Here is a 115,343-nt window from a genome sequence, read left to right as displayed (position 1 = left end):
GTTCTGGGTCGTGCAACTCGGCATCACCTCGTTGCTGGCCGTGGTGGGTCTCTGGCTGTTCTTCAACCTGAAACCGGAAAACCAGTCGAAGCGCTGGTTCCGTCTGCTGATGCAGGGGCGGGAGTGGGACGCCGTACGGCAGGCGCAAGACCTCCTGAAACAGGTGCAGGCATACAAAGCGTCCGAAACAACGGTCGCGTAAGGGGCCGGTCCGCGTCAGAAGCACCCGATTCCCCGCAACCCGATAACTTCGTGGCAAATCTCGTTCCTGTTGCCCATGCGGTTGCTTCTGGTGTTTCTGGCGCTGGCCTTGTTGGTTCTGATTCCGTTCTTCTTCTGGGGCGACGCCCTCGAATCGTTCTTTACCTTCTCCGGCTCGGTCGATTGGCTCGAAGGCTACGGCGCGTGGGCCTGGGCCATGGCCATTGTACTCCTGATCGGTGATCTGTTTCTGCCGCTACCGGCCACGGTCATTATGGCCGCACTCGGATTGCTCTACGGGCCTTGGTGGGGAGGGGCACTGGCCGCCACAGGGTCTTTTCTCTCCGGGGCGCTGGCCTATGAACTCTGCCAGCGGATTGGCCCCAACGCGGCCCGCCGTATCCTGAGCGAGGGCGATCTGGACCGGGGCCAGCGGCTGTTTTCCAGGGCCGGAGGGTGGATCGTTGCCTTCTCGCGCTGGATTCCCGTCCTGCCCGAAGTAGTAGCCTGCATGGCGGGACTCACCTGCATGCCTGCCCCGCTGTTTTACGGCGCCCTGGCCTGTGGCTCCCTGCCCTTGGGCTTTACCTTCGCGGCGGTGGGCCACTTCGGTCTCGAACGTCCGGTGCTCACGCTGGTGCTCAGCGCGCTCGTCCCCATGCTGCTCTGGCTGGCCGTGCGACCGCTCTTGAAGTGGGAGCAGAGGTAGACGACCACGCGTATTCCGGTCGCCCGACGGTCCGTGCTCCGGGTTAGTAGCGCCAGCTTTTCAGGTCGGCGCCTTCTGGGGCGGAGGCATTGATACGTTGCATAATCTGGGGGAGGTACATCGTGTTGTAGCGCAGCCGCGAAATGTGGTTGGGATGAACGTGGTCGCCGTTCCAGCAGTGTTCTGCCCGGTCGCCGTAGTCCACCTCTCCCTGGTAGGCAGGCGCGGTAGTCGCCTCCAGAAAATTTTCCGTGAGGTAGACGGCGTTGTTCAGGTAGTAGTTGTCCATGTCGCCGCAGTAGATGTGGAGCTTCCCCTGCAACTTGGGGCCGAGCGTCGCCCAGTCGCGTTCCATGATGTAGCGCAGGTCGTAATTCTCGCGCCAGAACTGCGCCACTTCCCGGTCGATGGTACCGGTTTTTTTGTCCCAGATTGGTTTCGGATATCCGTTTTCGCCCATGGGCGAGTAAACCGCCTGCCAGATGTCGAACTGATCGCCGGAACGACTGTTCGTGCCGAGCACCAGTTCCAGGTGGTTGTAATCTTTCAGCGTCACGTTGACCTGGCCGAGGGAATTGCGGTGGCCTGGGCGTTCTACTTCATGGAACGGCCCGCTCAGGTAATAAGCGTTGGTGTCTTCGTAAAGGTTGACGAGCGTGTAGGCCCGGAAATCGATTGGATCAGGACAGGCCGCAAAACATCCGTTGTATTCGTCCGGATAAAAGACCTGCGCCGCCAGCGCTTCCCAGCCCCCGGTAGAGCCGCCGTACAGAAAACGCGACCATCCTTCGCCAATACCGCGGAATTGCTTTTCCAGGTACGGAATCAGCTCGTAGGTAATCGCATCGCCGTACGGCCCCAGGTTCTCGGAATTGACGGCGTACGAGTCGTCGTAGTACGGATTGGCGTGCTGAATTTCCACAATCAGAAAACGCGGCAGCGTATCGCTCGTCCAGGTTTTGTAGAAATTGTAAGCTTCTTCCTGCTGGATGCGGTTGTACCCGGAAATGCCGAAGCGTTCGCTGTAGTCGGGTTCCAGCGTGGTGTCGGGCGGTTCGGTCCGAAAACCGGAGAAGTCGCTCGGGAAGTGCCCGTGAAAAATCATGAGTGGGTAATGTGCTTCCGGGTGCTCGTCAAACCCCTCCGGCAGCAGCACGTGCGCCCCCAGGTACATGGGCCGCCCCCAGAACTCCGTGAGGCGCTGGCTCTGGATCTTCACGTGTTTGATGTATTTCGAATCCTGCGGCTCCACAAGCGGCGGAATTTCCTGGTCGAGCACCAGTTCGACCGTGCCGCCGGCGGTCGGGTCGATGTGCACTTTTTGCGGCGTGCTGTACAGGTTGCCGGGCGCGCGTCGCCATTGCTGCCCCTCGCCCCGGTCCATCGGCAGTTTGACGGTGTGGCCGCTGGCCAACTGAAACGTTTCGTACTTGTGGAGCAGCGCCTGCACCCAGTAATCGCCGGGCGGCAGGTCGTTCAGACGGGCAAAAGGGTAGCCGAATACCTTACCATCAATGACGGCTTTATCGCCTGATTTCCATTCGTTTACGTCGATTCCGAAGATCGGGATGGCCTTCGCCCCGGCCTGTACCTGCAAGCGGGGTTCGGTCTGATCGCTGGTCGTGAGCATGAGCAGCAGACGCCCGTCGAGCGTGTCCTGTTGCGGAAAGGTAACGGAGAAGTGGAAGTCGTCAGAATCGGAAGGGGTACAGGAAAGAAGGGCCAGGAGCGGCAGGAACAGGTACAGAAGTCGCTTCATGGGTAATAGTTTGGGCGAAGATGGGACGCAAACCGGAATAATGCAATGTTTCGGACTTAGGAAGATGGAGCAGAACGGCACTTTCTAGCGGCGCGCGCTGGCGCGGCTTTGGAATAAAAGCATGACCGAACTGCATTTGTTAGGGTTGTGACCCTCAGGCGATAAGAAAGTTCAGCACGGCTACTAAAGGGGCTGCGATTTTCCGCTAACTTTTGCCCGAAACGTGTCTGGCGGCGCGCTGTCCACCCCGGAACGCCGAGAAGCTCCTGTTTTAGATTCCGGTTTTTACCCTACTTTTCTCTATGTTCAGCTTTTCGGAATTCACGCGACCGCTCACCGATCCGGTGATCATCCTTTCGCTTATTGTGGTGGTCATTTTAGTCGCTCCGCTGGTGTTGAGTCGCTTCAAAGTGCCCGGCATTATCGGCCTGATTCTGGCGGGTGCGCTGGTCGGCCCCAAAGGCCTCAACCTGATCCAAGGTACGGACACCACGCTGTTCAGCACGGTCGGCTTGCTTTACCTCATGTTTCTGGCGGGGCTGGAGATCGATCTGATCGACTTTCGGAAAAACCAGCGCAAAAGCATCGTGTTTGGCGCGTTTACCTTTCTGATTCCCCAGACGATCGGCACGCTGGTAGGCTATTACGGACTAGGCTTCAACTGGGCTTCGTCGGTGCTGCTGGCCAGCATGTTCGCCTCGCACACGCTGCTGACCTACCCGATTGTGAGCCGTTTCGGCATCGCCCGTCACGAGGTGGTGACCATTACGGTGGGCGGCACGATCATCACCGATACGCTGGCGCTGCTGGTGCTGGCCGTCATTGCCGGGGCCGCCGAGGGCGAACTGAACATGCTCTTCTGGGTGAAGCTGATCGTGTCGCTGGGCATCTTTATGGGGTTGGTGCTGGTCGTTATTCCCTGGATTGCCCGCTGGTTTTTCCGCAACTTGGCGAGCGAAAGCATCTCGCAGTACCTGTTTGTGCTGGCAGTGGTGTTTTTCTCAGCGATGCTGGCACGTCTGGCGGGGGTGGAGCCCATCATCGGGGCGTTTATGGCGGGTCTGGCATTGAATCGCCTCATTCCGCACTCGTCGCCGCTGATGAACCGCCTCGAGTTCATCGGACAGGCCCTTTTTATTCCGTTCTTTCTGATCGGGGTCGGGTTGCTGGTGGACCTGCGGGTGTTTTTTATGGGAAGTCAGGCGTTGATCGTAGCCGGGACGATGACGGTCGTCGCGTTGTTTGGCAAATGGAGTGCAGCCTGGGCCACGCAGCGCATTTTTGGCTATTCGGTGCCGGAGCGCAACATCATTTTCGGGTTGAGTAATTCGCAGGCCGCGGCCACGCTGGCCGCCGTCCTGGTAGGGTATCGGTTGGGACTGCTGAACGAGAGCGTCCTGAACGGGACCATCGTCATGATTCTGATTACCTGCCTGATCAGTTCGTTTGTGACCGAAGCCGCCGCCCGCCGCCTGGCCACCACCGAAGCCGAACGCACGCCCCCCACGCCCGAAAAAAGCGAACGCATTCTGGTGCCCATCGCCAACCCCGAAACGCTCGACCAGTTGGTCGATCTGGCCGTGATGATCAAGCAACCGGCTTCCGCCGAGCCGCTCTACCTGTTGTCGGTAGTGCTCGATAATTCAGAGGCGGCAGAACGGCTGGTCACCGCCCGCAAACTGCTGGAAAAGGGACGCCAGCACGCCGCCGCGACGGAAAACGGGGTGCAGGCACTGCATCGGGTCGATTTTAACGTGGCGAGTGGCATCATCCGTACGGCCAAAGAATTGCTCGTGACGCAGATCGTGATCGGCTGGAACGGGCGGGTGTCGGCCACAGAACGGCTGTTCGGCAGCGTGCTCGACAACGTGGTGCAGAAGACGAGCCAGATGATTCTGGTGACCAAGTTGCTACGCCCGCTCAACACGGTTCGCAAGATGGTCGTCGTTGTCCCGCCCGATGCCGAGTGGGAGCCGGGGTTTGTGGCCTGGGTCGAAACGCTGCGGACCATCTGTCGGCAGACGGTCGGCAAAGTGCACCTGTTCGGCACCGAATCGTCGCTGAAGGTCATCGACAACCGCTTGCGGGAAGAAAAGCCCTCGGTCGATACCGTACTACGCCCCTTCGACGACTGGGAAAATTTCCTGATTCTGGCGCGGGAAGTCGGGGTGGAGGATCTGCTGATTCTTGTCAACGCACGCGCACGTACCCTCTCGTACCACGACTACCTGGACCGGTTGCCACGCCTTCTGTCTCAGTATTTCGAAGAAAACAGTTTCATCATCTTCTATCCGGAACAACAGCGCAACACCGCCGATGAACTGACGGGGTATTAAGAGAAATAGGCCCGTGCGAAGTTGATTCGTAACGAGTTATCCGCGACGGGGACTTCCTGCAGACTACTGGTCTTCGTCCGCAGCGGCCACGGATTTCCGGCCGAAGCCCGGCCCCCACAAGGCACGTCCCGGTTTGGCTCCTGTGTGTTCTCCATGCTGAAGGACCGGCGTGCCGTTCACCAGCACATGGTGCATCCCAACCGCATATTGATGCGGATGGTCGTAGGTGGCGCGGTCTGCAATCGAGTCAGGATCGAACACCACCACGTCGGCGAAGTAGCCGGGTTGTAACGCACCGCGTCGCGTCAGTTTCAGGTTTTGCGCGGGCAGGCTCGTGATGCGCCGAATGGCCTCCTGCAAGGGCAGCACGTTTTCCTCGCGCACGTATTTGCCCAGCAACCGCGCGAAGTTGCCGTACGCCCGTGGGTGGGTGGACGAAAGTAAGAAGACCCCTTCTGTGGCGCGCGAAGTGGCATCGGAGCCCAACGCAACCCACGGTTGGCGAAGCTTGGTTTTGATGTTCTCCTCGCTCATGATGAACGAAACAATCTGCACCGACGACCGGTCTTCCAGCACCAAGTCAAGCATGGTTTCCGCCTGATCCTGACCGCGTTGCTGAGCGACTTCTTCCAGGGTTTGGCCAATGAGCGGTTTGAGCGCCTCCGATTTAAAGCCCACGAGCAGAATGCGGGGGAAGGGTGCTTCCGATCGGATTTCGTGCAAGAGTCGCTGCCGCGTGTCGGGCATTTGCAGGCGATGGTAGAGCGAATCGGGGCCGCCGCTGTGCGCCCAGGACGGAATCCGTGAGTCCAGCCCGTTCGAACTGGCCGTATACACGTATACGTCGGCGGTAATGGGCAGCCCTTCCTGGCGTGCTGCCTCGATGCGGGCGATGGCCGAGTCCAGCTTGGGCCAGTTGCGTTCGCCCGCTGCTTTCAGGTGATAAACTTCGGCGGGAATGCGAGCTTCCCGGCTGATGCGAATCAGCTCGTCGAGCGCCGGCAGCAGCGAATCGCCTTCGTCGCGCAGGTGCGAAATGTACATGCCCCCATACTCTGCCGCCACTTTGCAAAGCTCGATCAGTTCGTCGGTGGACGCGTACGTCGCCGGTGCGTAAATGAGCGATGACCCGATGCCCAGCGCCCCTTCTTCCATTGCTTGCCGGACCAGTTGCCGCATCTGCGCCAGTTGCGCGGGCGTGGGAGCCTTGTCTTCCAACCCAATTACATACTCGCGCACGGTGGTGGCGCCCAGAAACGACGCTACGTTAGGCGAAACGCCCTGGGATTCCAGGTGCTTCAGATACTCGGACAGGGTGGTCCAGGAGACGTCGTACGTCAGGTCGCCCTGTTCGGTTTTCATGCGTTGTTTCATGTCCGCGTTCAGCGGTCCCCACGAGACGCCTTCCCCAAATACTTCGGTCGTTACCCCTTGCCGGATTTCGCCCTGCGAGCGCCCGTCGATCAGGAGCGATTCGACCGACCACGACAAGACGTTGATGAACCCCGGCGCGACCGCCAGTCCTTCTGCGTCGAGCACCGTAGGGGCGTCGGCTTCCGACAAATCGCCCAGGGCAGCAATGGTGTCTCCGGAAATGCCGATGTCGGTCTGTACCGGAGCGGAGCCGGACCCGTCGTAGACCGTGCCGTGACGGATGATGAGGTCGAACGACGTTTGCGTTTGGGGCGAAGCGGGGCGGCAGCTCCAGAGCAGGAGCAGGCAAAACAGCGGGAACAAGCGTGGCATCATGACGCCTAAGCTACAAAACCCGATGGAAAGGCAAGGCAGGAAGGAGTAGATCGCGGAAACCGGGCCGGACGTTACCCGCCGAATTTGCTGAGCACAAAGGCGACCAGGAAGCCCAGCACCGTGATCAGTCCCGCGAAATTATGGGCCACGGCAAAAGCCTCGGGAATCATGGTGTCGACCAGCATGGCGAGGATGGCCCCGGCCGCGACGGCAGTTGTGGCGGCGATGACATCAGGCGAAAAGTCCTGAAAGACCGAATAGCCCAGCAAAGAAGCCGCCCCGGAAATCAAGGCAATGCCGCCCCATACCCCAAAAATATAGCGCGCCGACCGGCCTGCGTTTTTCATACCGGCCGCGCTGGAAAGCCCCTCCGGCACATTCGAGAGAAAGACGGCCACCACCGTCACCAGACTTACGGCACCGCCCTCCAGCAGACTCAGGCCAATCACGATCGATTCCGGAATGCCGTCCAACAGCGCACCGATGGCAATCGCCAGCCCGCTGCCTTCGTCGTCCGACTCGGAGGGTTGTTCGGCACCGGAGCGTTTGCGGTGGCGCGCACCGTAGTAGCTTAGAAGCCAGTTGGCAGCGGTATAGAGGGCCGCTCCGGCTACGAAACCGAGGGCAGTGGCATCGAATCCGCCGCGCTCGAAGGCGTCTTCCATCAGTTCGAACGAGAGGGCTGAGATCAGCACCCCGCTGCCGAACGCCATGATGGCGGCGATCATACGGCGGGGAACGTGGGCAAAATAGCCTGCCAAAGCGCCTCCCAACAGGGCACCTCCGGCCACCAGTCCCCAGACTCCGGCCATTACCCAGGTCGGAACGGCAAGCAAAAAAGGCATGAACTTATCCTAAAAATCGTATGCAAACGGGTGTCGGTGCCCCGGCAATCGTCCCGCGGCTGGCCAGCTGACCCGTGGCACCGTCAATGCCTATGGTAACGATGGAATCCGACGCCTGGTTGGCGGCCAGGAGAAATTTCCCGGACGGATCGACCGCAAAATTGCGGGGCGTTTGGCCTTGGGTCGAGATGTGCTGCCGGTAGTCGAGCTGGCCGGTTTCGCCGTCGATGGCGTAGGCCACAATGCTGTTGTGTCCCCGGTTGGAGCCGTACACAAAGCGGCCGCTAGCGTCGAAATGAATGTCGGCGCAGGAGTTATCCCCGTTAAATGAAGACGGCAGGGTCGGTACGGTTTGCACTGCTTCGAGGGTACCGGCCTGGCGGTTGTAGCGATATGAGGTTAGGGTCGAATTCAGTTCGTTGATGACGCAGGCCAGCCGGCCATTGGGGTGGAAAACCAAGTGCCGTGGGCCTGCGCCGGGTGCGGCCTGCGTTTCGGCGTTCGGACGAAGTTTGCCGGTGGTCGCATCGAGCCGGTAACTGATGATCTTGTCGATGCCCAGGTCCACGGCAAACGCAAACTGGTTGGTCGGGTCCATCAACACGCAATGTGCGTGCGGTGACTGCTGGCGCTGTGGGTTGGGACCACTGCCCGTGTGTTGTACCAGATCGCTCATGGCCCCGAGGCGTCCATCTGCCTGCAGGGGGTAGACCGCCACGTTGCCCGCTACGTAGTTGGCCACCAGCACGTAGCGGTTCTGCTGATCGACCGAGATGTAACAGGGAGCCCCGCCGCGCGTGGGCTGCTGGTTGAGGAGCGTGAGTTGGCCCGTGGCCGGATCGATGGCGTAGGCGCTCACCGCGCCGCCGGGTTTGCCTTCGAACTCTTCGGTCTCGTTTACGGCGTAGAGGTAACGTTGCTGCCCGTCGATGGCCAGGTACGACGGATTCGTCAGGCGTGCGGCCAGTTGCTGGTAGATCAGGCGACCGCTGGTCGGGTCCAGTTCGTAAAGGTAGATGCCTTGACTCTCTTTGGACGTATAGGTACCGACGTAGAAGCGGTAAGGAGCCAACGGGCGGCGGCCGTGGGCCAGTTGAGGCAGCGAGAGGCCTACCGCGCCGAGTACGGATGTTTTCAGGAACTGACGACGTGACGAATGGAGCATGAGAATAGGGTGGATCGGTTGGAAAAACGGCGGAGGTCGGTTGCCTCAGCGGCAGCCAAGTTATCGGATTTTACCTTGAGATGGCGTATTCCGGACACGTAAGCCCGTAAACGCCAGCGTCAAAGTTCAGGCAAGCGTGTAAAAACGGTCTGTAGCGCGCTGCAGGTGTCGTTTTTCTACAAGAAACAGGCAAGGCAGTCTACTAGCTTTGCCTAAAAAAACGCGATGAATTGGCGACGATTCTTCTTCCAAGCACTGCTTCTGGACCCATCCTGGCGGGGCGGGGCGCTTCTGCTCTGTGCGCTGCTTTTCACGAACGAGGGGCGTGCCCAAACCTGGCGGATCGCGTACTACGGCGAAACCGTTACGCACTACGGCCTGAAGGTGGGAACACAGTACCCCCTGAAAACCAGCGAGCGCCTTAAAAAGACGGAAGCCCGCGTCACCCGCAACTGGTTGTTTACACCGGGCGTAGCGCTCTATCGTCACCCGCAAAACCACGTGGGACTCGTCGTAGCTCCGGAAATAACGTACCAGCGCCTCGGCCCGAAAGGAGGGTTGCTGGAAGCCGGAATTGCCCCCAGTTATTTCCGGTATTTTCTGGAAGGCCAAACGTACCGGGTTACGCCCTCCGGAGAGTTGCAGAAGAAAGCATGGGCCGGCCGAAGCACTTTTCTCCCGACGCTCTCGCTGGGCATCGGGAAAGACCTGTCGGTGAAAAAACGCATTCCCCTGGCCTGGTACACCCGGTTGAACTGGAGCGTACAAGTGCCCTATAACGCCTCGTTTCTGCCTCGTGTGGCGCTGGAAGCGGGCATCATCAAAAAACGTCTTGGCACTCATTAATCATGTCTACTCTACGTCACCTTGTTCTGTTAGCGGGCCTGCTGTGCCTGACTGTTGCCTGCCAGCGCGAAACGCCTGACCGCGTGGCCGACAAGCTGAATCTGGTCCACAAAGGGGCGGAAATGCCCATCTGGATACGGGGCAACGTCGCTTCGGGCAAGATGGTGCTGTTTCTGCACGGCGGCCCTGGCGACTGCGCCATGTGCTACCAGCCTTATTTTGAAGCCTTGGAAAAAACGGTAGCGGTGGCCTATTGGGATCAGCGCGTGGCGGGTTCGTCGTCCGGCCGGGTCCATCCTGATTTGTTGACCTATGCGCAGTTTGGGGAAGATGCTTATTACGTGGTTACTCTGCTGAAGCAGCAGTATCCTGACGTCGATCTGTACCTGTTAGCACACAGCTTCGGGGTAGAATTAGCCTGGCAGTTTCTGACCACCGGCGACAACCAACGGCTCGTCAAAGGCGCCATGCTGGTGAACGGGATTTTCTCGACCTACCGGTGGCTCGTACAGATGCAGGCGTGGGTCTTGGAAGCCGCCCGCGCACAGGGCCACACCGCCGCGGAGCAATTTGTCACCGAGCATCCACTGACCCCGGAGACGCTCGCAACGTACGAATGGGGCACGCTCTACCGGCACATGCACGATCTGGAAGGCAACCCCGTTTCGGTCTACGAAGACAAAAAATACGTGTTGAATTACCTGTTTGCTTCACCCAACACCGCCCTGGGCATGTTTACCCACGCCGGTGCCTACGAAGGATGGGCCCGGCACGAAATGCTGCGCTACGACAAAAGCACGGCGTTGTCGGATATTACGGTACCGATCGGGCTGTTCTGGGGCGAAAAAGATGGCGTGGTGCCGCTGGGAGTGGGGCTGGAAACCAAAGCGTTACTGCCTGAAGACACGGAGGTGACGTGGGTAACGTTCGAAAACTCGTGGCACGAGCCCTTCATCACCGAGTCGTCGCGGTTTGTGCAGGAGGTGCAGGCGTTTGTAAATCGGTACTGAAAGGTCATAAAAAAGGGAAGCGTTACGCTTCCCTTTCTATTTTTTGACTACTGCTGCGGCAGAGGAGTCTCCTCGTTGGGCAAAAGCCCGGCGCGTCGCAGGAGAGCACGCGGCGAGGGTTCTTGGCCCCGGAACCGCTTGTAAAGCAGCATCGGATGCTCGCTTCCCCCGGCCGACAAAACGTGGCGGCGGAACAGGTCGGCCGTCTCCTGGTTGAAAATGCCTTTCTCCTGGAAGAACTCAAACGCATCGGCGTCGAGTACTTCGGCCCACTTGTAGCTATAATACCCCGCCGAATAGCCGCCCTGGAAAATGTGGCTGAACGAACAGCTGGTGTTGGTCCCTTCTACTTTCGGATAGAGTTCCGTTTCAGCCAGGGCTATAGCTTCAAACCCGCTGACCTCTTGAATAGAATCGGCTTGCTGGCGGTGATAGGCCAGGTCGAGCTTGGCAAAGCTGATTTGGCGAACGGTCTGGTAACCGCTCATGAAATTGGCACTGGCCTTGATGCGTTCCACCAACTCGGCCGGAATGGGTTCGCCGGTCTGGTAATGGCGGGCGAAAAGGTCGAGGGCTTCTTTCTCGTACACCCAGTTTTCCATCACCTGCGAAGGCAGCTCCACAAAGTCCCAGTAGACGGACGTGCCTGTCAGGCTGGCGTACATGCCGTCGGCCAGAAGCCCGTGCAGCGCGTGACCGAACTCGTGGAAAAGGGTCGTAACCTCGTTGAACGTCAGAAGCGAAGGCTTGGTCGCCGTAGGCTTTGTGAAGTTGCACACGATCGAAATGTGGGGACGTTGTTCCTGGCCTTTCTCCTTTTTCTGATCGCGATACGACGTCATCCAGGCCCCGTTACGCTTGCCGGGGCGCGGGAAGAAATCGCCGTAAAAGACGCCGATGTGGCGTCCGGTGCCCTTCTCTTCGACCACAAACGTGCGGACATCGGGATGGTACACGGGAATGTTGTCGACCTGACGGAACGTAAGGCCGTAGAGTTTCCCGGCGACCTGAAACGCGCCTTCAATCACGTTTTCCAGCTGAAAGTAAGGCTTCAGAATCTCGTCGTCGATCTCGAACTTTTCTTTTTTTAGCTTTTCGGCCCAGTAGGCGTGGTCCCACCGTTCGAGGCGTTCGGGGCCGCCGTGTGCGCGGGCATACGCTTCCAGGTCTTGTACCTCGCGCAGGGCGACGGGCTTGGCATACTGAAGCATTTCCTCCAGAAAATCGTAGACCTTCTGGGGCGATTCCGCCATGCGTTCTTCCAGGACAAAATCCGCGTGAGACGCGTAGCCCAGCAGTTGGGCGCGTTCCTGGCGCAACGCCACCAGTTCTTTGATAACTTCCTGGTTGTCGTTTTCACCACCGAACGAACGCGAGGCATAGGCGCGGAACAGTTCCTCCCGGCGTCCCCGATGATCGGCGTAGGTCATAAACGGCAAGTAACTGGGAAACTGCAACGTAAAGATCCAACAGCCTTCTTTCCCCTTTTCACGGGCGGTGTCGGCTGCCATCTCGCGGGCATCTTCCGGCAGTCCGGCTAATTCGGCCTCGTCGGTAATGACCATTTCGTACGCGTTGGTGGCGTTCAACACGTGCTCGCCGAACAGCAGCGACAATTCGGCCATCCGCTTGTCGATTTCCCGGAGGCGTTGTTTGCCGGCTTCGTCGAGGTTGGCACCGTTGCGCACAAATTGCTTGTAGGTTTTTTCCAGCAACGTGGCGGCTTCGGGCGTCAGGTCGTACTGAGCGCGGTCGTTCCACACCTGAGCGATGCGTTGGAACAGCTTTTCGTTCAACAGAATGTCGTTGCCATACTCGGACAAGAGTGGGGAGGCATCGCGCGCCACTTTCTGCAACTCGGGGTTGGTTTCTGCGGCGTTCAGGTTGAAAAGAATGCTGGAAATAATGCCTACGCGTTCGCCGCTGCGTTCGAGGGCTTCAACGGTGTTCGCGAAGGTCGGGGGCGTGTTGGCATCAGCAACCATCTGTACCTGTGCTTTTCCTTCTTCAATGGCGGCCTTCAGCGCGGGCAGAAAATCGTCTACTTTGATGCTGGAAAAAGGGGCTACGCCAAAAGGTGTCTCAAAAGGCGTTGCTAATATATTGTTCATAGGAGCACAACTAGTTCAAGTGAATTGGAAATAATGCGTGTTACTGCCCGTCGAAGCTGCGTATGCGCTTGTTGAGGTTTCGGGCAAAAGGTAGCAGGTGTAAGTCCACTGCCTCATCGAAAACAAAGATCTTCAACAGATAAGACGTCGGAGCGTTGTTTTATAACGATGAATTTTTGTCAAAGTAACTAATAATTTAGAAAAGGGTACGCAAGCACTGATCTGAAAACCGTTTAAAACAGGCTTTGGTTTCGTACTGATGGCACTTGGCCCGGTTTTAAAACAGATCAGGCTACCCAACGAGCCGGAAGAAGAAAAGGAGGAGGCAGCGGGGGCGGGGCAGTAACGAAAAGAGGGTTTGCCCTGGCAGGAAAACCCTCTTCTACTACGTTGCGTGCAGGCTATTTGCGGTCCAGCACGTCGCGGATGTTCTGGAAGATCTCGTCGATGCCGCCGATGCCATCGATGGCACAATACTTACCCTGTTGGCGGTAATAATCGGCCACCGGCAGCGTCTTGTCGTTGTATTCCTGGATGCGCTTGCGGATGAGGGACTCGTCCTGGTCGTCGGAGCGGCCGGACGTTTGGCCCCGCAGCAACAGCCGCTTGGTCAGTTCTTCGTCGTGGACGCTCAACGCCACCATGCACCCGATTTCCGTATCGTACCGGCTCAGGAGTTCGTCCAGCGCCTGGGCCTGCGCCACCGTGCGCGGAAAACCATCGAAAATAAAGCCCTTCGCGTCTTTGTTCTCGGCCAGTTTGCTTTCGATCATGCCGATCACGACTTCGTCGGGCACCAGAATGCCCTGGTCCATCAGGGTTTTGGCGCGCAGCCCCAGTTCCGTACCCGCCGCAATCTGCGAGCGCAGCAGATCGCCCGTGGAGAGGTGAACCAACCCGTATGTATCGATGATGTTCTGGCTTTGCGTTCCTTTGCCCGCCCCGGGAGGGCCAAACAGTACGATATTAAGCATAGTTACTGATTTTAACGTAGAGTATCCGCCGTGGTCAACTCCGGACGGAAACCGTTGAAGTTAGAGGTTATTGAGTTGATAATTGATACAAATGGCGCAGGTTTCGGCCCAGTCCGTCGTAGTCGAGGCCGAACCCTACTACAAAACGATTCTCGATTTCGTTGCCCACGTAACGAATGGACAGCGGCCGCTTCAGGGCCTTGGGCTTTAGCAGGAGTGTTGCCACTTCTACCGACGCCGGGCGCATTTCGCGAACCGAATCGAGGAGGGCACTCATGGTCAGCCCCGTATCGACAATATCTTCGACAATCACGACGTGTCGGTTGTGCAGGTCTTCTTCCAGACCCAGAATTTCTTCTACCTCGCCTGTGCTTTGTGTCGCTTGGTACGAAGCCACTTTTACAAAAGTTACTTCGCAGGGCGTTTCCACGCACTTCAGCAGATCCGCCGCAAAGATAAAGGCTCCGTTCAGCACCACGACGAAGATGGGATTGCGATCGCGGTAATCGTCGGTGAGTTGCTGCCCCAGCCGGGCAATGCTTTGTTGCAGTTCGTCTTCTGACAGAAACAGCCGAAAAGATTTGTCGTGAATGGTTACGGACGATTCCACGGAGCAAGTGTTGGTTTCCACAAAAGTAGTGATAATGTAAAGAGAAAAACGAGGCTGGAACTGAAGGCCGTGTCGCTTGCGCGGTATTGCCTTCAATTCCAGCCAGTAAAATCGGGGAAAACGTGAGGTTACTTTACGTCGGCCAGGGCGGGGGGCACGTCGGTTGCGGTCTCCACCCGGGGTTGCGGTTGCGTCTGGCCCACTTCGGCCGCCGACGGCGGCACGTACAGCGAAGGTGCAATGACCAGGGCCACGACCGAAATCAGCTTCAGCAGAATGTTGAGCGACGGACCAGACGTGTCTTTGAACGGATCGCCTACGGTATCGCCCACCACGGCCGCTTTGTGCGGATCGGAGCCTTTGTAGTATTTCTGGCCGTTGATCTCGACGCCTTCTTCAAAACTTTTCTTGGCATTGTCCCAGGCACCACCGGCGTTCGACTGGAATATGGCCATCAGCACGCCCGACACAGTTACGCCCGCCAGCAGCCCGCCCAGCATTTCGGCGCCGGCCAGGTACCCAACGGCTACCGGGGCGGCAATGGCCAGCAAACCGGGCATGACCATCTCGCGAATCGATGCTTGGGTCGAAATGGCGACACATTTGTCGTATTCGGCCTTTCCGTCGGCGGCATCAAAAATAGCACGGTCTTCTGGCGTGGCGTTGCTCAGGTCGGAATCGTACTTGCGCATGATGCCGAGCGCTGCGGTCAGTTCCGGAATGGTGGTGAACTGACGGCGCACTTCCTGGATCATCGCCATGGCGGCCCGGCCTACAGCGTTCATAGCCAGTGCCGAGAACACAAACGGCAGCATGCCCCCAACGAGCAGACCGGCCATCACGCCGGGCTTCGAAATGTCGATGGCGCGCAGCCCCGACTGTTGCATAAAGGCGGCGAACAGGGCCAGGGCCGTCAGGGCCGCCGAAGCGATGGCAAAGCCTTTCCCGATGGCGGCCGTTGTGTTGCCGACGGCATCCAACTTATCGGTGCGTTGGCGAACGTCCTTGGGAAGTTCGGCCATTTCGGCAATGCCCCCGGCGTTATCCGAAATGGGACCGTAAGCGTCGACGGCCAGCTGGATGCCAGTGTTGGCCAGCATCCCTACAGCCGCAATGGCAATGCCGTACAGGCCCGCGAAGTAGTAAGAAACCAGAATGGCGGCTGCGATCAGAAGCACAGGAATGCCGGTCGACATCATGCCCACGCCCAAGCCGGCAATGATGTTGGTGGCGGCTCCGGTCAGCGATTGTTGAGCGATGGACTTGACCGGGGTGGTACCCAAGCCGGTATAGTATTCGGTTACCTTCCCGACCGCCAGACCCACAACCAGGCCGGCGATGGTGGCGAAAAAGACGCCCATGGCGGTGTATTCTTTGGTTTCCAGGGCGGTACCGGGCAGGGCCTCGACCGTCCAGCGTTCGGGCAGTAAGCCTACGATCACAAAGTAGGAGACCAGAATCATCAGACCGCCCGAGCCAAACTCGCCGAGGTTCAGGGCAGCTTGCGGGTCCCCCCCTTCTTTCACACGTACGAAAAAGGTACCGATGATGGAGACGATGATGCCGGTCGCGGCTAGCACCAGCGGTAAGACAATGGCCGACAGCCCGCCCAGGGCGTCTTCAAAACCCGGCATGCCGATAAAGGCGGCGCCCAGCACCATGGTGCCGATGATGGACCCCACGTACGATTCGAACAGGTCGGCACCCATACCCGCGACGTCACCTACATTGTCGCCTACGTTGTCGGCGATGGTGGCGGGGTTGAGGGGATGGTCCTCCGGAATGCCCGCTTCGACTTTCCCGACCAGGTCGGCGCCTACGTCGGCTGCTTTGGTGTAAATGCCGCCTCCCACGCGGGCAAACAGGGCGATCGACGAAGCTCCGAGCGAAAAGCCCGAAATCACGTTCAGTACCATGTTAAGGCTGGCACCGTCGGAACCGTAAAGTTGCGTGTAGAGGATGAACAGGAGGCTTAGCCCCAGCACTCCTAATCCTACTACGCCCATGCCCATAACCGAGCCACCCGCGAAGGCGACTTCGAGGGCACGGCTCAGCGAAGTGCGTGCCGCCTGGGTGGTGCGCACGTTGGCCTTGGTGGCGACCCGCATGCCCATGAACCCGGCCAGTGCTGAACAAAGGGCACCCACAATGAACGAAAACGCTACCAGAGCGGTAGAATTCTCTTCCTGTGTCCCTTTGAAGCCCAGCAGTACAGCTACGGCAATTACGAAAATGATTAGAATCTTGTACTCAGCTCTTAAAAATGCCATGGCCCCCACGGCGATGTTACGGGCAATGGCTGCCATGCGTGGGGTACCTTCATCTTGTTTGGAGAGCCATGAAGTTCGCCAGAACACGAACAACAAAGCCAGGACGCCGGCGATCGGCAAGAAGTACACAATGTTTTCCATGAAGAAACGATTAACCTGAGATTGTTTGAGGTAGGGCATCTGACATGCCGCCCGCTAAAGTAAACATTTCCACAACACTTCGGCGAATGTTTCAGACAGGAAGAATGCAATTCAAAACCGGCTGAAACATAGCGTCATTCCAGGACGAAAATTGGTGATCTAAGCGCTGACCATCAGCTTTTTGCTTAAACCTCACATCGCCCTTGCACAGGGCTTCTGGCCTTCTGTACCGTAATGCTTATCTTCAAATATGGCAGCGTAGCTCCTCAGCACGAGCGACATCTACGCAGGTAAGTGGCTGAAATTCGGGGGATTTGCGCCCCAGCCCGGCAAACGGACATCGGATTTCCGCCATGGATCGAGTTGAAGCGCACAACGCACTCCGCTGCCCCACCTGGCTAAATGTAAATTCCAGGTGAAGGACTTAAGGCTGTAAGGAATAAACAGATAACGCATCAGAAACAACTATGGCAAACACGGCATCTCTATCATTTCATCAGAGCGATGAAGAGCACGATCCGGTAGCACTGAACCAGGGGACCGAGGTAGAAGTGGAAGAACAAACCGAGATGGAGTACGAGGAAGAGGAATACGAGGAAGAACCGCGCTCCGGGCGGGGGTGGGTCATCGCCTCGGTGATTCTTCTCCTGGCAGTAGGCGCTTCCGGTTACGGGAACTATCACTTCTTCACCAAAGCAAAAAACTTCCAGGAAGAAAAATTTGCCGAATCGGCCCGGGCCGATTCCATTAAATCGGTGCAGTGGAAAATCGAAAAAGAAATTGCTCAGGCAAACGCCACGATCGAAGAGTTGATGCGCTACAAAACGGAAAGCGAGAGCTTACGGACAGATCTGGAAGAAGCCGCGCGGAAAATTAAGGGCTTGCAAGCCAGTTACCGGCAACTGCAGCGCCAGGGCGGCTCAGCGAAGTTGAGTGAATACGAGCAGAAGCTGGACGAAGCGACAAAAGAGAACCAGGAGGTGCAGGAGAAATACGCGACGCTGGTCTCTGAACTGGACCGGCTGCGGTCCGAAAATGCCGGCCTGCGCGATTCGCTTTCGGCCGTGCTGACGAAAGAACAGGCCATGCAGACGCAGATGTCGGCAGCCGCCGGCCTGAAGTTTTACAGCGTCATCACCGAGTCGACTGAAGAGAAACGAGGCGAGTACGTCTTTACGTCGAAGGCCAAGCGCGTAGATCGCTTTTCGGTAAGCTTCGTGATCAGCGAGAACAAACTGGCCGAAAAAGGACCGCGTCAGGTGTACCTGCTCATCACCGACCCGAAAGGCACCATGCTGATTGGCGAAGAAGATGGCGTGTTCTACAACAAATCGAAGCGCGAAGAGAGCCGCTTTACGCGCCACAAAGAAGTGAATTACACCGGTCAGTCAGAGAAGATCTTCTTCAACTGGGAAGGTTCGGCCAAGTACTACACCGGGAATTACAACTTCGAGCTGTACCTGGATGGCGAGTTGATGGCTACGTCGAAGGTGACGCTTCGCTAAAAAAATAGTTTCAAGGTTGGGAGAGCCGCTGTTGTCGCGTTGTGCGAAACAGCGGCTTTTTTATAGTGAGGTTACTCGTTCGCCAGGCAGAGCGATGCCGCCCCAATGATGCCGGCATTGTTACCCAGGGTGGCCAGTTCGATCTGCAGATCGTCGAGGTAGTAGGGCGTCAGGTGGCGGTTCATCACGTCGAACATGCTTTCCTGCACGTACCCGAAAGTTTCAGAAACGCCGCCGCCGATCAAAATGGTGGTGATGTCCAGAATGCGGATGGCCGACACCAACGCCTCGCCCAGAATCATCCCCACTTCCCGAAATACTTCGAGCGCCAGGGCGTCGCCGTCGTGGGCCGCCTTCACCACCGCCTTGGAGTGCAGAAAGTCGTCGTCGGTCAGCGTAGTGGTGAACGACGAATTCATCATCTTGTCGCGGGCAATGGCAATAATGCCTTGTTTTCCAATGTTCTGTTCGATCAGGCGGCCATTTCCGGCCACAATGTGACCGATCTCCATGCCGTTGCCCCGTGCGCCTTTAAAAAGCTTTTTGTCGATTACCGCTGCGCCGCCAATGCCCGTGCCGAGCGTAATGAAAATAAAATCGCCGGGGAGTTTCTTCTTGCCGAAATAGTATTCGCCCAGCGCCGCCGCATTGGCGTCGTTCTCCAGGTAAAACGGCACGGTGGGAAAGCGATCGTTCAGAATGCTCAGGAGTTTTACCCCATTCAACTCGGGCAAATTGGGCAGCTCCAGGGTCCGTTTGCGTTTCCGGCTCAGCGTACCGGGAATGCCGATGCCGATGCCGCCTACTTTGCCGTGCTCGTCCAGTTGCTCGGCGATTACGTCCAGAAAACCTTCTACAAAACGGCCACTGTGCCGCAAATCAAGGGTTGAGTATTTCTTTTTGGATAACAATTTACCTTCGCGTGAGACGAGCCCGCATTTGACATTGGTGCCGCCCACGTCGATGCCCAAGAGAGATTCCACGTAGTAATGAGTAGTTTTTGAGTTAAAAAGGCTTAGGTTGATGATGCGCCTGAGCTTGTCTAAGACCACAATGAAGTTAGGAAGCGGTTTCTCCGTCGTCTTCCGGTTCGTTCGGGAGAAAGGCGCTGCCTTCGCGTCGCTTCATCACGTTAAGATCGGCAATGAAATAATCAGGATAGGGGAGGGCTCGCTCTTCGTCGGTCAGGTTCTCCATTTCGCGCAGCACTTCCGGGTCCGGATCGTCCGGAATGTAATCCTTCGGCGGGTCTTCGTCGTCCCAGCGGCGTGGAGCCTTTTTCTCTTTCTTATTCGATTTTTTACGGTCCCAGCGATCCCAATCAAAGTTCGGATCAGGTTCTTTGCGTTTGATGGGCTTCTTCATAGCAGCAAAGCTCGTATAATTCTCGCTAACGCAAATAAAGAAGACGAGTTTACAAAAATATAACTTTCTGTGTGTCGCGCGGTTGACAAGCCGCGCGATAAGGGCAATTAACTGATCCGCAAGGGGTTATTCCCGGACCAGCCGCGCCGTCTGTCCTGTTTCTGGCAACACGACCAGGTAGACCCCGGCTGGCCAGGAAGCAAGGTCCAGTTCGGTATGATCTCCGGTAACGTTGCAGGAATGCACCTGTTGCCCCAGGGCGTTGACGACCTGAAGCGGTGAGGCGCGCAGCATTGTTCCGAAATCGATGCGGAGCCTGTGCTTTGCCGGGTTGGGGTAGAGGCGCAGGGGCATCTGCGTGAGGCGGGCCGGTGCATCGGTGACGATCAGATCGGCGCAAATCAAATTATCGCTGTCGACAGGATCGAATGAGCCGTTGACCCCCGAGATCCAGACACAGAACCGCTGCGGGGTGCCGTCTCCGGAAAAGGGATGGGCGACGCGTTCGAGTGTTAACGAGAGGGTGTCGCTGGGCGTCATGTGCAGTCCGGTAAAGTGCTGATGTACTAAGATTTCGCTGCACCAGGGCGTTAAGCCGGCGGTGGCCGTGATCCAGAGGCTGTCGATTGCCGGCTGACTGTAATCGTTGGTGATTTTCACCTGAAGCGTGGAAGAAGCATAGTATGGCACCTTCTCCTGCACTTGCGTGCTGAGTACTGTAACTTCCAACAGCTTTCCGCGATTGACAGGGATGGTGGGTAAGAAGAACGCCAATCCGTTGGTGGTGGCCTCGTCAACGCCGACCAGGAAGGCATTGGGCTTCAGGCCGGGCCGCGAAACGCCCACGATGCCCAGATCTTCGCGTGGGGTAACATACAGCCGATGGGCTTGGAGGTACATACCAAAGTAGTCTTGCCGAAGTCCGTCCGGCGAGGGCCTGACCAGGTTGGTATCCGTACGGTAAAGTTGCATCGTACCGTGTTCGACATCGAGGCCGGCAACGTAATAGGAAGTATCGTTGGCCACCAGGGCGGTGATGGTATCGAGCAGGTCCGAGAACTCCGCCTGCTGGAGGGTTTCCAGGGTTGTCTGGTCCCACTCCTGCAGTTGAACATCCCAGGCCACCAGCAGATTGCCCGCGGGTGTGGTGGTCAGGGCGGTCCGGGGGCTTTGCTGCGCGCGTTGTGCCAGGACGTTCCCCGCATGATCCAGCAACCAGAGCGTGTCGCCGGTCGATACCGCTAGCGAGGTAGCAGTAGGGGCCAGCAGGGCCCGAATCGTATCACCTTCGAGCAGGATACGACCCAAACTATCGCCCGTGGCCGAAAAATGAATTAGTTGGGAAGCATAACCGACCCAACCGGAACCGTCGGGCTGTACCACCGTCTGGGGCAGGGGCAACCCCCCCTGCGATTCAAATTGAAAGTGGGTTTCCTGTAGCAGTTCTCCAGCCGTGGTCATCCAACTTAGCGTTACCTGATGGGGTAGCATAACGTCGCAGACCACATTCCCTACGCCGGTGACGACCACGCGGTTATCGGGCAGCCGGTCAAGGTCGGTCACTTGGTTGTAGGGCACACTGTCGGGCCAGTGATAGGCCCAGAGCACTTCGTTGAAGCGATTCACCGCGTGCAGCAGCGGGCGTTCCCCAAAAACGGGATCGACTTCGTAGCCGCCCGCGATCCAGGCGTCGGCCGAGTCGTCGACGGGGACAAGGGCGTGAAATTCGCTGGTGGGGGCGGCGGCGTAGTTATACTGTTGCGCCTGCAACGTGCTGACTATCAAAAAGAAACACAGAGAAAGAGCGTAGCGGATGGGCTTCATTGCGAAAAGTGGAAAAGTGTAGGTGTGAAAGAGGTGCACGGAAGAACGCAATCTTTCGACAAATTCACAATATCGCGCGGTTATTTCTGCGTGAAGTTCGCCAAATCCGAAATGGTCCGTAGTCCTAGTTCCTCTGCCTGCGATTCGCGCATCATCATGGCGTGGGTATTATTGAACCCCAGCGGTTGCAGCCATTGCACGTCGTAGCGGGTCTGCATTTCGCGTTGCACGTACCGGTAGACCCGTTCACGGTCGAACGTCACGCTGTCGATCGTGGCTTCGTCGGCCTGCAGCAGCGCCAGGAGACCCGTTCCGGTGTATTCCGGATACAGATCGATGTCGCCGTGCGTCAGCGCGTCGAACACCAGCTTGGTCCCGCCAAACCCCAACTTGGTTTCGGTCGTTAGGCCCGTACGTGCTTCAATCACCAGCCCCAGGAGTTCGGCCAGAATAAAACTTTCCGTAAAGTTTTTCGAGCCGATCTGCACTTGGGCATTTCCTGCGCGTTTCGGGACTAGTTTCAGCCCTTTCTGTTGCAGGAAATTCGCGGCTACCTGCTGGGGTGTTTGCTTGGCTTCGTCGACCTGATAGTTCATCCGCATCATTTCTGCCTCCGAAATGCGGTCGTCGAGCCACGCCAGCGCGTCTTTCAGCTCCGGATAGCGGCGCAGCGTGGCGTTCCGCACGAGGGGCGCGGCGTAGTAGGGCGGGAAGTACTGCTTGTCGTCTTCCAGCACGCGCAGGTGATAGGCCTCAATGCGTCCGTCGGTCGAAAAACCCGAGATCACGTCGACGTCGCCGTTCCGTACCGCTTCGTACATCAGCCCGATTTCCAGTTCCGATACGGCCAGGTCCAGTCCGTAGGCTTGCCGCAGGCCCGTGTACCCGTCGGCGCGTTCGACGAACTCGGACGGAAAGCCCGCCCGCAGTTGATCGGAGCCGTAAGAGGTAAGGGCCTGGTAGGGAACAAAGACTAGAAAAAGGCCCGCTGCCGTGAATAAAACGGGTTTGACGAGCCGGCGGATGTGGCGCTGCACCAGTCCCAGCAGTCCGTCAAAGGCCAGGGCCAGCAGGGCCGCCGGGACGGCCCCGGCCAGAATCAGGTTGACGTTGTTGAGGGCAATGCCCCGGAAAATAAATTCGCCCAGCCCGCCCGCGGCAATCAACGCACAGAGCGTGGCAATGCCGATGTTGATCACCATCGCCGTCCGAATGCCCGCAAAAATAACGGGTACGGCCAGCGGCAGTTCGACCCGCGTCAACACCTGCCAGTCGGTCATGCCCAGCCCCCGCGCGGCCTCGCGTACATCGGGTGCAACTTCAGTAATGCCCGCGTAGGTGTTCCGGACAATGGGCAGCAATGCGTACAAAAACAACGCGATGATGGCCGGTACCACGCCGATGCCGACCAACGGCAGCAGAAAACCCAGTAATGCCAGGCTCGGAATGGTCTGAATGACGTTGACCGCCCCCAGCACGCTCCCGGCCAGCCGAGGTCGCCGCGTCAGCACAATCCCCAGGCTCAGGCCAACGACCAGCGCAATGCCCAGCGAAGTGAGGGTAATCCAGAGGTGCTGCAGGGTTTGTTCGGCGATTTCGGCGCGCTTTTCCCAGAAAAAGTGGAGGAGCGTTTGCATGAATGCCGAAGTTAGTGAAACGCAGGCATGTGTGGCTTTTTCGTCCGCACGAGACCGGACCGTTTGGGCGGGATTTTTTCCGGTTCGGGTGCTCTTTTTCGGGATTGGTCCGTATGCGTTTTCAGAACCTTCACCGGATGTGTTCTATTGCTCTCTCACTAGCTCCTCTCCCGGCATGCAAACTTCTACTCATCTGGGCCTACGGGCCTCCGTCGCCTGGCGTTATGTCTTGCTTTTTCACGTCGTGCTGGCGCTCTTCAAACTTTACGTGCTGGTGCTGGAACCGATCGACCTGTACGTCGAAGAAGCCCAGTACTGGCTCTGGTCCAAACACTTGGCTTGGTCGTACTATTCCAAGCCGCCGCTGATTGCCTACCTCAACTTCCTGACGACCCAGGTTTTTGGCGATACGGTATTTGCCATTCGGCTCAACGCCGTGCTGGTTGGGCTGGGCCTCGTGGTGCTGGTCTACCGCCTGACGTATGAGTTGTTCAAGGATGAACTGACGGCCGTACTGGCCTCTTTCCTGGTCTATGCCTTTCCGTTCTACCATTTTGTTTCCACGCTGTTTCTGACCGACAGTCCGCTGGCCCTCTGTTGGCTGTTTACACTCTACTATTTCTGGCGTGCTGTGCAGCACAACCGCCTGCGCGATTGGTGCCTGGTGGGCCTCGGTGCGGGGCTGGGTTTTCTGGCCAAGTACGTGATGGTGCTGTTTTTTCCCATCGCGCTGATCTGGCTGTGGGTGTACCGGCGGGAGCGGTTGGGACAAAAAGGCTTCTGGCTGGCCGTTGGCATTACGGTGGTGTGTATGGTCCCGGTGCTGGTCTGGATGGCGCAGCATCAGTTTGTGGCGGCGCGGCACGTGACGCACCTGGCCGGGGCCGATGCAGCAACGCCCACCGTCTGGAAAGGGCTGGTGCGGTTTGTTTCCTACACGGGGGGGCAGGCGGCTTTGGTCTCGGTGTTTTTGCTGCCCACGTTCTACCTCGGCCTGAAACGTCTGGCGCGCCGTTCGCTGAAACCGGAGGTGGCGTTTTTGTGGAGCTTTCCGGCGGGCGTGTTCTTGTTTTTCGGGGGCATGTCGGTCTGGCGTGAGGCCTATCCCAACTGGCCGGTTTTTGCTTACGCAACGTTGCCTATCCTGCTGGCCTATCTGGCAACGACGCTGGGGCGGCTGCGGCAAACGTGCCGGGCGGTGATGCTGTCGGTAGGCGTGCTGATGCTGGTTTTCATCCCCGTCACGCGCACTACCCTGGTACGCTGGGTTGACCCGACGGCCGAACCGCTGGGCGAGATGATGGGCTGGCGCGAACTGGCCGAAACGGTCGAAGCCGAGCGGCAGCAACTGGGCGAAGTGCCTCATTTTGTGTTCAGCGACAGTTACCAGATCGCGTCCGAGCTGGCTTTTTACCTGCCGGGGCATCCGCAGACCTATTGCATCAATTCCGGCGGCCGCCGCATGAACCAGTTTGACCTGTGGCCGGGGCTGGAACAGTTTGCCTACCAGGGCTACCGCGGAATCTACATCAGCAACGTGCCGCTTGCTCCCGAAACCGAGCAGGCGTTCGGCCTGACGCGTCACATCAAGCACGTGCTGCTTTACACCGGAAACGCGCTGCGCAAGGAATTTTACATTTACATCTTGGAAGATTTCGAGAATATGGAGCCGCAGACCCCGCAATCCTTCTGAGTGCGCGAACGGCTACGTCTGTGCTGTAGAGAAAAGGAGGGAGGCATTTTTTGGAAGAAAACAAACGTTTGCACGTTGTCTGGCAGGGCAATTGTCCTTATTTTTCGGCCTTGTTTTTACCTATCTTCCAAACTTATCATGTTCTTTATGAAAGTACGTCTTTCGCTGAACGCCAGGTTTCAGGGACGAAGACCGCTCACGGTCCCCCCACCCACCTGGCGTTTGGCTCTGTTAGCCCTCTCCCTATGCAGTTTTCTGGGGCTACAGGCACAAACTCCGCAGGCCGGATACACCGCCATTCCCCTGACGGACCTCTCTGCGTTTCAGTCCACCGCCGGTAACTGGACGGTGGTCGGCTCGGTCACCACGCACCCGAAAAAAGCCGGTCAGTTTACCACGACCAGCGGCACGGGCATTCTGGTGAACCAACCTACCGACAAGGCCAAAGCCAACATCATGACCAAGCAGGAGTTTGGCGATGTGGACCTGTCGCTCGACTACATGATGGCCGAAGGCTCGAATTCGGGCGTTTACCTCATGGGACGTTACGAAATTCAGCTGTTGGACAGCTGGGGTAAGCCTAACATGACGTACCAGGACAACGGCGCCATCTACGCACGCTGGGACGAAGCCACACAGCACGGCTACGAAGGCCACGCGCCCGGCATCAACGTGAGCCGCGCGCCCGGTCTCTGGCAACACCTCGAAATTTCGTTTCAGGCACCGCGCTTCGAAGGGGGCAAAAAAGTGGCCAACGCACGCATCTTGAGCCTGAGCCTGAACGGCACCGTGCTGCACGAAAACGTAGAACTGACCGGCCCCACCCGCGGCCCGGCGTTCCCGGAAGAGGCAGCCACCGGCCCGCTGTTCATTCAGGGCGATCACGGTGCCGTTGCGTTTCGCAACCTGGCGTATAAAGCTTTTACCCAGGATAAAATCGCACTTTCGAACCTGAAGTATCGCCTGTACGAAGGCGCGTTTCAGAAACCGGAAGAGCTATCCAGCAAAGCGGCTTCGCAGGAAGGTACCTTGAACGAGCTGACGTGGCGAGGGGCCAGCGGCGCGAACGAGTACGCCTACCAGATTACAGGCACGATGCAAATCCCGGCGGCCGGCCAGTACATTTTTGAGCTGAACACCGGGACCCGCAACCAGATGATGATCGGCAACAAGCGGATACCAGACGGCACGCCGGTGCAGTTGCAGGCCGGGGCGCAGCAGTTTGAAATCCTGACCCTGAAAGATTTTTCGTGGCAGGGGCAGCAACTCGGCCTGATGGTGTCAGGACCCGGCATGCGTCGTCAGCCGTTGCACGCCTCCGGGTCGATGCCGCTGAACGACCCCACCAGCCCGATCCTCCTGCCGGTGCAGGGCGAGCCGAAAGTATTCCGCAGCTTCATCGACTTCAAGCAGGATGCCACTACGCCCGAACGCCGGATTCCGCACGCCATTTCGGTCGGTGATCCGTCGGGCGTACACTATACGTTCGATGCCGACAACGGCGCGTTGGTGCAGGTGTGGCGCGGCGAGTTTCTGGACGCTACGCCCATGTGGAACAGCCGGGGCGATGGCAGTGCCGATCCTATGGGCAGCATACTGCCGCTGAACGACGCACCCGCGCTGGCCGTGCTGACTACCACCAATGCCGAGTGGCCTACCACCGAGCCGGAGGGCACCTACCGCATGCGCGGTTACAAACTCGACGCACAAGGCTACCCCACTTTCCGCTATACCATCCACGGCCTGAACGTTCAGGACCGCATTGTGCCGGCCGAAGGGGGCAAGAAACTGGTGCGGGAAATCCGGCTGGAAAATCCGGCCTCGACCGGCCTCTATTTCCGCGTGGCCAACGGGACGGGCATCGCCAAGCAGCGCGATGGTGCCTATACCATCAACGATCAGCAGTACAAAGTAAAGCTGCTGGAAGGGCCGACGCCTACCGTGCGCAACGGCAACGAACTGGTGGTCCCCATGGCCCAAATGCGTGCCGGACAGGCTCTGCGTTACGAAATCATCTGGTAATCCCGAATCTTGAACAACATGTTTTCTCATAAATTTTTACAAGCGCCCTCAGCCTGGCTGCGCCGTTGCCTGGGTGCATCACTGGTGGCCCTGCTGGCCCCCGCGGCGGTGTGGGCGCAGGCGTCGACCGACGCCGCTCCTCCTACCGAAGACGATTATTACCAAATGGTGACCATTCCCATTCCCGAAGGCATTGAGCTGGAGGGCGGTGGCGTAGTGGCACTGCCGACGGGCGAACTGGCCGTCTCTACACGGCGGGGCGACGTCTGGATCATTGAAAACCCGTACTCTACACAGAGTGCGCCCCGCTACCGCAAATTCGCAAGCGGCCTGCACGAAATTCTCGGGCTGGCCTACGTGAACGGTGACCTCTACATGTCGCAACGCGGTGAACTGACGCGCCTGCGCGATACGGACGGCGACGGCAAGGCCGACGAATACGAAACAGTGTACGCGTGGCCGCTTTCGGGGCACTACCACGAGTACTCGTACGGACCGGTGGTGATGCCCGACGGCAGCATGATCGTGACGGGCAACGTGGCCTTCGGCGACGTGGAATGGTGGCGTGGCGAAAGCCGGGTGCCGTGGCGTGGCTGGGCCCTGCGCATCACCCCCGACGGAAAAATGGAACCGTTTGCAACGGGCATGCGCTCGCCCTGTGGCTTGGGTGTGGTGGACGGTGAGTTCTTCTACACCGACAACCAGGGCGACTGGCAGGGCTCGGGTTTTGTGTCGCACATCGAGAAGGGCGACTTTGTCGGCCACCCCGCTGGGTTGCGTTGGACTTCGGAACCTAACTCGCCGCTCGACCTGACGACCGAAGAGCTGTATGCCGTGGTAGACCCGCGTCTTACGCCCGAAGGGCAGAATCCCATCAAACCGGAAAACGATCCGAACGACAAAACGACGCTGTTCGAAACGGCCCGGAAAATCCCGGAAATCAAGCTACCGGCCGTATGGCTGCCGCACTCCATCCTGGGAATTTCAACGTCGGAATTGAAAGTGGATACCACCGGCGGGCAGTTCGGTCCGTTCGAAGGTCAGCTGTTCATCGGTGATCAGGGGCAGAGCAAAATCGACCGGGTATTTCTGGAGAAAGTGAAAGGCGAGTACCAGGGGGCGGCGTTTCAGTTCCGCGATAACTTCCAGTCGGGTGTGTTGCGCATCGCCTGGGGCAACGACGGCTCCATGTTCGTCGGACAAACCAACCGGGGCTGGGGTTCGAAAGGGCCGGAGCCTTATGCGTTGCAACGACTGATCTGGACCGGCAAAACGCCGTTCGAGATGAAGGCCGTACGTGCCATGCCCGATGGGTTTGAGATCGAGTTCACCCAACCGGTCGACAAAGCCACCGCCGAAGATCCGGCTTCGTACCAGATCACCGGCTTCATTTACAAGTACCACCCGGTATACGGCAGCCCCGTCATCAACGACTCGATCAATCCGATTCAGGGCGTAGTCGTATCGGCCGATGGGCTGAAAGCCCGGTTGGTAGTCGATGGCCTGCGGGAGAAGTACGTTCATGAGATCAAAGCCGAAGGCGTGCGCTCCAACGGTAACTTGCCGCTGTTGCACAACACCGCGTACTACACGCTGAACAACATCCCCGAAGGTGCCAAACTGACGCTGCCCGAGCGGGCGAAAACGGCCGCGGCTCATGCCGACCATGCCATGATGAAAGAGGCCAATATGAAAAAGAAGGCCAAGGCGACTCCCGCACCCGAAGCGAAAAACACGCGCTCCGGAGCACCGATGACGCGCGCCGCTAAAAATCCGGTCAAAAAGCCAGCCGGATGGGGCAAAGCCGATCAGTCGATCAAAGTGGGAACCAAACCCGGCCTGAAATACGACGTCACGGAACTGACGGTGAAAGCCGGTAGCAAAGTGGAACTGACCTTCAGCAACAACGATGACATGCCGCACAACCTGGTGATTGTAGCGCCGGGGCAGGCCGTTCCCGTCGGCGAAGCGGCCATGGCGTTGGGACTGAAAGGGCAGGGGATGAACTACGTGCCCGATAACGAAAAGGTGCTTTACTTCACCGAGTTGCAAGGTCCGGGTGCGTCGCAAACCCTTTACCTGGTGGCTCCCGAAACGCCTGGCGAGTACACGTACGTGTGTACCGTGCCGGGTCACTTCTACATCATGCAGGGAACGCTGAAAGTCGTCAAGTAACTAAAGCGCGCCGCAGCCTCGCGAACTGCTTTCCTCATTCAACGCAAAAGCCCGACCTTCTCAGGTCGGGCTTTTCTGTTTATGGTTACGATACAAAAATTAGAAACTCGATTGCGGCAGCGAAGCGACCTCTTTCGGATCAGAACCGTACTCGTTGTCGAATTCTTCGCCTTTCGCAAAAATCAGCCAGAGTCCGTAAAACGGAATGAGCTGATACCAACCGCTGTTGCCCAGGTCGTGGCAACGCTTGGCACCTTGTGCAAAGAACAGCCACAAGAGGCCTACGTAGAGCAGTAAGGCCAGCATCGCAACCATAACTGCTTCTTCTGCCAGCGATGTCAGGGCACCGCACACCATTATCCCCGCTACACAAGCCAGGTACGTGAGGCCGTACTCGGTACGTCGGATGCGGCCCTCGAACGAAAACGGAGCTTTAAACATATTTCCAGTTGTTTTGGTGAAAACGTAAACAGAAATGGGAAATAGGAGGATTTATTGGATATTTTCAAGTTGGACTGGTCGTTGAGGAAGATTCTGGTGACAGGAGTAGGGCGCTCGTGGTGTGGAAAGAAGAGAAGAAGCGCTTTGGATACCGTTTACTACACCCAAAGACGGAAAAGTGGCGAGGTAGTTTAGGTTTTATGTTGTTATTAAAGTGTGAGCCTCAGCTACTTTCTAGTCAGAAGGCCGTCCGGGAAGTACATAAATCGTCTTATATACTTACAAAAGCCATGTTTGATGCCCGAAGTAGTGAGGGTTATGCCTGACGATAAGCGGTTTAAAACACAAAAAGCCCGACCTAAAAGATCGGGCTTTTCGAAATCTATCTCTCTTACTCTAACTGCTTTTGATTAGAACAACCCTAGTTTACGTCCCAGAAGAGTTTGTGATTGGGCGTATCGCTGGCCGACACGGCATTGTAATTTTCGGTGTTGTACTGCTTCTCTACGTTCGGATACGTCAGGCGTGCCGGTGGCATTTCAAAACCAGGCGTGCTGTTGTCCGGCACGAAGGTCAGGTTCGGGTAATCGGTGCGCCGCATCTCTGCCCAGGCCTGCACTGACTGCAGGAAGCCGAAATGGAGCCACTTTTGTGTCCAGACTTTCGCCAGTTTTTCTTCGGTGGTACCCGTCAGCGCCACCAACGGATTGGTTACAAATGCCGTCACTTCCTCAGCAGAAGGGGCTGCCAGCGCGTCTTTGAACGTGCTCAGGCTGTTGAGGTAATAATAAAACGCGATCGACTGCTCCAGACCGGCCGTGTAGGCAGCTTCGGCGTCGGTAGCGCTTCCCCAGCGCAAATACGCCTCGGCTTTCAGGAACTGTACTTCCGAAGAGGTCATCACGATGCCGGGCAGAGCGCGGTTCTGGCGGAACGTGGCCGTGTCGAAAACGGCGAACAGTCCTTGCGAAATGCCCTGTTCCTGTTCGCTGGCAGCCATGTCGACCGGCATGGCTTCGTAGCCGTTGGCCCCCGGATCGAACATCACCTCGATGCGCGGATCATTAACCGGTTTCATTACTTCTTCCAGCATGTACTCCGGCGCTACGTGGCGGCTCAGTTCGATCAACGCGTTGTTCAGGTTGTCGTTGTACGTAGTGAGCGGCGCCAGCAATACGTTGTTCGCAGCCTCGTCGACCAACGGATACGTCGCCGGATCGTTCAGCATCGCCATTACCTGCGTCTGTGCAGTGCCGGCATCAACGTTCGAAAGACGCATCAACAACCGCAAGCGCAGGGAGTTGGCATACCGCTGCCAACCTTCCAGGCTACCTCGCAGTTCGAGGTCTTGCTTCTGGAACGTGGCCGTCGTCACTGGGTCGAGCGAAGCACTGGCAAAATAGGTCGATGCTTCCTCCAGACCCGTCAGGATGGAGCTATAGATCGAATTGGCATCGTCGTAAGAGGGCAGAACCACTTCGTTTTCCAGGTTCAGCATACCCGCTTGTTGAAACGGAATGGCTCCCCACAGGTCCACGATGCGTGACGTCTGGTCCAGGTAAACCACCTTGGCTGCCTGCACAAACACCTCCTTCGTCGCCTTCTGGTCTTCGGTCAGGGTATTGTACTCTTTCTGAATTTCGCGGTACTGTGCCACTACACCCGTGTAGTAGTCGTTCCAGCGTCCCTGCGTGTAGTCAATCTGCTGCTGATACCGCTTGGTGTCGTTGGTAAACCCTACGGTCTGCGTGTACAGGGCCGGATGCATCACCAGAAACGTCCGGACGTTCCAGTACTCGGAGCGCACGCGGTTGTTGTTCTGCATCGCGGTGAAAAACTTTTCAATGGCCGGAACAGTCGTCTGTTCCGGGTTATAGTACTTTTCTTCCAGTTCGTCCTGACAGCTGCTCAGGCCGAGCGCCACCGTCAGGCAACCTGCGAGGAGATAAGAAATCTTTTTCATCTTGTTCAAATTAGACGGTGAGTAGATTAAAAGTTGGCGTGAAGCGAGATACCGTAGCTGCGGTTGGCTGCACCCGAGCCTTCGTCGATGCCCTGACGATCCCAACGGCTACCGATGGCCGCTTCCGGATCGAGGTTCTTCAGCGTACGCCAGATGTAGAACAGGTTACGGCCGATGAGCGCCACCCGTACGTTCTGGAGCTTGAGTTTGCTGGCCAGGTTCGTAGGGATCTGGTAGCTTAAGGTTGCCTCACGAAGCTTGATGTAGCTGTTGTCGTAGACAGCACCGCCGCCGTACCAACCGCTGGAACCCCAGGTGAACGTGTTGAAGTAGTAAGAAGGCGCATCAACAATAGTCGTGTTCGGATTGCCTTCCTGGTCTACTCCTTCCAGGATCATGCCGTCGTGGAATACGGTGCTGCCATCGGGGGCTGCGGCGTCGTGGCTGGGCAGTTGCACTTTTACGTTGTCGCTGTTGATGTAGTAAGGCAGGCCGCCGTTCTCTTCATCACGGAACTCCAGCGTGCTTTCAAACATCCCGGCGCCTGTGGCATACAACAGCGGAGGCGACACCAGTTGACCGCCAAAACGATAGTCGATGGTCAGGTCGAGCGAGAAGGGACCGTAGGTGAAGGTGTTCAGCATACCACCAACCGCTTTGGGCAGGATGTTCCCGGCTTTCTCGTATTCGTTGCTGTTGATGATGTACAGACCATTGTCACCGATTACGAAGTTGCCATTCTCGTCGGTTTGGCGCGGGTGCACCAGGATGTCACCCAAAGGCCTGCCTTTCTCGGCTACCACTTGTACGGCACCGCCGTCAGCATTGTAGTAGTTCAGGCGATCCACGCCTTCCATCAGCGAATGTACCTTGGTGACGTTTTTGGCGTAGTTGAGGCGCAGGTTCCAGGTAAGCGGTCCGCGAATCGGCGTGGCGTTCAGGCCGATTTCCAGGCCGTTGGAACGCAATTCGCCAACGTTGACAAGGATCGAGCTGGCTCCCGTGCTGGTCGGCAGCGAAAGCTGGAGGATCTGATCGACGATGCGGCTGTTGTAATACGTAATGTCCAGGCCGAAGCGGTCGTTCAACCAGCGGGTTTCGGCACCAAATTCCATTTCGTATTTGTTTTCCGGCTGGATGGCATTGTTGCCATACCGTGCTTGCGACGCCAGTGCGGGTACAGAACCGTTTCCGGTTTGCAGTGGCGTTTGCGTATAGGTAACGTTCGCTTCATAAATCGGCGGCGCGTTACCCACCACGCCGTACGAAGCACGCACTTTGCCGTAGCTCAGGTACGCAGGCAGACGGAACGCATCAGAGAACACAAAGCTAGAGTTCAACGAACCGTAGAGGTAACGGTTGCTTCCGGGAGGCAGCGTCGAAGAGTATTCCTGACGCGCGGTTCCTTCCAGGAACCAGACGTTCTTGATGTTCAGGTTCGCCAGGCCAATGTACGCATACTTGGTCTGCAAGCTGCGGCTGGCGGAGGTACGGAGGGTGTTGACAGAGTTGGTCAGGCTGAACCAGTTTTCTTCAATCAGCCCCCCTTCGGTGTTGTTCGATTGGTCACGATACCGTTCGTCACGGCCCTGCATCCCGGCGCTTACCGACAGGTCAGACTCTTCGCCCAACGGTTGGGTGTAAGTAAACAGGAAGTCACCGTAAAGAATCGAGTAACGGCCTGTCGATACGCCATAGTAGCCCGTGCTGTTTGTTCCGTTGAAGGTCAACGGGTATTCGTTGTACTGTTTGTTCTCAATCTCCCGGCTGGTCAGGTCATTTCCTACACGGCCCCGGAACCGGAAGTTCTTCACGATGTCGTAGTTCAGCGTGGCGCTGGTCAGGAGGCGATCCTGGTACTCGTCTTCGCTGTTGCGCAGGTTCCGCCACAGGTAATCGAGCACGTCGTTAGCGCGGATGTTGTACAGCAGCGCTTCGTCCGGATTCCGCTCGGTCAGGTTGTAAGGCACATATTTGTAGCCCTGCGACGTCTTGTACTTGTCCAGGTACACCGACATGTCGTCGGCCCGGCTGAAGAACCCACCGTAGTTGGCCGTGATGCGGTTGAGCTGCTCGGGGCGGTTGTGTACGTAGCTGTTGAAGTAGTTCGCCACGATGTCGACGCTCACCTTATCGTTCAGCTTGAAACTGCTGTTCAGGTTAAAGGTATTCCGTTGCAGCTTGCTGCCGCGCGCAATGCCTTCGTAGTCCATGCGTGTATACGACAGACGGTAGCTGGCAAATTCGTTGCTGTTCGACACGGCTGCGTTCAAGGTCGAGTTGTACCCCAGTTGGTAGAAATCCTTGAAGTTGTCGGGCTGTGCCGAGTAAGGGCGGATCGTGCCGTCCCACCAGGTCACCGGCTGGCCGTCCATTTTCGGGCCGAATTGGCCGTAAGCGCGGTAGTTCGGGCGCTTCGATTCGGCCACTCCGTCGCCGTCGGCATCGACCGGAATCCAGCCTTCGGCATCGGCACCTACCTGCGCGTTGATGTCACGCGGATAGCCGGGGCCGTACACGTTCTGATACTTAGGCGTGAACGCTACCTGCTCCACGTTGTAGTAGTAGTTCAGGTCGACGCCCAGTCCTTTGCCTTTTGTACCTTTTTTGGTTGTGATGACGATCACACCGCTGGCCGCCTCTGATCCGTACAGGGCCGTGGCACTGGCACCTTTCAGGACGGTGAGGCTTTCGATGTCCTGCGGGTTGATGTCCAGAATCCCGTTGCCGCGGATCTTCTGATCGTCCCAGTAGCCACCGTTGTTGATGCCCCCCGGTTTCTCGTTCGTGTTGCGGATGATGATCCCGTCTACTACGTACAACGGCTGCGAGTTATAGTTCAGGGAGTTGATGCCGCGAATCTGCACGTTTACCGCACTGGTCGCGCCACCGGGAGCCGTCGTGATCTTCACCCCGGGCGCTTTACCGTACAGGGCTGACGCGAAGTTGGTGTTCCCGGAGCGGGTGATTTCCTGCGCGTCGACGGTGCTCACCGCATAACCCAGCGCTTTTTCTTCCCGCTTGATTCCGAGTGCCGTTACAATCACTTCCTGAAGGGCCTGGACGTCATCTTCCAGTTCCAGATCAAGAACGGTACGTCCGTTCAGCGGCACTTCCTGGCTGATGAAGCCAACCGACGAGAAAACCAGAACGGTATTGTCGGGATTCGGCACGTCCAATACGTATTTGCCTTCCACGTCGGTAATGGTTCCGACCGCCGAACCCTGAATCAGGACGTTGACGCCCGGCAGGGTTTCACCGCCGGCCGAAGTAACCGTCCCGCTGACGCGCTGCTGGGCCCAGCTGACGCTGCTCAGCAGACAAAGGAGCATGGCGAGTAATGCGCCCCTCCTCAATGCATAGATGTTTTTCATAATGAACAATTGGATGATTTGAGTGACTGAGATAGATATTGCTGTGCTTCGAAAAGCCGTTGGGAGAAACCCGATTACATCCAGAGGATGATGACCACCACACCGATGAAAAACAGCAGATACAGGAAGATCTCCATGAAAGAGATCCGCTTCGCTTTTAATTTCTGGAGCAGTTTGGTTGGTCTCACGGTCGGTGGATGATTAGGCCAGGTGGTACCTCTCGGGTGAGGGCAAGTACGTCAGGCCATCGGCAACTCAGGTTGATAGATCTTCGGAAGGGGTGTACAATTCGCCGGAACGGGGTGGATAAATCTTCCGAAGAGGGGGATAAATCTTCCACAAACGGGTCATTGAAGCGTCTCCGGCGGATTTTCTAAAAAATGAGCGGTGCGGACGGCAATGTGCGTAACATTCGCCTGTACCGCGATCAGGAACGGGCAACCGGAACGTGTGAAAGTTAACTTGACAAAACCAGACAGCGCAAGCCCTATAGCCTGCGGCTACTTAACGCTGCGCGACAAAGCATTTGCTATAACCTTTTGAAAAAGGATTACAGCGTGGATCCGTTCGAGCGGGTACGCTGGCGGTGGGCCTGGATGTATTCCGAAGGGGTTTGGTCAAACTGCTTTCGGAAGCTGCGACTGAAGTACTTGGCGTCGTTAAACCCGACCGCCACGGCTACTTCGTTGATCGTCAGGTCCGACTCGCGCAGCAATTGCACCGCCCGCTTGAGGCGGAAGTCGCGGATCAGTTCGTTGGGCGAGAAGCCGGTCAGGGCTTTGATCTTGTTGTAGAGTTGCGTGTGGCTCATGCCCACCTCTTTGCAAAACACCTCCAACCGAAATTCCACGTCGTCGATGTGGCGTTCCAGCACGGCCTTGACCTGTTCCAGAAAGCGTTGGTCGACCGACGTGATGCTGAGGGCTTCGGGCGCGAGCACTTCGCCCTGCGAGAACCGCTCGATCAACTGCCGACGAGTTTCGATCAGCTTGCGGACGCGGGTTTCCAGCAATTCCAGGCTGAAAGGTTTGCTGATGTACGCATCGGCCCCGGTTTCAAGGCCCCGGATCTGTTGTTCCAGCGAGTTCCGCGCCGTCAGGACGATCACAGGAATGTGGCTGGTGTGGATGTCTTTCTTCAAGGCGGCGCACAGCGCATACCCGTCCATCACGGGCATCATTACGTCGGTTACGATCAGGTCGGGCTGCGCTTCGCGTGCCAAGCCGATGGCTTCCTGGCCGTTTGTCGCTTCCAGCACCCGGTACGCGGTCGTAAGGTTCTCGCGCAGCAACGCACGCAGGTCAGCGTTGTCGTCCACCACCAGGACTTGTGGTAGGGAGGCGCGGTCGGGTGTCGTGTCGTGCGTTTGTGCGGGTTCTGGTGCGGCGCTCGGAAGCACCGTGCTGGCCAGCGGTTCGGACAATCCTGGGGTCTGAGCGGTGTGCACCACCTCGTGCGGGGCATACCGCTGTTGCGAAATGGGCAGCACCAGCCGGAACGTAGTGCCCTGACCGGGAGCGCTGTCGACCGTCACGGTGCCGTGGTGCAGACTGACCAGCTCTTTGACCAGCGCCAGCCCGATGCCCGTGCCCGAGGGGAGGATGTGACTTGGCGATTCGGCCTGGTAAAACCGCTGAAAAATCTTTTCCTGTTCGGCCATGGGAATGCCCGGCCCAGTGTCGCTGACCGCAATCTCGCACACTTCCGGCGACAGTTCGCGCAGGCGCAAGGCCACCTGACCGCCTTCCGGCGTAAACTTGAATGCGTTGGACAACAGGTTGTAGATCACGCGCTCGAGCTTGTCGGTATCGACCCAGGCGGTGAGCTGATCCAGGTCGGTGTCGAATGCAAAGCGAAGCCGCTTGTGCTGACTCAGGTCCTGAAACAAGGTCGTGATCGATTGAACATACGTGACCAGTTCGACTTCGCTGACGCGTAGTTGCAGGTTACCCTCGGTTGCCTTCCGGAAATCGAGAATTTCGTCAACCAGCCGCAGGAGCGACCGGGCATTGCGGTACATCAGTTCGTGCTGGCGCTGCGAGGCGGTGTCGCCCTGAGACAGCATCTTTTCCAGCGGACTGAGGATGAGCGTCAGCGGAGTGCGAAATTCGTGCGAAACGTTGGTGAAGAAATCGAGTTTGGCCTGGTGGATCTGGTGTTCGTACGCCTTCTCCCGTTCGATCAGCTTGAGCCGTTCGTTCAGCTTCGCGCGTTTCACCGTCAGGGTGATGGCAAAGAAGAGGATACACCCCAAAACGACCAGGTACAAGGCGTAGGCCCAGCCGGTTTTCCACCACGGGGCCAGCAGGTGTACCGTCACCGCCGCGCCGCGTTCGTTCCAGATGCCGTCGCAGTTGGAGCCCTTCACGCGGAACGTGTACGTGCCGGGCGGAATGTTGGTGTAGGTGGCCGATCGGTGGGTGCCGAGGGGACGCCACTCTTCTTCGAAACCTTCCAGCTTTACGGCGTACCGGTTGTTTTCGGCCCGGGGGTAGCTCAGCGCGACAAAATCGAACGTGAAGGTGGACTGCTGGGGGCGCAACACGATCGAACGCCGTGGCGAGGCGTCCGGCGTATAGGCAACCGGCTCGTTGAAGCTGGAAATGCCGGTGATGTGTACGGTAGGTGGGTACGTATTGGGATGAATGCTGTCGGCGTAGAAGGCATTGACGCCGTTGATGCCGCCGAAATACAACTTGCCGTCGGGGGCCTGAAACGCCGCTCCGTGCAAAAACTCGTTGCCCTGAAGACCATCGCGCTCGTCGAACACTTCAAACGTATCTTGTTCGGGCTGATAGCGAGCCAGCCCCTGACTGGTGCTGATCCAGACGGTGCCCTCGTGGCCGGGCAGCAAGCCGTTGATCACGTTGCCGGGCAACCCATCGTTTTTATCGTATTGTCGCAACTGGCGCGTCTGGTAGTTCATGTAGGAAATACCGGAGACGTAGTTGCCGAACCACATGTTGCCGTAGCTGTCTTCCGTAATGCTGAGCACGGAGTTGCCGTACAATTTGTGTCGGTCGTTGACGGGCAGTTGGATGCGGTAGAAGTTGATGCCCTCGCTGCTGACCTGACCGGGATCGAAGAAGCACACGCCGCCGTGCACCGTCCCGACCCAGACCATGCCGCGGCTGTCTTCGTAGAGGCTGACGATCGAGTCGCTGGTGAGGCCGTAAGGGGTACCAGGGGCCGCCCGGAAGGCCTGAAAGCGGTCCCGTTCGGGTTGGTAGAGGTTCAGGCCGCCGCCGTTGGTGCCTACCCAGAAGTGGCCTTTGTGATCGACCAGAAAAGTCCGTACGTCGTGGTGACTCAGGCCATGCTGGTCGTGGCTCTGGTAGTGCGAAAACGTACCGTCGCGGTGCATCACGCTGATGCCGTTGTTGTACGTGCCCAGCCACAGGTTGCCCTGTGCGTCTTCAAAAATGCGTTGGATGGTGTTGCCGCCCAGGCTGTTGCGCCGGTTTTCGGTGTAGAGGTATTCCTGAAAACCACCTTCCGGTGTCTGGCAGGTGAGGCCGTTGCCGTCGGTCCCGATCCAGAGTTTCTGTTGCTGATCGACGTAGATCGAAAGGACCGGACTGCTGGCGTAATGGTAGGGATTGCTTTTGTAGTGTTCGAAGGTAGGGTTCTGCTCCATCAGGTTCAGCCCTCCGAAATTGGTCCCGATCCATAAGTTGCCGGCGTGGTCCTCTTCAATCGACAGGACGTTGTTGCTGCTAAGGCTGCTGGCCAATCGGTTGTCGTGCTGGTACCGCACAAACCGCTGGTGGGCCGCATCGTAGTAGTTCAGTCCCCCCAGGTCGGTCCCAATCCAGATGCGCTGCTGGCGGTCCTGGAAAAGCGTCAGGATGATGTCGCTGCCCAGGCTGGCGGGGTCTTGCGGCTGGTGGCGGAACTGGTGCACGATTGTGGGCGTGGCGGTGGCCGCCTCAGGCGCCACTACGTAGATTCCCTGCGCGGCCGATCCCACCCAGAGGAGGTGGGTCGCGTCGACCATCAGAGCGGCTACGGCCTGTTGCGCCAGGGGTGTCGGTCCCGGGGCGATCAGTCGGTTCTGCTGCACGACCCGTAGTCCTTCAGGGGTGCCCACCCAGAGGTGCCCGCGCGGGTCGGCGGCGAGGGCGGTAACCGCCGGTAGCACCGGGCGCCCTTCGGCGTCCGTCAGGTCGTGCACGATCAGGTCGCGGTGCGCATCGTAGTGGTGCAGACCCCGGCTGGTACCGATCCACAGCGTACCGTCGGCCGCTTCGGCCAGGGCCGTAATCTGGTTGCTCTGTAAACCGCTGTTTTCCAGACGATATGCCACGAACGCATCTTGGTCGGGCAAGTAGCGGTTCAGGCCGCCGCCGTTGGTGCCGATCCAGAGTTGCTGATGCTGGTCCTCCAGCAGAGTACTGATTTCGTTGCCCGAAAGCGAATGCGGCTGGTGACTGTCTTCCCGGTATACGTGGAAGCCATAGCCGTCGTAGCGGTTGAGGCCGTCGGGGGTGCCCAGCCACAGAAATCCTTCGTGATCCTGCAAAATGGTCTTGACGTAGCTTTTCGACAGCCCGTCGCGGGTAGTGAAATGCGTAAACTCCACTCGCTTCTGAGCGTAGCCGGCCTGGGCTAATGTGCCTAACATCAGAAAGAAGAGTAGAGTATGCTTCATAAATGCACTAATCAACAGAAATGGAAACGAACAAGGGTGGGCACGCGGCGTTTCGCGTGGGGGCTATAGGTTGTCACAGCATCTGATGAGTCCCGCTTGCTCATGTTCCTCCGTTGCAAACGAGTCGGGTTGTTCCAGCTACCGCTGCCCTGATGGTAGTACGGGTCAGCAGTAAAATGTCGCAATTTGCCAAAATTACGTGGGAAATGTCATAGAAAACAATAGCGAAATAAGCGGGATGGCGCGGGGTTTCTGTAGTTTCGTGCTTCCGGAGATCGGAAAGAATACTCACGGTTGTTGTGTTGATGTACGCATTGAAGCTGCTCCTTGCCCTGTTGGTTCGAAACGGATGGATGTGCTGCCTGTGGCTCGGGCTGGTGGTGGCTCCGGTCCACGCCTGGACGCGGGCCGGGCACATGGTTTCCGGTGCGCTGGCGTATCGCTACCTCGCCCAGGGCCATCCGGACGTTATTCCGCAGGTGCTTGCGCTGCTGAAGGCCCATCCGCAGTATGCCGCGTGGGAAGAAGAAAGCCGTCAGCTGGCGGACCCTTCGGCCGAGGTGCAGCAACAGTTCATATTTATGGCCGCCGCCAAGTGGGCCGACGAAACGCGCAATACGCCCCATTACCACCCCACATGGCACTACGTCAATCCGCCGCTGTCGGCCACCCGCCAGACGCCGGTCCCCATCGCCGAAGCGCAGCCGCCTGAAAATATTCTGTACGCTTACCAGCGCAACCTGGGCATCTTCCGCGCCGACACCACGGCCGAAGCCCGCGCCATTGCCCTGGCGTGGTTGTTTCACCTCGTGGGTGACCTGCACCAGCCGTTGCACACGGCGGCGTTTTTCTCCGACCAGTTTCCGGAGGGCGACCGGGGCGGTAATCTGTTTTTTATCCGCCCGACCGAAGCCGATACCACCATCAACCTCCACTACTTTTGGGATGGGCTGGTGCTGCAGTCGGAGCAGCCGCACGATGTGGCGCAGGCCGCCCGCCGCCTCTACCAGCGCGGAAAATGGCTGCCTCCGGTAGCGCTCGACACCCTCGACGCAACCATTTATCCGGAAAGCTACGACCTGGCCCTGTGGGCGTATCGACACGGCACGCTGCCTGCTGGCGTTGACCGGGACCACGGCGCTGTTCTGCCACCTGACTATCCGAACTTGGCCCGCAAGCTGGCGGCCGGGCGAATGGTGCTGGCCGGGTGGCGCCTGGCCGAAGTGCTCCGGCAGCTGGTGTGATAAGAATCAGGAACTATCCCCAAACCTTTTCAGAAACCCTCGTAATCGTTCCTCGGCTTCGAATCCATCCTGTCGGTACTTCATCAGACAATTGACACGCGATTGAAATGGTAATTCCAATGTCCAGATCCCGAAGAGCCAGAGGGGGCAATAGCCTTGGTACCGTAAAAAGCCCTCTTGAACGGATACTTCGAACACGATGAGCCCTCCAGCCGAAGCTTCCTTATAATACGTAGTGAACAGTGGGTTTTGGGTCAATTTGTAGACAATGATTTTGTCGTATGCGCAAGTGCTCAGCCGGATAAAAGGTTTTGTAAACGCGACTTTGTGGAATCCTGCTTTGTAAAACCATTGGTCCAGCAGGTCAGGGGAAAAAGGCTGCATGCCGCCGCGGGTAGGGACCGTGATCATACGAGTTATGGATTTTATGCAAGAAGCAAAAAAGAAGAGAAGATCCCCAGGGAGAAATTCAGGATGAGGGTGTTAAGTCTTTTCTGCACCTGTGCTTGTCGGCCCTTTGCTATCTTTGCCCGCAACGCAATTTGAACACATTATGGACGATAAGAGCAAAGAGTTTCTAGTCAAATACCTCAACAACGCCTCACCGACGGGCTTCGAAACCTCGGGCCAGCAACTGTGGCTCGATTACATCAAACCGTACATCGACACTTACCAGACCGATGTCTACGGCTCGGTGGTGGGGATTATCAATCCCGAAGCAGACTACAAAGTGGTGATCGAGGCGCACGCCGACGAAATTTCGTGGTTTGTGCATTACATCAACGATCAGGGTTACATCTACATCCGGCGGAACGGCGGCTCCGACTACGCCATTGCGCCTTCCAAGCGGGTGAACATCCACACGAAAAAGGGCATCGTGAAGGCGGTGTTCGGCTGGCCGGCCATCCACGTACGGAAGGACGAGAAATCGGACCCGAAACCCGACCAGAAAAATCTGTGCCTTGACTGCGGCGCCAGCAACAAAGATGAGGTGCTCTCGATGGGCATTCACGTGGGCTGTGTGGTGACGTTCGAGGACGAGTTTATGGAACTGAACAACCGCTACTACGTGGGGCGCGCGCTCGACAACCGCATCGGTGGGTTTATGATCGCCGAAGTGGCCCGTCGCCTGAAAGAAAACAACGTGAAGCTGGATTTTGGTGTTTACGTGGTCAATGCCGTACAGGAAGAAATTGGCCTGCGGGGTGCCGAAATGATTTCTCGGCGCATCAAGCCCAATGTGGCCATTGTCACGGACGTGTGTCACGATACGCAGTCGCCGCTGTACAACAAAGTGGAGCAAGGGGACCAGAAATGCGGCAGCGGTCCGGTGCTGACCTACGGGCCCGCCGTGCAGAACAACCTGCTGGACCTGATTATTCAGGTGGCGGAAGACAAAGAACTGCCGTTCCAGCGGGCGGCGGCTACCCGCTTCACCGGTACGGATACCGATGCCTTTGCCTACTCGGCCGAAGGGGTGGCGTCGGCGCTGATTTCCCTGCCGCTGAAATACATGCATACTACCGTGGAAACCGTCCACAAAGACGACGTGGAAAACGTCATCCGGCTGATGTACGAAACGCTGCTGGCCCTCGAAAACGGCCACGATTTTCGCTATATCCAGTAAAAATACCATGATCCGCCCGGTGGTCGATCAGATGGGACGATGCGTTGCCGTGCCGCAAAGGCCGCAACGCATCGTTTCGTTAGTGCCCTCGCAGACCGAACTTTTACTCGATCTGGGGGCGCCGGTGGTGGGGCGTACCAAATTTTGTGTTCATCCGGCCGACCACGTCACGGCCATTCCGGTCGTCGGCGGCACGAAACAGTACCGCTTCGACACCATCGCGTCCCTGCAACCCGACCTGATCATCGGCAACAAAGAGGAAAACGAACGCGAGGGCATCGAGCAACTGGCGGCCCGTTACCCCGTCTGGATGAGCGACATTGCCTCGCTCGACGACGCGCTGCGCATGATCCGCGCCGTGGGCGATCTGGTGGCGCAACCTGGGCGAGCCACGGCGTTGGCCGACGAAATCGCGCGCGACTTTGCAACCTTGTCGCCCTCCGCTGGCGTCCGTTCCCGCGTGGCGTACCTGATCTGGAAAGCACCGATGATGGTCGCGGGGCAGGGTACGTTCATCCACGAGGTGCTGACGTGGGCGGGCTGGGCCAATGCTTTCGGCGACCTGCCGCGCTATCCGGAGATCACGCCGGACGAGTTAACCGCTGCCCGACCCGACCATATCTTTCTTTCGTCCGAGCCGTATCCTTTTGGGGAAAAGCACCGTGTGGAATTCCAAACCCTGTGTCCTGCCGCTTCTGTGCACCTGGTCGACGGCGAACTGTTTTCCTGGTACGGAAGTCGCCTCCGACACGCAGTGGCGTACCTGCGGGCATTGCGGACCACACTAGCGGCAAACCACGACTAACCGGCCCGCGCTGATGTGCGGGTTCATGTCTATGCATAAACTTTTGCTTGGCGGAAGCCTTTTGTTTCTGTTGGCGGCGTGCCAGCCTCCGCAACTGCGGACCGAACGACTGCCCGATCCGTACCGTACCTGGCAGGTGGCCGGGGGCGATCAGGGCGCTACGCGCTACTCGGCACTGACGCAACTCAACCAGGACAATGTGGCGCAGCTGGAGGTGGCCTGGACCTACCGTACCGGCGATGCGCGTGAGAAAAACCGCTCGACGATCGAGTGTAACCCCATTGTGGTGGAGGGTGTGCTGTACGCTACATCACCCCGCCTGAAAGTGGTAGCGCTGGATGCCGCCACCGGGCAGGAACGATGGCGGTTCGATCCGTTCGGCGGAAAAGACGACCCGGAGTGGGCGAGCATCAAAGGGGCCAACCGGGGGGTGACGTACTGGCAGGAGGGCGACGAGCGGCGCATTCTGTTTACGGCGGGGCCAACGCTGTTCGCCCTTGATGCGGCGACCGGCCAACTCGTGGAATCGTTCGGGAAAGGAGGGAAGGTCGATCTGCGCGAAGGACTGGATCGCGACACGGCACATGTTGACGTCTGGGCCTCGTCGCCGGGGGGCGTGTACCAAAATTTATACATCCTGGGGCCGAGTGTAAACGACCATTCCATCGACCGGGTGCCGGGCCACGTGCGGGCCTACGACGTGCGGACGGGCACAATCGCCTGGACGTTTCATACCATTCCGCAGCCGGGCGAGCCGGGCTACGAAACGTGGCCGCCTGACGCCTGGCAACAGGTAGGGGGCGTCAACGCCTGGAGCGGACTCACGCTCGATCCGGAAACCGGCATTGTGTACTTAGCCACCGGATCGCCGGCCGCCGATTTCTACGGGGCCGATCGGCGGGGCAACAACCTCTACGGAAATTCGGTACTGGCGCTGAACGCGAGCGACGGTTCGTACGTGTGGCATTACCAGGTGGTGCATCACGACCTCTGGGACCGCGATTTGCCGTGCCCGCCCATGCTGATCGACGTGGAGAAAGACGGGAACCCCATCGCAGCGGTGGCGCAACTGACCAAGCAGGGTTTCGTGTTCGTCTTGGATCGGGCGACGGGCCAACCTCTCTGGCAAGTGGAAGAACGGCCCGTCCCGCCGTCGCGGATGCCCGGCGAATGGGCGTCGGCTACCCAACCGTACCCGACCCATCCCGAGCCGTTTGTACGGCAGGGCTTTGCCGATTCACTCGTAACCGACCTTTCGCCGGAGGCGCATGCGGCGGTAGCAAAGAGGCTGGAGAAGTTACGGTATGGACACCTGTTCCTTCCGGCCGATACGCAGGCGACTGTGGTGTTTCCGGGGCTGGTGGGCGGAAGTAACTGGAGCGGTGGTGCGTACGATCCCGAAACGGGCTGGCTGTACGTCAACGCCAATGAAGTGCCGTACCTGTTGCAACTGGTACCGGAAGAACGTCCCGACGCGACGCTGGACTACCGCTTTACCGGTCACAACCGTTTTCTGGACCCTGAAGGGTATCCGGCCGTGAAACCGCCCTGGGGAACACTGAACGCGATTGACCTCAAGAGCGGAAAGATTGTCTGGAAAGTGCCGCTGGGTGAGTTCGAAACCTTGACACAGCGAGGGGTTCCGCCGACCGGTACGCTGAACCTCGGCGGCAGTCTGGTCACGGCCGGAGGACTCGTCTTTATCGGCAGCACGATGGACGAGCGGTTCCGGGCGTTCGACAAGCAAACCGGAAAGGTGTTGTGGGAGGCAAAACTACCGGCTGGGGGCTACGCCGCACCGGCGACCTACGAAGTGAACGGTCGGCAGTACGTCGTGATTGCGGCGGGTGGGGGTGGCAATCCGCAGACACCTTCCGGCGATGCCTACGTCGCCTTCGCCTTGCCGGAATAGTAGCGAAGCAAAGGACCGACTCGACTTCTGGCGGCTGCCAGCTCTGCGAGAATCCGCGCACCCCTCTGCGGAACTCCGCGAGATTCAACTCTACCGATAGCGATACAGGGTGAGATGCTGGATGCCGAAGTCACCGACGGGGATGCGCAGGTGACGTCCTTGGTGGCTCTGGTCGCCGTTCAGGTTGCGGCCGGGCGTCCATTTCCCGTCAATGTATTCCCCCTCGTCGATCCGCCCGATGCCGATCAGGTCGTTGCCCTTCACCGGGGCAAACGTGACGACTAGTCCCGTACCCGCCACGATGAAATCGTCCGGGCCGGTTTGCAGAATCAGCCCGCCGGCCAGCGGCCACTGTTCTTCCTGCGCGCCTGGCGACCAACCCAGCGTGAAGTCGTGTTTCACGGTAAATACATAGCCGCCCATCGTGATCTGCTGTTCCAGCGCATCCTTGTCCAGCAACACGCCGTCCAATTGGTCACTGCCCTGTTTTGCTAGAATCTGCGGTGCAAGTTGATCCAGCACGTCGTAACTTTTTCCCAGCGGTTCTTCGGCCGGATGGTCTGTCGATTCGATGGAAAACGGCGAAAATCCGAGCGCGTCGTAGTGCCCGACGGCGTAAAACGCCTTGGCTTCGTCGCCCGTCTCGAACCGGATTTCTGGAATAAACAGCGGATTGCCCGAGCGGGTGTAGAGGTCGTTCCAGTACTGGAAGCGCGGGTTGTAGAAATCGGGAGAGAGGAAATCGATGGAGGGCGTTCCGGCTCGCCAGACGTCCAGCAGGTGAGGCAGGGGACCGGCACTCGGGTACTCACCGGGTTGTTTGCCTTCACGAGGCAGGGCTGCGTTCAAATACATCGGCAGCGGGTACTCGGCTTTGCCAGCGGCGGTGACGGCCTCCACGTAGCGGGCGTAGTGCCACGCCATGAACAGTTCATCAGTCGCCAGACTTTTTCCGAACACCTCTTCCCACGTGCCCGACGTTTTGCCGCCGTTCGCCTGCCAGTGCTGTTGCAGTTCCGGAATCAACTCTTTTTTGTGTTGCGTCAGGTACCGCATCAGCTCCGCCGGGACGGGTTGGCGGTAGGCTTTCGTGGCGGCGGCACAGTGGTCGCGGGCGCTGGGCAGCATCCCAATTTCGTTTTCGACCTGCACCATCACGACGGTGTGGTCCTGTCCGTCCTGTTCTTTCAGGTGCCGCATCAGTTGTTGAAACGCGCGGACGTCGGCGTCTCGGTTGCGGTCATCGAAGGGCGTCAGGATCTCCTGGCTCACCCCCTCGGCGCTTTTAGCGCGGGGAAACCGTTTGAGGTCGCGCTTCACCCACAGCGGCGCGTAACACGACATGCTGTTTTTCCAGGTGCCGAACCACAGCAGCACTAGCTTCATGTCGTGCGCCCGCGCGTCTTTTAACAGACCATCGACCAGCGAAAAATCAAACTTTCCCTCCTCCGGTTCGATCAAATCCCAGTAGACCGGGGCCAGTACCGTATTGAGGTGCATCGCCTCCAGTTTCGGCCAGATCGGTTCCATGTACGCCAGACTCGACGCACTCGAATTGCCCAGTTCCCCGCCCCGCATCAGAAAGGGCTTTCCCTCCACGATCAATTGCGTCGCCGTGCCCTGTCGTTGCAGATAAGGAATGGTTTGGGCGCGGAGGGTAATGGCCGTCACCAGGAAGATAAAAAAGAGCTGAACGTATTTCATGAGAGAGCTATGTTTCAGAGCGTAGGCATGAGCGGCTACAGTGATAAGAAATGTCTTTTTACAGAATTAATTAGCTGGTTTTGTCAGTAGCTTTCTCCGTACAATCTTTCTGTCAAGGTAGGGGTTGTCTTGCATTCGCTCGATCAATTTCAAGTAGTCTATGATTGCGATCCGATCATCCACCTGAATTAAGTAATAGGAAGAATCCTCTACAGAAGTTAGCTTTTCAAAATCGGTGGTGTCCTTGATCGTAAGGACAGTTCTTGATACATGAGTGCTTTTCGGATGAGGAGGAAACGGTGGCATGCCCTCTGCCTCAAATAGTTTGATCATGAGCGAGTCGGCAATGTTTATATAATCTTTTGCCTTATAAAACTCATCGAGGCCTTTATGGGCTGTAATCAGCGTTACTTGCCTACCTCCAACGGCAGCAATCCATTTGTATGCGTTTAATAAATCCCGAAATTCAAGATGATCACCGAGGTAAAGATGAACAGGGGGAAGGGAGTGGCAATCGTTGCATGATAGAAAAGGAGCAATCGAGGCAAGATCGGCCACCACATCGTTCAGAACCGCCTTCGTCTTGCCGTGATACTTTATCAGATGAATCGAGCTTGCTTGGTGATCATTAGGTAACAAGTGATTGGTTTTGTACCCGATCAGATGATAGCGGGGGACGGATGTGAATATTTCAGGCGCTATTTTTTGAAACTTCCTTCCCTCAAAGTAGAGCACACTATCCGCTTCGAGCGTAAAGGAAATATTGGTTTTACTGTTGTCTGCTAAAGTGAGTAGCAGGTGATCATCTTCTGCGACATACTTGGCTTGATGCATGAAGTAAGAAGGAGCTATCATATTGAGGGTATCGCGCTTGAAGTGAAGTTCAAATGGGAAATAGGCGTTTTGAGTGGTGTCCAAGCCGTAGCTCTCCCAATAGCCTTCCAAACTTTCAGTCGTACGTTGCTGACAAGAAGTAGCTAATCCCACTAACAAAAAAATTGAAGCTAACCAATATATCATTTCAATTTATCTGTGCTATAAAACCTTTGTGTTATGTTAAAATATAATGCAAAGACCTTGACAAAGACACAATCTCAGTTCCCTGGTCGGGCATGAAACTCTAAGCTTTCGTAGTAACTCAGCGGGCGGTCGGGCTTTTCCAGTCCGTCTGGAATCGGGCGGCGGCTGAACTGCTGGAAGTACAGCACACAGGCGTTGCGCCACCAAATGGCCTCTTTCTTCTGAATGTCGAGGAGGGTGGCGACGTGCTGAAACCGGTCCGCATCGACCTTACTCTTCTGTTGTTGCCAGACGTCCTGCATCCACGCCACCGAATCGGCACCGGCGTAGTAGCGATGGCACAACTCGTCCCACAGCGACCGCCCCGATTTTGTGGTATAGTCCCACGGCAGGTGGTGAAACCAGAGCAGAAACTCTTCCGGGCAGGTTTTCGGATCGCCCCACTGTTCCTGTACCGGGGGAAAATACTGCGCCAGCGCATCGCTTCCCGTTTTCGTCCGGTCGAAGCCGATGCCGTTCGAGTCGGCCTGGTGGTAGTAGGTGGCGGTCCAGTCGGCGCGCGGCTTGTCGGTCACCCACGGACCGGGGCCGTAGTGGTGGCTCCAGCCCATCAGGTGGTGCAGGCCCAGCGGCGTCATGTAGTCGACCACGATTTCGCGCGAAGCGATCATCATGTCTGAAACCGGTTTGACGAATGCTTCGTCGTTCGAGAATGTCATTCGCAGCCACTCGTCGGCGATCTGTTCAGAGGTCAGTGCGTGATCCCAGGCCAGGCGGCCGTAGCCGTACCAGTTGCTCTGCGCGAACGGATGGCCCGTCCAGTTGCGGTCGTCACCGATGTTGCTCACCCCCGCCACGCCCGTCAGTCGGTGGCCTTCCAGGGTCCCATCCACTACTTTAGCCACCGTTGAGCCTTTGCCTTTCGCGTAGGTGTCAGCGTCGAGGGTTTCTTTGTAGAGTGGCATCTGGTAGAACAGGTTTGTCGACTGACCGGTGTATTCCTGCGTGATCTGAAACTCCATCATCAGGGGCGTGTTGGGCATGGCCCCGAACAGCGGATGAAATGGCTCCCGCGGCTGAAAGTCGATCGCACCGTTTTTTACCTGCACCAGCACGTTGTCGCGGAATTTCCCGTCGAGGGGCACAAATTCGTTGTAGGCCTGTTTGGCGCGGTCTTCCGGCTCCTCGTTGCTGTAGACAAACGCGCGCCACATCACTACGCCCCCGTGCGGAGCCAGCGCATCGGCCAGGAGGTTCGCTCCTTCGGCGTGTGACCGGTTGTAATTTTGCGGTCCCGGCTGCCCTTCAGAATTGGCTTTCACCAGAAAGCCGCCGAAGTCGGGAATGTAGCCGTAGATCTCGTCGACTTTCTTTTTCCACCATTGCTGCACCTGCGGATCGAGCGGATCGGCCGTTTTTAGACCCCCGATCTCAATCGGCGCACTGAAGCGGGCCGACAAATACACCTTGATCCCATACGGCCGGAATACGTTCGCCAGCGCCGCCACGCGAGGCAGAAACTCCTCGGTCAGGATCAGCGCATTGGCATTTACGTTGTTGAGCACCGTCCCGTTGATGCCCACCGAGGCGTTGGCCCGGGCGTACTCTCGGTAGCGCGGATCAAGGTAATCGGGCAGGAGGTGCCACTTCCATAGCGATGCGCCCGCGTAGCCCCGCTCCACACTTCGGTCCAGGTTGTCCCAGTGGTTCAGCACCCGCAAGTCAAGTTTGGGGGTTTCCTGAAGGTTCAGGTTCTGCAACGGCTGATGGGTCTGGAGCAGCCGCAGCAGATGGAAACAGCCGTACAGCACCCCCACGTCCGTGTTGGCCGCCACCACCGTCACGTTCCGGCGTTTCAGTTTCGTCGTAAAAATCAGGTACCCTTCGTCACCTACTTGCCGGAGTGGTTTTTCCAGATTCAACTCACCAACGGGAGCCAGCGTCTGAAGCGTGCCGACCAGTAAGGTGCCGTCCTGCACCGCCGGATTGAACGGTACGTTCGTGTCCAGCAATCCCCGCAGGCCCTCCATCAGTTCTTCACGCGCGGCCACCAGCGTCGGCGAATCGCCTTCCATCAGCACATTTTTCAGCGCAGCCTGGTAACGCGTGCGAACGGCCTGATCAGCGATGGGATCGTAGCGCAGCCAGAGGCGGTACCCATCCTCGGCAAAGGACGGCAGAGAAACGAGTAGACAACAAAAGACAAACAGCGAAAAGCGGTACTTCATCATGGAAAAAATCGGTGATGCCGGTTAAGAGGGATTCAGGTGTAGCAATATACTGACTACCGGGGAAGGGGAGGGGAGAAAAGGGAAGGACGACGCGACCGATCTTCAAGCCCAGGTGCGAGTAAGAAAGCCTCCGCAATGTGAGGTGGAACCGGAAATGAGTGCGCCGCCTGACTTCGTGACGACCGCCTGAGTTGGTTTCCGGAAGGGGTTCAGTCTCCAGAGGAGATGTTTTCTTCTTCAAAAATCCTTTTTTCGTCTTGTTAGGGAAGAATACCGTGACGTGGGGTTTCCCGGCGATTCACTGTCTTTTTTCCCGCCTGCTGCCTCTACATTTGACGCATCATTCATCTCTACTCAATTAATCATGCGAAAGCTCATTCATTTTCTCCTATGGGGGCTGATTACCCATGTCACGCTGGCCCAGGTGCCGGTGATGGTGAAGGATATCACAAACGGCCCTTTGAGTACCACCATCAAACACCCGACCGTTTATCAGGACAAGCTGTACTTTTTTGCAGGAACGGATCAAATGAGTTTATGGGTCAGCGATGGAACAGAAGCGGGTACTAAAATTCTGAAAAGCTTTCCTGCCGAAACAGCGTATTGGGATTCACTGGCCTTTTGGACGGACATGACCGTTTCGAACGACCTCCTGTTTTTTGCAGGTGCTGACATCGAAAACGGCATCGAACTCTGGCGAAGTGATGGGACAGAAGAAGGGACGTATCTATTCAAAGACCTCGTGCCAGGTCCGGAAAGCAGTTATCCACAACAGCTCATTAATTCAAAAGATACGCCTCATGCAGTCGATACACTTTTCTTTACCGTAGGTGGGTGGAATGAGACGCAGCTTTGGTATAGCGATGGAACTCTCGCAAATACTTTGTTGGCAAAAGAAGGCTTTGTGGCTGGTTCTATGGAGATAATGGCAATGGATGCTGAAAATGTGTATTTTCTGGCTGACAAAGAAGAAACAAATCTCGGCAAGGAGATATGGAGTTCTAATGACTTGGAAAGTAGTGCAATAAAAGATCTGTACATCGGCTCTACAGGTTTTGAATCTAAAGAAAGCACCGTTTACACCGTCGCCGAGGAGGGACAATTTTCTATGAAATTGTTTTTGGCCACTCATGACTATTTCGACGACGAAAATTATCATCATCCAGCTCAGCTATGGAAAATTCAAAGTTATTGGACTCTTGTTGATAGAGTTCAATCTGTATTGAATTTGAATGAAGCGCTAGGGCAGAATACTGAGGTAACACAATTAGTAAGCTTTGAGGATAAACTTTTGATCAATGCACAGAATGAGCAATCTGAAGGACTTTGGGTCACCGACCACAATGCAGGTGGCTTGATGCTTTTGTGGGAGGGTGCCTGCTCTGAAATGAAAGAATGGAATGGGCGTCTCTACTTTGGGGGCAACATTACCGGTGAAGGCTATAAACTATGGTCGACCGATGGTACGCTGGAAGGTACCCGCTTGGAATTAAATCCTTTTGAGGGCGCTCCCTTCGAATTATCTTTTGAGTATGATGGTGCTCTTTACCTGACTTCCGCAAAGGGAAGCGAATTGTGGCGCACCAATGGGACTCTGGAAGGAATGCAGTTGGTTCATCGATTCGAAGAGAACGGTGCCCCCCAGGAGGTGTTTCCTGCAAAATCGATGGGTTTCTTTATGGCCAACGATGGGTTGCACGGACAGGAGTTGTGGCGGTTGTCGACTCCGGTGGTGACGGGCTTGGCTTACATCGACCAGAATGGGAATGGTCATTTGGATGAAGGCGAGCCAGGATTACCCAATCAAGCGATCGTGATCATGCCGGATAGCCTGATTGCTTATACCAACAATGAAGGCATCTTTATCGCCCATGTTGATTCCGGTGACTATACCCTGACGGTACCAAGTGCCCCTGACTGGAAACTGACTTCAACCCCCGTATCATATTCGGTATCGGTTCCGCAACAAAAAGACTCGTTTTATACATTCGGATTGCAACCCCAGGAAGCTCGGTACGGACTGAGCACGAAGCTGGCGGCGGCGGCACCCAGCCGTTGCGGCTTTGAGGTGACCTATTGGCTCACGTTCCAAAACCGAGGAACTCTTCCCGCTAGTGGGATGGTCCGATTGATTGCTGATACGAGCCTGACGTTCATTTCTTCGTCGCTGATTCCTGAGATAAGAGAGGATACACTGACTTGGGCGTACACTGATCTGCTGCCTAAGCAATCAAAACAAATTCGATTGACATTTGAGGTACCTGGATTTGAGCAGATGGGCGATACGTTGTATTCGTTTGTCCACGCGACCATCCAAAACGGCGAAGAACTTGCGTTTGCCACTGCGGATACACTGGAGCAGGTGATTCTGTGCAGCTACGACCCGAACGACAAGCAGGTAGAACCAGCCGGCATTTTAGAGGAGCATTATACACTCAAAGGCGAGTGGCTGGAGTACCTCGTGCGTTTCCAGAATACCGGGAATGCCGAAGCGCTTACCGTCGAGATTCGCGATACGCTCGATGCCCGGCTGGACCTGACCACGTTTGAGTCACTTTCGGCCAGCCATGCCCTGCACGTCACCCGGCAGGGGCGTAATGTGTCTTTCCTTTTTGAGGACATTAATCTGCCCGACAGCACCACGAACGAACCGGAAAGCCATGGCTACGTGCGGTACCGCATCAAAGCGCAGGCGGGCGTCCCTGAGGAAACCGTCGTGCGCAACACGGCGCACATCTACTTCGACCGGAATCCGGCGATTGTGACCAACACAACCTTCAACACGTTGGTGACGACGCTGCCCAAACCCACGGCCCTACACGAAGCACTCCCGGATGCGTCCGTGCGGTTGTTCCCCAACCCGACGACCGGGCTGGTCACGGTGCGCAGCGAAACGCCCCTGGAGCGGGTGCGGGTCTTGACCGTCATGGGACAGGAAGTCTTGCAGGTGTCGCCGACCTCCGACCGGGAGCTGACGCTGGACGTGCAGACCTTACCGGCGGGACTGTATCTGGTGGAAATCACCCGCGGCGGCCATCGTACCGTGCAGCGCATCAGCAAACAGTAATGGTAAACGACAACGAATTACAGATTTTGATGAATGCCTTGAGACTTACCGTTTTTACTGTAGCCCTACTTTGGCTGTCTCATGTGCTACGGGCGCAAGGTGAGCAGTACGAAAAGTACCAGGACAAATCCAATTACGTGCACGGATACGTCATTTTACCTGACGGCACTAAGCGGGGAGGAATGCTCAAAGTACCGTCATTGAACAAGCTCTTTGCCTACAGTCAGGTGAATATGGTGGACAAAGCGGGCGTGAAGCATACCCATCAACCTCGTGAACTAAAAGGCTATCAGTTGGGAAGCCGACGTTTTGTCAGCGATGGGAAACGATTTTTGGAAGTGGTCATCGATGGTCCCGTGCTGCTTTGCGAGTACAAGTACTGGCAATACATGACCGTAGGTCCCGGTAGTGCTGGAACGTCACGCGCTTCCTCCGATTTTTACGTACGTTGGAGTGAAGAAGAAGCGTTTGAGTACGTGAAAGGCAGGAAGTTCAAGGAACGGTGGGGTAAGCGTTTGGCGGCTTGCCCGGACGTGCAGGCGGCCGTGCAGAACGAAGAACTGCGTTATCGCGACATGGAGACGATCATCAGGCAGTACAACCGCTGTTTGAGGCCTGTACCGGAGAAAATACTGGAAGGTTTTTAGCCATTGCTTTCGTGCTGGAGCCGGAAAGAGAGGTTGATTTTTATGCCGACGGCTTTTCACATGATAGACAAAGGCCGCCTTAGGTTTTACCAGGAATCCTTCGAAGTTTACAAGGCGGCAGTCCGCAGGGTGCTCTACTTTTGCCTGAAACTCCGACGTCATGCAGCATTCCGCGCTCGTTTACCTGCTTGTCCGCCTTCCCTTAGCCCTGAGTATGTTGTTCCACGGGGTGGTGCGGATGCCCAAACTGGCGGGCTTCAGCCAGTGGATGGTGGGGCAGTTCGAAGGCTCTCTATTGCCGACCACGCTGGTAATGCCCTTTAGCTACGCGTTGCCGTTCGTTGAACTGCTCATCGGGCTGTTGTTGTTGGTGGGGCTCTTTACCCGACCGGCAGCGATTGCGGGTAACCTGGTCATGCTGATGCTGATTACCGGCTCGGCGCTGATCGAACAGTGGCAGAACGTAGCAATCCAGCTTTTCTATGCCGCTTACTTCGCGGTGCTGGTGGGCTACGAGGCCTACAACCGCTATTCCCTGGATCACCTGCGTTCGCGGACAACCCGGGCGGCCTGAGCGTCGGGGCGTACAACACATCATTCAAAATTTTAGAACTCCCTTTTATGAATTTACAATTGCAAGGCAAAACGGCTTTGGTCACCGGCTCAACCGCCGGCATCGGATACGCGATTGCCAAACTACTGGCCGCCGAAGGTGCTTCCGTCATCATCACGGGCCGTACACAGGAACGAATCGATCAGGCCATTGCTGCCATCCAACAAGACCACGCCGCGGCTACGCTTTCGGGGGTGCCGGTCGATTTCAGCCAGACCGCACAGGTACAGGCACTCCTGCAGCAGGTACCCGATGTCGACATTCTGGTCAACAACGTTGGGATTTTCGAGCCGAAGCCGTTTGCCGAAATTCCTGACGAAGACTGGCTGCGCTTTTTCGAGATGAACGTCATGAGCGGCATCCGGCTGTCCCGGCACTATTTTCCGAAAATGCTGGCCCAGAACTGGGGACGGATCATCTTCATTTCGAGCGAGTCGGCCATTCACATTCCGGAAGAGATGATCCATTATGGCATGACCAAAACGGCGCAACTGGCCGTTTCGCGTGGCCTGGCCGAACTAACCAAGGGCACCCGCGTGACGGTCAATACCGTACTGCCTGGCCCGACCAAGAGCGAAGGCGTCACCGAATTTCTCAACCAGCTGTCGCAGCAGCAGCAAAAGTCGAAAGCCGAGGTAGAAGAAGAGTTTTTCAACACTGCCCGCCCTACGTCGCTGATCCGGCGTTTTGCGCACGTGGACGAGGTGGCTAATCTGGTGGCTTACGTGGCCAGCCCGCTTTCTTCGGCCACCAACGGAGCCGCCCTGCGGGCCGATGGCGGTTTGGTCAAAAGCATCATTTAAGCCGCCTGCCGGGGCAGAAGCCGATGGAATATACCTATTATCTGTGTGATGTTTTCAGCGATACGGCTTTTGGTGGGAACCCGCTGGCCGTGGTGCCGGAAGCAAGTGGCCTGACGAGCGAGCAGATGCAGCAGATGGCGCGTGAGTTCAATTTCTCCGAAAGCACGTTCGTGCTGCCGGCCGAACGGGGGCATACGCGGAAGGTGCGCATTTTTACCCCGACGCGCGAAATCCCTTTTGCGGGGCATCCCAACGTAGGCACCGCCTTTGTGCTGGCTTCTGTGGGTGAGTTGGGCGACATCCCGACCTCCACGCAAATCACGTTTGAGGAAAAAGCGGGGTTGGTCGACATCACCGTCACAAGGCTCGACAACGGACGTTTTGCGTGCGAACTCAAAGCCCCGGAACCGTTCTCGCTCGGAAAAACGCTTTCGGTCGAAACCGTTGCGGCAGCGTTGTCGCTTTCGCCCGAGGAGCTGGTCGTAGCAAACCATCCGCCGCAGGTTGCCTCCGTAGGGCTGCCTTTTGTGCTGGTGGAAGTCAGGGACCTGGCGGCGCTGCAACGCAGTCGTCCGCACTTCGACCGGTTGCTGGACATCAAGGCGCAGGGCATTGAGCCGGACATCCATGTCTATTGTCGGAGCAACGATGCCTTCGATCTACGCGCGCGGATGTTCGCGCCTCTGGATGGGGTACCCGAAGATCCCGCTACGGGAAGCGCGAATTGCGCACTAACGGCGCTGTTGACGCACCTCCGCACGGAAGAAAGCGGACAGTTTGCCTACACCATTGCGCAGGGCGTGGAGATGGGGCGGCCAAGCCTACTGGAGAGCCGGGCCGAAAAAAAGGCGGGAAGCGTGACGTCCGTATGGATCGGCGGGCAGGCCGTGATGATGAGCAAAGGCATCTTCTTTATCGATTGATTGCGCTCCCTAAATTCAATCAGAAACCAATCATTAACCTGAACACGAACGATGAAAATACTAGTGGTCGGCGGAACGGGCACCCTCGGGAAAGTCGTGGTGGAAGCCCTCCGGAAAAAGCATGAGGTCATCACCGCCGGTTCGAAAAGCGGCGATGTGCAGGTCGATATCACCGATCTGGCTTCCATTCAACAGGTGTTTGAGCAAGTCGGGACGCTCGACGCCCTGGTCGTAACGGCTGGTGGCGCGGCGATGGCCCCGGTACAACAACTGACTGAAGCGCATTTTTACAAGGGCATCCGCAGCAAGATGATGGGGCAGATCAACCTCGCCCTGGTGGGGCAAACGTACCTGAATCCGGGCGGGAGCATCACGCTCACGTCGGGCATCCTGGCCGAAGATCCCATTGCGAACGGCGCGGTGTTAACCACCATCAACAGTGCGGTGAACGGTTTTGTGCTCGGGGCCGCGGGCGAATTGGTGAAGTCGCAACTGCGCATCAACGTGGTCAGTCCCGGCTTGGTCGAAGCCTCGGCCGAAGCCCTCGGAGAGTACTTTCCCGGTCACGTACCGGTGCCGATGGCGCAGGTGGCAAGCGCCTACGTCAAAAGTGTAGAGGGCATCCTGACCGGACAGATCATCCGGGTCGTATAGCCCCTGCGCATGCGGAATAGACAACGCCCTTCGCTACCTGGATAGCGAAGGGCGTTGTGGTTTGAGCGTAACGTCTATTCTTTGATAAGCTTCTGAAGACGATGGTGTTCGCCCTGCGAAACCTGAATCAGGTACACGCCTGCGGGCCACGGATGTGTCGTCAGGCGGTGCGAAAAGGTGCTTCCTTCGGCCTTATGTTCTGAGGTGTACCACACCTTGCCGAGCACATCGACGACCCGGATGCGCACGGGTGCGGGTGCCTGTGCGACGGATGTTTCCAGCATGAGGGTTACTTCACCGGACGTAGGATTGGGATACAGTACGAGGGCCGGCATTACGTTTGGCGATGTGGGTTGAAGGGAAGCGCTGCTGTTGATTACCTGAAACTGAATCGATTGCATGGCCAGGACGTTGCCGCTGCCTTTGGCCTGCGCGTAGGAAGTCGCCTGCAACTGGTAGGTGCCGGGCGCGAAGGTTCCGGGATCTAGGTCGCCTTCGTTGTCGCCGAACAACGCATACGGAATCACGTTTTCGGTTTGCTGGTGAGTCAACGGACCCGTCAGCGAAAAGAGTACACTGCCCACTTGCGCAGGCTGGGGCGTGGCGCGAACGCTGAGCTGATTGGTACCGATCTGGGCCAGGTTGAGGGTCATGCCGTTGGTAAGCGTGCCTAGATCCTGATCGGTCAGGGCATTGACCAGCGTGAGGGTGATCGGAGCGGTCGGTTCTGTGCCGCAGTTGGAAGCGGCATCGCCCAGGCCTGTCGGTAGCGTCGTGCCCGTGGTCAGGTACAGTTTGTCGAGGAGGGTACCGTCTTCCCGGTAAGCCACGTCGATGGTGTTGAAGCCGGCCTGCAACGCAAACGGACTGTTCATCACTTCTTTCCAGGCGAACGCATTACCGGTTTGCAGTCCCTGCCACCATTGCATCCAACTGCCGCCGTTCACCCGCACCCAGAACGAGTCGTCGTTGCCGTTGGGGGCTTTCAGGCGCGCAAACAGATGAAAGGTGCCCGCGGTGGCGGCCTGTACCTGAAAGCGGATGCGGTTGGCCGCTACGTCGGCGGGGGCGTTGGCCATGCTGTTCAGGCCGGATTTGATCGCCGCATAGTACCCTTGCGAGGTATTGCCGTCACTCAGCACCTGCCAGTTGCTGCCCACTTGCCCACATTCGGCTTCCAGCCAGAACGTTTGCGTCTCGTCGGGCGTCGTGCCGGCGGGCACCACTTCAATGGCACTCACTTTGGCGTTTTCTATCTGGCGGATAAAATCAATGTCCAGAACGCCATCGCTCACGGTTACCGAAAACTGGCGCATCAGCGCAACGTTCTCGCCCCCGGCAGCCTGAAAGATGTCGAAGTTGACGAACTCTTTCGCTCCACCTTCCAGGTTTACATCGAAAACGCGCTTGCCCACGCCGTTTTTATTCAACTCTGCAAAGTAAAGCCGCACCTGGTACGTGCCGTTTACGACGGGCAGGTGGTAGCCGAACGCGACCTGTCCGGCCGGTACACCATTGGTCTGGCCACCGGTCCATTCGGTTTGGTAGAGGTTTTGATTCAACGGTGAATTAACGCCACTGATCGCACTACCGAAATCGGTGTGCACAAAGCCGCCCGTCACCCAGTTCTGGCAGTTACCGGTCTGACAACCCGTCCAGGTGATGCCGTTCACCGTCTGCGTCGGCCCGCCCGCGTTGATGCGGTACGTACTCAGGGGTGTTGGGGGCGGGGTGGTTTCGGTGACCCCGACGATTTCCAGACCCGCCAGCGTCGGGCGGTTGGCCGAGGCTTGCATCGTCAGGTTCAGGACCCCGTCCGCTACGCTCACGTTTGAGAAGGTGCGGACTACGGGTGCGCCGCCGCTCACCGTAAACAAATCCAGGTCGTTGTCGACCAGGGTACCCTCCAGGCTGATGTCGAATACGCGCTGACCCGCCTGCGCCGCCGGACCGTTATGCCCGAAATACAGCTCGGCGTGATGCGTGCGCACGGTATACTGGCCGTTGGGCACCGGAATGGCGTAACTCAAGGTGCCCTGATCGGCCGTGGAGCCGCGCTCTGTCTGGTACAGTGCCGGCAGGTTCAGGCCGGTGTTGCTGTACGTATGGTCGCTGGTGTAGTAGCCGGTTCCGGCGTCGGTCGTATACGTTTCTCCCGAAAAATTCACAGTCGGTCCGCCCGCGTTCAGGCGCAGCACAAAATCGCCGGTAGGGGGCGGCGTGCTCGTGCCTATGGTCAGTTGCACCGACAGCGCGGCGCTGGCATAGCCCGCAGCGTTGGCGGTCAGGGTGTAAGCGTAGGTACCATCGGGCAGGCCGGCGCTGTTCAGCGTCAGCGTCAGTTCTTCGAACGATTCGCGGGCGGTGCCTTGCGTTTTATTCACCTGCAACCAGTTGGGTAGTCCCGTAGTGTTGAGTTGGTAGGGAACGGTTTCGGCCGAGTTGGCCAGCAGTACCTCCACCTGTTGGGTAGCATTGGCCGCCAGTTGGAGCGACACCGCCCCCGGCTGGAACGAAAGTGCGCGGTACGGAGTGCGCGACAGCGTTTTCTTTCGGGTTTTGGCGGTGGGATACGACGTAGAAGGCGCTCCGCCGACGGCCACCACCAGCGTCGAGCCGAAAATGCGGGCACCGGGTGCCAGCAGCGGTTCCGGTAAGTTGAGGTCGGCCAACTGCTTCCACTGGTTCGACTGAGGCGTGTATTCGTAGACTTTGTTGCCGGTAATTTCTCCACCCACCACGTACAGCTTTCCGTCGAGGGCGAACGAACTGGGCTCGATGTGCGATTGATTTTGCAGCAGGTTGGCGAGTTGTGACCATTGGTCGGTGACGGGATCGTAGACGTGCACGGTCGCGACATCGGCCCCGCCCCCGCAACCGTCGTGACCGTGTTGACCGCCGAGGGTATACAGCTTGCCGTTCATGACCACGGTACCAAAGTGGTTACGCGCGTCAGGCATGGGCGACGCTGGTTGCAACTGCCACCCCGCCGCTGGCTGATCGAGGTCGTATACCAGGTGATGATCCACATCACAGGACGCGTTGCCGTCGAATCCTCCTACGTAATGCAGCTTCCGCCCGAGGCGTCCCAGGCCGCCGCCGCCCGCCGGGAGGGGAAGGGCCGGACCTTCGTGCCAACTGTTGGTGGAGATTTTATACCACCAGACGCGGTTCGTCACCGGGCCGGGGTTGTCGCCTACCCGTCCGCCGACGATCCAGACCGTATCGCTCACCAGCGCAATGCCGTTGTGCGTAACCGCCCAGGGCTTGCCGTTCGGTTGGTTGGGCATCGGGGCCAGCGCCGTCCATGCATTCTGCACCGGATCGTACTTCGCACACGAATTTTCAATCTTGATGTTGGGTGCGAACCCGTTGAAAAAGTAAAGTTCGCCGTTGTATTCCACCACCTGCGCCTCCGAACGGGGAATGGGGGCGTTGCTCACCGTCGTCCAGGTAGGGTAAGTCGTCGGGGCGTTTGGCGGACCATCGAACGACAACACTTCCATGAACGTCTCGGCGTAGGTGATTTCGGTGCCGCCCTTCGTTTTGGAACCGGCCGGAAGGTAAACGTCGCCGTTATACAGAATCGCCTGCGAGGCGTGGCGGCCCAGGTTCAGGTTGGCCAGCGCACGCCAGGTGCCGTTCAGCGGATTGAGGGCTTCGGTGGTTTTGAGCGCCAGGTTGCTCGGCGCGTTGTCGATTTCGCCGCCGATCACCAGCAGTTCCGAACCGATCACCACGACGGCGGCTCCGGCGCGTTGCGTGGGCAGATTCTGCGGGCTTTCTCCGGTGTTCAGCCAGCGGTTTTGTGCAAAGTCGTAGACGTCAACGGCCGCTTCGGTGTCCTTCCAGATGCCGTCGGACGTGCCGTCGCGTGAGCGCCGCCCGCCGGCCACGTAGAGCTTGTCGCCAATTACGGCCGCGTGGAAGTGGTCGCGTGCGTGCGGTGCATCGGGCAGAGTAGCCCACTGGTTCGTAGCCGGGTCGTAACTGTCGAACCAGGCTACATTGGCAGGGGTCACGCCGTCGTCGAGAAAGGCCCGGTGGCCGTTGCGATTCCCCGCCACGAGGTAGAATTTCCCCTGATAGAGCACCACGCCACCGCCGCCTCGCTGCCGGTGGGTCGGGACGGCCGCGCCAGTCGTCATCTGGTCAGCGACCGGGTCGTACATCAGTACGTTCGTCACCGGATCTTCGTCGGGGCCGTTGCCCTGCAGCGCGTTGAAAATGTAGATCTTCCCCTGATACGCCACCGCCTGAAAGTGGTGAATGTTGTTGGTTGAGGTTTGGGCGTTGCTCCACTGTTGGGTCTGCGGATCGTAGACCTGCACGGTGCGGGTGCCGCGTCCGCCAATCAGGTAGAATTTACCGTTTACCTCCACGAACGACGATTCATGGCGCTTTTCAGGATTGACGCCGTTCACATCGACCGGATACCACGTTCCCGCCGATTGCGCCATCGCGCCCGTCAGCAGCAGGACGCCGAGCAGCAGCCCGGCAGCGAAACGGAGAAATAGAGTAGAGAAGAAGGAAAGAGCAGCGGTAAAAAGGTGCATCATAGGAGAGGTTTGATAAAAAAGCGCGCGGTGCAGCGGCTTGATCGCGCGCCATACACCACATCATGGACAGGAAAATAGACGGTTGCTGGCAGCGGTGACCGGGGGCACAATACCTGGCTTGAAAAGGGGAAGGTGTTGTGTAACCGGATGGGCATAAACCAGCCCACGGAAGACCAAGCGCATGTCTTCTCGTAAATTTACGGAAGATGGAGTCGAACGTTCCTGTGCCGAATCGGTTTCCGGCAGAAACTTGGATTTATTTAGACCAAATTGAAGCTTTCAGGAATAGATCTCCTGTTTTAGCTTGATTGTCAGAGAGTTAAATGGGTGTGCCTATCCCGTATGAAGTGAAAAATTAGACCAACCTGACCTGTGTCAACGCCAGCCCTGGGCGACGCGACCGCAAGGGCTGCAGCATTAAGCTACCGATTGGCGCACCGGCAGGTAGACGATGAACTCGGTCCCTACCCCGGGCGTGCTGTGTACTTCGATGCGTCCGTGGTGTTTTTCCACAATGCCGAAGGTGATCGAAAGTCCCAGGCCCGTCCCGACGCCCACCTCCTTGGTTGTGAAAAACGGCTCGAAAATGCGGCGTTTCACTTCCTCGGGCATACCCTGCCCCGTATCGCACACGGAGATGGACACCTCGTCGGTAGCGGCGTGGTAGCGGGTGGTGATGAAGATGGTTCCCTGCTGTCCGATGGCCTGAATGGCATTGGTCAGAATGTTCATGAACACCTGGTTGAGTTGCCCCGGATACCCCCAGACCTGCGGCAGAGAATCGTGCGAAGACTCTACGTTGATGCGTTTGCGGCGCAGTTCGTGGTTGAGAATCAGCAGCGTCGAGTCGAGGCCTTCGTGGAGGTCGGTCGGTTTGAGGTCGTCTTCGTCGAGCCGCGAGAAGTTTTTCAGCCCCCGGACAATGGTGGCGGTACGTTGCGCGCCTTCGGCAATGCCGTCGAGCAGGTGATGGATCTCCTCGATCAGAAACGGAAAGTCGAGTTCCCGCTTCAGCGACTCTACCTGGGCGAAGGCTCCGTTCAACTGCTGCTGTGCTACGGCCTGTTCGTACTGTTGAAGAATCGCCAGCAGGTCGCGGATGTCGCGCTGCAGCGGCGTCACGTTCCCGCTGACGAAGTTGATCGGGTTGTTGATTTCGTGCGCCACGCCCGCTGTCAGTTGCCCCAGCGAAGCCATCTTTTCCGACTCGACCAGTTGCAATTGCGTGGCCTTCAGGTGCTCCAGGGTGCGTTCCAGCTTTTCTTTCTGGGCCAATACTTCTTCGGTGCGTTCCTGCACGCGTTGTTCCAGCACGCGCTTGTTGCGCTGGAGGGCGCGCGTACGGACGTGAATCAACAGCGCAATGCCGCTGGTGGCTACCAGTGCCACCAGCACATAAAACCAGGCGGTCTGGTAGAAGGGCGGCGGGATGATGATGCGCAGGGCCGTGCCGGTTTCGTTCCAGACGCCGTCGTTGTTGGAGGCCTTCACGCGGAACACGTACGTGCCCGGATCGAGGTTGGTATAAGTCGCGTTGCGTTTGCCACGCACGTAACTCCAGCGCTCGTCGAAGTTTTCCAGCATGTAAGCGTACTGGTTCTGGTCACTTTCGAGGTAGTTCAGGGCCGTGAAGGTAAAGTCGAGCACATTTTGGCGGTAGTTGAGCCGGATGGCGTCGGTGGTGCTGATGGACTGCGAAAGCGGCGAGCTGCCGTCGGTGGTGATGGGAACGGGTTCGTAAAAAAGCTGGAATCCGGTGATGTACACGGGCGGCACGTAGGCGTTGCCACGGACCTGATCGGGCTGAAACCAGGTGACGCCTTCTGTGCAGCCGAAATACAGCGCTCCGTCGTGACCCCGGTGCCAGGCCCCGATGTTGAAGGCCTCGCACGGCAGCCCGTTCGGCGTGTTGTAATTGACAAACGCCATGCGTTCTTCGGCCGCTAGGGGGGCGAAGCGGCTCAGGCCTTTGTTGGTGCTGAGCCAGAGTGCGCCGTCCTGATCGGGCACTACCCCGAACACCACGTTGTAGGGAAGGCCGTGTTCTGTGGTGTACGTGCGCAACTGCGTACGGGCCGGGTCGAGCTGGTAGAGTCCCCGGTCGCTTCCCAGCCACAAGTTGCCGTCCTGGTCTTCGGCAATGGCGTAACACGTGCTGGTGGAAAATGCGGGCGTATGCGCCAGCCGCAGCGGCAAAAACGTGTTTTGTGCGGCGTCGAAGTAGCTGAGGCCCTGCCCCGTACCGGCCCAGAGGGTGCCCTGACGGTCGCGGAAAAAACAAAAAACGGCATTGTCGCTCAGCGACAACGAATCGGCCGGCTGGTGCTGGTAGCGGGCCACAACGCGTCCGCCCGCGCTGATGTGGTTAACGCCCTGTTGCGTCCCGACCCAGACGGTGCCGTCGCGTTCCGGGTAGAGGGTCAGGATTTTGTTGCTCACCAGGTGGCGGTTGGCAGTCGTGGTGGTGGACGAGTAGCGCCGAAAGCGAAGCGGGGTGCCCAGCCAGGTGGGATGAGTCGAGCGGTTCAGGCCGCTGTTTTGCGTACCGACCCACAAATAGCCCTGTGCATCCTGCACCACACTGAAAATCGTGTCGCCGCTCAGGCTCAGCGGGTCGTCGGGCGCGTTACGCCAGGTAGTGTATTCGTTCTTCTGAGGCTGGTAGCGACACAGCCCGTTGTCGGTGCCGATCCAGACCGCACGTGTCGAGTCTTCCCAGACGGCATACACCTCGTCGCTGGGCAGCGAAGCCGTGGCGCCCGGCCGGTGGCGGAGGTGATGGAAGCGGATTTCGGTCAGGTTGAGTTGCGCCAGCCCGCCGCCGTACGTGCCGATCCACAGCAGGCCCGCACGGTCGGTCAGCAGCGTGTAGATGTGGTTGCTGGTGAGCCCGCCGCTACTGTCCGGGTGGTGCATGAGGCGCTCGCTTTGCCGGGTACGTGGATCGAACCGAATCAGGCCGCCGCCGAACGTCCCCAGCCAGTAGGTACCGGTCGAGTCTTCGGCAATGGCGTTGATTTCGTCTCCGACGAACAGGTCGGCGAGGTGGGCGTTGAGCGCATCGGTTCGAAACGTGTGGTGGGTGAAGGTTTCCGTCGCCGGATGAAACACATCCAGGCCCTGCGCCGTGCCGATCAGGAGATCGCCCGTACGCGATTCGTGCACCGCGAAAATGGTATTGTCGCCCAGCGAACGCGCGTCGTCAGGGCGGTGCTGAAAGTGGTGGCGGGTGCGGCGGGTCGAGTCCAGACGGATCAGCCCCCGTTCCGTGCCGATCCAGAGGTTGCCCCGGTGGTCCTGCGCAAGTTGCTGAATGCCCTGCGCTTCGGGTTTGCCGAGCTCGGGCAGCGGAAACGGCACCAGCTCCTCCGTCCGAAGGTCGAAGCGGATCAGTCCCCGGTCCGTGCCGATCCAGACCGAACCGCGCCCGTCGGGTTGCAGGCAAAGGATCTGCTGGCTGGGCATCAGAGTGGTGTAAAGCGGCAGGGTGCGGAACTGTTGCAGGCGACGGTCGTACGTACACAGGCCGTGGCCGTCCGTACCGATCCAGAGCAAGCCGTGCTCGTCTTCGGCCAGGCAGCGGATAAAATCACCGGCCAGCGACAGCGAATCGTCGGGCACATGATGGAACTGCGTGAAATCGTAGGCGTCGTAGCGGTTCAGCCCGTTCTGGGTGCCGATCCACAGAAACCCCTGCCGATCCTGCAACAGGGCCGTCACCACCTCCTGCGACAGCCCGTCCTCGACCGAAAAGGTACGAAACGGGTGGGGGAGCGTCTGCGCCTGTGCCCCGCACGCCACCAGCCATCCCAGTACGCACCACAGCCAGCGGGTGCGGAGGCGACGTTGGGAGACAGGGGAAGGCGCAGTAATCATCGGTACGGTACTTAGCGAACGTCGGAAGAATAAATTACAAAAGAGAAAGTTCGGAGATGGCACGCAAAGGACGTTACCCCGGTTGGGCAGAAGTTAGGATTTTGGGGCTGATGTCGTATAAATTCCGGAAGAATCTCTCCCGGATGCACCCGGTTGGGCGGCGCATTACCGATTACGGCCGGTCGGCGGCGTCTTTCCGGCACCAGTGAAACAGCCGCCCCTGTTCGTTGCCTACCAGGAAATCGGTCGGGGTCAGAAACACCAGCGACTCCGACTGGCCCGCGTTCGGGAAGCGCAGGCACTGGCGCGGCTGGTCGAAATTGATCGTTCCGTGTGCAATGTCGAAAAGGTAGATCATCCCGTACGAAAGCAACGCAAACCGTTGTCCGTCGGGACTGACGTCGGCGGCCGTAATCAAGCCTTTGATGGGGTGCGTGTCCACCAGCTCGGCCACGTACTCACCGGGCGTCTGGGGCAGGCGGTAAAGCTTCACCGGCCCTTTGCCGCGGTTTTTGGAAAACAGGTAGAGGCTGTCCTGCCAGGCAAAAAACGCTTCGCAATCGAAGTTAAGCGAATCGCCGGGGGGCGGGAAGGCCGTCTGATCAGGGTAGCGGAACCGGATGCTGCCCTGTAGCGTGCGCGTGGCTTCGTCCAGCACATGAATGGCCAGATCCTGACGTTGATTCCGGTTGTTGCCCGTATCGCCGACGTAGGTCCGCCCCCGGGTGTCACGGGTCAGTTCTTCCCAGTCCTTGTTCGGCACCTCGAGCGCAAAACGGTCTTGCAGCGCGCCCGTGTGGCTGATCACAAACAAATCGGGTCCGTTGCCACTGTCGTTGTGGGTGAGCAGCAGCGAGTCGTTCCACACCGCCAGTCCCGAACTCTCCGGAATTTCCGGGGCCAGGCGGCCGATGCGGGTGTGGACGTAGGTGCCGCGGTTGCGCGCGAAGTCGCCGTGGCGTCGGTCGGCATGGCATCCGCAGAAGAACGTCTGCAGCGTTACCAGCCAGGTGAAAATCTTCAGTTTAAGAGCCAGCATACCTTAAAGTCAGCGGTGTAGCGGCAAAGGTACCCGTTGCTGCGGAGAGCCGGAACGCTATTCCGACAGCCGCACGTCGTCGCCAACGCCCCGTTTGATGATCAGGCTGCGGATGCGCGGCCCTTTGGCCAGAATTTTTTTCTCCAGCACGGCGCGTTCGTTCACGTCGACCGCGCCGAACAGGTCCAGAATTTCGGAGGCGCGTCGCGATTCGTCCGACGATTTTGTGTGGACCACCACCAACGAGCTGACGTGGCGTACGGCGCGGGCGTGGCGACTCACTTCCTCTTCGTCGTCGAGCAGTGCGCTAAAAAAACGCATCAGACTGTCCAGGACCGTATCGGTTCGGGCGTCGGCCTCTTCCTTGGCGCTGCCAGCCGTGGCGTGGCGCGTCAGGTCAATGTTGTCGCGCAGAAAGCCCACCCGCAGCAGCTCCTTCACAGCCTGTTGGGCGCTAAATTCATGGTCGAACAGACCAATGACCGTTTGTGACATGGTGAAATCGTTTGAAGGAAAAAGTGTGATCAGAGGTGCTGGTTAGAGAACGACTTCGGATACACCTTCGGTATAGTAGATCGGTGGCTTGTAGATAAATCGGAAGGGTAAAGATACGGCTCTCTTTGCCGAAAGCTATTGCTATCGGACAGAAAAACCAAATCAGACCAAAAACATCATACAGGGATAAAATGCGTGCGTCCGCCACGCTCCGTACCCGAAATGTTACGCGCGCACCGCCGCGTCAGAAAGCGGCCGGATACCGGGCACGCAATCGGTGGAGCCGGAGGCGGTTGTACTGCTGTAAAAAGATGGGGTAGAGGTTGAACACGACGTTCGCGACGGTGATCCACGCGGCCCAGCCCACGCTACCCCGCCCGAGGGCGTAGCCGCTGCTCAGCAGAAAAAAGAGGAAGCAGAGTTGATGAAACGTTTCGTTGACGCGTCCGGTCGTCAGGGTGCGGCGGATCAGCCGTGCAGGATCGGCCGGGCGGTACTGGGGAAACTTCCGGCGGAGTGCCCGATGGATCAAATCCCCGTCCTGCGTGAAGCGCTTGACCGTTCGCAGGCCGAGGCGGTGGTACGCTTCGGGCGTCTGTCCCCATTGCCAGACTGAAGCGGGAAGCCACCACCCCAGCGCACTGACGATGGCCAGCAGTGTGAACCAGCCGGGATGCCAGGCCTGGAGCCAGAATCCGCAGAGCGGCGCGAAGCCCAGCAGTGCCCAGGTCACGTTGACCGCCTGGTTGTAGAAGACGTGGCGTCGTTGGGCAGCACGTAGGTCAGATTCCGTCATCGTCTCAGCACAAGGAGTTTTGTATGTAAGATCAGGATTGTGGGGCACTCGTCCAACAGTTTGATTCAAGCACTAACTAACGTTTGTTAGTTTAAAGAGAAACAGCTATATTACTTCAGCCCTCACGAAACCTTTCCGGCATGAGCGATCTTTCCGTGGTGAAAAAAAATCGGCGGCAGCACATCCTCGACGAAGCCGCGCGCCTTTTCAAAGAAAAAGGATTTGGCGGCACGTCGATGCGCGATCTGGCCGAGCAAGTCGGTATGGAAGCGGCCAGCATGTACAACCACATTCGCTCCAAAGACGAGATTCTGGAGCAGATCTGCTTTCAGGTAGCCGATCAGTACATCGCACATCTGACGGAAATTGAACAGCAGCCGGGGACCTACGTGGAAAAAATCAGGGCTTTGCTGCGGCTGCACGTGCGCCTGGTGATTGAACAGGGCGATGCCGTCGCGGTCGCCAACCACGATTGGAAATACCTCACCGGCGAGAAACGAGCGACGTTTCTGGAGGCGCGTCGCTTGTACGAACGGCGGTTGGCCGCCCTGATTGAAGAGGGCATGGCGCAGGGCGAATTGCAGCCGCTGCACGTATCGGTGGCGCTGTTTACGCTGCTGTCGGCGGTGCGCTGGGTAGAGTTGTGGTACCGGCCGGAGCGGGACATCTCGCCCGAAGCCCTGGAAGACGACATCGTCACCCTTTTGATGAAAGGACTGGAAAAATGAGCCGATTTTATCCGCTGACCATCAAGCACATCGCGCGCGAGACGCCCGATTGTCTGTCGCTCACGCTGGACGTGCCGCCCGCGTGGCGCGATCGCTTTCGCTTTACGCAGGGGCAGTACCTGACGTTCCGGCGGCAGGTACAGGGCGAAGAACTGCGCCGCTCTTATTCGCTGTGCAGCAGCCCGCTCGACGGCGAGTGGAAGGTGGCGATCAAGCGCGTTCCGCAGGGGCGCTTTTCCGGTGAGGTGGTCGACTCGCTCCAGGTCGGGGAGACGCTGGACGTACTGCCACCGCAGGGTAAATTTTACACGCCTCTGCAGCCCGAACGGGCGCGGCACTACGTCGCCTTTGCGGCAGGGAGTGGCATCACGCCGGTTTTTTCCATTCTGAAAACCCTCCTGCAGGCGGAACCGCACAGCGACGTAACGCTGGTGTACGGCAACCGGGGGCGCAACACGATCATTTTCAAAGAGGCCATCGAAGGGCTGAAAAATAAGTTTCTGACGCGTTTCCGGGTTTACCACATCCTGAGTCGGGAGCAGGGCGAGATCGACCTGTTCAACGGCCGCATCGACAAGGAAAAAACGCGACAGCTGCTGACGACGCTCATCGATCCGACTTGCGTCGACGAATGGTTTCTCTGCGGCCCCGAGGCCATGATTCACGACGTGCGGGCCGAGCTAAGCGCCCGGGGCATCCCTCCGGCGCGCGTTCATTTCGAGTTGTTTACCACCAGTCGGGCTGCGACGCCGTCTGCCCGGCGCCCGGCCGTCACGCCGCACCCCGACGACGCCAAGCGCCGGGTCGAATGCCACCTCGACGGACGCGTGGTGCAACTGGACCTGTCGTACTATGGCGACACGATTCTGGAGGCAGCGCTGGCACGCGGCATCGACCTGCCGTATTCCTGCAAAGGCGGTATGTGCAGCACCTGTCGCGCGAAAGTGCTGGCCGGCCAGGTGGAAATGGACGTGAACTACGCACTCGATGCCGAGGAAGTGGCAGCCGGCTATGTGCTGACCTGCCAGGCCCGGCCACTGACCGAAAAAGTCGTCCTGGATTATGATCAGTAACGAAGTAAACGGTATTTTGTAGGGAGCACACCGACCGCCGCCGGAATTGCGCTGAACGTGGGCGGGAGCTGCCACCTGCCGTCGCCATCAATTCAAACAACCGAATCACTTATGTCGTCCACCCCCTCCGAACATCAGTTTCAGGCCCGCATCGATGCCGATCAACGCATCGAACCGAAGGACTGGATGCCTGAGGATTATCGCAAGACCCTGATCCGGCAGATGTCGCAGCACGCGCATTCCGAGATCGTGGGGATGCTGCCCGAAGGCAACTGGATTACTCGGGCACCTACCCTGAAGCGCAAAAGCATCCTGCTGGCGAAAGTGCAGGACGAAGCCGGGCACGGCCTCTACCTCTACAGTGCGGCCGAAACCCTCGGCGCTTCGCGCGACGACCTGCTGGCCGACCTGCATGCGGGAAAAGCAAAATATTCCAGTATTTTTAATTACCCCACGCTTTCCTGGGCCGACATCGGAGCGATCGGCTGGCTGGTCGACGGGGCGGCCATTCTGAACCAGGTGCCGCTCTGCCGCACCTCGTACGGTCCCTACGCCCGGGCGATGGTGCGGGTCTGTAAAGAAGAAAGTTTTCACCAGCGGCAAGGGTTTGAGATCATGCAGACGCTGTGCAACGGCTCGGCCGAACAAAAGGCAATGGCGCAGGATGCGCTGAACCGCTGGTGGTGGCCGACGCTTATGATGTTCGGGCCGCGCGACGACGAATCGGCGCATACGGCCCGTTCCATGCAGTGGCGGATCAAGCGTTTCACGAACGACGAGCTGCGGCAGAAGTTCGTGGACATGATGGTGCCACAGGCAGAATTTCTGGGACTCACTATTCCGGACGAAGCCTTGCGGTGGAATGAAGCCACGCGGCATTACGATTTCGGCGAAGTAGACTGGGACGAGTTCTGGAACGTGGTGCAGGGCCGTGGCCCCTGCAACCGGGAGCGCCTGGATGCGCGCGTCCAGGCCCACGAAGCGGGCGCCTGGGTACGGGAAGCCGCCCTGGCCCATGCCGCCAAACGTAAAGCACGTCAGACACCAACCGAGCAAATGGTATGAGTACACCAGCCGACTGGCCCCTGTGGGAAGTATTTATCCGCAGCAAACAGGGCCTCGATCACAAACACGTAGGAAGCCTGCACGCCGCCGATGCGGCCATGGCGCTCCAGAACGCCCGCGACGTGTACACCCGGCGGATGGAGGGCATCAGTATCTGGGTCGTGGCGTCGGAGCACATCCACGCCTCAAATCCCGACGACGCCGCGGCGTTTTTCGATCCGGCAAACGACAAAATATACCGGCACCCCACGTTTTACGCGGTGCCCGACTCCATCAAACACATGTGATGCCTACGACGATTGACATACCACCCACCCAGACACGGTTGCTGCCCTATGTGCTGCAACTGGCCGACACCAGCCTGATGCTGGCGCATCGGTTGTCGGAATGGTGTGGGCACGGACCCGCGCTGGAGCAGGACATCGCCCTGACCAACATCGCGCTCGACTTGTTGGGCGAGGCACGTCACTATTTTCAGTACGCCGCCGCGTTGGAGGGGAAAGGGCGCACGGAGGACGACCTGGCTTACCTGCGCACCGCGACCGAATACCGAAATCCGCTGTTGGTCGAGCAACCCAACGGCGACTTTGCCGTGACGGTGGTGCGGCAGTTTTTGTTCGATACCTTTCATTACCACTTCCTGCAACAGTTGCAGCACTGCGCCGATCCCACGCTGGCCGCCATTGCCGAAAAGTCGGGTAAAGAAGCGGCCTATCACCTGCGGTGGAGTTCCGAGTGGGTGATTCGGCTGGGCGACGGTACCGACGAAAGCCACCGCCGCATCGCGCGGGCACTGGACCTCCTCTGGCCTTATGCCGATGAACTGACTACCCCCACCGCCCTGGAACGGCAACTGCACCACGAGGGGCGTATCCCCGATGTGCAGGCGCTGCGCCCCGCCCTGCGAGCCCATCACGAACGTGTGCTGACGGAGGCCACGCTGCCGTTGCCGCAAGAAGTCTGGCCGCAACAGGGCGGCAAAGAAGGACGCCACTCAGAGCACCTGGGTTACATCCTGGCGGAATTACAATACCTACAACGAACTTATCCCGGACTGACATGGTAACTGACAAACCCACCACCAAAGAACACATCTGGCACGTGCTGGCGGACGTAAACGATCCGGAAATCCCAGTGCTGAGCATCCTGGATCTGGGCATCGTACGCGACGTGCAGGTCAAAGGCAACGCCGTTGAGGTCACCATCACACCGACTTACTCGGGTTGCCCCGCCATGAGCGCCATCGCCCTGGACATCAGGAGCAAACTCATCGGGGCCGGCTTCGCCAACCTGACCATTCGCACCCAACTGAGCCCCGCCTGGACCACCGATTGGCTGACGGACGAAGGGCGGCAGAAACTGCGCGACTACGGCATCGCTCCCCCCGTGCGGGCTACTGGCCACGTACTGGCGCTGTTTGGCGAAGATTACGTCGTGCGCTGCCCGCATTGCCAATCCGATCAAACCCATCTGGTCAGTCCGTTCGGCTCGACGGCCTGTAAGGCGCTCTACCGGTGCGACGACTGCCGCGAACCTTTCGACTATTTCAAATGCCACTGACGCGCACCACGGCGGTCGGCCTTGTGGGCGGTGGCGCCATGGGTGCGGGAATCGCTCAGGTGGCGCTGGCGGCCGGACATCGGGTCTACCTGCACGACCAACGCGACGCGGCCCTGCAGCACGCCGCCCGGGCAATCCGGTCGGGTCTCGAGAAGTGGCGGGACAAAGGAAAACTTACGGCAGAAGAGGCCACCGCTGCGGAAAACCGGTTGCACCTAACTTCCGAGTTGGCCGAGCTTGCGGCGTGTGGTCTGGTGATGGAAGCGATCGTAGAGGACCTGACGCAAAAACAGGCGCTGTTGCAGGCGTTGACGCCGCACCTGACCGACACGTGCATCGTGGCCAGCAACACCTCGTCGCTCTCCATCGCGGCCTTGGCGTCGGCCTGTCGGCATCCAGAGCGTTTTCTGGGCATCCACTTCTTCAACCCTGCGCCCCTCATGCCGCTGGTCGAAGTAGTGCCTGCGGTGCAGACGCAGCCCGGACTGGCCGACGAGGTTCGGTCGCTAATGCAGGCGTGGAACAAAGTGCCTGTGCTGGCGAAAGACACCCCGGGGTTCATCGTCAACCGGGTGGCGCGGCCGTTCTACGGCGAAGCCCTCCGGCTGCTGGAAGAGGGCATCGCCGACGTGCCGACCATTGACTGGGCCATGACCGAACTGGGTGGCTTCCGGATGGGGCCGTTCGCGCTGATGGATTTCATCGGCCACGATGTGAATTACCGGGTGACGGCGTCGGTCTTCGAAGCGTTTTTCTACGATCCGCGCTACAAGCCGTCGTTTACCCAGAAGCGTCTGTTTGAGGCAGGGTATTGGGGACGTAAGGCAGGGCGGGGGTTTTATGACTACGCCACAGACGCTACGCCTCCTGAACCTGTGCGCGACCAGGCACTGGGGCAACAGATCTTGGGCCGTATCGTCGCCATGCTGATCAACGAAGCGGCTGATGCGCTCTTCTGGCAGGTCGCCACGGCAGAGGATCTGGAGCTGGCCATGACGCAGGGCGTTCATTACCCCCGGGGGTTGCTGGCCTGGGCCGACGCCTGGGGACCGGCCCACGTGGTTGCTACGCTCGATGCCCTGTACCACCATTACCACGAAGATCGCTACCGCGCCAGTCCGTTGCTGCGCCGGATGGCCCAAGAGCACCAACATTTTTTAGCCCATGTCGCCCACGCCTGATCCCACCGCCAACGCAGTCAAGGACCGGATGTGGCAACACGACGCCTTCAGCCAGTGGCTGGGTCTGGAAATCGAAACCTGTGCGCCGGGCTACTGCCGTCTGCATTTTCTGGTGCGCCCCGAAATGCAGAACGGGTTTGGCATGGTGCACGGCGGTGTCCTGTTTTCGGCGGCCGACAGTGCGCTGGCGTTTGCCAGCAACAGCCACGGCCGGTTGAGTGTCGTGCTGCAGGCGGCCATCGACTTTCTGGAAACCGGGCGGGTCGGCGAGGTGCTCTACGTGGAAGCCCGCGAAGAAAGCCTGAAGTACAAAGTGGGCGTTTATCAGATCCGCATGACGCGGGAAGACGGGACCTGCGTGGCGCTGTTCAAAGGAACCGTGTACCGAACCAGCCAGGAGGTGCTGGCTACGTAAGCCCCCGCGCTGTAGTATGAACACCAAACCACCACCAACCCATGACCCCACCATTGGAAAACTATGCCCTCGGGCGCTGGATACCCGGCACGGGAAATCATCATGAATTGTACGATGCCGTGACCGGTGAGCCCATTGCGCTGGCCAGCAGCGAAGGCCTCGATTTCGGGGAGATGCTGGACTACGCCCGCCGGAAAGGCAACCCGGCACTCCGCACCATGACGTTTCACGAGCGAGGACGCATGCTGAAGGCGCTGGCGCTGCACCTGACAGAAAAGAAAGAAGCCTTTTACCAACTGAGTTACCGGAGCGGGGCGACCCGGGCCGACAGTTGGATCGACATCGAAGGGGGCATCGGCAACTTGTTTTCGAACGCCTCGCTGCGGCGGCAGTTTCCCGACAAACCTTTTGATGTAGAAGGCGATCCGGTGACGCTTTCGCGGGGTGGGCAGTTCATGGGGCATCACCTCCTGGTGCCGAAAGAGGGCGTTGCGCTGCACATCAACGCCTTTAATTTTCCGGTGTGGGGCATGCTGGAGAAAATCGCCGTAAATCTGCTGGCGGGCGTACCGGCCATCGTGAAACCGGCCACCCTGACCGCTTTTCTGACCGAAGCCGTGGTGCGGGAAATCGTCGCGTCCGGCATCTTACCGGAAGGAGCCTTGCAACTCATCTGTGGTTCGGCCCGCGGTATTCTGGGCCACGTAACGTACCAGGACGTGGTGACCTTTACGGGATCGGCCGAAACAGGAAAGATGCTGAAGGCGCACCCGCGTGTGCTGGACGAGTCGGTGCCGTTCAACCTGGAAGCCGACTCGCTCAACGGGGCGGTCCTGGGTGAAGATGCTGTGCCCGGCACCCCCGAATTTGACCTGTTCATCAAAGAGGTGCGCAACGAGATGACGGTAAAGTGCGGGCAGAAGTGCACCGCCATTCGCCGTGTCATCGTCCCCGAAGCGCTGTTGGAAGACGTACAGATTGCGCTGGGGCGCGAACTGGCCAAGATCACCCTGGGCAACCCACAGACGGAAGGGGTGCGCATGGGGGCCCTGGCCGGGCGGTCACAGGTCCAGGAAGTGCGGGCCCGGGTCGAGCAGCTCGCCCGCCACACGCCCCTGGTTTACGGCGATCTGGAACAGTTCGAAGTGATGGGGGCCGACCGTAGCCGAGGGGCTTTTTTGCCGCCCATGGTGTTGCTCAACCCTGAGCCGTTCCGTTACACCGCTACCCACGAAGTGGAAGCCTTCGGCCCGGTTACGACGCTGATGCCGTACCGCTCTCTCGACGAAGCCATCGCGCTCACGAAACTGGGCAAAGGGTCGTTGGTGTGTTCCCTGGCCACAGCCGATCCGCAGACCGCTCAGGCGTTTGTGGTCAGCGCTGCCACGCACCACGGCCGCATCCTGATCATCAACCGCGAGGTGGCAAAAGAAAGTACCGGACACGGGTCGCCGCTGCCCATGCTGATCCACGGTGGGCCGGGTCGGGCCGGGGGCGGCGAAGAGATGGGGGGCAAGCGGGGCGTGGCGCACTACCTGCAGCGGGTGGCGGTGCAGGCCTCGCCTACCATGCTGACGGCCATCACCGACGTCTACCAGACCGGCGCGCGACAAATCGAGAAAGAAGTGCATCCGTTTCGACGTCACTTCGAAGAACTGGAAATCGGGGAGACCTACACCACGCATCGCCATACTGTGACTGACGCCGACATCACCAATTTTGCCAACGTGTCGGGCGACCATTTTTACGCCCATACCGACGTCACGTCGCTGGAGGGGACCCTATTTACGGGGCGCGTGGCGCACGGCTACTACATCCTATCCAAAGCGGCCGGCCTGTTTGTCGATCCGCGGAAAGGGCCGGTGTTGCTCAATTACGGCATTGACACGTGTCGCTTCACCAAGCCGGTCTATCCGGGCATGACCATCGGGGCCAGGCTGACGGTGAAAGAGAAAATCAATCAGGAAAAACGCGATGCCGACGACGTTAGCAAAGGTATTGTCCGCTGGCTGGTCGACGTCTATGACGAAACCGGCGAGACCGTCGCGCTGGCGACCATTCTGACGATGGTGAAGAAGCGGGCGCAGTGATTGCACTAAAAAAGGCGGTCCGTGCCTAGCGCACAGACCGCCTTTTCAACGATGACCAATACAGCACTTCAGGCAATAATTTTCCCGAGCGGCTCGCTTACGAAATCGAGATGACCCGCGGGGGTTTGGTTTTCGCTTCTTCTTTTTTAGGAATAACCAGACTGAGAATGCCGTCGCGGTATTTCGCCTTGATTTTGTTCACCTCAACGGTATTCGGCAGGTAGAAGGATCGTTTGAACGAACGGTAGCTGAACTCCCGGCGCGTGTAGCGCTCTTCTTCGTGCTCGTCCTGCGCCTGGGCCACTTCGGCATAAATCGTCAGCATGTCGTTATTCAACTCCACATGGAAGTCTTCCTTCCGCATGCCGGGTGCGGCCATCTCTACCTCAAAATCGTCGTTGGTTTCCCGGATGTTGACGCGGGGAACGGTGTTGCCTTCATGCATGGAGCCGGGCCAGGAAAACAAATCCCGGGTCAGGAAATCATCAAAAAATGTGTTAGAAGGCCAAATCGGATTTCTCTTGACAATGTTCATTTTCTCAGAAGTTTAGTGTGAAACCATTCAACAACCGCTGGAAAACGGCGACCGGTCGCTGCAACCGTTTCCCAGTAACTCAAATCAAACAAACATCAGAGATGTCGATCGGGCTATTTTCAATCCGTGTGCCAAGTGGAGTGCAGCCGAGCTTAGTGGACGATTCGACTAAAAAATGACAGTGACACGGTGAAAAAATGACAGTTTTTTAGTGTCGATTTTTCGGTGGAAATCGTGCCGTGTGCCCTGCACGTATCGGCCGTGTGTCAGGATCGGGAAGCCTGTAACCGCCGTTCGAGTTTCTCTTTTAATTGCTGGGTGACCTTCGCAAGGATGCGTTCAGTTTCGGCCGTGGTGAGTCGCCGAATCTCCGCTACCTGGCTCAGTTCCAGCTCTTCCAGCCAAAAGAGGTCGAATACCGTGCGCTCCAGCTCAGGCAGTTGCAGCAACTCCCGCCGGATCGCTTTGTGGAGGAGGGACCGGTCGTAACTGGCCAGTGCCCTTTCCATTTCTTGGTCGGCCGCTTCGTCTTTGAGAATCCTTTCCAGGTCGTATTGCCGGGGAATGGAGGCCGCTTCGTCAAGTTCGTCTGCCATTACAAGCGTGCCTTCTGCATCTACGGTATACACTTCGTCGAGCGAAGCGAGTTCCTGCAGCGCCAACTGGTCTAAATGGATGCGGTGCTTTCGCTCAAATCTTTTTTCGTGCAGGGCTTCTTCCAATACGTGATCGGCCACCTGATAGGCCCAGGTCGTCAGGGCGTCGGGCGTGACGGTAGGCTCAACGCGCTCGAACAACTGGAGGTAAACTTCGTTGAGAATTTCTTCGGCGGGTAAGTCACTTTTGGACAGCGCCCCGGTGGCGTGTGCCATGTTCAGTCGCCGGACCAGGTAAGAGCGCAGGCGTGGTAAAACGGCTTCGATCAGGGCCGTAACGTCGTGCCGCTGAGGTTCGTGCTTCCGATGCGCCAACGAAGATTCCGAAGTGGCGCCAGAAAATTTGCCAAAATCGTCTTGTTTCCGTTCCATTGCTTTTACGTTTTACAAACCGATACTAGCTTTTTGAGCGAGCATACACCCAGGGGGTAGTCACTCATTTTATACGGCTAAATTTATAAAACGGATGACACCCAAAGCAAGGGCAATCGCCAGGTTTGAGTGACACGTCGTGCAAAAAAATAAAATGCGCTACTCTTTCACGAACGGAAGGGTTACGGTCTCGCCGATGCGGAGAAAATAACGTCCGGCTGCCAGCTCGGCGACGGAAATGATTTGTTGAGATGCCCGCTCAAGTCGCAGGCGTTTCAACTCGCGCCCCTGCGTGTCGTAAATGCGGGCTTTGCGCGGCGCACCGGTGGGCATTTCCAGGCGAAACTCGTGGTGACTCGGGTTGGGGTAGAGTTTGTAGCCGGAAGCGGCACCAGCGTCGGCCGAGGTGAGGACTTCATTTTTCTGCACGGTCGACGACTGCACCAGCCACAGGTGGGGATCGACCACCACCTCCGTAACGGGCGAGGTCCCGAGGTTCAACGTTCGGGTGACTTCGCTGCCCGCGCTAAACTCCAGTCGCACCAGCGTATCGCTTCCGTCGGCTTGCCGGATCTCAATTTCGAGGGGCGTTGTAAACAGCGGTACGTTGCCCGTGGTGCCCTGCGTGACGAAAAGCACCAAGTTGGCGCCCTGTTGATTCCACTGCACGTCGTAGGTAGGATGGCCCGTGCCGTGATACCACTCCTGAAAAAAAGCGTCCAGGTCTGTGCCGGTCACTTCCTCCATCGTGGCATGCAGGTCGGCGGCAGACGCAACGCCGCCCCCGAAACGCTCCTGGTAAGCACGCAGGCCCGCAAAAAACAGGCTGTCGTTCCGGATCAGCGAACGCATCGTGTGGACAATGGCCCCGCCTTTCTTGTAGCTCAGGCGGTAATCAAAAATCCGGTTTACGTCGGTGGTGTCGGTCACAAAGACACTCCCCCCGGACGGCCGGGCGAAATTATGCGCGTCAATCATCCAACTGCGGGCCGTGTCGGGACCGAGGTGCTCCAGGGCCAGGTATTCGCCGTACGAAGCGAACCCTTCGTTGAGCCAGATGTCCTGCCACGACGCACACGTCACGTGATCGCCGAACCACTGGTGCGTCAGTTCATGGGCGGTCAGCGTAAACGTGAAAAAGCCCTGGGTCGTCATGGTCTGGTGCTCCATCCCGCCGCTGATGGGGGCCATGCAGTGTCCGTACTTTTCCAGGTAAAACGGATAGAGCCCAAAATGCGTGGAAAACAGCTCCAGAAAACCGGCCGTCAGGTCGATTTCTTCCTGGAATGTGGGGAGCGTCTCCGGGTTATCGTAGATGAAATTCTGGATCAGCACCGAATCGGCACTTCCGGCCGGATGGGCGTACAGGTTGTATTCCACGAACTGCGCCACTGTGGCGGAAATCAGGTAATAAGCAATGGGATAACGGGTGCGCCACTCGAAGCGGTGCTGGCCGTTGCCGAGTTCCACCACGCGGGCGAGTCTGCCGTTCGAGCCCGCTTTGTTGGCGACGTCGGTCGTGATGTCGATCCAGACCGAGTCGGCCTTGTCGCCCAGCACCTGCTTGCAGGGCCACCATTCGTAAGCGGCGTAGGGTTCGCTGAGCGTCCAGGTTACCCGATTGCCCCACGCGGGCGAAACGGCGTTGTTGATGCCTTCGCTCAGTGCCGCCTGACCGGTGGCCGTCGGCAGACCCTGGTAGAAAATCTCTACTTCCAGCACAGTACCGGCCGACACCGGCGCATCAAGCACCACCAGGCCTTCGGCTTCGTTGCGGCTTACCGGTTGTACTACGCCGTTGACCCGGGCCGAGTCGACCGTGAGCGACGGATGCAACTCGAATCCAAACCGATTGAACCCCTCGGCAACCACACGGGCCCGTGTCAGGACACGGCCTCTCACAAAGGTAGAGGTACGTTGCAGCATCAAGTCAAAATGGTGAAACAACACGTCGTACTGATTCATCAGGGCGGTATGCGTCTCGGAAACGATGCCGGGTGTCATCACGCTTTTTTGCAGAGCGGCTTTCCGTTGGGCGGCCTCCCGTTGGGTAGACGTCGGCTGGGCTAAAGTGGCCAGCGGTAGAAGCAGCAGAAAGAGGAGTCGGTGCATGGGAGAGCAAGTTACCAGATTCGCTACGTTCTGCCAGCGCTTTTCTCACCCGGGGCGATGCGTCAGGCAACCGGGAAAGATCGAAGGGATAGAGGCTTTGTTATCAAGGAGTTAACGGTTTATTTTCGCCTCGCGTTATGAAAACAGCCGTGTAAGGTTTCGGACCACGATAGCCGTTTCGGTACGAAGTGGATGCTTACTTTTGATTGTAGATGAATCGATTTTATCCGAAGATAAAACATTGATTTTTTCGATCGAGCGGTTTGCTAAGGCTGGTGGCAGGCGCAGTCACACACGGCGCGTTTTGGAGGCAAAGCCGAGCTTGATCCAGCTGGGGGAAGGGGCAAGGGCACGCCAGCCGCTTCAACTCACCAGCCGTTCTTTGATGCGTCACCGACCTGAAGTGCCCTGACCTTGCCGAAAAGTGGCATAGGTTCGCCGGCGGGCGGTGAACGTCAGTGCCGAACGCGATGTATTAATTACTTGGAATGGTAGCTAATCCTATGGAAGCCAGTACTTTATCGAATAACCTTACGTATCTGACCAACGAGCACCTGGACGTGTTGTTTCCTTTTTTCGTCGTGGTGGACTCGCAGATGACCATTGTGGATGCCGGCCGTTCCATCAAGAAACTGGTGCCCGATCTGGTGGGCAAATTGCTGTGGGAACGTTTTGTGGTAAAAACGCCACGCAGCATGGAGCTGCGGATGGAGTCGATGGTCGATTACACGCGGCAGGTGGTGGTGCTGGAAACGATTGCCGAGCGGAAACTTCCGTTTCGTGGCCAACTCATCGCCCTAAGTCACCTGCAAGAGCCTCAACTCCTCTTTGTCGGTACGCCGTGGGTGACCGACGCCGACCACTTTAACGCCAATCACCTCCAACTGACGGATTTTGCGCTGCATGACACCATCACCGACATGGCGCAGATCCTCAAGTCGAAAAACATCATGATGGAGGACATCCGGAATCTGGTCTCGGCCCTCCATCAGCAAAAGAAGAACCTGATTCAAGCCAAAGAAACCGCCGAGCGTTCGCAGCAAGCCAAAGAAACGTTTCTGGCGAACATGAGCCACGAAATTCGTACGCCCCTTAACGCGGTGATCGGCTTTTCGGACATCTTGAAAAATACGACGCTTAACGAAGAGCAAGCCGAACTGGTCAGGATCATCTCGATGGCGGGCGATAACCTGTTGTCCATCATCAACGACATTCTGGACTTTACTAAAATTGAGTCGGGCAACCTGGTGATGGAGGCCATTCCGCTCAATTTGCAGACGCTGACGCAGAACATCAAAGCGATTTTGTCTCAAAAGGCGGAAGAAAAAAATCTGTCCCTCAAACTCTTTATCGAAAGTGAATTGCCGGAGTGGGTCATTGGCGATCCGACGCGTCTGACGCAAATTCTGGTCAATCTGGTGGGCAACGCCATCAAATTTACGAAGGAAGGTAAGGTGCACCTGTACTGCGGAGTGGCCTCGCGCCAGGGCGACGAATACCAGATCGAGTTTCGGGTGAAAGACACCGGCATCGGGATTTCGAGCGACAAGGTCGAGCAGATTTTTGAACGCTTCGTGCAGGCCGAAGATCAGATCACCCGCAAGTTTGGCGGCACGGGGCTGGGCCTGAGCATCACCAAAATGTTGGTGGAAATTTTCAAAGGCACCATTACGTGCGAAAGCGAACTGGGCAAGGGCACGGAGTTTACGGTAACGCTTCCGTTCCGAAAAACCTCCACCACGCCTACGTTTGCCAAAGAGGCGGGCGTGAAGAGTTTGCGGCCTGACCTCCGCATTTTGTTGGTAGAAGACTCGGAGTTGAATCAACTGCTGGCCCGCAAGGTGATTCGGTCGGCCGGCGCACAACTCGACGTTGTCGCCAATGGGAAACTCGCCCTCGAACGGCTCGGCAACTCGGCCTACGACGTGGTGCTGATGGACCTGCAAATGCCCGAAATGGATGGGTACTCTACCACCACCTACATCCGCAACGTGATGAAACTGGACGTGCCGATTGTTGCGATGACGGCCAACACGATGGTGGGGGAACGGGAGCGTTGCCTGCAGTTGGGCATGAACAACTACATCTCCAAACCCTTCAAAGCGCCGGACCTGATCAACGTGATTCAGGAACTGTTGTAAGCGGAATCACTTTACGGTGCCGTGGCCATTTCTGCCAGCTTCAGGCAGGTTTTCCAGTTGCGGGTCGTGGCCGTTACCCGGAGCTTCTGTTCGAAAAAATTATTGGTCAGCTTGGTACGTCCGTATCCGTTCGGACAAAACAAGTAGATCACGTTCCCGTGCAGGCGGTATTCGTCCGGGCCGCTGGTGACGCCTTCCAACCGGGTGAGCGCTGCGGCCGAGGGCGCTTCCGACAAAAACGTGACGTGCAGAGGAGCGGGGTCTTCGTGGCGCTCGCGTAAAAACGGATTCTCCGACAAAACTTTTTGCAAGTCGGCGCTACTCAGCACAAGTACTGGCACTTCGTAGCCAAATTTCCGCGCCATCAGTGCCCGAATTTCCTGGGCCAGCGCCGAGGGTTCGGCGGTGTCGTGAGAGAGCACCACATTGCCGCTTTGGATATACGTCTGCACCTGTCGATATCCCGCTTCCTGCAACGCTTGCTGCAAATCGGCCATTTTGAGCTTATGCGACCCGCTTACGTTGATGCCGCGCAAAATAGCAATGTAGGTGTTCATCAGAGAATCGGAGAGGAAAGCCGGCAAGTTAGAAGACACGTCGGCAAAACAAAAAGCATACGCGCGTAAAGGGAACCGGAGCTAAACAAGCGTGGACCGAAGCCGGACCCTGGTGCGGTTACCACGCGGGTGTCAGTTGATCGATCAATTGCACGATGCGCGCTACGCGCGTGTCTTCGTGTTTGGCGCTGTAAATCCAGTCCAGGTACGCTTTCTTTTCGCGGTCGGTGCAGCGTTGAAATGCCTCGTAGGCCTCGGGTACATCTTCCAGACATTGTCGCAATTCTTCGGGAATTTCCAGGGGCGTTTCGTTCAGAAACAGCACGATGCGTACCCAGTCGCCTGCTTCCTTCCTGATCTTTTTCCGAATGGCCAGCCGCACCGGTAAAAACAACCGCCCGTCGCCGAGGGGCATAAGGTGCGCGTTCGGAATGGGCAAGGCGTCGATGCTGCCCCGGACGTGAACGCACCCAAAATGCGCGTGTGGGTCCGGCGCAATCTCCGGAATGGCGGCATAGGTCCAGCCGCCTTTGCCGGGAAACTTTTCCAAAAGGTAATCCTGACTGACCAGAGGGTGTTCGTGGGGCATGGCGTGTGGACGGTAACGTTAAGGCAGGAGGCGTTTGACCATCACAACGGTGTCCGGATAGTCCGGTACGAACCAGGGCGGCGCTTCGGGCGTTTCCGCAAATCCCGCTTTTGCGTAAGCGCGCACGGCCCCCGCGTTGCGACGCGAAGGTGCGAGGTAGACATCCCGGCAACCGAACGTTTCAGCGAGGTAAGTGCAAAGGGTCTGGATCGCATCTGGGCCGTATCCTTTTCCGGCGTGCCGGCTGTGTGCCAGCCAGATGTCCAGCTCAGTCGCCCGGCGTTCCGGGTCAATCGCGTTGTAGTTGATTTGCCCGATGGCTTCGCCATTCCGTTCGATCACAAAACAACGCCCCTGCAAAGGCGCGGTGTCGTCGAAGTACGAGGCGGCATAATCGTGCACAAACTCGACCCACGTAGGGGCCGGATTCTCAGGAAAGGTCGGAGGGCCGAGCATCAGCGGCGTCAGGTCGGAGTGCGCCAGCCACTCGAAAATAGGGTGCCTGTCCTGCCGGGTAGCGGGGCGCAGTGCAATGTCGGTGCCGTGCAGCAGAAGTGACATCGTCGTGTTGGCTCACATGTCCAGCCACTCTTTAAACTGGGGCACCTTGTCGGTGCTGATGATCACTTCGCGCGGCTCTTCCGGAATGAGTTTGACCTTGACGCGGCTGCTGCTGTAGGTGTGCATGCTTTCGATGGCGTCGTGGCGCAGGATGTACTGCCGGTTGGCTTTGATGAATACCTGCGGGTCGAGCAGGTTCGCCAGTTGGTCGAGGTAATAATCGATGGGGATGTGGCGTCCGTCGCGGGTCATGAGGTAGACCGTTTTGTCGGCGGTATAGAAATAGGCAATCTCGTCGACGTGAATCGAGAACATCTTGGTCCCCACTTTCACCAGAAACCGCTGTTTGTAAGCCGCCTGCGTCGGTTTGTTGATCAGTTCGGCCAGCTCCTGGTAGTGGAACGGCGACTGCTGCTGCCATTCCTGCCGGATGCTCTCGTACTTTTCCAGTCCCCGTGCCACATCTTCCGGCTTGATCGGCTTCAGCAGGTAGTCGATGCTGTTGACCTCGAAGGCCTTGATGGCGTACTCGTTATAGGCCGTGGTGAAGATGATCGGTACGTGCACCTCTACCTGCTGGAAAATGTCGAAACTTTGGCCGTCGGACAGGTGAATGTCCAGGAAAATCAGGTCGGGAGCCGGATTGGCCCGCAGCCAGACCACGGCACTCTTGACCGAATCGAGGGTCGCCAGAATGGTGATGGTGGGGTCGTGGCGGTGAATAAGAAGGGCCAGCTTTTCGGCGGCAATGGCCTCGTCTTCAATGAGGAGCACGTGCATGGGCGGGAAGAGGGGAATTAGAAATTACAAATTGGCAAATTGCATAAGAAGACACAAGCACAGGACCGACGCTGAAGGTGGAAAACGCCTGGCGCACAACGCTCCGCGCCTCATTCAATTACGGTGGATGCTTCGGTGATGCCCGCGGCGTAGAAGAAGCCTAAGACCCGTTCGTTGGGATCGTTCACGTTCTGGACGTTGCTCGGCACCGGGGCCGGGGGCGTGTCGAAAGGGCCGCCTCCCGACGTTTGCTGGTAGAGGATGGTCAGGTACTCGTAAAGGGCGCGCGAGATGTTCATCTGTTCCACCCGGACGTAATCGCCCACTTGTACGGGCTCGTAGCTGATCTGGAAATCTACAATGGGATTGCCGTTTACAAATTCGTCGGACGCGTAGATCTGTTCGGAAGGGTCGGTCACCAAGGTATCGTTGACGTAGTAGCGCCAGCGGTAGAAATCCTGCGTATGGCCAGGTTCCTGAGCGTTGATCATCAGGTAAAACCCTGGGTCCCCAAAAGGCACTTCTTCTTCGTCCACGTACGTCAGGGTATCGATCGGAGCCACCGGGTGCAACAGTTCCGGTGCCGAGGCATACACGCGTCCTTCGGCCGTTTCGATGTGAAGTACATACGTCCGGTTGGTGTCCCCCGCGAAGTACTTTTGGTAAACACCCGAACGGGTCTCGGCCAGGTTGTGGCGCGTACCGGTTTCGTCCGACAGCCAGACGGTCGCTCCCGTAACGGGGGGCGTGGGCTGCCCCGAAAAGTAAGAGGCTGTGGTGGTCAGTTTGACCGTCTGCGAGTCGAGGACGTTCGTAATGTGCCCGTCTACCACCAGGCGGGTTTCGCCTTCGGGCAGGTCAAGGTCGATTTCGTCGGTGCAGGAAACGACGCCGGTCAGTGCCACCAGCGGCAAAATATAGTGAAGCAATTTCATGTCTTTATCAATAAGGTCGTAGAGGGATGGATCGCGTGACGGGTGAGCTTGAAAGAACAGGGACCCGCTGGCGTGCTGTTGGGTTCGCAGTTAGAAATTGAAGTTCCAGGTGATGCCAGGAATGACACTGCCGAAGATCGAAAGGCGGTAGGCTTGGGTCTGGAACGCATCGCCGTCGGGCACTTGCTGAAAATAGATGGAATATGGGTTGCGCCGGGCGTAGACGTTGTACAGCGAGAAGGTCCAGCTGCTGTGGAACCGCTTGTTTTCGTCGTTCGGGCGTTCCCACGTCGCGCCAAAGTCGAGACGGTGGTAGACCGGCGTGCGCGCGCCGTTCCGGTTGTCATACACAGGAAATACTACGCCTTCCCATTCTGCTCGGCCGTTAGGAAACGTAATGGGGCGTCCGGTCATAAACGAGAAGTTCGAGTTAATGCTCCAGTTTTCGGAGAGTTGATACGCCGCCACTACGGTCACATCGTGCGTTTTATCCCAATTGGACGGGTAGTAGGTGCCATTGTTGATCGAGATTTCCTTTTTTTCCTGCGGGGTGAATCCCCGGTCGCCGTTCATGGCCGCCGTCACCAGACGTTCGGAGCGCGAGAGCGTGTAGCCAATCCAGCCTGTCAGGCGACCTTCCTGTTTCCGCAGGAGAAGTTCCACGCCGTAGGCCCGTCCGTCGCCGCGCAACAGATCGGCCTCCAGCGTCCGGTTCAGAAGCAGCTCTGCGCCATCGCGGTAATCGACCAGATCCTGGAAGTATTTGTAGTAGGTTTCGACCGAAAATTCGTAGCGATTCTCGTCGAAGTTGCGGACGTAGCCCGCCGCGATCTGATCGGCCAGGGCCGGGTTGATGTGCGGCCCGGCCGGCGACCAGACGTCGAGCGGTGTGGCGGCGGTGGTGTTGGAAATCAGGTGGATGTTTTGCCGCATCCGGTTGTAGCTGAGCTTCAACGAACTCTGGTCGTTCAGTTTGTAATTGGCCGAAAAGCGTGGCTCCAGTCCCCAGAACTTCGACATAACTTCCCCGCGACCATACTGTACCGTATCGATGATCGTTTCTGCGCTCTTCGGATGATTGGGGTCGTAAATGTATGCGGTGCCCTCGCCCAGCCGGTAGAAAGCCGAGGCCCGCAACCCGTACTGCAGGGTCAGGCGGTTGCCGATTTTCTGTTCGTTGCTGGCGTACACGGCCGGCTCTACCGCGTACTGATCGTCTAACTGAAATGGCGTAAAGGCAGAGGCCTCCGAAATGGTCTGGAAGTCGCCCGGCTTGAAGGTGTAATAGATCGTGCTGGTACCAAACTCGACGGTGTTGCTGGGGGTAGGATACCAGATGAAATCCGCCTTCAGGTTGTAGTTGATGATGTTCGACGTCCAGTCGAATCCCAGGGCCTCGTTGTTGATGCGGAAGTTGTACTCGTAGTCGGAATAAACCGCCGTGAAGTTGGAGAAGAGCTTCTGGTTGAACAGGTGGTTCCAGCGCAGCGTGCCGGTTTTGTTGCCCCACCGCATCGAGAAGTCAGGTCCGGGTTTCAGCACGTCGCTGCCCAGATAGCCCGCCACGTAGAAGCGGTTTTTGTCGTTCATGATCCAGTTGACCTTGGCGTTCAGGTCGTAGAAGTACACCGTGTTGTTGTTCAGGTCCGGGTCGTTCGAAAGTTTCAGGAACAGGTCACCGTACGAGCGCCGTCCCGACACGATGAACGAAGCCTTGTCGCGCTTCAGGGGTCCTTCCAGCGTCAGGCGGCTGGAGATGATGCCAATGCCGCCGCTGCCTTCGAACTGTTTCATGTTGCCCTCGCGCTGCCGCACGTCCAGTACCGACGAGAGGCGTCCGCCGTACGGGGCCGGAATGCCGCCTTTGTAGAGCTTTACGTCTTTGATGGCATCGGCGTTGAAGACGGAGAAGAAGCCAAACAGGTGCGACGAGCTGTAGACGGGCGCTTCGTCGAGCAGAATCAGATTCTGGTCAATGGAGCCTCCGCGCACGTTGAATCCCGAGGCACCTTCGCCCACGCTGCTGACGCCGGGCAGGAGCTGAATGCTGCGGATGATGTCGTTTTCGCCCATCAGCTGCGGCATTTTCTTTACCTGCTGCATGCTCAGCTTCGCGGTGCTCATCTCGACCTGCTCCACGCGGTTGTTTTCGAGCCGTTCGGCCGATACCACCACTTCGTCCAGTTGGGTTTCCTGTTCGCGCAGCTCCATGTTGACCGTCAGGTCGGCGGTCAGGTCGACCGTCCGGGTCTGGTTCTGGAAGCCTACGTAGCTGTAGATCACCGTGTAGGTGCCCGGTTCGACCGAGAGGGAGTAGAAGCCGTAGACGTTGGTGACGGCCCCGTTTTCCAGTTCCTGGATGAAGGCCGTGGCGCCGATCAGCACTTCGCCGCTGCGGGCGTCTTTGATGTAGCCGCTCAGCGTGACTTTTTTCGCCGGGTTGGCAACGCGGGTGCCGGTCCCGGGTGTCTCCTGGGGGGCGGTTCCCTGCGCGAAAGCAGCCCCTCCGAACAGAAGGGCCATAATGAGTAACATCACTTGTTTCATGATGAAGAAAGGTTCAATGTGGTAACGAAAGAGCGTAAGAAGGGGATGGAATGCGGTGGGTGGTCGCTGCACTCAGGACGGCCGCCGCACCAGGTGGGTAAGGAGCAGCAACCCGACTAACAAGAAGAACAGCAACGAGACGACCATGGCTTCGAAAGAGATTAGTGACCCAAAGGTAAGGCAGTACCGCATGGGCCTGAAACGAAATAAGAGGAGCCTGGTAAATCACGTGATGAACCGGAAAATATGTGCACCGAATGGTCGCGAATCCGGTACAAAAAAGGCGAGGTCGGCTTTTTATTGCCAGCGGGAGGGGCCACTTTTGGTACGTGAGTATGAATCGCATTTTTCTCCTCTCTACTTACAAAACTTCAACCGCATGCAACTTCCAAAGTATTCGTTCGGAATGGGTGACCGGTTTGCCCACCAGGGCGAAGCGCAGCTTCGGGCCGTCGTCCGGGCGAAAGAAGAAGGGGCCGACATTGCGCCGGTCTGGAACAAATCGAACCGCGAGCATCAGACTGTAGGCTCCACGCCCGCCGCTACCTGGCAGGAAGCCGCCGAGGCCACCGCCGCGCTGGGCTGGGAAGCGCCTTATTTTGTGGACGCCGACCACATCAACCTGACCAACGTGGAGCCGTTTGTCGATCAGGCCAACTTCTTCACGATCGACGTGGCCGACTACATCGGGCAGCCGGTATCGCCCCAGGAAGTAGACGAATTTGTGATGACCCACTTCGAGTATGTGGGCGACCTGGCCATTCCGGGCATCGAAGTGCCGTTTGAGATTAGCGAAGCGTTCCTGCGCAAGGTGGCCGAGCAATACCTCGGTGCGGCCAAAGAGGCGGGCAAGATTTACCGCTACCTCGCAGAGCGCAAAGGCGAAGACGGTTTTGTGGCAGAAGTGTCGATGGACGAAGTGCCCGCCCCGCAGACGCCGCCGGAGTTGTTGTTCATCCTCAGCATGCTGGCGCGCGAACATGTGAAAGCCCAGACCATCGCGCCCAAATTCTCGGGCCGGTTCAACAAAGGCGTCGATTACGTCGGCAACGTGGAGCAGTTTGCGCTCGAATTCGAAGCCGACGTGGCGGTGATTGCCTTTGCCGTGAAGAAGTTCGGCTTGCCCGCGAACCTGAAACTCAGCGTCCACACGGGCAGCGATAAATTTTCGCTGTACCCGGAAATTCACCGGATCATCCGGAAACACGACGCCGGCGTGCACCTCAAAACGGCCGGCACCACCTGGCTGGAAGAACTGATCGGACTGGCGGCGGCAGGCGGAGAGGCGCTGGAAATGACGAAGGAAATGTACCAATATGCCCACGCTCACTACGAAGAACTGACCAAACCTTACGCAAACGTGATCGACGTGTCGCTCGATAAACTCCCTGATCCCAAGGAAGTTAGCGGCTGGTCGGCCGACCAGATGGTTCACGCCCTGGAGCACGACCCCCACCATCCTCAGTTCAATTCCAGTTTCCGGCAACTGATGCACACGGCCTACAAACTGGCTGCGCAGCGGGGCGAGCAGTTCTACCGCCTGCTGAAAGAACACCGCACGGCGGTCGGCAAGCGGGTGACGTACAACCTGCTGGAGCGGCACATCCGCCCCCTGTTTCTGGGAAAATAATCGGGAGAAATGTGGTTATGAATCGCCCTGACGCTGTTCTTACCAAGTGAAAACGCAACTTTGAGACTCGAATCTGCAAACGATCCCGGGATCGTTTGCATAAAAAAATAACCGTCGCATGAATCAGCCTTACCGCAGATTCCCTAGGTTTAACCTTGGCTAGTGGCCCGTACGGAGCCTTCGCCAGTCACCTTCGACGCTTGACCTGAAACCCCAATACCATGGATACCACCTTACACCCCGCCTTTCTGGACGAGGATTTTCTGCTGCATACCGAGACGGCACGGGCGCTGTTTCACGACTTTGCCAAGGAGCAGCCCATCATTGACTACCACTGCCACCTGCCGCCCGAAGAAGTGGCCAAAAACCGGCAGTTCAAGAACCTGACGCAGATCTGGCTGGCGGGTGACCACTACAAGTGGCGGGCCATGCGGGCCAATGGGATCGACGAGCGCTATTGCACTGGCGATGCCGACGACTACGCCAAGTTCGAAAAGTGGGCCGAGACCGTTCCCTACACGATGCGCAACCCGCTCTACCACTGGACGCACATGGAACTGAAGCGTCCGTTTGGCGTAGAACGCATCCTGAAGCCCGAAACGGCGCGGAGCATCTACGACGCGTGTACCGAAAAGCTCCAGACGCCGGAATTCCGCGCGCGGGGTATCATGGAATACTTCGACGTGCGGGTGGTGTGCACGACCGACGATCCGGCCGACTCGCTCGACTACCACAAGCAGGTGAGGGAAGACGGTTTCGGCACCAAAATGCTGCCTACGTTCCGGGCCGATAAAGCAATGGCGGTCGAAAATGCCGAGGCTTACAACGCCTACCTCGAAAAGCTGAGCGCCGCCGCCGGAATGGACATCCAGTCGTACGACGATCTGCTGGAAACCCTCAAAAAGCGGCACGACTTCTTTGCCGAAATGGGCGGAAAACTATCCGACCACGGTCTGGAGCAGATCTATGCCGACGACTACACCGATGCCGAAGCGCGGCAGTTGTTCAGCAAAGTGCGTGGCGGACAGTCGCTCTCGAAAGAGGAGATCGGCAAGTTGAAATCGGCCATCCTGTTCGAACTGGCGCTGCTCGACCACAGCAAAGGCTGGACGCAGCAGTTCCACCTCGGCGCGCTGCGGAACAACAACCAGCGCATGATGCGCACGCTCGGACCCGACACCGGCTTCGATTCCATCGGCGATTTTTCACAGGCGCAGGCGATGTCGAAATTCTTCTCGCGGCTGGACAACAACGACCAACTGGCCAAGACCATTGTTTACAACCTGAACCCGTCGGACAATTACATGTTCGCCACGATGATGGGCAATTTCAACGATGGGTCCATCGCCGGCAAGATGCAGTTCGGCTCGGGCTGGTGGTTCCTCGATCAGAAGGAGGCCATGGAGTGGCAGATGAACGCCCTCTCGCACCTCGGACTGCTGAGCCGCTTCGTCGGAATGCTGACCGATTCGCGCAGCTTCCTTTCGTACCCGCGGCACGACTACTTCCGCCGCATCCTCTGCAACCTGTTGGGCGACGACGTGGAAGCGGGCCTGTTGCCTGCCTCCGAAATCAACTGGATCGGCCAACTGGTCGAGCGCGTCTGTTACAAAAACGCCAACGAGTTCTTTGGATTTTAGTGATCGGTTGAGAGGTTAATCGGTTTCCGGACGAAACGTTTTGAGAAGCAAGAAAGCCCTACGTTGAGAAAAGGCTTCGCTTCCCAAAATGCTTGCAGAAAGAACAAGGCCGATGACCGACAAGATCGCTGAAGAATCTGGACGCTATCACCATCAGGAAGTAAATTTTCTCCTGTTCGCGTGTCAGGCACACCGCTCTGTGTCAGAAGGGACAGCGCACGATCGCTGCGCTTTTGACGAAGGCGATAACGCGTCCTGAAACAAAACTAAAATTACGCATTAACCTAATAACCCAGTAACTCAATACACACAACCCATGTCTAAAAAAGTAGTCACCTTTGGTGAGATTATGCTCCGGCTGGCCACGCCGGGATATTTGCGGTTTTCCCAGGCCGAAAGCTTTGAGGCGACCTACGGCGGCGGCGAAGCCAACGTAGCGGTTTCGCTCGCGAATTATGGCTTCGATGCGGCGTTTGTGACTCGCCTGCCCAAAAACGACCTCGGCGAAGCGGCCATCATGCAACTGCGCAAATACGGCGTCGACACGAGCAAAATCCTGCGTGGCGGCGACCGGGTCGGCATTTACTTTCTGGAAACCGGCGCGGTAAGCCGGGGCAGTAAAGTGGTGTACGACCGGGCGCATTCGGCCATCTCGGAAATCAAAGCCGGCATGATCGACTGGGATCAGGTACTGGACGGCGCCGAGTGGTTCCACTGGACCGGCATTACCCCCGCCATTTCTCAGGGAGCAGCCGACGCCTGCCTGGAGGGCATCAAAGCGGCCAACGCCAAAGGCATCACGGTATCGACCGACCTGAACTACCGCAAAAACCTGTGGAAATACGGCAAAAAAGCCGGTGAGGTCATGCCCGAACTGGTGGCAGGCTGCGACGTGATTCTGGGGAACGAAGAAGACGCCGAAAAGGTGTTTGACATCCATCCGGAAGGCGTCGACGTCACGGCCGGACACGTGGAAGGCGCGGCCTATGAGTCGGTCGGCAAGCAGCTGATGGCGAAATTCCCCCGGGCCAAGAAGGTGATCATCACCCTGCGCGGCTCAATCAACGCCAACCACAACTCATGGGCGGGTGTTCTGTGGGACGGCCAGAAACTTTACGAATCGCCGACCTACCAGATCACCCACATTGTGGACCGCGTGGGCGGGGGCGACTCGTTCATGGGGGGGCTCATCTACGGCCTGCTGACCTACCCCGAAAACGACCAGAATGCCCTCAACTTCGCCGTGGCGGCCTCTTGCCTCAAGCACACGATCAAAGGCGACTTCAACCTCGTCACTGCCGACGAAGTAGAAAAGCTGATGAGCGGCGACGCCAGCGGACGGGTATCGCGCTAGCTAGCGCTAGCGGGGAGGCAGGACTACAGGAGTCCGGAGGCCGGATAACGAACGAAGATGGCAAAGATTCAGCGGTTCGAGGACCTGGACGTGTGGAAGGAAGGGGTGCAGTTGAGCGTCGCCATGTACAAGGCGCTGGCAGGCTGTCGTGATTTCGGACTACGGGATCAGATGCAGCGCGCCAGCGTATCCGTACCTTCCAACATAGCGGAAGGATTTGAGCGGAATTCGAATCAGGACTTCGTTCGTTTCCTGACCATTGCCCGGGCGTCCTGTGGCGAACTGCGTACCCAGCTTTACATCGCAATCGACATAGGCATCCTCTCACCTGAAGTGGGAGGTGCCTTAATAGCGCATACGCGCAAAGTGTCGGCGATGCTGAGCAAATACATTCAAATTAGAAAAGAACACTTTTAACCGCTCCGGACTCCGGTCCTTCGGTTTTCCGGACATCCCAACTTACATGTCTCGATTTACACGCATACAAGTGGCACTCAAAATGGCCGAGACCGGCATGGTGCCCGTTTTTTATAACGCTGATTTAGCAACCTGCAAGAACGTACTCAAAGCCTGTTACGACGGCGGCGTACGCGTTTTTGAGTTTACCAACCGCGGCGACTTCGCCCACGAAACGTTCGGCGAACTGAACAAATGGGCGGCGAAAGAAACGCCCGAGATGATGCTGGGCGTGGGCTCGGTGGTCGATGCGGGCACGGCTTCGCTGTACATTCAGCTGGGCGCGAGCTTCATCGTGTCGCCGGTCCTGAAACCCGACATGGCGAAGGTCTGCAACAGCCGCAAGATCCTCTGGTCACCGGGCTGCGGCTCCCTGTCGGAGATCAACTACGCGGAAGAACTCGGTGCCGAAGTCGTGAAGATTTTCCCGGCCACGCAGGTCGGCGGTCCCGAATTCGTGAAGGCCGTGAAAGGCCCCTGCCCCTGGACGAGCATCATGCCGACGGGTGGGGTAGAGCCGACGGAAGAAAACCTGAAGCCCTGGTTCGACGCGGGCGTGGCTTGCGTGGGCATGGGGTCTAAGCTGTTCCCGACCAACCTGATCAAAGAGGGCAAGTGGGAGGAACTGGCCGCCGGCGTCCGTGAAGCCATGGCCATCGTGCAGCGCGTGAAGAAGAAGTAAATACCTTCACCACTAAGGAAGTAAGGGCACGAAGCGGCACTCAGGGATGAGACTTACACAGCAATCGGTCAATCAGCTCGCATTCGACGTAGTAGGTTGTGCGATTGAGGTACACAAACACCTCGGGCCGGGATTGCTGGAGTCGGTGTACGAATTGTGTATGCTGGAGGAGTTGTCGCGTCGCCACTTATCTTATAATTCTCAGGTACAAGTGCCTGTGCAGTATAAAGGGCGGGAATTGGGTGGTGCCCTGCGATTGGATATTGTAGTCGAGGAAACCGTGATTGTGGAGTTGAAAGCGGTAGAAACCATCATTCCGCTCTACAAAGCGCAGTTGCTATCGTATCTGAAATTAACCGGGATGCCCAAAGGTCTATTGATTAACTTTCACGCTGAAAACATTACCAAGAGCCTGGTGCCGCTGGTGACAGACGCCTTTTCGAGCTTGCCTTTGTCTTAGTGCTACTTGGTGTTCTTACCGTCTTAGTGGTAAAACCATTTTTTATGAAAATCAACGCCACCGCATTTCTTCTCGTCTTTAGTTTCCTCTTGTTCGCTTCGTGTGAAGAGGCCCGCCAGACGCGCGTCCTGAAACTGGCGCATGGCCTGGACGTGACGCACCCCGTCCACAAAGGCATGGTCTACATGAAGCAGCAGCTGGAACAGGTATCGGGCGGGAAGATGACCCTCGAAATTTACCCCAGCCAGCAACTCGGCTCCGAGCGGGAGGCCCTCGAACTTCTCCAGATCGGGAGCCTCGACATGACCAAAGTCTCGGCCGGGGTGATGGAAAGCTTCTCGCCCAAGTTTCGGGTGCTGGGGCTGCCGTACCTGTTCCGCGACCGGGCCCACCAGTTTGCCGTGCAGGACGGACCCATTGGCGAAGAGATTCTGCGCGACGGCGAAAATTACTGGCTGCGCGGCCTGTGCTTCTACGATGCCGGGAGCCGCAGCTTTTACATGAAAGATCGCCCGATCAACACCCCGGCCGATTTGCAGGGGTTGAAGATCCGCGTGATGGAAAGCCCCACGGCCCAGGCCATGGTCAGCATCATGGGCGGTTCGCCCACGCCGATGTCGTACGGCGAGCTGTACACCTCGCTGCAACAGGGGGTGGTCGATGGCGCGGAGAACAACCCGCCGAGCTTCTACTCCTCGCGCCACTACGAAGTGTGTAAATACTATTCGCTCGACGAGCATACGGCCCTGCCCGACGTGCTGCTGATCGGTACCAAAGTCTGGAACAAACTAAGTCCGGAAGAACAGGAATGGTTGCAGGCCGCTGTCGACGCCTCGGTGCCGGAAGAGCGGAGGCTATGGGCCGAGTCGGAAGAGGAATCGCTGCGGGAAGTGCAGAAAGCGGGGGTGGAGATTATTTATCCGGACAAAAAACCGTTCGAAGAGAAAGTGCAGCCGTTGTACGACGCCCTGAAAAACGACCCCACGCTGTACGATCTGGTGCAGCGCATCCGGGCGGTCGAGACCGACAACCCCGGATCACCTCAATTGTAACCACCTGAACCGCATTTCTGCATCAATGAAATTTCGCCGCCACGTCGATCGCGTCCTTGGGATTGTCCTTGTTATTCTCATGGCCACGATGACCATCAACGTCCTCTGGCAGGTCGCTTCGCGCTACGTCGTCGGACGCCCGAGCGCATTTACCGATGAACTGGCCCGCTACCTGCTGATCTGGGTGGGTACGCTGGGGGCCGCCTACGCCGCCGGACAGCGCATGCACCTGGCCATCGACATCGTCCCGCAAAAAGCCTCACCGGCCGGGAAGCGTCGCCTGAGCCTCATCATCAACTCCATCGTCATTGTATTCGCACTGCTGGTCATGGTGATCGGCGGCATCAACCTCGTCTACATCACCCTGTACCTCGATCAGCACTCGCCCGCGTTGGGCGTACCGTTGGGCTACGTCTATGCCGTGTTGCCCCTCAGTGGTCTGCTCATTATTTATTACAGCGTGGTCAGTCTGATGGAAGCGGCCTTCCCGGCAGAGCACCAGGGCGACATGCTGGACGATGACCCGGAACCCGTTCGGTGACATGACACAAGAAATTGACAAAATCGCTTACCTCTACCTGAAGGACGGGCAAATTCTGGGCACGCGCTCCCGGGGAAAGGCGAAATTTTACATTCCCGGCGGCAAGCGTGATGCCGACGAGACGGACGAAGAAACGCTGATCCGCGAAGTGCAAGAGGAACTGACCGTTACCCTGATCCCGTCGACCATCGACTACGTGGGCACCTTCACCGCGCAGGCAGACGGAAAGCCGGTCGGTGTGATGGTGAAAATGACCTGTTACCGGGCGCAGTACGAAGGCGAGCTGGCCGCCAGCAACGAAATTGAAGAGTTGCGGTGGTTGACTTACGCCGACCTCGACCTGGTTTCGCACGTAGACAAAAAGATTTTCGCCTATCTGAAAGAGCGCGGCGAACTGCTCTGATGGATATTATCGCATCTAGATCCCCTCGGAGAAGGCGGATCTAACCATACATTACCCCATTACCCAAATCCCAATCCCCACATGGAAATTTTTGTGCTTGTTGTCAGTTTCGTCATTCTTCTGGCCATCGGTGTGCCCGTCGCGTTCAGCATCGGCGTTTCCACCATGCTCACGTTGCTGGTCAGCATCGATTCGCTGCCCGCTTTCACGACGTTGGCGCAGCGGATGGCGACCGGGCTGGACAGTTTTGCGCTGCTGGCGATTCCGTTTTTTGTCCTGGCGGGGCAACTGATGAACCGGGGGGGCATTGCGGCCCGCCTGATCGACTTTGCCAAGTCGCTGGTGGGCATGTTTCCGGGCGGGTTGGCCTACGTGAACATCCTGGCCTGTATGCTGTTCGGCGCCATTTCAGGTTCGGCAGCGGCGGCGGCCTCGGCCATCGGTGGCTTTATGAACAGCCGGATGGTGAAAGAAGGATATTCGCCGCAGTTCAGCGCGGCCGTCAACGTGACGTCGGCCACAACCGGACTGGTGATTCCGCCCAGCAACGTGCTGATCGTCTACTCGCTGGCAAGCGGCGGGGTGTCCATCGCGGCCCTGTTTCTGGCGGGGTATGTGCCCGGGATTCTGGCGGGGTTGTTCATTATGATCGTGGCGGGCATCTGGGCCTACCGCAAAAAATTCCCGGTGGGCGACCGCTTTTCTCTGGGTTACGCCGCGCGCAAATTCCTGGAAGCACTACCGAGTCTGCTGCTGTTGGTCGTGGTGATCGGCGGCATTGTGGCGGGCATCTTTACGGCGACCGAAGCCTCGGCCGTGGCGGTGCTCTACACGCTGGTGCTGTCGATGCTGATCTACCGTGAGGTGAAAGTGAAAGACCTGCCTTCCATTCTGCTGGAAACTGTCTCGACCACGGCCATCGTTATGCTGCTCATCGGCACGTCCATCGGCATGTCGTGGGCCATGTCGTACGAAAACATTCCGCAGAGTGTCACGGAGGTACTGCTCAACGTGAGCGATAACAAAATCGTCGTGCTGCTCATCATCAACCTGATTCTGCTCTTCGTCGGCATTTTCATGGACATGACGCCCGCCGTACTCATCTTCACGCCGATCTTTTTGCCCGTCGTGCAGGAACTGGGCATGAACCCCGTCCACTTCGGCATCGTGATGGTGCTGAACCTCTGCATCGGGCTGTGCACCCCGCCGGTGGGGTCGGTGCTGTTCATCGGGTGTAGCGTCGCGAACGTCAGCATCGACAAGGTCATCAAACCACTCTTGCCGATCTTCCTGGCCATGATCGCCGCCCTGATGCTGGTCACCTACATTCCGGAAATCAGCCTCTGGCTGCCGCAGGTTTTCGGCTTTTGATCAGAAACCAAGCACAGGGCGTTGAGTTGAGCGACGTGTGGGAAACACAGAAGAAGAGAATGGCGTGGGGGATATAGCGTAAAAAGTTTAAGTTCAGGCGCAAAGTGGTAACTACACAGATGTTCCCTTGCTTTACGCGCTGAACTTTAAACGCAACTAACCGCTAACCACCTTCCATGTCGCTTACGCTTCGCCGCACGTTTTTCCTGCTTCTCGGTCCGCTTTTATTTGTTGGAGTACTGCTGTGGCTGCATCCGGAAGGCATGACGGAAGAGGCGCGTGCCGTGCTGGCCGTCACGGCCTGGATTGCCGTCTGGTGGATTACCGAACCCGTCCCCATTCCCGCCACGTCGCTACTGCCGCTGGTGCTGTTTCCCCTGACCGAAGCGGTCCCGAAAGGATCGACGGCCTCGGCCTATGGCGACGACATCATCTTTCTCTTTCTGGGAGGATTTGTGCTGGCCCTGGCGATGGAAAAGTGGAACCTGCACCGGCGCATTGCCCTGACCATCGTGTCCGCGGTCGGCACGCAGCCCCGGCGGGTGGTGCTGGGCTTCATGCTGGCGACGGGCTTTCTGTCGTGCTGGATTTCGAATACGGCGACGGCCATGATGATGACGCCCATCGGGCTGGCGGTGATCAGTCAGTTGAAAAATTACTGGGGATCGGGCGAGGAGGGGAGCCGCTTTGCGCGAGCCTTGCTGCTGGGCATTGCCTACGGGGCTTCGATCGGCGGCCTGGGGACCATCATCGGAACGCCGGGCAACGCCATCCTGGCGGGCATGGTCCAGCGGTTCTTTCGGGTCGAAATCACCTTTGCCCAGTGGCTGCTGTTCGGCATGCCGCTGGCGGCGCTGCTGTTGCTGTTCTGTTGGGCGTACCTGGTGCGGGTGGCGTTTCCCCTGGCGCAGCGGGGATTGGCGCAGGCCGGACAGGAAATCCGACGTGAGAAAGCCGCCCTCGGGGCCATGTCGCCGGAAGAGCGGCGCGTCTTTTGGGTATTTGTGGGGATGGCGGCCGCCTGGATCAGCCGTACGTTTCTGCTCGCGAAGCTTTTTCCTGGCATTAACGATACCGTCATCGCCATCGGCGGGGCGTGTGTCCTGTTTCTGATTCCCGCGCCTTCCACGAAAAACGCTGCTGACCCGTCGACCCCTTCGGACCGGCTGCTGGACTGGAGCGATGCGTCCGCGCTGCCGTGGGGCATTCTGCTGCTGTTCGGCGGAGGACTGGCCATTGCCGACGGTTTTCAGCAAACCGGCCTGGCTGACTGGCTCGGCACCCGACTGACCGTTCTGGAAGGCATTCCGTTCCTGTTGATCCTGCTGACCGTCACCCTGATGGTCAACTTCCTGACCGAGATTACCTCCAACGTCGCTACCGCCACCATGATTCTGCCGGTGATGGCGGCGCTCTCGCAGGCCATCGGCGTACATCCTTACGGCCTGATGATCGGTGCGTGCGTGGCGTCGTCGTGTGCGTTCATGCTGCCGGTCGCCACGCCGCCCAACGCCATCGTGTTTGCTTCCGGCCACATCCGCATGCAGGACATGGTGCGCGCGGGCATCTGGCTAAACCTCGCTTCCGTGCTCCTCATCGTCGCCCTGATCTACCTGCTGTTGCCCGTCGTCTGGAACCTGGATTTACTACAGTATCCTAACGCCTTTCGGTCTGTGCAGGGGGGACAGTGATCAACTTGAAAAGGCGTATGAAAAACTTCTTAACGCTCGAATGGCGTATACTCGCATTCCTATGGGGGATCGCATTGTTGACGTACACAGCGGCTTTGGTACTGCAGTATCAACTGTATTTGTCTGATTACCTGGGACTTCTTGGCCTGATAATCGTAACGCTGACTGCTTTTCTTAACCCCCCCAAGTTACTGATCGCACTTTTGCTTTTGTTGCTGCCGGGACTCTTCAACCTCGTTTCCTTTGCCTACTTCATCAACGTGGTATTTCAATTCGGTATCTCAGGACTGGTAGCGCCCGGTATTCAAGTGCTTTCGCTGGGATTGTTAATCCTGCTGGTGAGCAAACGACGCCACAAAATGCTGCGGTTGTACCAAAGTAGCCTCGGCCGTACACCTCACGAAGCAACGCAGCAGAAACAGTACCAGACTCAGGTTTTTAAAGCGAGATTTGAGCACTTGTCGGATCAGGAAATCGAACGGCGACTGGCGACTGATCTCGTTCCTGAAGCCAGAGCGGCACTGTTGGCGTTGCAGCAAGAACGGCAGATCGCAAAGCGCGTGTAAATTTATTTTACAGTACATATTCCGTCGCCAACATCGAAAATACGTGCAGTGAGAAATACTGCCCGTCCCGGAGGATGCTGTCCCGCAGGGTGCCTTCCCACTGAAAACCTTCGGTGCGGTACAAGTGGAGTGCCCGCTCGTTGAACGGATACACGTCGAGCCAGAAGCGGTGAAACCGGAGGATTTCGAAGCAGTAGGTTTTGAGGAGGCGAATCACCTGCCTTCCCACGCCCAGCCCTTTCTCCGCGATAATGACGCGCCGCAACTCCAACGCGCGGTGGGAATTGGTAAGGCCTGCCAGCAACACGAAGCCTACGGCCTGTCCGGTAGCCTTCTGCACGATCATCACCAGCAATTCATCGGGGGCATGCAGCGCCTGCTCCCACCGGGGGCGGTCGTAGGGCAGCACAAACGGTCGGTTATCCGGGTGCTCTCCCCACATCATCAGCCAATCCAGCTCGGACGGCTCCGCCTCACGAAGTCCGATGATGTCATTCTCCAGCAAAAAGGCCATCCGTTGAGAGCGTAAGTGGTTTAGAACGAGTTGAGTGGAGGTGAATTACGGTGATTGAGGTAGTCTTAAAAGTAATAACTCTACTGACTTCAGCCGACGCATCCCGGACTACGCGTCCCGGCTATCAACTGAAGGAGAGAGGGCGTAATGTATACTGTGCAATTCGTAATGAAATTCGCCACCTCACCTCACCACCACTTCACACCTTCCTCCTACTGCCACGTGCCGAATTTTCCCTGCCGGTAGTCCTGATACGCTTCCATGATTTCCGCTTCCGTGTTCATCACGAAGGGTCCCTGTGCGACGACGGGTTCGTTGAAGGGGCGGGCGTGCCCGAACAGGAGGATGCTTTCGTCCAGTGCCTGCACGTGGATTTCTTCCGCATCGTTCTCGAACTCGACGAGCTGGCAGGCCTCTACGTTTTGCTGGTTCACCAGGAGTTTCCCGCGGATCACGTAGAAAAAGACGTTGTGGTCGGTCGGGACCCGGAGCGTAAGTTCCGAAAGCTTCTTAAAATCGATGGTGCTGAGGAACAGCTCCGTGGTCGGATCGAACGCGCCGACCTGGCCTTCCCATGCCCCGGCGACCAAGTTCAGGGTAATGCTTCCGTTGGCCAGCGGAATGTGGGGAATCTGGTCGGCTTGCAGGCCAATGTAGCGCGGCTTCACCATTTTGAGCTTGGCCGGCAGGTTCAACCACAGTTGCAGAATCTCCAGCGGACCGCCCTGTTTTTTGAACTGATCGGACGAGACTTCCGCGTGGATCAGCCCTTTCCCGGCCGTCATCCACTGGACGCCCCCAGCGTTGATCACACTCTCGTGGCCCCCGGAATCTTTGTGCATGATGTCTCCGTCGAGGATGAAGGTGACGGTTTCCATGCCCCGGTGCGGGTGCGGTCCGAACGGAAGTCCCCGGTTGTGCGACGGGTAGGTCTGCGGACCGTGGTGGTTCAGAAACAGAAAAGGGTCGATCATTTCCAGCGACATGGTCGGGAGGGGCGAGTAGGTGACCAAATCGGCAATGGGCCGGTATTCGGCGTCGTGTATTTTTTTGAAACTGCGCATGGTATCTTAAAAAATTGGATTGCTTCTGAACAACGCTGCCGCGTTCAAGAAGGTTTTTGCTGTGGACGCCACGCGAGGTGGCCATCCGGCGGCGTGAAGGGTATGAAAAAGAAGAAGCCTTTTTCAGGCTTCTTTCTGATGATAGGTTAGAGGAATCGCTCCAAGTCTCTCCGAAAACGTTCGGTCAGGTCGTGAGAAAACGACTGGATGAGGTGCGCTTCTTCCGGGGCTACCGTGCCGTTCGCTTCGGCAATTTTCTGCATCACGTCGATAAACTCATGATACTCTGGTGCCGGTCCGTGACGATGGCACACCGCAATCGCTTTCTGGTAATTTTCTTCCACCGAACTCTGTTTGGCCCGCTCGTAGTCGAACGACCATCGGATGGTAGAAGCCCAGGGGTGGCGGTCGAGAATCTGGTGCATGGTCTTCATTTCGGCGTCTTGAATCATACCGTCGGCCATGGCCACCGCAAACATCAACTCGCCCAGGGTCTCGTATAATTTCTCTTTGTCTGTCATGCGTCAAACGTGATTTAGTGAAACGGGAAGATGCAGACAAACGAGCCGCTTTTCAATTGAAAAAAGGAGGATTGGTTACACCCCCGAATAAGTCGCTCACCATCAGCACGATTCCCGGAATTTTTGCTGGATAAGCTGGGCACGGCCGTCGGCAAGACACAGATATGAAAAAAGCGGCGATCACTTTCCGCAGAAAGCTACCGCCGCCTTTGTATAATGCGATTCGCCTACAGATTAAAGGGCGGCTTCGTAGTTCTTCGTGACCTGATCCCAGTTAACGATGTTCCAGAACGCGCTGATGTAATCGGGGCGACGGTTCTGGTAGTTCAGGTAATAGGCGTGTTCCCACACGTCCAGTCCCAGGATCGGTGTGCCTTTGGTCTCGGCGATGTCCATCAGCGGATTGTCCTGGTTCGCCGTCGACGTCACGGCCAGTTTGCCGCTGCCGTCCACGATCAGCCACGCCCAGCCGGACCCGAAACGGGTAGCGGCGGCGTCGTCAAATTTCTTTTTGAACTCGTCGAACGAGCCGAAGGCCGCGTTGATGGCGTCGGCGAGTTTACCGCTGGGCTGACCTCCGCCGTTGGGCGAAAGGGTCGGCCAGAACAACGCGTGGTTGTAGTAGCCACCGCCGTTGTTGCGCACCGCACCTGAGTACTGCGAAATATTTTTCAGGATGTCTTCGATCGATTTCGAGGCACCGTCGGTTCCTTCCAACGCACCGTTCAGCTTCGTGGTGTAGCCGCCGTGGTGCTTGGTGTGGTGAATTTCCATGGTTTTAGCGTCGATGTGGGGTTCGAGTGCATCGTACGCATAGGGGAGGGAGGGCAATTCAAAAGCCATAATCTTGTATATTTTAAGTTAGAAAAAAGGATTTCAAAACCTTGTTACCGCTATTTACGAATAATTAAACAAGTGGTTACTTGTAATATTGATTTTTTTCCGATGCGAACCGAACAGATCCTGCTTTTATTGAAGACACGTGGCGCGATGACCATTCCGGGACTGGCACAGGAACTGGGCATGACGGGCGAAGGGGCCCGCCTGCAACTCCATCAGTTGGTGGAAGCCGACTTGGTGAAAGTGGCTATGGAAACGAAAGGGGTAGGGCGGCCGCGGCAGTGGTTCAGCCTGACCGCCGCCGGACACGCCCGTTTTCCGGATACGCACGCGGACCTGACGCTGCAACTGATCGAGTCGATCAAACGTGTGTTGGGTGAGGCAGCGCTCGACAAAGTAATCGAAGCCCGCGAGCACGCCATTCACCAGCGGTACCGGACCACCCTGCAAGGCAAGGCGGACCTGAGAAGTCAGGTGATGGCCCTGGCCGAGGCGCGCAACCGGGAGGGCTACATGGCCGAAGTACAGGAAGAAGAAGACGCTTTTCTGCTGATCGAAAACCACTGTCCCATCTGCGCGGCGGCTACGCACTGCCAGGGATTTTGTCGTTCAGAACTCAATACTTTCCGTGATCTGCTGGGCGAGGGCGTGCGGGTCGAGCGGGTCGAGCACCTGATGCAGGGCGGGCGACGGTGTGCCTACCGCATCCGGCGTCAGGAAATGCCCCGTTAAGCCCGCGTGCGTTGAGGCGTTGTTGCCTCCTTTCTCAAGCGACTTGCACGACGGAAGATCGACCGAAAAAAGCACGCGCGTCAGTAGTGTCTGGTGTTGTGGTGCACCAACACGTACCGCGGGGCATCCGTCCGCTCGCGATGCGCAAATGCAGCTCCGTTCATGCGGCGGAGGCATCTTTCGTCTGCTGGTTACTTTTCCTGTGACGCCGGGTGCGGTGTGCCGCGTGTCGTGACTACCCCGCCTCTGTTCACTGATGAGCCTGCTAGGCTTTCGCTGGTGAGGTTGCACGCACAGTGCAGAAAACTCCTTCTTGAAATCGTCAAAAGTGCGTGTGGTGGTTTCGGGCCGCCGTCTTGCCTTACATGGGCCGTTGGCGGTGGGTGTGGCGAAACCTGTCTTTTTGCCCATCTTGGTGTTTCATCAGAAAAGTACAAACCCGAGCGTATGTGTCGTGAGGCCTGCGCGCGGAGGTTCTAGGTTCTAGTCGTTCGTATCATGCGTATCCTTCTTTTCGTAGTCGCCGGGTTGTGGTCAACCCTCGCGGTAGCGCAGCCCGTGCAGTGGGCCAGCCGCGTTATCGCTTTTTCCTCAGAGTTTGTGTACAAAGACAAGCCGGGGCAATACCACGCCACGCAGGCATTGGGGGCACCCAGTGTGATGCCCAACTTCGGCGCGTCGGGGTGTGCCTGGACGTTCACCAACAAAAACTCGACCGCTACCGAATTTATCGAAGTCGGGTTTGCGCATCCGCAACCGGTGCAGCAGATCTTCATCAACGAAAACCTGAACGCAGGGGCCATTACGCGCGTGTTCGTGAAAGACGAGAAGGGCAAGTCCGTGGAAGTATTTTATGAGCCCAATCCCGCCAAAATAGAGGGCGGCCGGTTGCTGACGATCCGATGCGAACGGACCGGATTCGACGTGCATGCCGTGCGGGTCGAACTGAATGCCGGAGCGGTGCCCGACTACAACCAGATCGATGCCATTGGCATTGCCGATCACCAGGAGGCGTACCAGATCGCAATCAATCTGCCGGCGCAACTTCCCGCGCTGCAACCCGAACACCTGGGTGACCACATCAACTCGGGGGTGGAGGAGTTGCTGCCCGTCATTTCTCCCGACGGCGCTACGCTCTACTTCGTGCGGCAGGAGAAAGGAAAAAATCAGGAGATCTGGAAATCCAATTACAAAAACGGAACCTTCGAAAAGAGCGAATACGCGCCGGCTCCGCTCAACACAGCCGCCAACAACGCGGTTTTATCGGTGACGCCCGACGGCCAGTCACTGCTGTTGCTCAACCGCTACAAAGAAGACGGCACTACCGAAAACGGCATCTCCATTTCGCGGAAACAGGCCGACGGGTGGGGATTTCCGCAGCCCGTCGAAATCGACGATTATTACAACGACAGCAAATACGGTGAGTACTCTCTGGCCAACTCGGGCGACGTGATCATCATGACCGTGCAGCGGAAAGATGGCGTGGCCGGAAAAGACATGTATTACTCGCTGAAACAGGAAAACGGCCACTGGTCGGCCCCCGTCAACCTGGGTCCGGTGGTGAACACCGCCGACGATGAATCGTCGCCCTTTCTGGCCTCCGACAACCGTACGCTGTACTACGCCACCAGCGGCCTGCCCGGCTACGGAAGTAAAGACATGTTCATGACGCGGCGGCTGGGCGACGGCTGGGCCGAGTGGAGCGAGCCGGTCAACCTGGGGCCGTCCATCAACTCGGCGGCCTGGAACGCCTACTACACCATTACGGCCGACGGCGCCTACGCCTATTACGTGTCGTACGATGTCAAGGAAAACGGCGCGGACATTTTCCGGGCCCCGCTGCCGCAGGCCCTGCGGCCGCAACCCATCGTGCTGGTATCGGGCGTGGTGTCCGACCAGAAAACCGGCCTGCCGCTGGCGACCGACATCAGTTACTACTCACTCCAGGACGGGCAGGAAATGGGCCGTGCCGCTTCTGATCCCCAGACCGGTGCGTACAGCATCGTGTTGCCGGCCGAAGACAGCTACGGATTTTCCGCGCAGGAGGAAGGCTACCTGTCGGTGTACCAGAATCTGGACCTGCGCAACATCAGCCAATACACCGAGAAAACCGTCGATCTGGAACTGGTGCCGATTGAGAAGGGCGCGAAAATCACCCTGCGGAACATCTATTTCGAGACGGACAAATATGAACTGCGGCCCGAGTCGTTCGTCGAACTGAACCAACTGGCCCGCATCCTCAAGACCAATCCGAAGATCAGTGTCGAAATTGCGGGCCATACCGACAGCCAGGGTGCCGACGCGTACAACCAACAGTTGAGCAAACAACGGGCGGCCGCCGTGCGTGCCTACCTACTCAAGCAGGGCGTGACCGAAGCCAATCTGCAAAGCATCGGCTACGGCGAGACACGTCCGCTGGTAGGGAACGACACCGAGGCGGGGCGTCAGCAGAACCGCCGGGTCGAGTTCATTGTGCTGGAGGTAGACTAAAAAAACGAAGCGCCTGCTGCGTATGCCCCGAGGCCGAACCGCCCGTCACACACAGAACGCTTTTTTACCACATCACCCCACCGGTTCGCCGGCAGACGCCTGTTGCAACGCCGGAAAGTCGATCTTCTTCATCTGCCTCAGGGCTTGCGTAACGCGTTGCACCATCTCGGCATCCGGTCCTGCGGGAGTTCGAACAACGCGGTGGGAACCACCTGCCACGATAGCCCAACTTGGTCTTTGAGCCAGCCGCACGGGCTTTCCTTACTCTCTATTGCACAAAAAAAGCGGCAACCATGGGGAATTGCCGCTGCTGAGCGAAAGAGCCGGAGGGGAGCGTTATTTATCGGGTTTCTGGGCGATTTGCACGGCGTTCGGTGCTTGATAGACTTCATCCAGAATGTAGTAGGAAACGCCTTCGTACGAGAACAGAAACTCGCTTTTTTCGGGCAGGTTTACCAGTTCTGTGCCCTCAAATTGCAGGTCGCCGGCAAGGTCGTATACCTTGATGGTGCTGGGCTGTGCTTGCTCGGTGGCGGCAGTGGCGGTGGTGTCTTTCTTTTTCTTTTCCGGATCGACCGAAGTAGCGTGGCTGGTCTGAATACCGATCAAGGACAAGGCCAGGGCGAAGGTGAAGATGCGCGTTTTCATGGGTATGGTTCGTTTAGTTCTTGGGTTTTGTTTTTAAGTATGACTCAAAGGTATGATAGTAATGCTATCTATCAAGATAGCTTTTGTATGAGTGGCGGGATTTGCTACGCGGTCGGCATGAAAAATCGATTGGTGGTGAATAGCCCGGATCAGCCTCTCGGCCTACGGACGAAGCAGGTCTTTTCCAGCGATTTAAAGACGGACGACTACTTTCTTGCGGCGTCTGCGTATAGGGAGTTGAGAACTTTTTAGAAATCCATGCAAGCATCACCCCAACGCGTTATTCTGGTCCTGAACCCCATTTCGGGCGATACGGAAAAAGAAGCCTGTATCGCACAGATTAAAACCTTCGCGCAGCAGCACTGGTCCGACTACCACATTTACACCACGAGCGGCGACGGCGACGAAGAAGCGTTGCGTCAGCTCATCGAAGAACGCCAGCCCGACATGGTGGTGGCGGTGGGGGGCGACGGAACGGTCAACATGGTCGGGACGCTACTGGTAGGAAAAGAGGTAACGTTGGGCATTATTCCGATGGGGTCGGGCAACGGTCTCTCGAAAGACCTGGGTATTCCGCAGGACCTGGACGAAGCCATTGCGGTGCTGGCCTCGGGGCAACCCCGGCCGATCGACACGCTGGAAATCAACGGACAAACCTCGCTGCACCTGTCGGACCTGGGGTTCAACGCGCTGATCGTGAAGCGGTTCGACGAAGGAGATCAGCGCGGGCCGATGGCCTACGCCTGGAATACGGTCAAAGAATACATGGATTACGAACCGGCCCATTACGAAGTCATCACGCCGGACGAGCACTACAAAGGCCGGGCGTTTATGGTAACCATCGCCAATGCCAACATGTTCGGCTCCAACGCAACGATCAACCCGGAGGGCAAAGTGGACGACGGGCAGTTCGAGGTCTGCATCCTGGAGGAGTTTCCCAAAGCGGCCGGCATCGGCATTCTGTACCACATGTACCGCGACAGCATCGACGAGTCGGTCTATACCAAAGTGATTACCTGCCGGGAGGCTCGCATTCTGAATCCCGATGGGTCGCAATTTCAGATCGACGGCGAAGTGGTGGGCACCCCGGCCGAAATCAACGTGAACATCCGCCACGCCAGCCTGTCGGTGATGCTTCCTCTGGAACAGGTCCGGCGTAGCACTCGCCGCAAGGCCAGTGTCGACAAGCCCGCCCGTTAGCCGATCTTGACCGACGTCATGGTCAGTGAGCCGCCGACGGCCTGGTCATTGAAAAAGGTGGCTTCTTCGTCAGCCTGCTGTAGGCCCAGCGTGTAGAGTAGCGGCAGGTAGTGGTCGGGGGTGGGGATGGCGAGTTGTGCCTCGCTGCCCAGTTTTTCGTACTGGATCAACGCGTGGTGGTCGCGTTCGCGGATCAGCCCCTTGAACGTCTCATTGATGTGCAGTGCCCAGTCGTACCCGCCGCCGTGGATCATCTCCCACGACACCAGGCGCAGGTTGTGCACCATGTTGCCACTGCCGATGATCAGCACCCCTTTTTTTCGCAACGCATACAACTCTTTCGCCAGCTCGTAATGGTACGCCAGCGGCTGGTGGTAATTCAGGCTCAGTTGCAGTACCGGCACGTTCGCTTCCGGAAACATGTGCCGCACGACCGTCCAGGTACCGTGGTCGAGTCCCCATTCGTGATCGAGCCCCACGGGCGTTTTTTTCACCAGTTCGGTTACCGCCTGTGCCAGGGCCGGATTACCGGGCGCCGGATACTCTACGTCAAATAACGCCCGCGGGAAGCCCCCGAAATCGTGAATGGTGCGCGGTTGCTCCATCGCGGTGATGTGCGTGCCCCGGGTCAGCCAGTGAGCCGACACACAGAGCACAGCGCTGGGCGTGGGGATGTCGCGGGCCAGTTGCGCCCACTGTTGACTAAAACGATTGTCTTCGATGCCGTTCATGGGGGAGCCGTGCCCGATAAACAGGACGGGCATCACGTACGCTTCCGTTTTCAAACGTTGGGCAAACGCCCGAAACGAGGAGGAATTCATCGCCATCTATGCTGCAAACGGAGCGCTCTGGCCCCGATTTTTCAAGAAATGTAAAAGAATTGAACGGTTGAGTAACAAAAACGGAAGAAATCTGGTTTAATTAATTGTGCACAATTTAATTTTGCATCATGGATCTTCTGAATCTTGACCACCAGGTTTGTTTTCCGCTCTACGTACTCTCCCGGCAAATCACGGCGCAGTACCGCCCCTTGCTGGACGAGCTGGACCTGACGTATCCGCAGTACTTGGTCTTTCTGGTACTCTGGGAGCAGAAGTCGCTCTCGGTAAAAGCGCTGGGCGACCGGTTGTACCTGGATAGCGGCACGCTGACGCCTTTGCTGAAGCGCCTGGAACAGAAAGGGTTGTTGCGACGCCACCGCGCCGCGCACGACGAACGGGTGGTGGAGATTTCTCTGACGGACGAAGGCATTGCCCTGCGCAAAAAAGCGGAGGGCATTCCCGAACGGTTTGTGCACCGCTGCAACATGACGCCCGAGCAGATGGAAGCGCTACGCGACCAGGCCGTGCGTGCCCTGGAAGCCCTCGCGACCTGCCAGCTCGACCGTACAGAAGAAGACGCGCGATAATTCACATTCACACATTCACAATCTCACACATTCATAATTAGCATGAGTAAAGCACTCTATACCGCCGAAGCCACGGCAACCGGCGGCCGTAACGGCCATGTCGCCTCATCGGACAACGTATTGGATTTGGAAGTCCGTGTACCCCGGGAAATGGGCGGACCCGGCGGCGCCTATACCAACCCCGAACAGCTTTTTGCGGCGGGGTATGCGGCCTGTTTCGATAGCGCTTTGAACCTGATCATTAGCAAAGCCAAATTAAAAACCGGCACGACCTCGGTAAAAGCTTCTGTCGGCATTGGCCCGAACGGCAGCGGTGGCTATGGGTTGCACGTCACGCTGGTAGCCAACATCCCCGGCATCGATCCGGCCGAGGCCGAAGCCCTGGTCCGGCAGGCCCACGCGGTTTGCCCTTACTCGAACGCGACACGCGGTAATATCGACGTCGACCTGCAGGTCACGACAGACGAACTTACGTCCGAGAACGCATGAGTGGAGTCCAGCAGATTGTCCTGGCGTCGCGTCCCCACGGCACGCCCGATGCCTCTCATTTTCGTGTCGAAGAAGTAACGTTACCCGCCCTGGTCGAGGATGAGGTGCGGGTAAAAGGGTGGTACTATTCCGTCGATCCGTACATGCGGGGCCGGATGAGTGACGCAAAATCGTACGTGCCACCCTACCAGATCGGCGCCCCGATCAACGGCGGAGTCATCGGAAAAGTAATTGAAAGCCGGTCGGAAGCGTTGCAAGCGGGCGATGTGGTGCTGGGAACCTTGCCCTGGGCCACGGAGGCGGTGGTGCCCGCCAAAGCGCTGCGGAAACTCGACGTCGAAGGCGTTCCGGCGCACTATTACCTCGGTGTGCTGGGCATGCCGGGCCTGACGGCGTATGTAGGGCTGATGGACATCGGCCAGCCGAAGGCCGGAGAAACGGTCGTGGTGTCGGGAGCGTCCGGCGCCGTAGGGCTGGTGGTCGGGCAGATTGCCAAAATCCAGGGGTGTCGTGTGGTCGGCATCGCCGGTTCCGACGAAAAAGTCCGGCTTTTGAAAGACTATGGCTTCGACGAAGGCATCAATTACAAGACCACGCCCGACCTGAACGCCGCCCTCAAAGCCGCCTGTCCTGAAGGCGTCGACGTGTATTTCGACAACGTAGGCGGCGACATTTCTGACGCGGTCCTGCAACAGATCAACACGTTCGGGCGGGTTCCCCTGTGCGGGCAGATCGCCCTCTACAATGCCGACGCGGTCCCGATGGGTCCCCGGTTGCAGCCGCTGTTGCTCAAGCGCAGCGTCCTGATGCAGGGCTTCATCGTCAGCAATTACCAGCACCGCTTTCCGGAAGCCATGCAACACCTCACCGGCTGGGTGAAAGAAGGGCGGATTCAGTTTACCGAGACCATCGTAGCCGGGTTCGAGCAATTGCCCACTGCGTTCCTGGGGCTTTTTAGCGGCAAAAACCAGGGAAAAATGATTGTAGAAGCCAACGTATAACGACCTTATGAATTTCCGACAACGCCTTTTGAAAGCGGTCTATCCGCTGATCATGAAACTGAGCCGCCGTTCGAAAAACGGGAAAGTGCTGGAGAATCGGCAACGCATCGCGCCTGCAGCCTCGTTCTACGACCTGAAAGCCCTCGACAACCGGGGGAACGAAGTGCCGTTTGCGCAGTTCCGCGGCAAGAAGGTGCTGGTGGTCAACACGGCTTCCAACTGCGGTTACACCAATCAGTATGAGGCCTTGCAGCAGCTCTACCAGGGGCGGCGTGACGACCTGGTCATTGTGGGATTCCCGGCGAACGATTTTAAGGAACAGGAGCGAAGCAACGACCAGGAAATTGCCCAGTTCTGTCAGGTGAATTTTGGCGTAACGTTTCCGCTGATGAAGAAGGCGCAGGTCGTGAAGGGGCCACAGCAGCATCCGGTGTTTCAGTGGCTTTCGCAGCCCGAACGAAACGGCTGGAATCCGCAGGCTCCCGACTGGAATTTTAGCAAGTACCTGATCGACGAAAAAGGCCAACTGACGCATTACTTCGGCCCGGCCGTGGCCCCCGACAGCCCGGAGGTGCAGGAGGCGTTGCAAAAAAATCGAAGTGTCTAAACTCGCAGAAATCATGAAAGAGCAGAAAATAAAACTGAGCGTGCTCGACCAGTCGCCCGTCCGGCGGGGGGCTACGGCCGAACAAGCGTTACAGGAAACGATCCAACTGGCGCGGCTGACCGACAAACTGGGCTATACGCGCTATTGGGTTTCCGAGCACCACAACACCCCGGGCCTAGCCGGACCGGCTCCGGAAGTGTTGATTGCCCGGCTGGCGGCCGAAACCCAACACCTGCGGCTGGGCTCAGGGGGCGTGATGCTGCCCAACCACAGCACCCTGAAGGTGGCCGAAAACTTCCGTTTGCTGGAAGCCCTGTCGCCGGGACGGATCGACCTGGGCATTGGCCGCGCCCCGGGGGGAGACCGCCTGACGGCCCACCTTCTGAACCCGTCGAATCAATTCGACCCCCGGGCGTTCGTGCAGCAACTGACGGAGTTACAGGATTTTCTGACCGATACGGTGACGCCCGATACCGTGCTCGAAAAAGTGAAGGCCATTCCGCATGCGGCCACGGTGCCGGCGTTGTGGATGCTGACCTCGAGCGGGGAAAGCGGTGTGCTGGCGGCACATTTCGGCATGGCGCTCTCGTTTGCCCATTTCATCAACCCACGCGGCGGCCCCGAGGCGGTGCAGTCGTATCGCCACCGGTTTCAGCCTTCGGAGCGGCTGCCCGAACCGCAGGCCAACGTCGGCATCTTTGCGTTTTGTGCCGATACCGACGAAAAAGTACAGGAACTGCTGGCCGTGATGGACCACCGCATTCTGAACCTGGAAAAAGGGCTGCGCGACAGTGCCCCAACGTACGCGGAGATCAAAGATTACCCCTACACCGAACCCGAGTTGCAGCGCATTCACTTCAACCGGGGGCGGATGATTGCCGGTACGCCCGAGCAGATGAAGGAAAAGATCGAACAACTGGCGGCCCGTTACGAAGTCGACGAAGTGGTGCTGGCCACCATTACCGACGATTTCCAGGACCGACTGCGTTCGTACGAACTACTGGCGGACGTGTTCGACCTCAAACCGGCCGGTGTGGCCCAGGCGGTCTGAGTCCGAATCCGTTAGTACCTGTTTTACAATAAGGTTTGGTACGTCGTGGCGCAACCCGCTTGCCGGGTGGTGCCACGATTTTTTTGTGCCCGCACGTCGATCGCGACCGAAAAAGGATTATTAGCATATTTTGGAGAGGGGGAAACCGCTTTACCGAGGCGAGGAGGGGGCTCTCACCGACCTTCGAGGGAATTTATCAACGGCCTGTACCGATCTCTCTGCAATAGGATTTATTCTGTATTACAGACTAACGGGTTGGTTTTGAGGTATTTATTTTAGAATTTTAGGCGCTCGCTACCTCTAATCGTTCGCTCCTGTGCGATCAGAGGCTACTCTCAGACGTTAGTGCCACACCCGGTGGCACGGTTGCTCCTGCCGGCTCCGCAGCGGGAGTTCTTCTTGACACAATCTCTGGTGATTCCTGTGCCATCTCCTGGCCACAGCATGTCTTTTCCTATCCCTAAATCTTTCCCTCCTATGAAAACCGTAACGTCTATGCTCTCCCGGCGCATCGTGCGCCTCCTGTTCGGGCTTTGCCTGGCTGCCGCACTCGGCGGGGCCGCCCCGGTCCGCGCGCAATCGTATCTCTGGACCAAAGTGCTTTCGTCCAACGTCACGCAACAAGCCATTCATGTGGACAACGCAGGCAACAGTTACCTGACCGGCTCCTTCAGTGGCACGGCTACTTTCGGCTACTTTACCTGGTATTTGATGTATGGCGGCATCACCTTCCCCATTTATTTTCCGGTACAACTGACGAGCCAGGGCTCTTCCGACCTGTTCGTGGCGAAGTACACCAGCGCCGGGGCGCTGGTCTGGGTCCGGCAGGCGGGCGATCCGGTCGGCTCGGTCAACGGCTTCGACATTGGGGTCGATGCGGACGACAACGTGTATGTCGCAGGACAGTACACGCGCAAGGCCACGTTCAATCCGACCTACACGCTCAAACACTACCTCAACAATCCTGGCGACACGCGGCGGCACCTGTTCGTGGCCAAATTCAACGCGACGGGATTCGCCCTGTGGGTAAAAAGCGGCACCTCCTCCCTCGGCACGGACGTCGCGCAGGGGTTGGCCGTCGATCGTTTTTCGGGCGAGGTGGCCGTCACGGGATGGTTCAACGGAACGTTGCAATTTCCGAAAGGAACCGGCTACGTCGTGCTCTCCAACAGCGGTTCGACCAGCATGTTTCTGTTGAAATACGACACCGAGGGCGCATTGCAGTGGGGCCGAAAGGCCGGCGGTACCAACATCGTGCACGACATGGAAGGCACCGCCGTCGCGATGGACAAGTACGATGGCTACCTGTACGTGACGGGCTCGTTCGAAGGAACGGCCAACTTTGGCAGCGGCAAAACCCTGACGACCAACGCTTACCTCAGCAACGTCTATCTGGCCAAGTTTGAACCCGACGGCACGCCCCTGTGGGTACGGCAGGCCGGTCAGGATGCGCGAATCGACGAAGGCGCCGACGTCGACGTCGATGTGTCGGGCAATGCCTACATCACTGGCACGGCGGGCGGCAACATCACCTTCGGGGATATCGAGGTGCAAGTCGCTCCTGCGTTGTTTCGCAGCATTTTCATTGCCAAGTACAGTGCCTCGGGCACAGCCTTGTGGGGCAAATACGTAGGCGAATCATTCGATTTCAGCCCGCCCCACATCAAAGTCGGGCCGATTGGGGGGGTGTACCTGACCGGCAATTTTATCGACGAAGCGACGTTCGACAACAACGTGCTGACGCCCGTGGCGAGTGGCTCCGATGTGTTCATCGCCAAGTATTACAACACCGGCGAGGTGTTCTGGGTGAAGCAGATCGGCGGCAACAGCGACGAGTACAGCCGCGATATCGGGATCGACAACGGCGACCGGATTTACCTGGCGGGTTATTCGTTTACCGACGGACTGACGTTGGGCGGCACTTCCATCGGCAGCAACCGCAACTTCCTCACGAAACTGGCGCAGCCCGCGGTGCCCTTTATCAGTGACTTCTCGCTCATTAACGCGGCGACCGACGCGTCCCTGGGCACGCTGTACAATTTCAGCACGATCGATTACGCCGCCCTCGGCACGAGTCAGATCAACGTGCGGGCCAATGCTAACGCCGCGACCGGCAGCGTGCTGTTCGAACTGGATTTTAATCCTTACCGGACGGAAAACGTAGCGCCTTATGCCCTGGCCGGTGACGACAGCGGCGATTACCATCCGTTTGTGCCGGGGCCGCGCTCTACGTACTACCGCGTTGTGGCGACGCCGTATTCCGAAGACAACGGGCTGGGCGTAAGGGGTACCGGCAAGTTGCTGTTCTTCAAGATTACCGACAGTGCGGCGTTGCTGCGGCCGTCGTCCGGTACCGCAATTCTCGCCGATGGGCTGATGGCGTACCCCGTACCCGCTACCGACGACGTGACATTGCGCTTCCAGGGGACGCAGGACGAACGGGCCACGCTGACGGTGTACGACGCCCAGGGGCGGGAGGTCACGCAACTGTATGCCGGGGCGGTGCAGACCGACCAGACCTACGAGGTTCGGTGGGATGCCAGTGCGCATCCGGCGGGGATCTACCTAGCGCGGTTGGTAACGCCGAGCCGCGTTCTGACCCAGAAATTGGTCGTCGAGAAATAAACAGGAAACCCGCCATTCCACCGTGCTCGGGTGGGGTGGCGGGCTGTTGATGCCTCGTTCAGGCGTGGGTTACGGCTCCGTCGGCAGTACGGCGGGCGAGATCTCCAAAGGCGTCAGAGCCGGCGTCCACTCCAGAACGGATACCGGCTGTGGCGGCAGGTCGTCCAGCGTCTCGCCGTCGCCCTGGCCGGTCTTTTGCAAAAACAGGTGCAGTACCCGTTGGGCGGCCCACAGTTCCGTATCGTAGCAGGGTTCCCATTGGCCAACTGACGTTTCGGTCAGGTCGCGCACCGCCCATTCGTTCTCGGCCAGGCTGACACTCGCTGCCAGCGAAACACGGTCGCCCCGTTCGGCATCCCGGAAAACGACGTAGACCGTATGGTCGTCGTCGATGACGAGCTGAGGACGGGAGATCGGAATGCGTTTGGTACCCGCGCCGCTCAGCGAAAAAGGCGTGGTGCGCTGCGAAACCTGTGACTGTTGCCAGGCGGTGCCGTTGTGGTAAATCACGCGGTATTGCGGGATGGAATCCTGCGCGTCGCGCCAGTACGTCGCGATGTAAGGACGCCCGTCCAGGTCGGCGGTCATGGCCGTCTGGTTAATCAGTTCGCTGTTCTGCGGAATGCGCCATGCATACTCGGCGGAAGTTTCGGTAATGGGCAATTGATACGCTTCACCGGTCGATTTCTGCCACGTGACGCCCCCGTCGCTCGATTTGGCGTAGGCCATGTCGTGGTTAGAGGCTACGTCGTTGGTTTCGCGCCAGACCCACGACAGGTGCAATTGATTCTGCTCGTCGACTTTCATTTGCCAGTAGGCATTTCGTTGCCCTTCGCCGTCGATCAGCACGTCGTGCAGCCGCGACCACGTTTGGTGTGTAGCGTCGTAGCGGTTCAAAATCAGGTTACCCTGCCCCGATGCGCCATCGCGGTACGCAAAAATCAGATCCCCGTTGAGCAGGCGGTGAAACTCCGGATACGAAACGCGCGCTTCCTGCATGCCGACCATCGGCATCATCT

General features: G+C 57.9%; 90 protein-coding genes (2 of these 90 cut by a window edge). 50 read left to right on the top strand and 40 right to left on the bottom strand.

Annotation, left to right across the window (positions count from 1 at the left end; all coding sequences use genetic code 11):
- Positions 1–202, top strand: the 3' end of a protein-coding gene (locus tag BLR44_RS13020) for a hypothetical protein (RefSeq protein ID WP_089682505.1). The gene continues 461 nt to the left of window position 1, outside the view; the window shows 202 of its 663 coding nt (coding positions 462–663); its start codon lies beyond the left edge, outside the window; it ends in the stop codon at positions 200–202.
- Positions 203–277: 75 nt separating this feature from the next.
- Complete coding sequence (locus BLR44_RS13015; protein ID WP_089682503.1) at positions 278–910, top strand: TVP38/TMEM64 family protein; 633 nt, start codon at positions 278–280, stop codon at positions 908–910.
- Between the two features lie 43 nt (positions 911–953).
- Here the strand turns inward: BLR44_RS13015 and BLR44_RS13010 are convergent, their stop codons facing one another.
- The gene (locus BLR44_RS13010) at positions 954–2,669 is read right to left on the bottom strand and encodes an alpha/beta hydrolase-fold protein (RefSeq protein ID WP_089682501.1); all 1,716 of its coding nucleotides are present in this window, start codon (positions 2,667–2,669) and stop codon (positions 954–956) included.
- A 302-nt stretch (positions 2,670–2,971) separates the two neighbouring features.
- Here BLR44_RS13010 and BLR44_RS13005 point away from each other — a divergent pair, with 302 nt between their 5' ends.
- A complete protein-coding gene (locus BLR44_RS13005; RefSeq protein WP_089682499.1) occupies positions 2,972–5,005 on the top strand; it encodes a cation:proton antiporter in 2,034 nt (677 codons plus the stop codon).
- A 63-nt stretch (positions 5,006–5,068) separates the two neighbouring features.
- Here BLR44_RS13005 and BLR44_RS13000 read toward each other — a convergent pair whose 3' ends face one another.
- The 3 genes from BLR44_RS13000 to BLR44_RS12990 form a co-directional block, all read right to left on the bottom strand.
- The gene (locus BLR44_RS13000) at positions 5,069–6,754 is read right to left on the bottom strand and encodes an N-acyl-D-amino-acid deacylase family protein (protein WP_317042785.1); all 1,686 of its coding nucleotides are present in this window, start codon (positions 6,752–6,754) and stop codon (positions 5,069–5,071) included.
- Positions 6,755–6,825: 71 nt separating this feature from the next.
- The gene (locus tag BLR44_RS12995) at positions 6,826–7,599 is read right to left on the bottom strand and encodes a ZIP family metal transporter (protein ID WP_089682498.1); all 774 of its coding nucleotides are present in this window, start codon (positions 7,597–7,599) and stop codon (positions 6,826–6,828) included.
- 4 nt (positions 7,600–7,603) lie between these two features.
- On the bottom strand, positions 7,604–8,764 hold the full coding sequence (locus BLR44_RS12990) for a lactonase family protein (protein ID WP_089682496.1): 1,161 nt from the start codon (positions 8,762–8,764) through the stop codon (positions 7,604–7,606).
- Between the two features lie 225 nt (positions 8,765–8,989).
- On the opposite strand from BLR44_RS12990, the gene BLR44_RS12985 reads away from it, so the two are divergent.
- Together BLR44_RS12985 and BLR44_RS12980 are read left to right on the top strand one after the other, a co-directional pair.
- Positions 8,990–9,610 (top strand): hypothetical protein, encoded by a 621-nt coding sequence (locus BLR44_RS12985; RefSeq protein WP_245706045.1) that lies wholly within the window; start codon positions 8,990–8,992, stop codon positions 9,608–9,610.
- A 2-nt stretch (positions 9,611–9,612) separates the two neighbouring features.
- Entirely contained in the window at positions 9,613–10,620 is a 1,008-nt protein-coding gene (locus tag BLR44_RS12980) for an alpha/beta fold hydrolase (protein ID WP_089682494.1), read from the top strand.
- Positions 10,621–10,667: 47 nt separating this feature from the next.
- Here BLR44_RS12980 and BLR44_RS12975 read toward each other — a convergent pair whose 3' ends face one another.
- From BLR44_RS12975 to BLR44_RS12960, 4 genes are all read right to left on the bottom strand, one after another.
- Positions 10,668–12,731, bottom strand: coding sequence for a M3 family metallopeptidase (locus tag BLR44_RS12975; protein WP_089682492.1), 2,064 nt, complete (start codon positions 12,729–12,731; stop codon positions 10,668–10,670).
- A gap of 401 nt (positions 12,732–13,132) precedes the next feature.
- Positions 13,133–13,705: an adenylate kinase gene (locus tag BLR44_RS12970; protein WP_089682491.1), complete on the bottom strand. Its 573-nt coding sequence runs from the start codon at positions 13,703–13,705 to the stop codon at positions 13,133–13,135.
- 67 nt (positions 13,706–13,772) lie between these two features.
- The gene (gene hpt / locus BLR44_RS12965) at positions 13,773–14,315 is read right to left on the bottom strand and encodes a hypoxanthine phosphoribosyltransferase (RefSeq protein WP_089682489.1); all 543 of its coding nucleotides are present in this window, start codon (positions 14,313–14,315) and stop codon (positions 13,773–13,775) included.
- A gap of 128 nt (positions 14,316–14,443) precedes the next feature.
- Complete coding sequence (locus BLR44_RS12960; protein ID WP_089682486.1) at positions 14,444–16,726, bottom strand: sodium-translocating pyrophosphatase; 2,283 nt, start codon at positions 16,724–16,726, stop codon at positions 14,444–14,446.
- Between the two features lie 467 nt (positions 16,727–17,193).
- Between BLR44_RS12960 and BLR44_RS12955 the strand changes: the two genes are divergently transcribed.
- Positions 17,194–18,231, top strand: coding sequence for a hypothetical protein (locus tag BLR44_RS12955; protein ID WP_089682485.1), 1,038 nt, complete (start codon positions 17,194–17,196; stop codon positions 18,229–18,231).
- 71 nt (positions 18,232–18,302) lie between these two features.
- Here the strand turns inward: BLR44_RS12955 and BLR44_RS12950 are convergent, their stop codons facing one another.
- The 4 genes from BLR44_RS12950 to BLR44_RS12935 all read right to left on the bottom strand — a co-directional run bounded on the left by BLR44_RS12950 (position 18,303) and on the right by BLR44_RS12935 (position 23,057).
- Positions 18,303–19,214, bottom strand: a complete 912-nt coding sequence (locus BLR44_RS12950; RefSeq protein WP_089682483.1) for an ROK family protein — start codon at positions 19,212–19,214, stop codon at positions 18,303–18,305.
- Positions 19,215–19,290: 76 nt separating this feature from the next.
- Positions 19,291–19,596, bottom strand: coding sequence for a hypothetical protein (locus BLR44_RS12945; protein ID WP_089682481.1), 306 nt, complete (start codon positions 19,594–19,596; stop codon positions 19,291–19,293).
- A 126-nt stretch (positions 19,597–19,722) separates the two neighbouring features.
- Positions 19,723–21,420, bottom strand: coding sequence for a T9SS type A sorting domain-containing protein (locus BLR44_RS12940; RefSeq protein WP_089682479.1), 1,698 nt, complete (start codon positions 21,418–21,420; stop codon positions 19,723–19,725).
- 80 nt (positions 21,421–21,500) lie between these two features.
- Positions 21,501–23,057: an ABC transporter permease/substrate-binding protein gene (locus tag BLR44_RS12935; protein ID WP_089682477.1), complete on the bottom strand. Its 1,557-nt coding sequence runs from the start codon at positions 23,055–23,057 to the stop codon at positions 21,501–21,503.
- A gap of 175 nt (positions 23,058–23,232) precedes the next feature.
- Between BLR44_RS12935 and BLR44_RS12930 the strand changes: the two genes are divergently transcribed.
- The 3 genes from BLR44_RS12930 (at position 23,233) to BLR44_RS12920 (ending at position 28,947) form a co-directional block, all read left to right on the top strand.
- Entirely contained in the window at positions 23,233–24,750 is a 1,518-nt protein-coding gene (locus BLR44_RS12930; RefSeq protein ID WP_176956023.1) for a glycosyltransferase family 39 protein, read from the top strand.
- A gap of 147 nt (positions 24,751–24,897) precedes the next feature.
- Positions 24,898–26,772 carry a 3-keto-disaccharide hydrolase gene (locus tag BLR44_RS12925; RefSeq protein ID WP_176956022.1) on the top strand — a complete coding sequence of 625 codons (1,875 nt, stop codon included), beginning with the start codon at positions 24,898–24,900 and terminating at the stop codon, positions 26,770–26,772.
- 18 nt (positions 26,773–26,790) lie between these two features.
- A complete protein-coding gene (locus BLR44_RS12920) occupies positions 26,791–28,947 on the top strand; it encodes a plastocyanin/azurin family copper-binding protein (protein WP_089682841.1) in 2,157 nt (718 codons plus the stop codon).
- Positions 28,948–29,046: 99 nt separating this feature from the next.
- Here BLR44_RS12920 and BLR44_RS12915 read toward each other — a convergent pair whose 3' ends face one another.
- The 4 genes from BLR44_RS12915 to BLR44_RS12900 all read right to left on the bottom strand — a co-directional run bounded on the left by BLR44_RS12915 (position 29,047) and on the right by BLR44_RS12900 (position 39,376).
- Positions 29,047–29,388, bottom strand: coding sequence for a DUF805 domain-containing protein (locus tag BLR44_RS12915; protein WP_089682473.1), 342 nt, complete (start codon positions 29,386–29,388; stop codon positions 29,047–29,049).
- 421 nt (positions 29,389–29,809) lie between these two features.
- A complete protein-coding gene (locus tag BLR44_RS12910) occupies positions 29,810–31,351 on the bottom strand; it encodes a SusD/RagB family nutrient-binding outer membrane lipoprotein (protein WP_089682471.1) in 1,542 nt (513 codons plus the stop codon).
- A gap of 26 nt (positions 31,352–31,377) precedes the next feature.
- Positions 31,378–34,725 carry a SusC/RagA family TonB-linked outer membrane protein gene (locus BLR44_RS12905; protein ID WP_089682469.1) on the bottom strand — a complete coding sequence of 1,116 codons (3,348 nt, stop codon included), beginning with the start codon at positions 34,723–34,725 and terminating at the stop codon, positions 31,378–31,380.
- A gap of 550 nt (positions 34,726–35,275) precedes the next feature.
- A complete protein-coding gene (locus BLR44_RS12900) occupies positions 35,276–39,376 on the bottom strand; it encodes a hybrid sensor histidine kinase/response regulator transcription factor (protein ID WP_143017261.1) in 4,101 nt (1,366 codons plus the stop codon).
- 305 nt (positions 39,377–39,681) lie between these two features.
- On the opposite strand from BLR44_RS12900, the gene BLR44_RS12895 reads away from it, so the two are divergent.
- From BLR44_RS12895 to BLR44_RS12875, 4 genes are all read left to right on the top strand, one after another.
- Positions 39,682–40,620 (top strand): S1/P1 nuclease, encoded by a 939-nt coding sequence (locus BLR44_RS12895; protein ID WP_089682465.1) that lies wholly within the window; start codon positions 39,682–39,684, stop codon positions 40,618–40,620.
- Positions 40,621–41,173: 553 nt separating this feature from the next.
- Entirely contained in the window at positions 41,174–42,247 is a 1,074-nt protein-coding gene (locus tag BLR44_RS12885; RefSeq protein ID WP_089682461.1) for a M42 family metallopeptidase, read from the top strand.
- A gap of 7 nt (positions 42,248–42,254) precedes the next feature.
- Positions 42,255–43,052 carry an ABC transporter substrate-binding protein gene (locus BLR44_RS12880; RefSeq protein ID WP_089682460.1) on the top strand — a complete coding sequence of 266 codons (798 nt, stop codon included), beginning with the start codon at positions 42,255–42,257 and terminating at the stop codon, positions 43,050–43,052.
- Between the two features lie 31 nt (positions 43,053–43,083).
- Positions 43,084–44,964, top strand: coding sequence for a pyrroloquinoline quinone-dependent dehydrogenase (locus BLR44_RS12875; RefSeq protein WP_245706044.1), 1,881 nt, complete (start codon positions 43,084–43,086; stop codon positions 44,962–44,964).
- Positions 44,965–45,054: 90 nt separating this feature from the next.
- On the opposite strand, the gene BLR44_RS12870 is transcribed toward BLR44_RS12875, so the two are convergent.
- The 3 genes from BLR44_RS12870 to BLR44_RS12860 all read right to left on the bottom strand — a co-directional run bounded on the left by BLR44_RS12870 (position 45,055) and on the right by BLR44_RS12860 (position 49,919).
- Positions 45,055–46,668 (bottom strand): GH35 family beta-galactosidase, encoded by a 1,614-nt coding sequence (locus BLR44_RS12870; RefSeq protein WP_089682456.1) that lies wholly within the window; start codon positions 46,666–46,668, stop codon positions 45,055–45,057.
- Between the two features lie 66 nt (positions 46,669–46,734).
- Complete coding sequence (locus tag BLR44_RS12865; protein ID WP_218127063.1) at positions 46,735–47,655, bottom strand: hypothetical protein; 921 nt, start codon at positions 47,653–47,655, stop codon at positions 46,735–46,737.
- A 107-nt stretch (positions 47,656–47,762) separates the two neighbouring features.
- Positions 47,763–49,919 (bottom strand): alpha-glucuronidase family glycosyl hydrolase, encoded by a 2,157-nt coding sequence (locus tag BLR44_RS12860; protein WP_089682452.1) that lies wholly within the window; start codon positions 49,917–49,919, stop codon positions 47,763–47,765.
- A gap of 364 nt (positions 49,920–50,283) precedes the next feature.
- On the opposite strand from BLR44_RS12860, the gene BLR44_RS12855 reads away from it, so the two are divergent.
- The 6 genes from BLR44_RS12855 (at position 50,284) to BLR44_RS12830 (ending at position 56,626) form a co-directional block, all read left to right on the top strand.
- Positions 50,284–52,986 (top strand): DUF7619 domain-containing protein, encoded by a 2,703-nt coding sequence (locus BLR44_RS12855; protein WP_089682450.1) that lies wholly within the window; start codon positions 50,284–50,286, stop codon positions 52,984–52,986.
- On the top strand, positions 52,986–53,633 hold the full coding sequence (locus tag BLR44_RS12850) for a hypothetical protein (protein WP_089682448.1): 648 nt from the start codon (positions 52,986–52,988) through the stop codon (positions 53,631–53,633). Before BLR44_RS12855 ends, BLR44_RS12850 begins: the two co-directional genes overlap by 1 nt.
- A 160-nt stretch (positions 53,634–53,793) precedes the next feature.
- Complete coding sequence (locus BLR44_RS12845; protein WP_089682446.1) at positions 53,794–54,207, top strand: DoxX family membrane protein; 414 nt, start codon at positions 53,794–53,796, stop codon at positions 54,205–54,207.
- Positions 54,208–54,254: 47 nt separating this feature from the next.
- Complete coding sequence (locus BLR44_RS12840) at positions 54,255–55,049, top strand: SDR family NAD(P)-dependent oxidoreductase (RefSeq protein ID WP_089682444.1); 795 nt, start codon at positions 54,255–54,257, stop codon at positions 55,047–55,049.
- A 23-nt stretch (positions 55,050–55,072) separates the two neighbouring features.
- Entirely contained in the window at positions 55,073–55,972 is a 900-nt protein-coding gene (locus BLR44_RS12835; protein WP_089682442.1) for a PhzF family phenazine biosynthesis protein, read from the top strand.
- A 51-nt stretch (positions 55,973–56,023) separates the two neighbouring features.
- Positions 56,024–56,626 (top strand): short chain dehydrogenase, encoded by a 603-nt coding sequence (locus BLR44_RS12830; RefSeq protein ID WP_089682440.1) that lies wholly within the window; start codon positions 56,024–56,026, stop codon positions 56,624–56,626.
- A 74-nt stretch (positions 56,627–56,700) separates the two neighbouring features.
- Here the strand turns inward: BLR44_RS12830 and BLR44_RS12825 are convergent, their stop codons facing one another.
- From BLR44_RS12825 to BLR44_RS12805, 5 genes are all read right to left on the bottom strand, one after another.
- On the bottom strand, positions 56,701–61,185 hold the full coding sequence (locus BLR44_RS12825) for a Kelch repeat-containing protein (RefSeq protein WP_089682438.1): 4,485 nt from the start codon (positions 61,183–61,185) through the stop codon (positions 56,701–56,703).
- 417 nt (positions 61,186–61,602) lie between these two features.
- Positions 61,603–65,061 carry a two-component regulator propeller domain-containing protein gene (locus tag BLR44_RS12820; protein WP_089682435.1) on the bottom strand — a complete coding sequence of 1,153 codons (3,459 nt, stop codon included), beginning with the start codon at positions 65,059–65,061 and terminating at the stop codon, positions 61,603–61,605.
- Positions 65,062–65,233: 172 nt separating this feature from the next.
- Positions 65,234–66,100 (bottom strand): hypothetical protein, encoded by an 867-nt coding sequence (locus BLR44_RS12815; RefSeq protein ID WP_089682433.1) that lies wholly within the window; start codon positions 66,098–66,100, stop codon positions 65,234–65,236.
- Between the two features lie 57 nt (positions 66,101–66,157).
- Complete coding sequence (locus BLR44_RS12810; RefSeq protein WP_089682431.1) at positions 66,158–66,595, bottom strand: hypothetical protein; 438 nt, start codon at positions 66,593–66,595, stop codon at positions 66,158–66,160.
- Positions 66,596–66,839: 244 nt separating this feature from the next.
- A complete protein-coding gene (locus BLR44_RS12805) occupies positions 66,840–67,391 on the bottom strand; it encodes a glycosyl-4,4'-diaponeurosporenoate acyltransferase CrtO family protein (RefSeq protein ID WP_089682429.1) in 552 nt (183 codons plus the stop codon).
- A gap of 140 nt (positions 67,392–67,531) precedes the next feature.
- On the opposite strand from BLR44_RS12805, the gene BLR44_RS12800 reads away from it, so the two are divergent.
- From BLR44_RS12800 to paaZ, 9 genes are all read left to right on the top strand, one after another.
- Positions 67,532–68,119: a TetR/AcrR family transcriptional regulator gene (locus BLR44_RS12800; RefSeq protein WP_089682427.1), complete on the top strand. Its 588-nt coding sequence runs from the start codon at positions 67,532–67,534 to the stop codon at positions 68,117–68,119.
- Positions 68,116–69,192: a 1,2-phenylacetyl-CoA epoxidase subunit PaaE gene (gene paaE / locus BLR44_RS12795; protein ID WP_089682425.1), complete on the top strand. Its 1,077-nt coding sequence runs from the start codon at positions 68,116–68,118 to the stop codon at positions 69,190–69,192. Before BLR44_RS12800 ends, paaE begins: the two co-directional genes overlap by 4 nt.
- Before the next feature lie 111 nt (positions 69,193–69,303).
- Positions 69,304–70,257, top strand: a complete 954-nt coding sequence (gene paaA / locus BLR44_RS12790) for a 1,2-phenylacetyl-CoA epoxidase subunit PaaA (protein WP_089682423.1) — start codon at positions 69,304–69,306, stop codon at positions 70,255–70,257.
- A complete protein-coding gene (gene paaB, locus BLR44_RS12785; protein ID WP_089682421.1) occupies positions 70,254–70,544 on the top strand; it encodes a 1,2-phenylacetyl-CoA epoxidase subunit PaaB in 291 nt (96 codons plus the stop codon). Before paaA ends, paaB begins: the two co-directional genes overlap by 4 nt.
- A complete protein-coding gene (gene paaC / locus BLR44_RS12780) occupies positions 70,544–71,323 on the top strand; it encodes a 1,2-phenylacetyl-CoA epoxidase subunit PaaC (protein WP_089682419.1) in 780 nt (259 codons plus the stop codon). The genes paaB and paaC overlap by 1 nt, the downstream gene beginning before the upstream one ends.
- Positions 71,317–71,817, top strand: a complete 501-nt coding sequence (paaD, locus tag BLR44_RS12775; RefSeq protein ID WP_089682417.1) for a 1,2-phenylacetyl-CoA epoxidase subunit PaaD — start codon at positions 71,317–71,319, stop codon at positions 71,815–71,817. The genes paaC and paaD overlap by 7 nt, the downstream gene beginning before the upstream one ends.
- Entirely contained in the window at positions 71,808–72,998 is a 1,191-nt protein-coding gene (locus BLR44_RS12770) for a 3-hydroxyacyl-CoA dehydrogenase NAD-binding domain-containing protein (RefSeq protein WP_089682416.1), read from the top strand. Before paaD ends, BLR44_RS12770 begins: the two co-directional genes overlap by 10 nt.
- Complete coding sequence (locus BLR44_RS12765; protein ID WP_089682414.1) at positions 72,982–73,413, top strand: hotdog fold thioesterase; 432 nt, start codon at positions 72,982–72,984, stop codon at positions 73,411–73,413. The genes BLR44_RS12770 and BLR44_RS12765 overlap by 17 nt, the downstream gene beginning before the upstream one ends.
- A gap of 41 nt (positions 73,414–73,454) precedes the next feature.
- The gene (gene paaZ, locus BLR44_RS12760; RefSeq protein ID WP_089682412.1) at positions 73,455–75,503 is read left to right on the top strand and encodes a phenylacetic acid degradation bifunctional protein PaaZ; all 2,049 of its coding nucleotides are present in this window, start codon (positions 73,455–73,457) and stop codon (positions 75,501–75,503) included.
- Between the two features lie 97 nt (positions 75,504–75,600).
- On the opposite strand, the gene BLR44_RS12755 is transcribed toward paaZ, so the two are convergent.
- The 3 genes from BLR44_RS12755 to BLR44_RS12745 form a co-directional block, all read right to left on the bottom strand.
- Entirely contained in the window at positions 75,601–76,038 is a 438-nt protein-coding gene (locus BLR44_RS12755; RefSeq protein WP_089682410.1) for an Hsp20/alpha crystallin family protein, read from the bottom strand.
- A gap of 266 nt (positions 76,039–76,304) precedes the next feature.
- Positions 76,305–77,066: an RNA polymerase sigma factor gene (locus BLR44_RS12750; protein WP_089682408.1), complete on the bottom strand. Its 762-nt coding sequence runs from the start codon at positions 77,064–77,066 to the stop codon at positions 76,305–76,307.
- Positions 77,067–77,225: 159 nt separating this feature from the next.
- Positions 77,226–79,178, bottom strand: coding sequence for a M1 family metallopeptidase (locus tag BLR44_RS12745; protein ID WP_089682406.1), 1,953 nt, complete (start codon positions 79,176–79,178; stop codon positions 77,226–77,228).
- Positions 79,179–79,666: 488 nt separating this feature from the next.
- Between BLR44_RS12745 and BLR44_RS12740 the strand changes: the two genes are divergently transcribed.
- Complete coding sequence (locus BLR44_RS12740; RefSeq protein WP_089682403.1) at positions 79,667–81,319, top strand: ATP-binding protein; 1,653 nt, start codon at positions 79,667–79,669, stop codon at positions 81,317–81,319.
- Between the two features lie 11 nt (positions 81,320–81,330).
- On the opposite strand, the gene BLR44_RS12735 is transcribed toward BLR44_RS12740, so the two are convergent.
- From BLR44_RS12735 to BLR44_RS12710, 6 genes are all read right to left on the bottom strand, one after another.
- Positions 81,331–81,876 (bottom strand): DUF1697 domain-containing protein, encoded by a 546-nt coding sequence (locus tag BLR44_RS12735; RefSeq protein ID WP_089682402.1) that lies wholly within the window; start codon positions 81,874–81,876, stop codon positions 81,331–81,333.
- 118 nt (positions 81,877–81,994) lie between these two features.
- Positions 81,995–82,465, bottom strand: coding sequence for a YdeI/OmpD-associated family protein (locus BLR44_RS12730; protein WP_089682400.1), 471 nt, complete (start codon positions 82,463–82,465; stop codon positions 81,995–81,997).
- 18 nt (positions 82,466–82,483) lie between these two features.
- Positions 82,484–83,026 (bottom strand): GNAT family N-acetyltransferase, encoded by a 543-nt coding sequence (locus BLR44_RS12725; protein WP_089682398.1) that lies wholly within the window; start codon positions 83,024–83,026, stop codon positions 82,484–82,486.
- Positions 83,027–83,038: 12 nt separating this feature from the next.
- Complete coding sequence (locus BLR44_RS12720; protein WP_089682396.1) at positions 83,039–83,806, bottom strand: LytR/AlgR family response regulator transcription factor; 768 nt, start codon at positions 83,804–83,806, stop codon at positions 83,039–83,041.
- Between the two features lie 110 nt (positions 83,807–83,916).
- Complete coding sequence (locus BLR44_RS12715; protein ID WP_089682394.1) at positions 83,917–84,741, bottom strand: DUF4249 domain-containing protein; 825 nt, start codon at positions 84,739–84,741, stop codon at positions 83,917–83,919.
- Between the two features lie 90 nt (positions 84,742–84,831).
- Positions 84,832–87,288 carry a TonB-dependent receptor gene (locus tag BLR44_RS12710; protein WP_089682392.1) on the bottom strand — a complete coding sequence of 819 codons (2,457 nt, stop codon included), beginning with the start codon at positions 87,286–87,288 and terminating at the stop codon, positions 84,832–84,834.
- Between the two features lie 379 nt (positions 87,289–87,667).
- On the opposite strand from BLR44_RS12710, the gene BLR44_RS12705 reads away from it, so the two are divergent.
- The 12 genes from BLR44_RS12705 to BLR44_RS12650 all read left to right on the top strand — a co-directional run bounded on the left by BLR44_RS12705 (position 87,668) and on the right by BLR44_RS12650 (position 99,134).
- Positions 87,668–88,918, top strand: coding sequence for a tagaturonate epimerase family protein (locus BLR44_RS12705; RefSeq protein WP_089682390.1), 1,251 nt, complete (start codon positions 87,668–87,670; stop codon positions 88,916–88,918).
- A 221-nt stretch (positions 88,919–89,139) separates the two neighbouring features.
- Positions 89,140–90,558, top strand: coding sequence for a glucuronate isomerase (gene uxaC, locus BLR44_RS12700; RefSeq protein WP_089682387.1), 1,419 nt, complete (start codon positions 89,140–89,142; stop codon positions 90,556–90,558).
- 316 nt (positions 90,559–90,874) lie between these two features.
- Positions 90,875–91,912 (top strand): sugar kinase, encoded by a 1,038-nt coding sequence (locus tag BLR44_RS12695; protein WP_089682385.1) that lies wholly within the window; start codon positions 90,875–90,877, stop codon positions 91,910–91,912.
- Between the two features lie 57 nt (positions 91,913–91,969).
- A complete protein-coding gene (locus BLR44_RS12690) occupies positions 91,970–92,329 on the top strand; it encodes a four helix bundle protein (protein ID WP_089682384.1) in 360 nt (119 codons plus the stop codon).
- A 46-nt stretch (positions 92,330–92,375) separates the two neighbouring features.
- Positions 92,376–93,050: a bifunctional 4-hydroxy-2-oxoglutarate aldolase/2-dehydro-3-deoxy-phosphogluconate aldolase gene (locus tag BLR44_RS12685; protein WP_089682382.1), complete on the top strand. Its 675-nt coding sequence runs from the start codon at positions 92,376–92,378 to the stop codon at positions 93,048–93,050.
- Between the two features lie 46 nt (positions 93,051–93,096).
- Entirely contained in the window at positions 93,097–93,510 is a 414-nt protein-coding gene (locus tag BLR44_RS12680) for a GxxExxY protein (protein WP_089682380.1), read from the top strand.
- A gap of 44 nt (positions 93,511–93,554) precedes the next feature.
- Positions 93,555–94,562, top strand: coding sequence for a TRAP transporter substrate-binding protein (locus tag BLR44_RS12675; RefSeq protein ID WP_089682378.1), 1,008 nt, complete (start codon positions 93,555–93,557; stop codon positions 94,560–94,562).
- Between the two features lie 25 nt (positions 94,563–94,587).
- Positions 94,588–95,103, top strand: coding sequence for a TRAP transporter small permease (locus BLR44_RS12670; RefSeq protein WP_089682375.1), 516 nt, complete (start codon positions 94,588–94,590; stop codon positions 95,101–95,103).
- A gap of 1 nt (position 95,104) precedes the next feature.
- Positions 95,105–95,506: an NUDIX hydrolase gene (locus tag BLR44_RS12665; RefSeq protein WP_089682372.1), complete on the top strand. Its 402-nt coding sequence runs from the start codon at positions 95,105–95,107 to the stop codon at positions 95,504–95,506.
- Positions 95,507–95,587: 81 nt separating this feature from the next.
- The gene (locus tag BLR44_RS12660) at positions 95,588–96,877 is read left to right on the top strand and encodes a TRAP transporter large permease (protein WP_089682370.1); all 1,290 of its coding nucleotides are present in this window, start codon (positions 95,588–95,590) and stop codon (positions 96,875–96,877) included.
- A 176-nt stretch (positions 96,878–97,053) separates the two neighbouring features.
- Positions 97,054–98,568 (top strand): SLC13 family permease, encoded by a 1,515-nt coding sequence (locus BLR44_RS12655; protein ID WP_089682368.1) that lies wholly within the window; start codon positions 97,054–97,056, stop codon positions 98,566–98,568.
- A gap of 17 nt (positions 98,569–98,585) precedes the next feature.
- On the top strand, positions 98,586–99,134 hold the full coding sequence (locus BLR44_RS12650) for a hypothetical protein (protein ID WP_089682366.1): 549 nt from the start codon (positions 98,586–98,588) through the stop codon (positions 99,132–99,134).
- A 7-nt stretch (positions 99,135–99,141) separates the two neighbouring features.
- On the opposite strand, the gene BLR44_RS12645 is transcribed toward BLR44_RS12650, so the two are convergent.
- The 4 genes from BLR44_RS12645 to BLR44_RS12630 form a co-directional block, all read right to left on the bottom strand.
- Entirely contained in the window at positions 99,142–99,648 is a 507-nt protein-coding gene (locus BLR44_RS12645) for a GNAT family N-acetyltransferase (protein WP_089682364.1), read from the bottom strand.
- 212 nt (positions 99,649–99,860) lie between these two features.
- Positions 99,861–100,712: a pirin family protein gene (locus BLR44_RS12640; protein ID WP_089682362.1), complete on the bottom strand. Its 852-nt coding sequence runs from the start codon at positions 100,710–100,712 to the stop codon at positions 99,861–99,863.
- A gap of 146 nt (positions 100,713–100,858) precedes the next feature.
- The gene (locus BLR44_RS12635; protein ID WP_089682360.1) at positions 100,859–101,233 is read right to left on the bottom strand and encodes a tellurite resistance TerB family protein; all 375 of its coding nucleotides are present in this window, start codon (positions 101,231–101,233) and stop codon (positions 100,859–100,861) included.
- A 234-nt stretch (positions 101,234–101,467) separates the two neighbouring features.
- On the bottom strand, positions 101,468–102,076 hold the full coding sequence (locus BLR44_RS12630; RefSeq protein WP_089682358.1) for a superoxide dismutase: 609 nt from the start codon (positions 102,074–102,076) through the stop codon (positions 101,468–101,470).
- Positions 102,077–102,178: 102 nt separating this feature from the next.
- Here BLR44_RS12630 and BLR44_RS12625 point away from each other — a divergent pair, with 102 nt between their 5' ends.
- Together BLR44_RS12625 and BLR44_RS12620 are read left to right on the top strand one after the other, a co-directional pair.
- On the top strand, positions 102,179–102,805 hold the full coding sequence (locus tag BLR44_RS12625; protein WP_089682356.1) for a helix-turn-helix transcriptional regulator: 627 nt from the start codon (positions 102,179–102,181) through the stop codon (positions 102,803–102,805).
- A gap of 498 nt (positions 102,806–103,303) precedes the next feature.
- Positions 103,304–105,295, top strand: coding sequence for an OmpA family protein (locus BLR44_RS12620; RefSeq protein ID WP_089682354.1), 1,992 nt, complete (start codon positions 103,304–103,306; stop codon positions 105,293–105,295).
- Between the two features lie 336 nt (positions 105,296–105,631).
- Here BLR44_RS12620 and BLR44_RS12610 read toward each other — a convergent pair whose 3' ends face one another.
- Complete coding sequence (locus tag BLR44_RS12610; protein ID WP_089682352.1) at positions 105,632–105,943, bottom strand: hypothetical protein; 312 nt, start codon at positions 105,941–105,943, stop codon at positions 105,632–105,634.
- A 258-nt stretch (positions 105,944–106,201) separates the two neighbouring features.
- Here BLR44_RS12610 and BLR44_RS12605 point away from each other — a divergent pair, with 258 nt between their 5' ends.
- Positions 106,202–107,143 (top strand): diacylglycerol/lipid kinase family protein, encoded by a 942-nt coding sequence (locus BLR44_RS12605; RefSeq protein WP_089682350.1) that lies wholly within the window; start codon positions 106,202–106,204, stop codon positions 107,141–107,143.
- Here the strand turns inward: BLR44_RS12605 and ygiD are convergent.
- Positions 107,140–107,964 carry a 4,5-DOPA-extradiol-dioxygenase gene (gene ygiD / locus BLR44_RS12600; RefSeq protein WP_089682839.1) on the bottom strand — a complete coding sequence of 275 codons (825 nt, stop codon included), beginning with the start codon at positions 107,962–107,964 and terminating at the stop codon, positions 107,140–107,142. The two genes, BLR44_RS12605 and ygiD, sit on opposite strands and share 4 nt — an antisense overlap.
- Positions 107,965–108,092: 128 nt before the next feature.
- Here ygiD and BLR44_RS12595 point away from each other — a divergent pair, with 128 nt between their 5' ends.
- From BLR44_RS12595 to BLR44_RS12570, 6 genes are all read left to right on the top strand, one after another.
- A complete protein-coding gene (locus BLR44_RS12595) occupies positions 108,093–108,551 on the top strand; it encodes a MarR family winged helix-turn-helix transcriptional regulator (RefSeq protein WP_089682348.1) in 459 nt (152 codons plus the stop codon).
- A gap of 42 nt (positions 108,552–108,593) precedes the next feature.
- Complete coding sequence (locus BLR44_RS12590) at positions 108,594–109,040, top strand: organic hydroperoxide resistance protein (RefSeq protein ID WP_089682346.1); 447 nt, start codon at positions 108,594–108,596, stop codon at positions 109,038–109,040.
- Positions 109,037–110,041, top strand: a complete 1,005-nt coding sequence (locus BLR44_RS12585) for an NADP-dependent oxidoreductase (protein ID WP_089682344.1) — start codon at positions 109,037–109,039, stop codon at positions 110,039–110,041. The genes BLR44_RS12590 and BLR44_RS12585 overlap by 4 nt, the downstream gene beginning before the upstream one ends.
- A gap of 7 nt (positions 110,042–110,048) precedes the next feature.
- Positions 110,049–110,648, top strand: a complete 600-nt coding sequence (locus tag BLR44_RS12580) for a glutathione peroxidase (RefSeq protein ID WP_089682342.1) — start codon at positions 110,049–110,051, stop codon at positions 110,646–110,648.
- A 13-nt stretch (positions 110,649–110,661) separates the two neighbouring features.
- Positions 110,662–111,699, top strand: coding sequence for an LLM class flavin-dependent oxidoreductase (locus BLR44_RS12575; RefSeq protein WP_089682340.1), 1,038 nt, complete (start codon positions 110,662–110,664; stop codon positions 111,697–111,699).
- Between the two features lie 477 nt (positions 111,700–112,176).
- A complete protein-coding gene (locus BLR44_RS12570) occupies positions 112,177–114,324 on the top strand; it encodes an SBBP repeat-containing protein (RefSeq protein WP_176956019.1) in 2,148 nt (715 codons plus the stop codon).
- 69 nt (positions 114,325–114,393) lie between these two features.
- Here the strand turns inward: BLR44_RS12570 and BLR44_RS12565 are convergent, their stop codons facing one another.
- Positions 114,394–115,343, bottom strand: partial view of a BNR repeat-containing protein gene (locus tag BLR44_RS12565; RefSeq protein WP_089682336.1) — the 3' portion only. 418 nt of this gene lie beyond the right edge of the window; the window shows 950 of its 1,368 coding nt (coding positions 419–1,368); its start codon lies off the right edge, out of view; the stop codon is at positions 114,394–114,396.

The sequence above is a fragment of the Catalinimonas alkaloidigena genome, from assembly GCF_900100765.1.
Taxonomy (GTDB): Bacteria; Bacteroidota; Bacteroidia; order Cytophagales; family Flexibacteraceae; genus Mooreia; species Mooreia alkaloidigena.
The sequence above is the reverse complement of the archived record's forward strand: the minus strand, read 5'-3'. Positions and strand labels throughout refer to the sequence as shown.

What these genes read in the sequence shown, in the direction of transcription:
- BLR44_RS12695 (WP_089682385.1), top strand. Translation starts at nt 90,875, where the DNA reads ATGTCTAAAAAAGTAGTCACCTTTGGTGAGATTATGCTCCGGCTGGCC.
- ygiD (WP_089682839.1), bottom strand. Translation starts at nt 107,964, where the DNA reads ATGAATTCCTCCTCGTTTCGGGCGTTTGCCCAACGTTTGAAAACGGAA.
- BLR44_RS12710 (WP_089682392.1), bottom strand. Translation starts at nt 87,288, where the DNA reads ATGAAACAAGTGATGTTACTCATTATGGCCCTTCTGTTCGGAGGGGCT.
- BLR44_RS12840 (WP_089682444.1), top strand. Translation starts at nt 54,255, where the DNA reads ATGAATTTACAATTGCAAGGCAAAACGGCTTTGGTCACCGGCTCAACC.
- BLR44_RS13005 (WP_089682499.1), top strand. Translation starts at nt 2,972, where the DNA reads ATGTTCAGCTTTTCGGAATTCACGCGACCGCTCACCGATCCGGTGATC.
- BLR44_RS12685 (WP_089682382.1), top strand. Translation starts at nt 92,376, where the DNA reads ATGTCTCGATTTACACGCATACAAGTGGCACTCAAAATGGCCGAGACC.
- BLR44_RS12930 (WP_176956023.1), top strand. Translation starts at nt 23,233, where the DNA reads ATGCAAACTTCTACTCATCTGGGCCTACGGGCCTCCGTCGCCTGGCGT.
- BLR44_RS12830 (WP_089682440.1), top strand. Translation starts at nt 56,024, where the DNA reads ATGAAAATACTAGTGGTCGGCGGAACGGGCACCCTCGGGAAAGTCGTG.
- BLR44_RS12895 (WP_089682465.1), top strand. Translation starts at nt 39,682, where the DNA reads ATGTACGCATTGAAGCTGCTCCTTGCCCTGTTGGTTCGAAACGGATGG.
- BLR44_RS12970 (WP_089682491.1), bottom strand. Translation starts at nt 13,705, where the DNA reads ATGCTTAATATCGTACTGTTTGGCCCTCCCGGGGCGGGCAAAGGAACG.
- BLR44_RS12665 (WP_089682372.1), top strand. Translation starts at nt 95,105, where the DNA reads ATGACACAAGAAATTGACAAAATCGCTTACCTCTACCTGAAGGACGGG.
- paaB (WP_089682421.1), top strand. Translation starts at nt 70,254, where the DNA reads ATGAGTACACCAGCCGACTGGCCCCTGTGGGAAGTATTTATCCGCAGC.
- BLR44_RS12870 (WP_089682456.1), bottom strand. Translation starts at nt 46,668, where the DNA reads ATGAAATACGTTCAGCTCTTTTTTATCTTCCTGGTGACGGCCATTACC.
- BLR44_RS12645 (WP_089682364.1), bottom strand. Translation starts at nt 99,648, where the DNA reads ATGGCCTTTTTGCTGGAGAATGACATCATCGGACTTCGTGAGGCGGAG.
- BLR44_RS12915 (WP_089682473.1), bottom strand. Translation starts at nt 29,388, where the DNA reads ATGTTTAAAGCTCCGTTTTCGTTCGAGGGCCGCATCCGACGTACCGAG.
- BLR44_RS12735 (WP_089682402.1), bottom strand. Translation starts at nt 81,876, where the DNA reads ATGAACACCTACATTGCTATTTTGCGCGGCATCAACGTAAGCGGGTCG.
- BLR44_RS12995 (WP_089682498.1), bottom strand. Translation starts at nt 7,599, where the DNA reads ATGCCTTTTTTGCTTGCCGTTCCGACCTGGGTAATGGCCGGAGTCTGG.
- BLR44_RS12705 (WP_089682390.1), top strand. Translation starts at nt 87,668, where the DNA reads ATGCAACTTCCAAAGTATTCGTTCGGAATGGGTGACCGGTTTGCCCAC.
- BLR44_RS12935 (WP_089682477.1), bottom strand. Translation starts at nt 23,057, where the DNA reads ATGCAAACGCTCCTCCACTTTTTCTGGGAAAAGCGCGCCGAAATCGCC.
- BLR44_RS12925 (WP_176956022.1), top strand. Translation starts at nt 24,898, where the DNA reads ATGAAAGTACGTCTTTCGCTGAACGCCAGGTTTCAGGGACGAAGACCG.
- BLR44_RS12900 (WP_143017261.1), bottom strand. Translation starts at nt 39,376, where the DNA reads ATGAAGCATACTCTACTCTTCTTTCTGATGTTAGGCACATTAGCCCAG.
- BLR44_RS12980 (WP_089682494.1), top strand. Translation starts at nt 9,613, where the DNA reads ATGTCTACTCTACGTCACCTTGTTCTGTTAGCGGGCCTGCTGTGCCTG.
- BLR44_RS12955 (WP_089682485.1), top strand. Translation starts at nt 17,194, where the DNA reads ATGGCAAACACGGCATCTCTATCATTTCATCAGAGCGATGAAGAGCAC.
- BLR44_RS12580 (WP_089682342.1), top strand. Translation starts at nt 110,049, where the DNA reads ATGAATTTCCGACAACGCCTTTTGAAAGCGGTCTATCCGCTGATCATG.
- BLR44_RS12625 (WP_089682356.1), top strand. Translation starts at nt 102,179, where the DNA reads ATGCGAACCGAACAGATCCTGCTTTTATTGAAGACACGTGGCGCGATG.
- BLR44_RS12620 (WP_089682354.1), top strand. Translation starts at nt 103,304, where the DNA reads ATGCGTATCCTTCTTTTCGTAGTCGCCGGGTTGTGGTCAACCCTCGCG.
- BLR44_RS12635 (WP_089682360.1), bottom strand. Translation starts at nt 101,233, where the DNA reads ATGACAGACAAAGAGAAATTATACGAGACCCTGGGCGAGTTGATGTTT.
- BLR44_RS12640 (WP_089682362.1), bottom strand. Translation starts at nt 100,712, where the DNA reads ATGCGCAGTTTCAAAAAAATACACGACGCCGAATACCGGCCCATTGCC.
- BLR44_RS12860 (WP_089682452.1), bottom strand. Translation starts at nt 49,919, where the DNA reads ATGATGAAGTACCGCTTTTCGCTGTTTGTCTTTTGTTGTCTACTCGTT.
- BLR44_RS12750 (WP_089682408.1), bottom strand. Translation starts at nt 77,066, where the DNA reads ATGGAACGGAAACAAGACGATTTTGGCAAATTTTCTGGCGCCACTTCG.
- BLR44_RS12990 (WP_089682496.1), bottom strand. Translation starts at nt 8,764, where the DNA reads ATGCTCCATTCGTCACGTCGTCAGTTCCTGAAAACATCCGTACTCGGC.
- BLR44_RS12975 (WP_089682492.1), bottom strand. Translation starts at nt 12,731, where the DNA reads ATGAACAATATATTAGCAACGCCTTTTGAGACACCTTTTGGCGTAGCC.
- BLR44_RS12805 (WP_089682429.1), bottom strand. Translation starts at nt 67,391, where the DNA reads ATGACGGAATCTGACCTACGTGCTGCCCAACGACGCCACGTCTTCTAC.
- BLR44_RS13015 (WP_089682503.1), top strand. Translation starts at nt 278, where the DNA reads ATGCGGTTGCTTCTGGTGTTTCTGGCGCTGGCCTTGTTGGTTCTGATT.
- BLR44_RS12945 (WP_089682481.1), bottom strand. Translation starts at nt 19,596, where the DNA reads ATGAAGAAGCCCATCAAACGCAAAGAACCTGATCCGAACTTTGATTGG.
- BLR44_RS12575 (WP_089682340.1), top strand. Translation starts at nt 110,662, where the DNA reads ATGAAAGAGCAGAAAATAAAACTGAGCGTGCTCGACCAGTCGCCCGTC.
- paaA (WP_089682423.1), top strand. Translation starts at nt 69,304, where the DNA reads ATGTCGTCCACCCCCTCCGAACATCAGTTTCAGGCCCGCATCGATGCC.
- BLR44_RS12920 (WP_089682841.1), top strand. Translation starts at nt 26,791, where the DNA reads ATGTTTTCTCATAAATTTTTACAAGCGCCCTCAGCCTGGCTGCGCCGT.
- BLR44_RS13000 (WP_317042785.1), bottom strand. Translation starts at nt 6,754, where the DNA reads ATGATGCCACGCTTGTTCCCGCTGTTTTGCCTGCTCCTGCTCTGGAGC.
- BLR44_RS12585 (WP_089682344.1), top strand. Translation starts at nt 109,037, where the DNA reads ATGAGTGGAGTCCAGCAGATTGTCCTGGCGTCGCGTCCCCACGGCACG.
- BLR44_RS12765 (WP_089682414.1), top strand. Translation starts at nt 72,982, where the DNA reads ATGTCGCCCACGCCTGATCCCACCGCCAACGCAGTCAAGGACCGGATG.
- BLR44_RS12875 (WP_245706044.1), top strand. Translation starts at nt 43,084, where the DNA reads ATGCATAAACTTTTGCTTGGCGGAAGCCTTTTGTTTCTGTTGGCGGCG.
- BLR44_RS12570 (WP_176956019.1), top strand. Translation starts at nt 112,177, where the DNA reads ATGAAAACCGTAACGTCTATGCTCTCCCGGCGCATCGTGCGCCTCCTG.
- paaD (WP_089682417.1), top strand. Translation starts at nt 71,317, where the DNA reads ATGGTAACTGACAAACCCACCACCAAAGAACACATCTGGCACGTGCTG.
- paaC (WP_089682419.1), top strand. Translation starts at nt 70,544, where the DNA reads ATGCCTACGACGATTGACATACCACCCACCCAGACACGGTTGCTGCCC.
- BLR44_RS12905 (WP_089682469.1), bottom strand. Translation starts at nt 34,725, where the DNA reads ATGAAAAACATCTATGCATTGAGGAGGGGCGCATTACTCGCCATGCTC.
- BLR44_RS12655 (WP_089682368.1), top strand. Translation starts at nt 97,054, where the DNA reads ATGTCGCTTACGCTTCGCCGCACGTTTTTCCTGCTTCTCGGTCCGCTT.
- BLR44_RS12855 (WP_089682450.1), top strand. Translation starts at nt 50,284, where the DNA reads ATGCGAAAGCTCATTCATTTTCTCCTATGGGGGCTGATTACCCATGTC.
- BLR44_RS12770 (WP_089682416.1), top strand. Translation starts at nt 71,808, where the DNA reads ATGCCACTGACGCGCACCACGGCGGTCGGCCTTGTGGGCGGTGGCGCC.
- BLR44_RS12885 (WP_089682461.1), top strand. Translation starts at nt 41,174, where the DNA reads ATGGACGATAAGAGCAAAGAGTTTCTAGTCAAATACCTCAACAACGCC.
- BLR44_RS12715 (WP_089682394.1), bottom strand. Translation starts at nt 84,741, where the DNA reads ATGAAATTGCTTCACTATATTTTGCCGCTGGTGGCACTGACCGGCGTC.
- paaE (WP_089682425.1), top strand. Translation starts at nt 68,116, where the DNA reads ATGAGCCGATTTTATCCGCTGACCATCAAGCACATCGCGCGCGAGACG.
- BLR44_RS12660 (WP_089682370.1), top strand. Translation starts at nt 95,588, where the DNA reads ATGGAAATTTTTGTGCTTGTTGTCAGTTTCGTCATTCTTCTGGCCATC.
- BLR44_RS12815 (WP_089682433.1), bottom strand. Translation starts at nt 66,100, where the DNA reads ATGCTGGCTCTTAAACTGAAGATTTTCACCTGGCTGGTAACGCTGCAG.
- BLR44_RS12835 (WP_089682442.1), top strand. Translation starts at nt 55,073, where the DNA reads ATGGAATATACCTATTATCTGTGTGATGTTTTCAGCGATACGGCTTTT.
- BLR44_RS12755 (WP_089682410.1), bottom strand. Translation starts at nt 76,038, where the DNA reads ATGAACATTGTCAAGAGAAATCCGATTTGGCCTTCTAACACATTTTTT.
- BLR44_RS12910 (WP_089682471.1), bottom strand. Translation starts at nt 31,351, where the DNA reads ATGAAAAAGATTTCTTATCTCCTCGCAGGTTGCCTGACGGTGGCGCTC.
- BLR44_RS12800 (WP_089682427.1), top strand. Translation starts at nt 67,532, where the DNA reads ATGAGCGATCTTTCCGTGGTGAAAAAAAATCGGCGGCAGCACATCCTC.
- BLR44_RS12825 (WP_089682438.1), bottom strand. Translation starts at nt 61,185, where the DNA reads ATGATGCACCTTTTTACCGCTGCTCTTTCCTTCTTCTCTACTCTATTT.
- BLR44_RS12630 (WP_089682358.1), bottom strand. Translation starts at nt 102,076, where the DNA reads ATGGCTTTTGAATTGCCCTCCCTCCCCTATGCGTACGATGCACTCGAA.
- paaZ (WP_089682412.1), top strand. Translation starts at nt 73,455, where the DNA reads ATGACCCCACCATTGGAAAACTATGCCCTCGGGCGCTGGATACCCGGC.
- BLR44_RS12845 (WP_089682446.1), top strand. Translation starts at nt 53,794, where the DNA reads ATGCAGCATTCCGCGCTCGTTTACCTGCTTGTCCGCCTTCCCTTAGCC.
- BLR44_RS12675 (WP_089682378.1), top strand. Translation starts at nt 93,555, where the DNA reads ATGAAAATCAACGCCACCGCATTTCTTCTCGTCTTTAGTTTCCTCTTG.
- BLR44_RS12985 (WP_245706045.1), top strand. Translation starts at nt 8,990, where the DNA reads ATGAATTGGCGACGATTCTTCTTCCAAGCACTGCTTCTGGACCCATCC.
- BLR44_RS12940 (WP_089682479.1), bottom strand. Translation starts at nt 21,420, where the DNA reads ATGAAGCCCATCCGCTACGCTCTTTCTCTGTGTTTCTTTTTGATAGTC.
- BLR44_RS12590 (WP_089682346.1), top strand. Translation starts at nt 108,594, where the DNA reads ATGAGTAAAGCACTCTATACCGCCGAAGCCACGGCAACCGGCGGCCGT.
- BLR44_RS12880 (WP_089682460.1), top strand. Translation starts at nt 42,255, where the DNA reads ATGATCCGCCCGGTGGTCGATCAGATGGGACGATGCGTTGCCGTGCCG.
- BLR44_RS12745 (WP_089682406.1), bottom strand. Translation starts at nt 79,178, where the DNA reads ATGCACCGACTCCTCTTTCTGCTGCTTCTACCGCTGGCCACTTTAGCC.
- BLR44_RS12810 (WP_089682431.1), bottom strand. Translation starts at nt 66,595, where the DNA reads ATGTCACAAACGGTCATTGGTCTGTTCGACCATGAATTTAGCGCCCAA.
- BLR44_RS12650 (WP_089682366.1), top strand. Translation starts at nt 98,586, where the DNA reads ATGAAAAACTTCTTAACGCTCGAATGGCGTATACTCGCATTCCTATGG.
- BLR44_RS12670 (WP_089682375.1), top strand. Translation starts at nt 94,588, where the DNA reads ATGAAATTTCGCCGCCACGTCGATCGCGTCCTTGGGATTGTCCTTGTT.
- BLR44_RS12690 (WP_089682384.1), top strand. Translation starts at nt 91,970, where the DNA reads ATGGCAAAGATTCAGCGGTTCGAGGACCTGGACGTGTGGAAGGAAGGG.
- BLR44_RS12595 (WP_089682348.1), top strand. Translation starts at nt 108,093, where the DNA reads ATGGATCTTCTGAATCTTGACCACCAGGTTTGTTTTCCGCTCTACGTA.
- BLR44_RS13010 (WP_089682501.1), bottom strand. Translation starts at nt 2,669, where the DNA reads ATGAAGCGACTTCTGTACCTGTTCCTGCCGCTCCTGGCCCTTCTTTCC.
- BLR44_RS12820 (WP_089682435.1), bottom strand. Translation starts at nt 65,061, where the DNA reads ATGATTACTGCGCCTTCCCCTGTCTCCCAACGTCGCCTCCGCACCCGC.
- BLR44_RS12610 (WP_089682352.1), bottom strand. Translation starts at nt 105,943, where the DNA reads ATGAAAACGCGCATCTTCACCTTCGCCCTGGCCTTGTCCTTGATCGGT.
- BLR44_RS12960 (WP_089682486.1), bottom strand. Translation starts at nt 16,726, where the DNA reads ATGGAAAACATTGTGTACTTCTTGCCGATCGCCGGCGTCCTGGCTTTG.
- BLR44_RS12680 (WP_089682380.1), top strand. Translation starts at nt 93,097, where the DNA reads ATGAGACTTACACAGCAATCGGTCAATCAGCTCGCATTCGACGTAGTA.
- BLR44_RS12740 (WP_089682403.1), top strand. Translation starts at nt 79,667, where the DNA reads ATGGTAGCTAATCCTATGGAAGCCAGTACTTTATCGAATAACCTTACG.
- BLR44_RS12730 (WP_089682400.1), bottom strand. Translation starts at nt 82,465, where the DNA reads ATGCCCCACGAACACCCTCTGGTCAGTCAGGATTACCTTTTGGAAAAG.
- BLR44_RS12725 (WP_089682398.1), bottom strand. Translation starts at nt 83,026, where the DNA reads ATGTCACTTCTGCTGCACGGCACCGACATTGCACTGCGCCCCGCTACC.
- BLR44_RS12605 (WP_089682350.1), top strand. Translation starts at nt 106,202, where the DNA reads ATGCAAGCATCACCCCAACGCGTTATTCTGGTCCTGAACCCCATTTCG.
- BLR44_RS12720 (WP_089682396.1), bottom strand. Translation starts at nt 83,806, where the DNA reads ATGCACGTGCTCCTCATTGAAGACGAGGCCATTGCCGCCGAAAAGCTG.
- BLR44_RS12850 (WP_089682448.1), top strand. Translation starts at nt 52,986, where the DNA reads ATGGTAAACGACAACGAATTACAGATTTTGATGAATGCCTTGAGACTT.
- uxaC (WP_089682387.1), top strand. Translation starts at nt 89,140, where the DNA reads ATGGATACCACCTTACACCCCGCCTTTCTGGACGAGGATTTTCTGCTG.